At 50.4% G+C, this 115,343-nt stretch carries 109 protein-coding genes, 3 tRNA genes and 3 rRNA genes (2 of these 115 running past the window's edge); 69 read left to right on the forward strand and 46 right to left on the reverse strand.

Annotation, left to right across the window (positions count from 1 at the left end; genetic code table 11):
* Together JWZ98_RS06495 and JWZ98_RS06500 are read left to right on the forward strand one after the other, a co-directional pair.
* On the forward strand, positions 1-510 hold the 3' end of the coding sequence (locus tag JWZ98_RS06495; RefSeq protein WP_205453699.1) for an NrdH-redoxin. The gene continues 732 nt to the left of window position 1, outside the view; only the last 510 of its 1,242 coding nucleotides appear in the window; the start codon falls outside the window, past its left edge; its stop codon occupies positions 508-510.
* Positions 511-596: 86 nt separating this feature from the next.
* On the forward strand, positions 597-866 hold the full coding sequence (locus JWZ98_RS06500) for a PilZ domain-containing protein (protein ID WP_020482610.1): 270 nt from the start codon (positions 597-599) through the stop codon (positions 864-866).
* Here JWZ98_RS06500 and JWZ98_RS06505 read toward each other — a convergent pair whose 3' ends face one another.
* Positions 867-1,388: a putative metalloprotease CJM1_0395 family protein gene (locus JWZ98_RS06505; protein ID WP_205453700.1), complete on the reverse strand. Its 522-nt coding sequence runs from the start codon at positions 1,386-1,388 to the stop codon at positions 867-869.
* A 213-nt stretch (positions 1,389-1,601) separates the two neighbouring features.
* A complete protein-coding gene (gene queG / locus JWZ98_RS06510; protein ID WP_205453701.1) occupies positions 1,602-2,699 on the reverse strand; it encodes a tRNA epoxyqueuosine(34) reductase QueG in 1,098 nt (365 codons plus the stop codon).
* A 277-nt stretch (positions 2,700-2,976) separates the two neighbouring features.
* Here queG and JWZ98_RS06515 point away from each other — a divergent pair, with 277 nt between their 5' ends.
* The 6 genes from JWZ98_RS06515 to JWZ98_RS06540 all read left to right on the forward strand — a co-directional run bounded on the left by JWZ98_RS06515 (position 2,977) and on the right by JWZ98_RS06540 (position 8,746).
* Positions 2,977-3,672: a DUF3047 domain-containing protein gene (locus JWZ98_RS06515; protein WP_240348243.1), complete on the forward strand. Its 696-nt coding sequence runs from the start codon at positions 2,977-2,979 to the stop codon at positions 3,670-3,672.
* Between the two features lie 2 nt (positions 3,673-3,674).
* The gene (arsS, locus tag JWZ98_RS06520; protein WP_205453702.1) at positions 3,675-4,637 is read left to right on the forward strand and encodes an arsenosugar biosynthesis radical SAM (seleno)protein ArsS; all 963 of its coding nucleotides are present in this window, start codon (positions 3,675-3,677) and stop codon (positions 4,635-4,637) included.
* Between the two features lie 6 nt (positions 4,638-4,643).
* Positions 4,644-6,794, forward strand: a complete 2,151-nt coding sequence (locus tag JWZ98_RS06525; RefSeq protein ID WP_205453703.1) for a bifunctional TVP38/TMEM64 family protein/FAD-dependent oxidoreductase — start codon at positions 4,644-4,646, stop codon at positions 6,792-6,794.
* Between the two features lie 3 nt (positions 6,795-6,797).
* Positions 6,798-7,415, forward strand: a complete 618-nt coding sequence (locus JWZ98_RS06530) for a TIGR04282 family arsenosugar biosynthesis glycosyltransferase (protein ID WP_205453704.1) — start codon at positions 6,798-6,800, stop codon at positions 7,413-7,415.
* 323 nt (positions 7,416-7,738) lie between these two features.
* Positions 7,739-8,074, forward strand: a complete 336-nt coding sequence (locus tag JWZ98_RS06535; RefSeq protein ID WP_020482603.1) for a DUF1508 domain-containing protein — start codon at positions 7,739-7,741, stop codon at positions 8,072-8,074.
* Between the two features lie 54 nt (positions 8,075-8,128).
* Positions 8,129-8,746 (forward strand): hypothetical protein, encoded by a 618-nt coding sequence (locus JWZ98_RS06540; protein ID WP_205453705.1) that lies wholly within the window; start codon positions 8,129-8,131, stop codon positions 8,744-8,746.
* Positions 8,747-8,792: 46 nt separating this feature from the next.
* On the opposite strand, the gene JWZ98_RS06545 is transcribed toward JWZ98_RS06540, so the two are convergent.
* Positions 8,793-9,305, reverse strand: coding sequence for a YgjV family protein (locus JWZ98_RS06545; protein WP_205453706.1), 513 nt, complete (start codon positions 9,303-9,305; stop codon positions 8,793-8,795).
* A 43-nt stretch (positions 9,306-9,348) separates the two neighbouring features.
* On the reverse strand, positions 9,349-11,091 hold the full coding sequence (locus JWZ98_RS06550) for an NAD-dependent malic enzyme (protein ID WP_205453707.1): 1,743 nt from the start codon (positions 11,089-11,091) through the stop codon (positions 9,349-9,351).
* A gap of 269 nt (positions 11,092-11,360) precedes the next feature.
* Between JWZ98_RS06550 and JWZ98_RS06555 the strand changes: the two genes are divergently transcribed.
* Positions 11,361-12,707: a peptide MFS transporter gene (locus JWZ98_RS06555; RefSeq protein WP_205453708.1), complete on the forward strand. Its 1,347-nt coding sequence runs from the start codon at positions 11,361-11,363 to the stop codon at positions 12,705-12,707.
* Positions 12,708-12,930: 223 nt separating this feature from the next.
* Here JWZ98_RS06555 and JWZ98_RS06560 read toward each other — a convergent pair whose 3' ends face one another.
* The 3 genes from JWZ98_RS06560 to JWZ98_RS06570 form a co-directional block, all read right to left on the reverse strand.
* Positions 12,931-13,974 carry a methyltransferase domain-containing protein gene (locus JWZ98_RS06560; RefSeq protein WP_205453709.1) on the reverse strand — a complete coding sequence of 348 codons (1,044 nt, stop codon included), beginning with the start codon at positions 13,972-13,974 and terminating at the stop codon, positions 12,931-12,933.
* Between the two features lie 35 nt (positions 13,975-14,009).
* Positions 14,010-14,279, reverse strand: coding sequence for a hypothetical protein (locus JWZ98_RS06565; protein WP_205453710.1), 270 nt, complete (start codon positions 14,277-14,279; stop codon positions 14,010-14,012).
* A gap of 486 nt (positions 14,280-14,765) precedes the next feature.
* Positions 14,766-15,206 carry a regulator gene (locus tag JWZ98_RS06570; RefSeq protein ID WP_205453711.1) on the reverse strand — a complete coding sequence of 147 codons (441 nt, stop codon included), beginning with the start codon at positions 15,204-15,206 and terminating at the stop codon, positions 14,766-14,768.
* A 349-nt stretch (positions 15,207-15,555) separates the two neighbouring features.
* Here JWZ98_RS06570 and JWZ98_RS06575 point away from each other — a divergent pair, with 349 nt between their 5' ends.
* On the forward strand, positions 15,556-16,212 hold the full coding sequence (locus tag JWZ98_RS06575; RefSeq protein ID WP_205453712.1) for a methyltransferase: 657 nt from the start codon (positions 15,556-15,558) through the stop codon (positions 16,210-16,212).
* A 51-nt stretch (positions 16,213-16,263) separates the two neighbouring features.
* Here the strand turns inward: JWZ98_RS06575 and ylqF are convergent, their stop codons facing one another.
* A complete protein-coding gene (gene ylqF / locus JWZ98_RS06580; RefSeq protein WP_205453713.1) occupies positions 16,264-17,184 on the reverse strand; it encodes a ribosome biogenesis GTPase YlqF in 921 nt (306 codons plus the stop codon).
* A gap of 277 nt (positions 17,185-17,461) precedes the next feature.
* Between ylqF and gap the strand changes: the two genes are divergently transcribed.
* Positions 17,462-18,475: a type I glyceraldehyde-3-phosphate dehydrogenase gene (gene gap, locus JWZ98_RS06585; protein WP_033158955.1), complete on the forward strand. Its 1,014-nt coding sequence runs from the start codon at positions 17,462-17,464 to the stop codon at positions 18,473-18,475.
* 9 nt (positions 18,476-18,484) lie between these two features.
* Positions 18,485-19,918 (forward strand): pyruvate kinase, encoded by a 1,434-nt coding sequence (gene pyk, locus JWZ98_RS06590; RefSeq protein WP_033158956.1) that lies wholly within the window; start codon positions 18,485-18,487, stop codon positions 19,916-19,918.
* A gap of 66 nt (positions 19,919-19,984) precedes the next feature.
* On the opposite strand, the gene uvrD is transcribed toward pyk, so the two are convergent.
* Positions 19,985-22,150, reverse strand: coding sequence for a DNA helicase II (uvrD, locus tag JWZ98_RS06595; RefSeq protein ID WP_205453714.1), 2,166 nt, complete (start codon positions 22,148-22,150; stop codon positions 19,985-19,987).
* 101 nt (positions 22,151-22,251) lie between these two features.
* Between uvrD and JWZ98_RS06600 the strand changes: the two genes are divergently transcribed.
* The gene (locus JWZ98_RS06600) at positions 22,252-22,488 is read left to right on the forward strand and encodes a DUF2892 domain-containing protein (RefSeq protein WP_205453715.1); all 237 of its coding nucleotides are present in this window, start codon (positions 22,252-22,254) and stop codon (positions 22,486-22,488) included.
* A 61-nt stretch (positions 22,489-22,549) separates the two neighbouring features.
* Here the strand turns inward: JWZ98_RS06600 and JWZ98_RS06605 are convergent, their stop codons facing one another.
* Positions 22,550-22,990, reverse strand: coding sequence for an FxsA family protein (locus tag JWZ98_RS06605; protein ID WP_205453716.1), 441 nt, complete (start codon positions 22,988-22,990; stop codon positions 22,550-22,552).
* A gap of 72 nt (positions 22,991-23,062) precedes the next feature.
* Between JWZ98_RS06605 and cutA the strand changes: the two genes are divergently transcribed.
* From cutA to grxD, 19 genes are all read left to right on the forward strand, one after another.
* A complete protein-coding gene (gene cutA, locus JWZ98_RS06610; protein WP_205453717.1) occupies positions 23,063-23,380 on the forward strand; it encodes a divalent-cation tolerance protein CutA in 318 nt (105 codons plus the stop codon).
* On the forward strand, positions 23,362-25,581 hold the full coding sequence (locus JWZ98_RS06615) for a protein-disulfide reductase DsbD (RefSeq protein ID WP_205453718.1): 2,220 nt from the start codon (positions 23,362-23,364) through the stop codon (positions 25,579-25,581). The genes cutA and JWZ98_RS06615 overlap by 19 nt, the downstream gene beginning before the upstream one ends.
* Complete coding sequence (locus JWZ98_RS06620) at positions 25,578-26,105, forward strand: TlpA disulfide reductase family protein (protein WP_101051647.1); 528 nt, start codon at positions 25,578-25,580, stop codon at positions 26,103-26,105. The genes JWZ98_RS06615 and JWZ98_RS06620 overlap by 4 nt, the downstream gene beginning before the upstream one ends.
* Before the next feature lie 114 nt (positions 26,106-26,219).
* Positions 26,220-26,681: a type II 3-dehydroquinate dehydratase gene (gene aroQ, locus JWZ98_RS06625; protein ID WP_101051646.1), complete on the forward strand. Its 462-nt coding sequence runs from the start codon at positions 26,220-26,222 to the stop codon at positions 26,679-26,681.
* On the forward strand, positions 26,671-27,105 hold the full coding sequence (gene accB / locus JWZ98_RS06630) for an acetyl-CoA carboxylase biotin carboxyl carrier protein (protein WP_205453719.1): 435 nt from the start codon (positions 26,671-26,673) through the stop codon (positions 27,103-27,105). The genes aroQ and accB overlap by 11 nt, the downstream gene beginning before the upstream one ends.
* Positions 27,106-27,125: 20 nt before the next feature.
* A complete protein-coding gene (gene accC / locus JWZ98_RS06635) occupies positions 27,126-28,469 on the forward strand; it encodes an acetyl-CoA carboxylase biotin carboxylase subunit (protein WP_205453720.1) in 1,344 nt (447 codons plus the stop codon).
* A gap of 65 nt (positions 28,470-28,534) precedes the next feature.
* Positions 28,535-29,419 carry a 50S ribosomal protein L11 methyltransferase gene (prmA, locus tag JWZ98_RS06640; RefSeq protein ID WP_171694617.1) on the forward strand — a complete coding sequence of 295 codons (885 nt, stop codon included), beginning with the start codon at positions 28,535-28,537 and terminating at the stop codon, positions 29,417-29,419.
* Positions 29,420-29,498: 79 nt separating this feature from the next.
* On the forward strand, positions 29,499-30,068 hold the full coding sequence (locus tag JWZ98_RS06645; RefSeq protein WP_205453721.1) for a DUF3426 domain-containing protein: 570 nt from the start codon (positions 29,499-29,501) through the stop codon (positions 30,066-30,068).
* Positions 30,069-30,074: 6 nt separating this feature from the next.
* Positions 30,075-31,271: a class I SAM-dependent rRNA methyltransferase gene (locus JWZ98_RS06650; RefSeq protein ID WP_205453722.1), complete on the forward strand. Its 1,197-nt coding sequence runs from the start codon at positions 30,075-30,077 to the stop codon at positions 31,269-31,271.
* 179 nt (positions 31,272-31,450) lie between these two features.
* Entirely contained in the window at positions 31,451-31,978 is a 528-nt protein-coding gene (locus tag JWZ98_RS06655) for a hypothetical protein (RefSeq protein WP_033158967.1), read from the forward strand.
* A 185-nt stretch (positions 31,979-32,163) separates the two neighbouring features.
* Complete coding sequence (xrtD, locus tag JWZ98_RS06660) at positions 32,164-33,765, forward strand: VPLPA-CTERM-specific exosortase XrtD (protein WP_033158968.1); 1,602 nt, start codon at positions 32,164-32,166, stop codon at positions 33,763-33,765.
* Between the two features lie 80 nt (positions 33,766-33,845).
* Entirely contained in the window at positions 33,846-34,967 is a 1,122-nt protein-coding gene (gene gmd, locus JWZ98_RS06665) for a GDP-mannose 4,6-dehydratase (protein ID WP_205453723.1), read from the forward strand.
* A gap of 4 nt (positions 34,968-34,971) precedes the next feature.
* Positions 34,972-35,946, forward strand: coding sequence for a GDP-L-fucose synthase (locus JWZ98_RS06670; RefSeq protein WP_205453724.1), 975 nt, complete (start codon positions 34,972-34,974; stop codon positions 35,944-35,946).
* Positions 35,947-36,404: 458 nt separating this feature from the next.
* Positions 36,405-37,938: ribosomal RNA gene (locus tag JWZ98_RS06675) — 16S ribosomal RNA — on the forward strand.
* A 60-nt stretch (positions 37,939-37,998) separates the two neighbouring features.
* Positions 37,999-38,075 (forward strand) — tRNA-Ile (locus tag JWZ98_RS06680).
* 117 nt (positions 38,076-38,192) lie between these two features.
* Positions 38,193-38,268, forward strand: a tRNA-Ala gene (locus JWZ98_RS06685).
* 368 nt (positions 38,269-38,636) lie between these two features.
* A 23S ribosomal RNA gene (locus JWZ98_RS06690) occupies positions 38,637-41,531 on the forward strand.
* Between the two features lie 164 nt (positions 41,532-41,695).
* Positions 41,696-41,811: ribosomal RNA gene (rrf, locus tag JWZ98_RS06695) — 5S ribosomal RNA — on the forward strand.
* Together the 16S, 23S and 5S rRNA genes with 2 tRNA genes alongside form the textbook arrangement of a ribosomal RNA operon.
* Positions 41,812-41,944: 133 nt before the next feature.
* On the forward strand, positions 41,945-42,265 hold the full coding sequence (gene grxD / locus JWZ98_RS06700) for a Grx4 family monothiol glutaredoxin (protein WP_171694624.1): 321 nt from the start codon (positions 41,945-41,947) through the stop codon (positions 42,263-42,265).
* A 122-nt stretch (positions 42,266-42,387) separates the two neighbouring features.
* Here grxD and rnt read toward each other — a convergent pair whose 3' ends face one another.
* Positions 42,388-43,014 carry a ribonuclease T gene (gene rnt / locus JWZ98_RS06705; RefSeq protein ID WP_205453725.1) on the reverse strand — a complete coding sequence of 209 codons (627 nt, stop codon included), beginning with the start codon at positions 43,012-43,014 and terminating at the stop codon, positions 42,388-42,390.
* A gap of 90 nt (positions 43,015-43,104) precedes the next feature.
* Here rnt and JWZ98_RS06710 point away from each other — a divergent pair, with 90 nt between their 5' ends.
* Entirely contained in the window at positions 43,105-43,887 is a 783-nt protein-coding gene (locus tag JWZ98_RS06710; protein ID WP_033157256.1) for a VacJ family lipoprotein, read from the forward strand.
* Between the two features lie 65 nt (positions 43,888-43,952).
* Here the strand turns inward: JWZ98_RS06710 and mtaB are convergent, their stop codons facing one another.
* From mtaB to JWZ98_RS06745, 7 genes are all read right to left on the reverse strand, one after another.
* Positions 43,953-45,239 (reverse strand): tRNA (N(6)-L-threonylcarbamoyladenosine(37)-C(2))-methylthiotransferase MtaB, encoded by a 1,287-nt coding sequence (gene mtaB, locus JWZ98_RS06715; protein ID WP_205453726.1) that lies wholly within the window; start codon positions 45,237-45,239, stop codon positions 43,953-43,955.
* A 62-nt stretch (positions 45,240-45,301) separates the two neighbouring features.
* Positions 45,302-46,531, reverse strand: a complete 1,230-nt coding sequence (locus JWZ98_RS06720; RefSeq protein ID WP_205453727.1) for a spore maturation protein — start codon at positions 46,529-46,531, stop codon at positions 45,302-45,304.
* 16 nt (positions 46,532-46,547) lie between these two features.
* Positions 46,548-47,906: an adenylosuccinate lyase gene (gene purB, locus JWZ98_RS06725; RefSeq protein ID WP_205453728.1), complete on the reverse strand. Its 1,359-nt coding sequence runs from the start codon at positions 47,904-47,906 to the stop codon at positions 46,548-46,550.
* A gap of 50 nt (positions 47,907-47,956) precedes the next feature.
* Complete coding sequence (locus tag JWZ98_RS06730; protein ID WP_205453729.1) at positions 47,957-48,649, reverse strand: HNH endonuclease; 693 nt, start codon at positions 48,647-48,649, stop codon at positions 47,957-47,959.
* A 2-nt stretch (positions 48,650-48,651) separates the two neighbouring features.
* Positions 48,652-49,962, reverse strand: a complete 1,311-nt coding sequence (locus JWZ98_RS06735) for an AAA family ATPase (protein WP_033157259.1) — start codon at positions 49,960-49,962, stop codon at positions 48,652-48,654.
* Positions 49,952-51,049 carry a tRNA 2-thiouridine(34) synthase MnmA gene (gene mnmA, locus JWZ98_RS06740; RefSeq protein ID WP_033157260.1) on the reverse strand — a complete coding sequence of 366 codons (1,098 nt, stop codon included), beginning with the start codon at positions 51,047-51,049 and terminating at the stop codon, positions 49,952-49,954. Before mnmA ends, JWZ98_RS06735 begins: the two co-directional genes overlap by 11 nt.
* Positions 51,046-51,501 carry an NUDIX hydrolase gene (locus tag JWZ98_RS06745; RefSeq protein WP_033157261.1) on the reverse strand — a complete coding sequence of 152 codons (456 nt, stop codon included), beginning with the start codon at positions 51,499-51,501 and terminating at the stop codon, positions 51,046-51,048. Before JWZ98_RS06745 ends, mnmA begins: the two co-directional genes overlap by 4 nt.
* A gap of 125 nt (positions 51,502-51,626) precedes the next feature.
* On the opposite strand from JWZ98_RS06745, the gene clpS reads away from it, so the two are divergent.
* Positions 51,627-51,950, forward strand: a complete 324-nt coding sequence (clpS, locus tag JWZ98_RS06750; RefSeq protein ID WP_020482550.1) for an ATP-dependent Clp protease adapter ClpS — start codon at positions 51,627-51,629, stop codon at positions 51,948-51,950.
* A gap of 9 nt (positions 51,951-51,959) precedes the next feature.
* Positions 51,960-54,236 (forward strand): ATP-dependent Clp protease ATP-binding subunit ClpA, encoded by a 2,277-nt coding sequence (gene clpA / locus JWZ98_RS06755; RefSeq protein WP_033157262.1) that lies wholly within the window; start codon positions 51,960-51,962, stop codon positions 54,234-54,236.
* A gap of 33 nt (positions 54,237-54,269) precedes the next feature.
* Here clpA and infA read toward each other — a convergent pair whose 3' ends face one another.
* From infA to JWZ98_RS06770, 3 genes are all read right to left on the reverse strand, one after another.
* Complete coding sequence (infA, locus tag JWZ98_RS06760) at positions 54,270-54,488, reverse strand: translation initiation factor IF-1 (RefSeq protein ID WP_013819653.1); 219 nt, start codon at positions 54,486-54,488, stop codon at positions 54,270-54,272.
* A gap of 102 nt (positions 54,489-54,590) precedes the next feature.
* On the reverse strand, positions 54,591-56,705 hold the full coding sequence (locus JWZ98_RS06765; RefSeq protein ID WP_205453730.1) for a bifunctional (p)ppGpp synthetase/guanosine-3',5'-bis(diphosphate) 3'-pyrophosphohydrolase: 2,115 nt from the start codon (positions 56,703-56,705) through the stop codon (positions 54,591-54,593).
* A gap of 365 nt (positions 56,706-57,070) precedes the next feature.
* Complete coding sequence (locus JWZ98_RS06770; protein WP_033157264.1) at positions 57,071-57,544, reverse strand: hypothetical protein; 474 nt, start codon at positions 57,542-57,544, stop codon at positions 57,071-57,073.
* A gap of 360 nt (positions 57,545-57,904) precedes the next feature.
* Between JWZ98_RS06770 and JWZ98_RS06775 the strand changes: the two genes are divergently transcribed.
* The 24 genes from JWZ98_RS06775 (at position 57,905) to JWZ98_RS06890 (ending at position 76,733) form a co-directional block, all read left to right on the forward strand.
* Entirely contained in the window at positions 57,905-58,627 is a 723-nt protein-coding gene (locus JWZ98_RS06775) for a hypothetical protein (protein ID WP_205453731.1), read from the forward strand.
* A gap of 28 nt (positions 58,628-58,655) precedes the next feature.
* On the forward strand, positions 58,656-59,948 hold the full coding sequence (locus tag JWZ98_RS06780; RefSeq protein WP_240348245.1) for a cobyrinate a,c-diamide synthase: 1,293 nt from the start codon (positions 58,656-58,658) through the stop codon (positions 59,946-59,948).
* Positions 59,949-60,036: 88 nt separating this feature from the next.
* Positions 60,037-61,089 carry a recombinase RecA gene (recA, locus tag JWZ98_RS06785; protein WP_033157268.1) on the forward strand — a complete coding sequence of 351 codons (1,053 nt, stop codon included), beginning with the start codon at positions 60,037-60,039 and terminating at the stop codon, positions 61,087-61,089.
* On the forward strand, positions 61,052-61,552 hold the full coding sequence (locus tag JWZ98_RS06790) for a regulatory protein RecX (RefSeq protein ID WP_205453732.1): 501 nt from the start codon (positions 61,052-61,054) through the stop codon (positions 61,550-61,552). The genes recA and JWZ98_RS06790 overlap by 38 nt, the downstream gene beginning before the upstream one ends.
* 29 nt (positions 61,553-61,581) lie before the next feature.
* Positions 61,582-62,019: a hypothetical protein gene (locus JWZ98_RS06795; protein ID WP_205453733.1), complete on the forward strand. Its 438-nt coding sequence runs from the start codon at positions 61,582-61,584 to the stop codon at positions 62,017-62,019.
* Between the two features lie 60 nt (positions 62,020-62,079).
* A complete protein-coding gene (locus JWZ98_RS06800; RefSeq protein WP_205453734.1) occupies positions 62,080-62,391 on the forward strand; it encodes a nucleotidyltransferase domain-containing protein in 312 nt (103 codons plus the stop codon).
* Positions 62,381-62,719, forward strand: a complete 339-nt coding sequence (locus JWZ98_RS06805; protein ID WP_205453735.1) for a HepT-like ribonuclease domain-containing protein — start codon at positions 62,381-62,383, stop codon at positions 62,717-62,719. The genes JWZ98_RS06800 and JWZ98_RS06805 overlap by 11 nt, the downstream gene beginning before the upstream one ends.
* A gap of 83 nt (positions 62,720-62,802) precedes the next feature.
* Positions 62,803-65,412 carry an alanine--tRNA ligase gene (alaS, locus tag JWZ98_RS06810; RefSeq protein ID WP_205453736.1) on the forward strand — a complete coding sequence of 870 codons (2,610 nt, stop codon included), beginning with the start codon at positions 62,803-62,805 and terminating at the stop codon, positions 65,410-65,412.
* 52 nt (positions 65,413-65,464) lie between these two features.
* The gene (locus JWZ98_RS06815) at positions 65,465-65,656 is read left to right on the forward strand and encodes a type II toxin-antitoxin system HicB family antitoxin (protein ID WP_205453737.1); all 192 of its coding nucleotides are present in this window, start codon (positions 65,465-65,467) and stop codon (positions 65,654-65,656) included.
* Positions 65,656-65,835, forward strand: a complete 180-nt coding sequence (locus JWZ98_RS06820) for a type II toxin-antitoxin system HicA family toxin (RefSeq protein WP_205453738.1) — start codon at positions 65,656-65,658, stop codon at positions 65,833-65,835. The genes JWZ98_RS06815 and JWZ98_RS06820 overlap by 1 nt, the downstream gene beginning before the upstream one ends.
* Positions 65,836-66,222: 387 nt before the next feature.
* Positions 66,223-66,744, forward strand: coding sequence for a hypothetical protein (locus JWZ98_RS06825; RefSeq protein ID WP_205453739.1), 522 nt, complete (start codon positions 66,223-66,225; stop codon positions 66,742-66,744).
* 65 nt (positions 66,745-66,809) lie between these two features.
* The gene (locus tag JWZ98_RS06830; RefSeq protein ID WP_205453740.1) at positions 66,810-67,757 is read left to right on the forward strand and encodes an IS1595 family transposase; all 948 of its coding nucleotides are present in this window, start codon (positions 66,810-66,812) and stop codon (positions 67,755-67,757) included.
* Complete coding sequence (locus JWZ98_RS06835; RefSeq protein WP_205453741.1) at positions 67,750-68,061, forward strand: hypothetical protein; 312 nt, start codon at positions 67,750-67,752, stop codon at positions 68,059-68,061. Before JWZ98_RS06830 ends, JWZ98_RS06835 begins: the two co-directional genes overlap by 8 nt.
* Positions 68,062-68,068: 7 nt before the next feature.
* Positions 68,069-68,938 (forward strand): AIPR family protein, encoded by an 870-nt coding sequence (locus tag JWZ98_RS06840; protein WP_205453742.1) that lies wholly within the window; start codon positions 68,069-68,071, stop codon positions 68,936-68,938.
* Positions 68,939-69,315: 377 nt separating this feature from the next.
* On the forward strand, positions 69,316-69,534 hold the full coding sequence (locus JWZ98_RS06845) for a hypothetical protein (RefSeq protein WP_205453743.1): 219 nt from the start codon (positions 69,316-69,318) through the stop codon (positions 69,532-69,534).
* Positions 69,531-69,953 (forward strand): PIN domain-containing protein, encoded by a 423-nt coding sequence (locus tag JWZ98_RS06850; RefSeq protein ID WP_205453744.1) that lies wholly within the window; start codon positions 69,531-69,533, stop codon positions 69,951-69,953. The genes JWZ98_RS06845 and JWZ98_RS06850 overlap by 4 nt, the downstream gene beginning before the upstream one ends.
* 176 nt (positions 69,954-70,129) lie before the next feature.
* Positions 70,130-71,350, forward strand: coding sequence for an aspartate kinase (locus tag JWZ98_RS06855; RefSeq protein ID WP_205453745.1), 1,221 nt, complete (start codon positions 70,130-70,132; stop codon positions 71,348-71,350).
* 278 nt (positions 71,351-71,628) lie between these two features.
* Entirely contained in the window at positions 71,629-71,838 is a 210-nt protein-coding gene (locus JWZ98_RS06860) for a hypothetical protein (RefSeq protein WP_064009365.1), read from the forward strand.
* 177 nt (positions 71,839-72,015) lie between these two features.
* Entirely contained in the window at positions 72,016-72,201 is a 186-nt protein-coding gene (locus JWZ98_RS06865; protein ID WP_033157280.1) for a heavy metal translocating P-type ATPase metal-binding domain-containing protein, read from the forward strand.
* A 63-nt stretch (positions 72,202-72,264) separates the two neighbouring features.
* A complete protein-coding gene (locus JWZ98_RS06870) occupies positions 72,265-72,516 on the forward strand; it encodes a hypothetical protein (RefSeq protein WP_225587427.1) in 252 nt (83 codons plus the stop codon).
* A 90-nt stretch (positions 72,517-72,606) separates the two neighbouring features.
* Complete coding sequence (locus JWZ98_RS06875; RefSeq protein ID WP_101051521.1) at positions 72,607-73,221, forward strand: hypothetical protein; 615 nt, start codon at positions 72,607-72,609, stop codon at positions 73,219-73,221.
* Positions 73,222-73,290: 69 nt separating this feature from the next.
* The gene (locus tag JWZ98_RS06880; RefSeq protein WP_205453746.1) at positions 73,291-75,741 is read left to right on the forward strand and encodes a heavy metal translocating P-type ATPase; all 2,451 of its coding nucleotides are present in this window, start codon (positions 73,291-73,293) and stop codon (positions 75,739-75,741) included.
* Entirely contained in the window at positions 75,742-76,584 is an 843-nt protein-coding gene (locus tag JWZ98_RS06885; protein WP_026601371.1) for a sulfite exporter TauE/SafE family protein, read from the forward strand.
* A gap of 73 nt (positions 76,585-76,657) precedes the next feature.
* A tRNA-Thr gene (locus tag JWZ98_RS06890) sits at positions 76,658-76,733 on the forward strand.
* Between the two features lie 665 nt (positions 76,734-77,398).
* Here JWZ98_RS06890 and JWZ98_RS06895 read toward each other — a convergent pair.
* The 5 genes from JWZ98_RS06895 to JWZ98_RS06915 all read right to left on the reverse strand — a co-directional run bounded on the left by JWZ98_RS06895 (position 77,399) and on the right by JWZ98_RS06915 (position 82,039).
* Positions 77,399-78,496 carry an IS5 family transposase gene (locus JWZ98_RS06895; protein ID WP_205451336.1) on the reverse strand — a complete coding sequence of 366 codons (1,098 nt, stop codon included), beginning with the start codon at positions 78,494-78,496 and terminating at the stop codon, positions 77,399-77,401.
* A 129-nt stretch (positions 78,497-78,625) separates the two neighbouring features.
* A complete protein-coding gene (locus JWZ98_RS06900) occupies positions 78,626-79,447 on the reverse strand; it encodes a KilA-N domain-containing protein (protein WP_205453747.1) in 822 nt (273 codons plus the stop codon).
* Positions 79,444-79,650 (reverse strand): hypothetical protein, encoded by a 207-nt coding sequence (locus tag JWZ98_RS06905; protein ID WP_205453748.1) that lies wholly within the window; start codon positions 79,648-79,650, stop codon positions 79,444-79,446. The genes JWZ98_RS06900 and JWZ98_RS06905 overlap by 4 nt, the downstream gene beginning before the upstream one ends.
* Positions 79,651-80,643: 993 nt before the next feature.
* Positions 80,644-81,615, reverse strand: a complete 972-nt coding sequence (locus tag JWZ98_RS06910) for a hypothetical protein (RefSeq protein WP_205453749.1) — start codon at positions 81,613-81,615, stop codon at positions 80,644-80,646.
* 94 nt (positions 81,616-81,709) lie between these two features.
* Positions 81,710-82,039 (reverse strand): hypothetical protein, encoded by a 330-nt coding sequence (locus JWZ98_RS06915; RefSeq protein WP_205453750.1) that lies wholly within the window; start codon positions 82,037-82,039, stop codon positions 81,710-81,712.
* A gap of 928 nt (positions 82,040-82,967) precedes the next feature.
* Between JWZ98_RS06915 and JWZ98_RS06920 the strand changes: the two genes are divergently transcribed.
* Both JWZ98_RS06920 and JWZ98_RS06925 read left to right on the forward strand, forming a co-directional pair.
* Positions 82,968-83,789, forward strand: coding sequence for a hypothetical protein (locus JWZ98_RS06920; protein ID WP_205453751.1), 822 nt, complete (start codon positions 82,968-82,970; stop codon positions 83,787-83,789).
* 247 nt (positions 83,790-84,036) lie between these two features.
* On the forward strand, positions 84,037-88,806 hold the full coding sequence (locus JWZ98_RS06925; protein ID WP_205453752.1) for an RHS repeat protein: 4,770 nt from the start codon (positions 84,037-84,039) through the stop codon (positions 88,804-88,806).
* A gap of 716 nt (positions 88,807-89,522) precedes the next feature.
* Here the strand turns inward: JWZ98_RS06925 and JWZ98_RS06930 are convergent.
* The 3 genes from JWZ98_RS06930 to JWZ98_RS06940 all read right to left on the reverse strand — a co-directional run bounded on the left by JWZ98_RS06930 (position 89,523) and on the right by JWZ98_RS06940 (position 91,149).
* Positions 89,523-89,990 (reverse strand): helix-turn-helix domain-containing protein, encoded by a 468-nt coding sequence (locus JWZ98_RS06930; protein WP_240348246.1) that lies wholly within the window; start codon positions 89,988-89,990, stop codon positions 89,523-89,525.
* A 92-nt stretch (positions 89,991-90,082) separates the two neighbouring features.
* Positions 90,083-90,643 carry a hypothetical protein gene (locus JWZ98_RS06935; RefSeq protein WP_205453754.1) on the reverse strand — a complete coding sequence of 187 codons (561 nt, stop codon included), beginning with the start codon at positions 90,641-90,643 and terminating at the stop codon, positions 90,083-90,085.
* 140 nt (positions 90,644-90,783) lie between these two features.
* Entirely contained in the window at positions 90,784-91,149 is a 366-nt protein-coding gene (locus tag JWZ98_RS06940) for a hypothetical protein (protein ID WP_205453755.1), read from the reverse strand.
* Positions 91,150-91,264: 115 nt separating this feature from the next.
* On the opposite strand from JWZ98_RS06940, the gene JWZ98_RS06945 reads away from it, so the two are divergent.
* Positions 91,265-91,936, forward strand: a complete 672-nt coding sequence (locus tag JWZ98_RS06945; RefSeq protein WP_205453756.1) for an SOS response-associated peptidase — start codon at positions 91,265-91,267, stop codon at positions 91,934-91,936.
* 143 nt (positions 91,937-92,079) lie between these two features.
* Positions 92,080-92,211: a hypothetical protein gene (locus JWZ98_RS23375; RefSeq protein WP_275899190.1), complete on the forward strand. Its 132-nt coding sequence runs from the start codon at positions 92,080-92,082 to the stop codon at positions 92,209-92,211.
* A gap of 13 nt (positions 92,212-92,224) precedes the next feature.
* On the opposite strand, the gene JWZ98_RS06950 is transcribed toward JWZ98_RS23375, so the two are convergent.
* On the reverse strand, positions 92,225-92,638 hold the full coding sequence (locus JWZ98_RS06950) for a hypothetical protein (protein WP_205453757.1): 414 nt from the start codon (positions 92,636-92,638) through the stop codon (positions 92,225-92,227).
* A gap of 110 nt (positions 92,639-92,748) precedes the next feature.
* On the reverse strand, positions 92,749-93,060 hold the full coding sequence (locus tag JWZ98_RS06955; RefSeq protein WP_205453758.1) for a hypothetical protein: 312 nt from the start codon (positions 93,058-93,060) through the stop codon (positions 92,749-92,751).
* 485 nt (positions 93,061-93,545) lie between these two features.
* Here JWZ98_RS06955 and JWZ98_RS06960 point away from each other — a divergent pair, with 485 nt between their 5' ends.
* Both JWZ98_RS06960 and JWZ98_RS06965 read left to right on the forward strand, forming a co-directional pair.
* Complete coding sequence (locus JWZ98_RS06960; protein ID WP_205453759.1) at positions 93,546-93,842, forward strand: type II toxin-antitoxin system MqsR family toxin; 297 nt, start codon at positions 93,546-93,548, stop codon at positions 93,840-93,842.
* A complete protein-coding gene (locus JWZ98_RS06965) occupies positions 93,842-94,246 on the forward strand; it encodes a type II toxin-antitoxin system MqsA family antitoxin (RefSeq protein ID WP_240348247.1) in 405 nt (134 codons plus the stop codon). Before JWZ98_RS06960 ends, JWZ98_RS06965 begins: the two co-directional genes overlap by 1 nt.
* Positions 94,247-94,683: 437 nt before the next feature.
* Here the strand turns inward: JWZ98_RS06965 and JWZ98_RS06970 are convergent, their stop codons facing one another.
* From JWZ98_RS06970 to JWZ98_RS07000, 6 genes are all read right to left on the reverse strand, one after another.
* Entirely contained in the window at positions 94,684-95,445 is a 762-nt protein-coding gene (locus JWZ98_RS06970) for a DNA adenine methylase (protein ID WP_205453760.1), read from the reverse strand.
* A gap of 291 nt (positions 95,446-95,736) precedes the next feature.
* Positions 95,737-96,495, reverse strand: a complete 759-nt coding sequence (locus JWZ98_RS06980) for a hypothetical protein (protein WP_205453762.1) — start codon at positions 96,493-96,495, stop codon at positions 95,737-95,739.
* 85 nt (positions 96,496-96,580) lie between these two features.
* The gene (locus JWZ98_RS06985; protein WP_205453763.1) at positions 96,581-96,799 is read right to left on the reverse strand and encodes a DNA-binding protein; all 219 of its coding nucleotides are present in this window, start codon (positions 96,797-96,799) and stop codon (positions 96,581-96,583) included.
* A gap of 100 nt (positions 96,800-96,899) precedes the next feature.
* Positions 96,900-97,352, reverse strand: coding sequence for a Mu transposase C-terminal domain-containing protein (locus JWZ98_RS06990; protein WP_205453764.1), 453 nt, complete (start codon positions 97,350-97,352; stop codon positions 96,900-96,902).
* Positions 97,352-97,801, reverse strand: coding sequence for a hypothetical protein (locus JWZ98_RS06995; protein WP_205453765.1), 450 nt, complete (start codon positions 97,799-97,801; stop codon positions 97,352-97,354). Before JWZ98_RS06995 ends, JWZ98_RS06990 begins: the two co-directional genes overlap by 1 nt.
* A gap of 1 nt (position 97,802) precedes the next feature.
* Positions 97,803-98,132 (reverse strand): helix-turn-helix transcriptional regulator, encoded by a 330-nt coding sequence (locus tag JWZ98_RS07000; RefSeq protein ID WP_205453766.1) that lies wholly within the window; start codon positions 98,130-98,132, stop codon positions 97,803-97,805.
* Between the two features lie 188 nt (positions 98,133-98,320).
* Between JWZ98_RS07000 and JWZ98_RS07005 the strand changes: the two genes are divergently transcribed.
* The 3 genes from JWZ98_RS07005 (at position 98,321) to JWZ98_RS07015 (ending at position 102,067) form a co-directional block, all read left to right on the forward strand.
* The gene (locus tag JWZ98_RS07005) at positions 98,321-99,031 is read left to right on the forward strand and encodes a helix-turn-helix transcriptional regulator (RefSeq protein WP_205453767.1); all 711 of its coding nucleotides are present in this window, start codon (positions 98,321-98,323) and stop codon (positions 99,029-99,031) included.
* 722 nt (positions 99,032-99,753) lie between these two features.
* A complete protein-coding gene (locus tag JWZ98_RS07010; protein ID WP_205453768.1) occupies positions 99,754-101,196 on the forward strand; it encodes an alkaline phosphatase PhoX in 1,443 nt (480 codons plus the stop codon).
* Positions 101,197-101,341: 145 nt separating this feature from the next.
* On the forward strand, positions 101,342-102,067 hold the full coding sequence (locus JWZ98_RS07015) for a PEP-CTERM sorting domain-containing protein (protein WP_205453769.1): 726 nt from the start codon (positions 101,342-101,344) through the stop codon (positions 102,065-102,067).
* A 185-nt stretch (positions 102,068-102,252) separates the two neighbouring features.
* Here the strand turns inward: JWZ98_RS07015 and purM are convergent, their stop codons facing one another.
* Positions 102,253-103,296 carry a phosphoribosylformylglycinamidine cyclo-ligase gene (purM, locus tag JWZ98_RS07020; protein ID WP_205453770.1) on the reverse strand — a complete coding sequence of 348 codons (1,044 nt, stop codon included), beginning with the start codon at positions 103,294-103,296 and terminating at the stop codon, positions 102,253-102,255.
* Between the two features lie 96 nt (positions 103,297-103,392).
* Between purM and JWZ98_RS07025 the strand changes: the two genes are divergently transcribed.
* Entirely contained in the window at positions 103,393-104,208 is an 816-nt protein-coding gene (locus tag JWZ98_RS07025) for a DUF2066 domain-containing protein (protein ID WP_240348248.1), read from the forward strand.
* Here the strand turns inward: JWZ98_RS07025 and JWZ98_RS07030 are convergent.
* From JWZ98_RS07030 to JWZ98_RS07065, 8 genes are all read right to left on the reverse strand, one after another.
* Positions 104,194-104,694, reverse strand: coding sequence for a hypothetical protein (locus JWZ98_RS07030; RefSeq protein ID WP_033157297.1), 501 nt, complete (start codon positions 104,692-104,694; stop codon positions 104,194-104,196). The two genes, JWZ98_RS07025 and JWZ98_RS07030, sit on opposite strands and share 15 nt — an antisense overlap.
* Before the next feature lie 19 nt (positions 104,695-104,713).
* Positions 104,714-106,081, reverse strand: a complete 1,368-nt coding sequence (locus JWZ98_RS07035; RefSeq protein WP_033157298.1) for a hypothetical protein — start codon at positions 106,079-106,081, stop codon at positions 104,714-104,716.
* Between the two features lie 170 nt (positions 106,082-106,251).
* Positions 106,252-107,673 carry a nitrogen regulation protein NR(I) gene (gene ntrC, locus JWZ98_RS07040; RefSeq protein WP_205453772.1) on the reverse strand — a complete coding sequence of 474 codons (1,422 nt, stop codon included), beginning with the start codon at positions 107,671-107,673 and terminating at the stop codon, positions 106,252-106,254.
* A complete protein-coding gene (gene glnL, locus JWZ98_RS07045) occupies positions 107,660-108,715 on the reverse strand; it encodes a nitrogen regulation protein NR(II) (RefSeq protein WP_192394133.1) in 1,056 nt (351 codons plus the stop codon). Before glnL ends, ntrC begins: the two co-directional genes overlap by 14 nt.
* Before the next feature lie 561 nt (positions 108,716-109,276).
* Entirely contained in the window at positions 109,277-110,053 is a 777-nt protein-coding gene (locus tag JWZ98_RS07050) for an exodeoxyribonuclease III (RefSeq protein WP_205453773.1), read from the reverse strand.
* A 122-nt stretch (positions 110,054-110,175) separates the two neighbouring features.
* Positions 110,176-111,168: an alpha/beta hydrolase gene (locus JWZ98_RS07055; protein ID WP_205453774.1), complete on the reverse strand. Its 993-nt coding sequence runs from the start codon at positions 111,166-111,168 to the stop codon at positions 110,176-110,178.
* Positions 111,169-111,371: 203 nt separating this feature from the next.
* Positions 111,372-112,166, reverse strand: a complete 795-nt coding sequence (locus tag JWZ98_RS07060) for a ParB/RepB/Spo0J family partition protein (protein WP_205453775.1) — start codon at positions 112,164-112,166, stop codon at positions 111,372-111,374.
* A gap of 168 nt (positions 112,167-112,334) precedes the next feature.
* On the reverse strand, positions 112,335-115,343 hold the 3' portion of the coding sequence (locus tag JWZ98_RS07065; RefSeq protein WP_205453776.1) for a hypothetical protein. It continues 72 nt past the right edge of the window; only the last 3,009 of its 3,081 coding nucleotides appear in the window; the start codon falls outside the window, past its right edge; the stop codon is at positions 112,335-112,337.

The raw sequence follows: 115,343 nt of genomic DNA on the forward strand, positions 1-115,343 counted from the left end.
TGGTTGAATCTATTTTTACTGATAGGCTTATCGCGAGCTTCGGAATTGGCTATCGCCGGCATTGCCGTGTTGGCCGGCGCGATCAACCTGAAAGATTTTTGGGCGTTTGGCAGGGGTATTTCCCTGTCGATTCCCGCCGCCGCCAAACCTGGTATCTACAACCGGATTCGGCGCATCCTGCAAGCCGAGAATTTGGCGGGCGCCATGTTGGGAGCCGTGGTGCTGGCTCTACTGGTCCAGATCGTCGAATTGTTGTGTACCTCTGGATTTCCGGCTCTTTACACACGCATACTCACCTTGCGGGAATTAAGCGGCTGGGACTATTACGGTTATTTAATGTTGTACAATCTGGCTTATATGCTGGATGACGTCGTTTTGCTGGGTGTGGGAGTCGTGACCCTGAGTCAGCGTCGTTTGCAGGAAAAAGAAGGTCGTTGGCTGAAATTGCTTAGCGGCTTGGCGATGGTAAGTTTAGGGTTGTATTTAATATTGCGCGGTTTAGGCGAGTAGATGGCCGGTTGGCGTGGGGCGTTGATTAACAGTGCTTTTATTTATCACTACACGTGCGATAGAAGCGAAACGAGATAGGAGAATTCGTGATTGATAACAAGCGCAGGCACCCGCGCCTAAAGCACCGTGCCAAAATCAGGATGACGGTGCCGGCATCGGCTGAAGCGGTCGTGGTGGATATGCGGGACTTTTCCGAGACTGGATTGTTTTTACTGTGTGCCAACGAATTAATCCCGCCGATTGGCGCGCTAGTGGAAGTGCAAACCACCGAATTCGACGATGCGCCGATACAAACTGCGATTGTGGTGCGGGTAGAGCCGGACGTGGGGTTTGGTCTGGAGTTTGCGCCGCGTTGATCAGGCGGTCAGGTCGAGGAGCTCGCCGTTACGGCTGGGTTGCTTTTGCGAATTCAACAATTCTCCACGAGCTTTATTAGCCATCGCCGCTGCCTTGGCGGCGATGCTTTGATCCGGGCCTGAGGGACTGGCCGGCGCTAATGCCGCGCGGCGGATAGTCTCGGCTTTGCGCAGAGTCGCTTCCGGGTCGCCGGCAACCTCTGAGACATCAATATTCACTTCACCGCCGGTGGCGTAACGTTGGCCATCCGGCCCCGTCACAAAAGTAAAACGCGCACCACTGACAGCGATACCGCCGGCGGCACTTAAATGAGCTTGCTCGTGCGCCCGAACTTCCTGGTCGCGGGCTTTAAGCTCGGCAATTTGGCTTAGCTGTTCCGGACTGTATTGGCCGGATTGGGCGTTTGCGCTTTTCGCAGCTTGGGCGATAGGTTCGACAGGCGCCTGTTCGCCGCTCGCGGCTAGATTGCGGCCGGTCAGCCGATATAGCGAAGTTTGATGGGAAGAGGCGGTGACCAGCATGTTGGGCCTCGAACGAATTGTGTTAACTGGCTCTAAGAATACACCTTGACTTCATGCGAGTTCAAGTAAACAAAGCATATTTAGCCTGAGTTTTCACGGTAGGGGCGATTATCGCAGTCTGGCTGATTAAATCCCTTTTACTCGCGATTCCCGCAACTACCAATTCCGTTTGTTAATGGCACTCGGCTCCGGCTTGCGCTGGGAAAGACGCTTCTAAATTGTCGGAAGTTCCGGTTCAATGTGCAAACTGTCCAATTTCTGCAAAGCCCATTGTGCATGCTCGCGCACCATCTCCGATTCATCACTCAATCTGCAGGCCAATGCCGTCTTAGCCACATCAGTGGCTTTGCCATTGCCCAGCGCCACAGCGATATTGCGCAGCCAACGCTGATGGCCGATGCGGCGAATCGCCGAGCCTTCGGTTTTGTGCAGAAATTCGGCTTCAGTCCAGCTAAATAATTCAAGCAAAGTCGCCTGATCCAAACGATGCCGGGGTTTGAAATCGCTTTCTGCGCTGAGTTTGGCGAAGCGATTCCACGGGCACACCAACTGGCAATCATCGCAACCGTAAATCCGATTGCCTAGCAAAGACCGCAATTCCACTGGAATGCTGCCGTGCAGTTCTATAGTTAAATACGACACGCAACGGCGGGCATCGACCTGATACGGGCCGACGATGGCTTGCGTCGGGCAAATATCCAAACAAGCCCTGCATTGTCCGCAGTGGTTGCTGACTGGCCGATCGCTAGGTAAGGCCAAGTCGGTATAAATTTCCCCGAGAAAAAACCAGGAACCGGCTCGGCGATTGATCAGATTGCTGTGCTTGCCTATCCAGCCCAAGCCGGCTTTCTCGGCGATGGCTTTTTCCAAAACCGGTGCGCTGTCGACAAAAGCCCGATAGCCGAACTGACCAATCTCCTCGGCGATTTTGTCCACCAGTTTTTGCAGTCTATTCCGCAGTAGTTTGTGGTAATCGCGCCCCAAGGCATACCGGGATACGAAGGCGGCGGCAGGGTCGTCTAATAATTGCTTGCTGGTGGTCGATGCTTCCGGCAAATAATCCATTCGTGCCGAGATAATGCTGCGCGTACCTTCCTGCAACAAAGCCGGGCGACTGCGTTTCAAACCGTGTGCGGCCATGTATTGCATCTCGCCGTTAAAGCCCTTGTCCAGCCAGTTGTGCAGATGCTCTTCGGCGGTATTCAAATCCGTATCGCTGACACCAATCTGCTGAAATCCCAATTCCTCGCCCCAGTGCTTGATGCGTTCGACAAGTGCTTTAAGATCTTCAGCTTGGGGGGGAGTGTTCAATTGGCAGCACCTTGGGAAATAGTGGGGGACATTGTCGTGGTTTAATACGGCAGGGTACCCAAATAGCTTGATAAGCTAACCTTATCAACCATGAAGATCAACCGCATCGGCGCTAGTTTTCGCTTACCAAGCGCTACATTACTTAAATCACTTGTAACGAATCCCCGTCAGTCCGACTGATTGCGTAGAAAAGCTAAGCTGGTTTGCCGCTCTCGTTTTATTATTGACAGGAAAAGCGTGGTGACATCCGCATCAAGTAAAACTTGGACGACCGACTATGACAATTCTCCCGTATCCGGCTCATATCAGCGCCAGATTGACATTGGTGACGCATATACTATTGCTGTGCTTGGCGATTTTGCTGCCGCAGTATCCAGTGAATGCCGACAATAAACTACCTATCGGCGAGTTCAGCCAGAATCGCCTGGAGGGATGGGAACATAAAAGCTTCAAAGGTGAAACTCAATACCGATTGCAAACCGTCGACGGCGTGACGGCACTGGTGGCCGATAGCCACGCCGCCGGTTCCGGCCTGTTCAAGGAACAACGGATCGACCTAACGCAAACGCCATTCCTGAACTGGTCGTGGCGCATCGGTAATCGTTTATCCGGCTTGAACGAACAAAGTAAGGCTGGCGATGATTATGCGGCGCGGGTGTATGTGGTGGTCAAAGGCGGACTGGCATTTTGGCAAACCAAGGCCATCAATTATGTCTGGGCCGGCAACAGCAAAAAGGACCGTGTCTGGCCGAATGCGTTTGCCGGCGACCATGCGATGATGATGGCTTTACGCGATCAGGAAGCACCTTTGAATGTCTGGGAACACGAAAAACGCAATATTAGGGCTGACTTCAAGCAACTGTTCGGTGAAGACATCTCCGCTATTGATGCCGTCGCCATCATGACCGATACCGACAACAGCGGCGGCCAAATTGTCGCTGTATATGGCGACATCTGGTTTTCCAAGGATTAAACATGCACGACACGAAACCTTTACTGGTCAACAGCGATTTTCCGGCCATTTTTCGCAAGCCGTTGGAGATTTTGCAAATCAATCTGGGCTATCGGTGCAACTTGAGCTGTGTGCATTGCCATGTCAACGCCGGCCCCAAACGCACCGAGGCGATGAGTCGGGAGACTATCGATCAAGTATTGGCACTGGCCGAGGCCGCTAACATTCACACGTTGGATCTGACCGGCGGCGCGCCGGAAATGCATCCGGATTTTCGCTATTTGGTGCGAACTGCGCGTGATCGAGGTATCGAAGTGATTGATCGTTGCAATCTGACCATTCTGGAAGAACCTGAATACGCCGATCTCGGGGCGTTTCTGGCTGCGCAGCAGGTCAATATCGTCGCCTCTCTGCCGTGTTATCTGGAAGAAAATGTCGACAAACAACGCGGTAAAGGCGTGTTCAAAGACAGCCTGGCGGCCTTGCAGCGTTTGAATCGGCTGGGTTATGGCCAGCCGGACAGCGGACTGGAATTGAATCTGGTGTTCAACCCGCAAGCCGCGGTATTGCCGCCCGATCAACATAATCTGGAACGGGCATATAAACAGCACTTGCAGCAACATTACGGCATCGTCTTCAACCGCCTGTTTGCCATCGCCAATATGCCGATTCAGCGCTTCGGCAGTACCTTGGTCAGTCATGGCTGTTTCGAAGCTTATCTGACATTACTGAAAGACAGTTTTCGCGCCGACAACCTTGAAAACCTGATGTGCCTGAATACCCTCAGCATCGACTGGCAAGGCTATGTCTACGATTGCGATTTCAATCAGATGCTGGATTTGCCCTTAGGCGCCGCAGCCAAACCCAAAACGCATATCAGCGAGTTGCACCTGCACCCACTGCAAGGCGCCCCCATCGCCACCGCCGCCCATTGTTACGGTTGCACGGCCGGCCAAGGCAGCAGTTGCGGCGGGGCTTTAGGGTAATTCCGCATGAAGCCGACAAGAACCGCCTTGCTGCTGATAATGGCGGGATTGATCGGGACGTTTTTCATCTACGATCTCCAGCATTACCTAAGCCTGGACAACCTAAAATCGCAGCAAGCAGTGATAGCTGACTATCGCCAAAACAATCCGCTAATGGCGCTTGCCCTGTATGCCGCGTTGTATATCGCGGTCACTGCGTTGTCATTACCGGGGGCGACGATATTGACGCTGGCCGGCGGCGCGGTGTTTGGTTTGTTATGGGGGACACTGATCGTCTCGTTTGCTTCCAGTATCGGCGCGACGCTGGCGTTTTTAGCGGCACGGTTCTTGTTCCGCGATTGGGTCAAATCCCGCTTCGGCAACCGCTTGCAAACCATCGACGACGGTGTGACTCGCGACGGTGCTTTTTATTTATTTACGTTGCGTCTGGTGCCATTGTTTCCGTTCTTCATGATCAATCTGGCAATGGGTTTGACGCCGATCAAGACCAGAACGTTTTACTGGGTCAGTCAGGTAGGCATGTTGGCCGGCACTTTGGTGTACGTCAATGCCGGCACCCAGCTGGCGAAAATCGATTCCCTGTCAGGTATTCTCTCTCCGGCTTTGTTGGGTTCGTTTGCCTTGCTCGGTGTGTTTCCATTGGGGGCGAAGAAAATGCTGGAAGTCTTTCAACAACGCAAAGTCTATGCGCGCTGGACCAAACCGGCCCATTTCGACAACAACCTGGTGGTGATCGGCGCGGGCGCCGGCGGCTTGGTCTCGGCTTATATCGCTGCGGCCGTCAAAGCCAAAGTCACGCTGATCGAAAAGCACAAAATGGGCGGCGACTGCCTGAACACCGGTTGCGTGCCGTCGAAGGCGCTGATTCGCTCGGCCAAGCTGTTGTCGCACATCAAACGCGCGCCCGAGTTCGGCATCGCCAAAGCCGAAGCCGAGTTTGATTTTGCGGAGGTGATCGAGCGAGTTAGGCAAGTGATCAACGCCGTGGCGCCGCACGATTCGATAGCGCGTTATCGCGAGCTGGGAGTTGACGTGATTCAAGGCAGCGCCAAAATCGTCTCACCCTGGGCGGTGGAAGTCACGTCGGAAACCGGTGTGCAAACCCTCACCAGCCGCGCCATTGTCATCGCCGCCGGTGCTCGACCGTTCGTGCCGCCGATTCCGGGACTAAAAAACATCGATTACCTGACCTCGGATAATGTCTGGGACTTGCACGAATTGCCCAAGCGCCTGCTGGTTTTGGGCGGCGGGCCGATAGGCTGCGAACTGACGCAAACCTTCGCCCGTTTGGGCAGCCAAGTCACGCAGGTGGAAATGGCCCCGCGCCTGATGCTGCGGGAAGATGCGGAGGTATCTGACATCGTCCGGTCCCGCTTCCAGGCGGAAGGCGTGGATGTGCGAACCAATCACACCGCCAAGGAATTCATCGTCGAAAACGGCGAACACATTCTGTTGGCCGAATATGACGGCCAGACGGTCAGGATTGCCTTCGACAAGGTGCTGGTGGCGATTGGCCGCGCGGCCAATGTGCAGGGTTACGGCTTGCAAGAACTGGGCGTCGCTCTATCGCCGCGTAAAACCTTGGATACCAATCCATTCCAGCAAACCAATTATCCCAACATCTATGCGGTCGGCGACGTGGCGGGGCCATACCAGTTTACCCACGCCGCAGCTCATCAAGCCTGGTTTGCGGCGGTGAATGCGCTGTTTGCGCCCTTCAAAAAGTTTCGCACCGATTACACCGTAATTCCTTGGTCAACCTTTACTGATCCGGAAGTGGCCCGCGTGGGTTTGAACGAGCAGGAAGCGCAAGCGCAGAATATCGCTTATGAAGTCTCTCGCTATGGCATGGCCGATCTGGACCGGGCGATTGCCGATAGCGAAGCTCACGGCTTTGTCAAAGTGCTGACCGTGCCCGGCAAGGACAAAATCCTCGGCGTCACCATCGTTGGCGAACATGCTGGCGACTTACTGGCTGAATTTGTGCTGGCGATGAAATACGGTATCGGTTTGAATAAAATCCTTGGCACTATTCATATCTATCCCACCCTAGCAGAAGCCAATAAATATGTGGCGGGCGTCTGGAAGCGCAATCACGCCCCCCAGGGGCTGTTGAAATGGCTGGGCCGTTATCACGCTTGGCGGCGCAAGGTTTAAGCCATGCCCACGCTGTATCCCGATAGCGTACTGTTGATTTTTTGCAAAGCGCCGACTCCCGGCCAAGTCAAAACCCGACTGCAACCAGCCTTAAATGCCGAACTGGCTGCCGCAGCACACCGGCAACTGACTTATATGACCCTGGACCGCGCCTTCCAGCAGTCTTTGTGCGCGGTTGAGCTGCACTGCGCGCCGGACGCCAGCCATAACTTTTTTCAGGATTGTGCGCGGCGTTTTCCACTGACATTGAAGATTCAACACGGCGCCGACTTGGGTGAACGCATGCACCGTGCCTTTGCTGATGCGTTAGGCAGATACCGCCATGCCTTGCTGATGGGTTGCGATTGCCCCAGTTTGACCTCTGACGATCTGCTTCGCGCATTGGCGTTGTTACGCGAAGGTCATGATGCGGTTATCGCACCAGCCGACGACGGCGGTTATGTGATGATCGGCTTAAACGAGATACAACCGAGACTGTTCAGCGATATGAGCTGGGGCCATGATCAGGTCATGGCTAACACTCGCAGCCGGGCAAAAGACATCGGTTTGAAGCTTTACGAACTGGATAGCCAATGGGATGTGGATACTTACTCCGACTGGCTGCGTTATTCGGCTATGTAAACATTATGGGCAGAACCCAGCTTGATTCGCGTTATTGCCGGGAGGGGTGGGGCGGAATTCAGGCATAGGCTGGAAAGCGAGAGCCCATGATTAAAGAGAACAGGGCACTGGCGATCGGCTCGCCGTCAATGTCGTGTAGCAAACCCGACAATTGAAGATCTGTCGAGCTGTTTCTGGCTGATTTTTAAGGGTTTTTTATTGGCATAACGCTTGCTTTTGGATTTATAGCCTCTGCCGGTCACGCTTTGGCTCTTCTGTAGTCGTGAGACTGAAATTTGATCGGCGATGATCTCCCATTCAACTGTTAACTTCCGGGACAGAATATGCCAGCCACTTTTCAACTTAAAGCCAACGACGACAATCAGTATTCCTTTTCTTTTGTGAACAGTAAGGGCGAACTGATTCTAATCAGCGGCGATTACGACAACAAAGAAGAAGCTCTGCAGGGCATTAAAGAAGTGCGAACCGGCTCCTTAATGAGCAACCAGATTGCCGCCAGCAAGGTTCCTGAAGGCGATACTTTTTTTGTGATTAAAGATGCGGCCGGTGCCATCATTGTCAAAAGTGTTTTATTCAACTCGAATATGGTATTCGACAATGCGCTGCACACGGTTAAAGACAATGCCTGCGTAGCCGAAATCGTCGACCTGACGCTGTAACTTGGGCTGAAAGCGCAGCTTTATTTTTCAAATAGCGAATTAGGTAAAGACAATATGGGTGTCGAGCTAAAAATTGTTCGAGAGTTGGCTACGGTATGCGTGACTGCAAGCGAACTGGTGGCGATTGAAAATCTGATTAAAGGCGAACTGACCAAGCCGGCATTCATCGAGCAATTCGACAAAATGGCAAATTCCATCAAGGAATGTTACGGCATAAGCATCGAGAGTCTAGAGACTTGGCTGGCGATGACCACCGAAACCGAGTTTTGCGAACAATTCGATGCCGCCTATGCCCACCACAAAGCCACTTACCTCAGTATTACCAACCGGCCACGGGTGGCATCGGAGCGGGCTTACCTAGATTACATGCTGCTCCGGGAATTTAAGGAGACCCAAACTGCTTATCCGCTGCTAAAACTGACCTTCGCACGCCTGGATGAGTTTATCGATAAATGGATAACCAACGATGCCTGGCTGGCGATGTCCATCGAGAATTTGGTAAAAATGCTCTATCGGTTTCTGACCGAGGTATCCGAGCTTAAGCAAAAAGACCCCAGCGATGCATTTACGCTTTACCAAACGCTGATGGTCGCGCTGCGCCCGTATTGCACCTTGCTTGAAAATAACTGGATAGTCCTGGAAGAACCCGTTGGGCAGACAGAAACGGCATAAAGCCATTTCAGAAACGCCGTCATGGGTACATTTAAGGGGCGCGTTGTTATTGGGCCAACAGCTTGCTTATGGTCCGCAGATTAATGCCCATCGCCACGGTCTCGGCCACCAATGCCGGCCAGGCTTGCCAGATGTAATCGTTGCTTATCCATGCCACACTGGAAGCCAACAGCGCAACGCGCATGCGGCGATTGTTCAGGTAAAACAAAGCCAGTGTGGTGTTGATCACCGCAAAGGCCGGCAATAAAGAAACCGAGCCTTGCCAAGAGCATGCCGTAAGCCCGCTAAACAACGCTACGAAGCTCGCCGCCGTCCAGTGTTTGTGCAAACCGCTCTCCAAACGGCTGGACAGCAGGGTGCGCAGGGCGGTACTGGCCATGGTCAAACCAGCGGTCCAGGCATCCAGCAACAGGTATTGAGCGGCCCACAGCACGGCCCCGGCTGCGGACCAACGCCGAAACGCTAAGCCATCCGGCAAACAATAAGCCCGCCATTCCACCAGAATACCAATCCCGCCAATCAGGTAGGCGAGGTGCAGCAGATTCAAATCCAGTTGCAAGCTTTAAGCCTTACCGCTGAGCTTTGTAAGCGGGGAAATTCGATTAATGCGTTGCCGTTGCCCCGACATATTTGAACGGCAGGTACTCGGCTTTCCAGAGATTGGCTTTAACGTAAGCTTCCAGATCGATACCCACTAAATCCTGCCGGGTCGCGGAGCCGTCTTCCAGCGCTTTAGCCAATACCCGATTAGCCACAAATAAACTGACTTGCTTCAGATCGCCCACCGGCGGGAAAATCAGATCGGCAGCCGAGCATTTCTCCACAATGTAATCTGCCAAGGCGTAGGCAGACTCCAAGACCATTGCGTCGCTAATTCGGCTGCACTCGCCCAACACCGCGGCAAAGCCCAAGCCCGGAAAAATAAAGGCATTATTGCCCTGACCAATCGGATAACGCCGGCCTTGATACTCGACGTCGGCGAATGGGCTGCCGGTTGCGACCATAGCCGAGCCTTGCGTCCACGCCAAGATGTCTTCCGGCGTGGCTTCGCAATTGGCGGTGGGGTTGGATAAAGGGAAAATAATGGGCTGGGCGTGGTTTGCCGCCATGGTTTTAATCACAGTCTCGGTGAACAAACCCGCTACACCGGTTAGTCCGAGCAATACCGTTGGCTTGGCGTGAGTGACCACCTCCAGTAGGTTGGGCACCCTATCATCGGGAATATCCCAGTCGTGGTAACTTTCCTGAGTATGCGATAGCGGTAATTTGTAGGCCTCGGTCGTAGCTTCCTTGACCACCAGGCCATGCGCATCCACCACGAAAATCCGCTGCAGAATTTGCTCCATGGTTAAACCTTCGCGCAGCATGCCTTTTTTAATGGTACTGGCTACGCCGAATCCGCCGGCACCGGCGCCCACCACCACCACGGTTTGTTCTGCGAGGGTTTCGCCTTTTTTATGGCAAGCCGAGAGCAGACCTGCCAAGGCCATCGCCCCGGTACCCTGGATGTCGTCGTTAAAACAGGGCAGCAGATCTTTGTATTTGGCCAACAAATCGAAGGCGATGTTTTTCGCAAAATCTTCCCATTGGATAATGGCTTTGGGCCAGACTGTTTGTACCGCGTTAACAAATTTATCGACCAATTCGAAATAAGGCTGGTCGTGCAAGCGCTTGCTATGCGCGCCCAAATAGAACGGATCGTCCAACAATTCACTGCGGTTGGTGCCCACATCCAGATTGACCGGCAAGGTTTGAAACGGGCACATGCCGCCGCCGACGGTATACAGCCCCAGTTTGCCGATGCAAATCGCCAAACCGCCCATACCTTGGTCGCCGATACCCAAAATCGACGAAGAATCGGTCACCACAATCATGCGAATATCGTGTAACGGGTAGTTTTGTAAAATCGTTTCGGCCCGATCGATATTGGCTGCGGAAAAAGTCAAACCGCGCGTGCTGGTGAAGTTGGAACTGAATTGTTGCACCGCCAAGCCTATGGTTGGGGTGTAGACAACGGGCACCATTTCCTCAAGATGCCGTTCTAACAGCGCGTAAAACAACACCTCGTTACGGTCCTGCAGAGCCCGGAGAAATTGATACTTGGAAATATCGTTCGCTTGTTTTTGATAATTGACATACAAGCGGTCTAGTTGCTGCGCCATATTCGTGACTTGCGGCGGCAGCAAGCCATCCAAGCCCAGTTCGATACGTTCCTGCACACTAAACGCTGTGCCTTTATTGGTGGCCGGCAGCCTGAGTAAGGTCACGCCCCGAATCGAAACCTCTACATATATATTACCGTCGGCATCTAGCCGGTAGTCGAAATAATCGCTTAGCGTTGTCATTAAGTTTCCTTGAAAATATTTGATCGAAATCCCAGGGCGAACCAGGAGCTCGAATGGCACAAACGATGGCGCGTGTTCCCTTTATAACAGCCTAATCGGCGATGCGGTAGCCGAAAACACGCTGAATCGGCACTTTTTTTGTCGCTTATAGTTGCCGTGTTTCAAGGCGGTGCAATTACTGAGTGTTTACCGCAAAAATGCCCCAGATTGGCGCTTGTGAGATGATGTTCAGCAGGCTTAGCAAAGAAACTTAACAACACTTTTCCTACGTGAATCAAAAAACTCTGTTTGGTCATCCCATCGGCTTGTACGTGCTGTTTTTCACCGAAATGTGGGAGCGTTTTTCTTATTACGGCATGCGCGCCTTGCTGGTGTTGTATATGACCCAGCATTTAATTCAAGCCGCGCAAACCGACACCTTGGTGTTGGGGTTTACGACATTACAGACTGGTTTGCAGGGATTGTTCGGGCCTTTGTCCACGCAAGCCCTGGCCTCACAGATTTACGGTTTATATACCGGCCTGGTGTACTTCACCCCGTTGTTCGGCGGCATTTTGGCGGACAGGGTGTTGGGGCCGCGCAAATGCGTGATAGTCGGCTGCGTGTTGATGGCTATCGGCCATTTTTTGATGGCTGTCGAAGCGTTTTTCTTGTTGGCGCTGTTGTTTTTGATTTTGGGAAATGGCTGTTTCAAGCCCAATATTTCGGCTCAAGTGGGCAGTTTATATCCGCACGGCGATCAGCGCCGCGATGGCGCATTTACGATTTTTTATATGGGTATCAACCTGGGTGCGTTTTTCTCGCCGTTGATCTGCGGCACCTTGGGCCGGCGCTACGGCTGGCATTACGGCTTCGGCGCCGCCGGCGTCGGGATGTTGCTGGGTTTGCTGGTCTATCTGTTTGGGCAGAAATATCTGGGAGCGGATCAATTTGTTAAACCGGCGGCCCACGTCATCAAGCCTGAACCGCTGACCATCAAAGAATGGCAGGCACTAGGCGGATTAATGGCTTTAGCTGTGCTGAATATTTTGTTCTGGGCAGTTTACGAGCAGCAGGGCAACACGCTGCAACTGTTCGCCGAGCACAACACCGATTGGCATATCCTGGGCTGGGAAATGCCCTCCACCTGGTTTCAATCCCTGAATCCGGCCTTTATATTCTTGTTGGTACCGTTGCTCGACCGTGTTTCTCGCTACCGCGCCGGCCAGGGCCGGCAAAGTTCGAGTGTCGGCAAAATGGCATTCGGCTCGATATTGTTGGGTGCGTCGTTTTTGGTGCTGATTTTCGCGATCAGCGGTGTGCAATCCACCGAAAAAATCAGCTTTCTATGGCTGGCATTGTGTACCTTGATTTACACGCTCGGCGAACTTTATCTGTCGCCGGTTGGCTTGTCGCTGGTTAGTAAAGTCTCGCCGCCGCGTTTGGTGGGGATGATGATGGGCATGTGGTTTCTGTCGACGTTTTTTGGCAATTATTTGTCTGGTTACATCGGCAGTTTTTACGAGCAAATGCCCAGACAGGATTTCTTTCTGTTATTGGCAGTGATCGGCGGCGCTACTGGCTTAGCTACATGGGCGTTCAAACCGCTATTAAAAAGGGCGGTCGGGTCGGATTAACCATCACGTATCAGTGTAGACCGACCACTTGCGATTGACAGGTTTGGTGACTGGCTGCGTTTAGCCGCTACCTGGCAATTTTTTGATTCTTCTCAGGATTCTTTATCCAACCGGTTTTGTAGTTGTCGGTATGGCGATGCGTGGCTTTATTGCGGCAACGCGAGCGTATCACCACATGAACAACATCGCCTGTCGTTCGCCCAATTTACCGGATCAGTCCATCTCAGCAGCAGGCGCTGTCAGCCTTGGCTGATTCGCTGCCGGGTCCGGGCGAGCAGTCGAATAAGCCGAAATGCCGGGTTTTGTCGCCCAATATTTGAAAGTGTTCGCCATAGCGGCTACCTGCCAGCATGTCGGCGGTGTTTCCGCAGACTCTTAACGGCCGGCCGGTTTCGAAATGATGATGATCGTCCAAATCAAAACTGTGCGGGTGTTGTTCAATAGTGCCCAAATAGGTTGCGACTTGGCCGAAGTCCTCGCAACGGTCTTCCAGGGGCATTTTAAAGGCGCGCACCGTCACCGAATCGAACTTGACCATGCCGATTTTGGCGAACACGTCCGGGTCGTCGATGCTGATGGTGTTTTGTTTGACCTTGCGGACATCTGGGCAGCCTAAGTCCTGCAATATGCGTCGGAAGTCTTCCCAATATAAAGCACCGCCCAGGCATTCGCCCAATAGCACCGGGTCCTGGCGCAGTTCGAACGGGATGCGGCGATCAGCAAAAACATCGGAAAAATACAGCTCGCCGCCGGGTTTCAATACCCGGAATATTTCCGCCAGCACGCTGGGCTTTTCCGGCGACAGGTTGATCACGCAATTGGAGACCACCACGTCCACACTGTTGTCGGCGATACCTACGGTGTGCAGGTTTTCGATGTGACCGTGCAAAAACTCAACATTCGCAAATCCAAAGCGTTCGGCGTGCCAGTTGCGATGACGCACGGCCACTGCCAATTGCTCGGGCGTCATATCCACGCCGATTACCCGTCCTGACGCGCCGACCAGCTTCGACAACAGATAGCAATCGCGGCCGGTGCCGCAGCCTAAATCCAGCACGGTTTTACCCGTTAATGCGGGGGGTAAGGGGGAGCCGCACCCGTAAAACCGTTCCAAGACTTCGGGATGCAGACTGGCCAGCAAGGCTTTTAAATAGCTAGGCATGGCGTCGATGCTGCAACAGGCGCTGGTTTTCAGATCGTTGCTGGATTGCAAGACCTGGCCATAGTAATGGCGGACCGATTCGCTGATTTCGATACTGGTAGTCATGGAAAGCCTCGTGTTTTTATTATTGAAGATAAGTGCTAAGGGCGTTTTAAATGGCTGCGGCACAAATAGCCGCGCAGGGTAGGGCCCGCAGCCAGGATAAGGCAATCGATGCAATCACTCCAGTATTGGCCTAGCCGCTGCCAAGTCGATACCGAATTGGTTTGTGTGTCCGGAAAGCTGTGGTGGGTCGTCAGAATCACCAGCATTCCGGCATAAGCTCTGAAGGCAATTCTGAACGGTAATGTACGTATCAACTCGTCCGGGAAATTGGCGTTACTGCTGCTGAATAGAATACGGGAGAGCATCGGAAATTTCCTTAATCGGATCGGTCACACGCTCTAAGTTGTAAGGGTTGGCTTAAACCTTACAACAATATTCCACAATAGATAAATCGCTGCTTGGTTCTGATGGTAAGCGCAATGCAGTTAAGTTCCGCTTGAGCATTGTTTATGCCTTATAAGCCCCATCGATCCTCTTTTTAAAAGGGGAAGAGCTTAAATTTGATGTTATTGATGATGACGCCCCTGTGAACGGAAAGACTGATTGTTTCAGGCACAGCTTGACAAATAATCATAGAATTTCAGCCCCAACGGCATACCCACGATAAATAGGGTCGGGTTAATAAATAGTTAAAGCCCAAGCCATGAATAGACGGCCGAGCTGAGATGATAGTAGTAAAGTCTGGCGCTACTGGATAGTGCCGGTACAGTTCAATTCCTGAGCAAACAGTAACGGAGCGGAGAGCGAGGTTTTCATTGCTCCCGTTCAAAATGACCGGGATTGCGCGATTTTTATCCCGTTTGCCCGGACTGTGCTTGGTGTAATGCCACGAAGTCGGACATCGCCAGGCTACTGATAACGTTGGCATCGTCGTCCAGTATGTCGTAAAGCACCCCGGTGCCGCGGATGCTGAACAACAGGATGACGTCAATGTCGCCGCCGCCTTCCCGGTGCGGCACGTCGCTGGCCGGGCTTAGGGTGTAGCTGCCGTCCGGCCTGATTTCCTTCAATGTGCCGTCGGCGTGGTAGATTCTATGTTCGCCTTGGATGACAAAAATGTGGTTTGGCGCTTTGTGTCGGTGCAGCACTATTTGTTGGCCGGCGGCAAATTTGAACAAGACGTCGGCAATGTTGGCGTCGGTGTCAATGTTCAAAATGAAATAGCGTAAATGCTCGAAGCCCTCCAGGGTTTGCCAATCGATACGGCGGTCGTCGAAAAGATATGTGTTCATGGTGTGTTCTCTGCTTGATGGTGGCTGGGTATGCAGGCTGATGTTTGGGCTCTGAATATCGCGGACAGTTGCAGTGTAGGTGAGGCGGTGGCCTGGGTAAGCTGATATTTGCCCGAAAATGGCGGGCAAATTGCCCGCTCTCACGTGGTGGGCGAACCGCGTGGCCGACATCAAAGGCAGGCAGTTAGTCACTGATGCAGGCCTGGCACGGTGGGCAATAACTGCACAGGGTTTGGTTGCCCGCCGCTGTTTGTTGTAGGATTCAAGTATGAACCGGCCAGCCGTTTATGGCGGGCTCCTGAAACAATCGCGTCCAAAAGCGTGGCGCCACTCAACTCTATCGCAAATTATGAAACAGCCGGATATGAGCATCGATGCTCGCAAGCAGGAATTGGCCCACTATTTGGAAAAACAACCCTATATGACGGAGTTGGATGGCATCACTTTGAAGATTGCGAAAAATGTGTTTCCGTCCGACTTTGGGTTGACCAGCTCATTTTTTGGGAATTTCATTCTGCAACAACCGCCCGCCGAAATGGCTTTGGATATGGGCTGCGGCAGCGGCTATTTCGCGTTTTTGTTAAAAAAAATTGGCTGCGCTAGCGTCATGGGTGTCGATTTTAATCGGGACGCAGTAGATTGCACCTTGGAAAACACGCGCTTGAATCCTGAATTGGCGCCTATCGATTTTCTGCACAGCGATTTATTTGCCGATGTGCCGCACACGCTGTTCGACCTGATCGTTTTTAATTTCAATTATTACCCGTCAGACGGCACCTTCGGGCTGAACGAAGACGGTGGGCGCGATATATTGAAACGGTTTTTCCATCAAGTGAAAGACTATATTACCGAGCACACGCGGATTTATATTCCCTACTCGGATTTTGTCGGCGAGGAGCACGATCCGAAAAACATCGGCCCGGATTTCGGTTTTTCGGTTACCGTGGAAGAAAGCACCGTTAATCATGCCGGCGCGCATCATATTTATAAGGTCATGAAAGCGTAATAGTTGACGCGCTTGGGACTTGGGATGAGATGAGCTCTAGTCTGGCGACTTTTAATTCTGTGGGTTGCCGCCGCGCCGTCTGGCTGCTTGTTTAGCGGCCTTTTGCTCGCGGATGGCGGCCAGTTCCAGCATTTCCGCTTCTATCATCTCGGGAGTTTCCAGGGTAATTTGACCCAAGGTGCCGGCACGCAATTCGTTCATTAATAGCTTGGCTGCTTTGTCCAGTTCGACGATGCCGCCGCTACGCAAACAGCCGCGTTTGGAGCCGATGGCTTGTAATAGCACGAGCGGTTCTTCTGGCAAAGGTGCCAAACGATAGCGCTGGCTTAACTGCTCCGGGTAGGCTGTCCGCAGATACTCCAAGGCATACAGTGCTATGTCGTCGTGTTGGAAAGCCGTATCCTTGATGGCGCCGCTTACTGCCAGTCGGTAGCCGCTGTGGCGGTTTTCGACGTTCGGCCACAGCACGCCGGGCGTGTCGGAAAGGACGATATTATTGCCTAGATTGATTTTCTGCTGCTGCTTGGTAACGGCAGGTTCGTTGCCGGTCTTGGCGATGGTACGGCCGGCCAGCACATTAATAATGGTGGATTTGCCGACGTTGGGTATGCCCATGATCATGGTGCGGATCACTTTGTTGGCGGCGGTTTTATCCGGCAGCATCTTCGCGCACAAGTCGATAATCTGTTTGATTTTTTCCGGCTGTTGAGTGGTGACGGCCAATGTTTTTACCGCTTGTTCTCGCTCCAGATAGGCTTGCCATTTTTTAGTCAGTTCAGGGTCGGCCAAATCGGTTTTGCTGAGGACGCGGATGGTGGGTTTGTCGCCGCGCAGACTGGCCAGCATGGGGTTTTGGCTGCTGTAAGGAATGCGGGCATCGAGTATTTCAATCAGCAAATCGATGTCGGGCAAGGCGTGCTTGATCTCCTTGCTGGCCTTGTGCATGTGGCCGGGATACCATTGAATTTGCATGGGTTGTGCTGCGGTAAGTGGAAAAAATAGAATTGTACCTTTTATCGGGCCGGCGCTATTGATTACTGGTTTGTCTTTAGGGCTTATAGGTGCAGGATGGTAAGCGCCCTTTAACAGGGGGAGAGCCCCGACATGTTTAAAAAGCCGGATTTCTGTAGGCCGCAACGCGCCGCGGCGGTAGACGTACAGGACTGCTTGTTGCTACAATCCAGTCTATTTTTGGTGCTTTTGGCACATCTCGACGCAAGTCTTTCACACTCATCCCGGAGAAAACTCTATGGCAATTAAAGTTGCAATTAACGGTTATGGTCGTATCGGTCGCAATGTCATGCGCGCTTTGTACGAATCAGGTCGCACCAACGAGATCCAAGTGGTCGCTATCAACGATTTGGGCGATTCCAAAACCAACGCACACTTGACCAAATACGACACCGTACATGGTAAATTTCCGTTTGATGTGTCTGTAGACGGTGATTACATCGTAATCAATGGCGATAAAATCCGGGTATTTGCTGAAAGAGATCCCGCTAAATTGCCTTGGGCGGAATTGGGTATTGATGTGGTTCATGAGTGCACCGGCTTCTTCACCAGCAAAGCCAAAGCGTCCGCGCATATCACTGCTGGCGCGAAAAAAGTCATTATCTCCGCACCTGGCGGCAACGATGTCGATGCCACGATTGTTTACGGTGTTAACCACCAAACCTTGAAAGCGTCCGACACCGTTATCTCCAACGCTTCTTGCACCACCAACTGCTTGGCGCCTTTGGTTAAACCTTTGATGGACAGCATTGGTGTCGATCACGGTTTGATGACCACCATTCACTCTTACACTAACGACCAAGTATTGACCGACGTATACCACAGCGACTTGCACCGCGCGCGTTCAGCCACGCAATCGATGATCCCCACCAAAACCGGTGCTGCTGCCGCAGTAGGTTTGGTATTGCCGGAAATGAAAGGCAAACTGGACGGTTTTGCTATGCGCGTACCAACCATCAACGTTTCTGTGGTGGATTTGTGCTTCCAAGCATCACGCAACACCACCAAAGAAGAAATCGACAGCATCCTGCGCGAAGCGGCTGCCGGCCCATTAAAAGGCATTTTGGCCATCAACGACGAGCCTTTGGTATCCATGGACTTTAACCACAACCCACATTCTTCTATCTACGAAGCGGGCCTGACCAAAGTCACCGGCGGCAATTTCGTGAAAGTCCTGTCCTGGTATGACAACGAGTGGGGTTTCTCAAACCGTATGCTCGATACCACGGTTGCTTTGTTTAACGCCAAATAAAGGGTTTACATGCTGTTACGAAGAACGAAAATCCTGGCTACGCTGGGACCTGCTACGGACAAACCCGGTGTACTTGAAGAGTTGTTCGAGGCTGGAATTGACGTTGTCAGGCTTAATTTCTCGCACGGTTCGGCGCAGGATCATATCGACCGCGCCAACCGGGTTCGCGAGCTGAGTAAAAAAACCGGGCGTCGCGTCGGTATTCTGGCCGATTTGCAAGGTCCGAAAATCCGTATCGAGCGGTTTAAAGAGAACAAAGTTTGGTTGGAAGAAGGTCAAGCTTTTGCTTTGGACATTAATCTAGGCAAACTGGATGGCGACAACACCCAAGTCGGCATCAGCTACGAGCCGTTGGCGCGTGAAGTGAAACCGGGTACACGGTTGTTGCTGGACGACGGGCGGGTTGTATTGGACGTGGTCAATGTTGAAAACAACACCCGCGTCAATACCACGGTAGTAGTTGGCGGCGATTTGTCCAACAACAAAGGCATCAATTTGTTGGGTGGCGGTTTGTCCGCGGCAGCTTTGACTGACAAAGACAAAGAAGACATCAAAACCATCGCGGTGATTCAAGCCGATTACGTGGCGATTTCCTTCCCGCGTACGGCAGCGGATATGAACGAAGCTCGTGAGCTGTTGCAAGCAGCCGGTTCATACGCCGGTTTGGTTGCCAAGGTAGAGCGTGCGGAAGCGATGGAAGTCATCGACGAAATCATCTTGGCCTCCGACGCGATCATGGTCGCGCGTGGCGACTTGGGTGTGGAAATCGGCGACGCCAATTTGCCGGCTGCGCAAAAACTGCTGATCAGCCGTTCGCGCGAGTTGAACCGGGCGGTGATCACGGCTACGCAAATGATGGAGTCGATGATCGAGAATCCAATCCCGACCCGTGCGGAAGTATTCGATGTGGCCAACGCCATTGTCGATGGTACCGATGCGATCATGTTGTCCGCTGAAACCGCCTCAGGCAAGCATCCGGTGAAAACCGTGCAAGCCATGGTTCGTATTTGTTTGGAAACTGAAAAGCAACCTAGCGTGACCAAGTCCATGCATAGGATGACCGACAAGTTCGAACGGATGGACGAAGCGATTGCGATGTCTGCGATGTATATGGCCAACCATACCAAAATTGCCGGTATAGCGTCTTTGACCGAGTCGGGTTCTACTCCGCTTTGGATGTCGCGGATCAGCTCGGATATTCCTATCTTTGCCTTCAGCAGTCAGGAGCGCACTTTGGGGCGTGTGACTCTTTACAAAGGTGTGTTTCCGATTCCGTTTGCTAAGGAGAAAATGGAGTCGGCCAGCGTGACCGACAGCCTGATCAAGGCTTTGAAAGTCCGTGGTGTCGTAAAAGCGGGCGATGCACTGATCCGCACCAAAGGCGACTTGACCGGCGCCAGCGGCGGGACTAACTCCCTGAAGGTCATTACTGTCACCGACTAATTTTTTAGTCGGCTTGTCCTGTTTCGCGGCGTTCGGTTGATCCGCACGCCGCGTTTTTAATATATTCTAAGCAGCATCCAGTTTGGCGTAAGCCAGCATCAGCCATTTGATGCCCGCGTTGCGGAAATTGATTTGCACCCGCTCTTGTTCGCCTTCGCCTTCCATTTGTAGTACCACGCCTTCGCCGAATTTTTCGTGCCTGACAGGCTGTCCGAGTTTGTAAGTACCCTTGCTGCCCAAACCTTTGGACTGCGGTGCGCTATTGGTAGCCGGTCTGCTGACATTGGCACGTAACCTGATTTCCTGAATCGATTCCGGCGGCAGTTCGCGCAAAAACCGCGAGGCGCGCGGATAACTATCCTTGCCGTAAAGCCGCCGCGACTCGGCGTGCGTCAGATATAGCTGTTGCATTGCCCGAGTTATGCCGACATAGCACAACCGGCGCTCTTCCTGTAATCGCCCGGGATCGTCCAGCGCTTGTTGCGAAGGGAATAGGCCTTCTTCCAGGCCCACCAGAAACACCAGTTTGAATTCCAAGCCTTTAGCCGAATGCAGTGTCATCAGTTGCACACAATCCTCATCGACTTCGCCTTGCATTTCGCCGGCTTCCAATGCGGCGTGCGCTAAGAACATGTCCAACTCGCCCAGGTTTTCGGCGTTTTCGCTGTCGTAATCAAATAGTCTGGCGGCGTTGACTAACTCCTCCAGGTTTTCCACTCTGGCTTCGCCTTTGTCCTGTTTTTCTTTCTTATACAGTTCGATTAAGCCGCTGGTCTCAACGACTTGTTTGACCGTCTCGTGCAGACTCAATTCTTTCGTCGTTTCGCCGAGCGCGATAATCAGGTTTAAAAAACCACGCAGGGCATTGCTGGCGCGGGCAGGTAGTTGATTGCTTTCCAACATCGCCAACGCAGCTTGCCACATCGATAGTTGCTGTTCGCGGGCCAAAATGCGCATGTCGTCCAGGGTTTTGGCCCCAATACCGCGTGTTGGCGTATTCACTACCCGTTCAAACGAAGGGTCATCGTGCGGGTTGGTAGACAGTCGTAAATAGGCGAGGGCATTTTTGATTTCCATACGCTCGAAAAATCGCAGGCCGCCGTATACCCTGTAAGGGGTGGCGGTGGTCATCAAGCGTTCTTCAAACTGTCGCGATTGGGCGTTGGATCGATACAAAATTGCGGTCTCGCTGCGTAAGCCACCATCTCTAACCCATTGCCGAATTTTCTCGACCACGAAATACGCTTCATCTTGCTCGTTAAACGCCGAATACAAGGAAATGGCCTGACCTTCGCCGGCAGCAGTCCATAATTCCTTGCCCATTCGATTGTCATTATTGGCGATCAGGGTGTTGGCGGCTTTCAGAATGTGGCCGGTGGAGCGGTAGTTTTGCTCCAGGCGGACGATACCGTGCTCGGGATAGTGCTTTTGGAAATTGAAAATATTCTCGATTTTGGCGCCGCGCCAGCCGTAGATCGATTGATCGTCGTCGCCGACCACGAACAGATTGTTGTTGCCTTCGGTCAGCAGGCGCAGCCAGGCGTATTGGATGGTGTTGGTGTCTTGAAATTCGTCGACATGGACTTGTTGGAAACGCTGCCGGTAAAAGGCCAGTAAGTCCTCGTTATCGCGCAACAGTTCATGAGCTCTCAGTAATAGCTCGGCAAAATCCACCAAGCCGGAGCGTTGGCATACTTCCTCGTAAGCCAGATAAACTTCCTTCATCTGCCGATTATAAAAATCGCCGCTGTCCTGCATGTGCTTGGCGCGAATGCCTTCGTCTTTTTGCGCGTTGATAAACCATTGCGCCTGCTTGGGCGGCCATTTGCTGTCGTCCAGATTCAGGTTTTTCATCAGCCGTTTGATGATGCGCAGTTGATCATCGCTGTCCATCACCTGAAACGTTTCCGGCAGATTGGCTTGTTTGGCGTGTTGCCTCAATAAGCGGTGGGCTAGGCCGTGGAAAGTGCCTATCCACATGGCGCGGGCTGGGGTTTCGAGCAACTCTTCGATACGGTTGCGCATTTCGTTGGCGGCTTTGTTGGTAAAGGTCACCGCCAAGATGTTATAGGGCGAAATGCCGTTTACTTGAATATGCCAGGCGATGCGATGGACCAATACCCGGGTTTTGCCGCTACCGGCGCCGGCCAATACCAGCATCGCTTGCATGGGAGCGGAAACGGCCAGGCGCTGGTCGTCGTTTAAGGAGGTGATGATAGAAGAGACGTCCATTTTTTATAGCTTGCAGATTTTGAGGAGCTGTGTATATTTGCTTGCCTTTAAGGGAAAGCCGTGCGTCGGGACTAATAACTACAACACAGAGAGGATTGGAAATGAGCTTCGATTATAAACGTTTGATCAAATTTGAGCACAACATCGGCGAGAAAGATAAGAAAGTTCGCATGGTTTCTGGCGTGGTGCTGCTCAGCGTATCGCTGTTTACCGCCAGCATCCTGATGTTGTTGGTTGGCTTGGTCTTGGTTGCGACCAGTTATTCCGGCTGGTGCCCGGTATATTCCGGTATGGACAAAAATACCTTGGGTACCGATGCAGGGTCCACCGGTCAATAAGTGCTAGTGATCGGCTCCGAATCTGCGCCTTTGGCGCGGATTCGGATTCAAAAAAACCTTATTAATCTTGTTTGTTGTACTCGCCTTCGATAATGGTTCGCGAGTTTTGTGCCTGCTGAAACACAGAACTCACCTGAGTTTGCAGCAAATGATGCTCAATAATGTACTGAGCTATCTTTCTGCGTAAGGTTGGAATCAGACAAGCGAAACCCAGCAGGTCGGTGAAAAATCCCGGCGTCAATAACAGCGCTCCACCTACCAGCAATATCGGGCCCTCGATCATTTCATAAGCCGGAATTTCCCCTTGTGCCAACCTGGACTGGAAGCGCTGCCAGGTGGTGAAACCTTGCCGACGTAGTAGCCAAGCGCCCAATACAGCGGTAAACACCACCAATAGAATAGTGGGAAAGGCGCCGATCAAGCCACCGACTTGCAATAGCACGTATATTTCCACAAACGGCACGATCAAAAAAGCGATAAACAGAATTTGCATGGTTTTCATGTTGAGTCCGGTTGCGGTAAAAAGCCGCTAATACTAAGAGCATCTTGGTGCAAATTCCAGGATAATATCGCGATGTATCAATTGATTCTTTGTACCTGCCCGGACCTAGAGGTTGCTGACAAACTGGCCGGCACTCTGATAACCCAAAAATTAGCGGCCTGCGTGAACATCTTGCCAGGTGTGCGCTCGGTCTATGAATGGCAAGGTGAAATTGAAACCGCTCAGGAACATTTGCTGCTCATCAAAAGTCATCAAGACCGCTATGCGGCCATTGAAGCGACGCTGAAAAGCCTACACCCTTACCAACTCCCGGAAATTATTGCGGTCGCGATAGCAAGCGGCTCGCTGGATTATTTGAAATGGATAGACTCATGCCTTGGCATCGACTGATTTTATTATGTTTATTCGCTGTTTTTTGGCGCACTGCGGCGGCGCTGGACAGCCAGGATTTTTTGCCCCCGGACCAGGCATTCAAGTTAACTGCTACGGCCGAAACTGCCGATAAAGTTGAATTGCATTGGCAGATAGTCGAAGGCTACCACCTGTATCGCGATAAGACCAAGTTCCAGTCACAAACCGAATCGATTCAGCTGGGCCAGGCGAGTATGCCGGAAGGCGTTACCGAGCATGACCCAAGTCTGGGTGACGTGGTGGTGTATCGCAACACGCTGGATGTAGTGGTGCCGCTGATTAATCAAGGCCGTGAAACCCAATTAAAGCTGCTGGTTAAATACCAAGGTTGTGCGGATGCCGGGGTTTGTTATCCGCCGCAAAAAGTACTGCTGGATGTGGCGCTCCCTGCAGCTTCGGCCGCCGCAAACAATGGGGCGCTCAACCAGTTTGTCAAAGGTCTAAAGGGCTTGTCGCCCGGCTTGTTTTCCGAGGAGTTATTGCCGGCGGAACAAGCCTTTCAGTTTTTCGCCACTTTGAAAGATCCGCATACTGTGCAAGCAACCTGGCAAATTGCCGAGGGTTATTACCTTTATAAGGATAAGTTGTCGGTTAAAGCGGAAGGCTCTAGCCAGACGCGGCTGACACCGTTGCAGCTTCCGGAAGGCGCTGCTTACCACGACGCTGAGTTTGGTCAGGTGCAAATCTACCGAAACCAGATCAGCGTCGATATACCGCTGTTGCGAGATAGCAAGGCCGCCGAAACCATTGAGTTGCTGGCAAAGTTTCAAGGTTGCGCCGACCGCGGTGTGTGCTATCCGCCCATGCAATCCAAGGTGAGCCTTGACTTGCCGCCTACTGATGCATTGCAGCAAGCCAAACCGGCCGCGGTTGCCGAGTTGTCGGAGCAGGATAAAATCGTCAATGCTTTGCGGCATGATAGTTTGGCGCTGACTTTACTCAGTTTTTTCGGGTTTGGCTTGTTGCTGGCCTTTACCCCATGTGTGTTTCCGATGATTCCGATTCTGTCCGGCATCATCGTCGGCCATGGTGACCAAATCGGTACGCGCAAGGCCTTCTTGCTGTCCTTGAGTTATGTATTGGCTTCGGCGTTGATGTATACACTGTTCGGTATCTTGGCGGCTTTGTTCGGCAGCAATCTGCAAGCGACCTTTCAAGAGCCTTGGGTAATCGCCGTGTTTTCAGGATTATTCGTGCTGTTATCGCTGTCGATGTTTGGTTTTTACCATTTGGAGCTGCCTAAATCGCTGCAATCCGCCTTGCATCACTCCAGCGATAAGCATCGCGATGGTTCTTATCTTGGCGCCGGTATCATGGGGGCGCTGTCGTCGCTGATCGTCGGACCTTGTGTGGCAGCCCCGCTGGCAGCGGCATTGATTTACATCGGTCAAACCGGTGATGTGGTGTTGGGCGGTTTGGCGTTGTTCATGATGGGCCTTGGTATGGGCGCACCGTTATTACTGTTGGGCGCATCAGCTGGCAAATTGCTGCCCAAGGCCGGTGATTGGCTGAATGCCACCAAAGCCGTATTCGGCGTGGCGATGCTGGCCGTGGCGGTGTGGATGTTATCGCGGATTTTGCCGGCTGCGGTGACGATGTTTTTGTGGGCTTTATTGTTGGTTATTCCGGCCATATTTCTCGGGGCAATCGATTCTTTGCCGGAAACGGCTTCCGGTTGGCGTAAACTGTGGAAAGGTTTGGGCATTATCATGCTCGTATTCGGCGTTCTGCAGTTGATCGGCTTGAGCGCCGGAAACGATAATCCCCTACAGCCCCTGCAAGGCATGGGTTTCAATGCGCAAGCGCAGGAACCGGTTCAGGGGCTTAGTTTTCAGCGGGTGGCATCGGTGGCGGAATTGGAGCAACGCATCCAGCAGGCAACGGCCAGCGGCAAGCTGGTGATGCTGGATTTCTATGCCGATTGGTGTATTTCCTGTAAAGAGATGGAGGCTTACACCTTCACCGATCCGCAGGTTAAGCGACAATTGGCTGATTTTGTGCTGCTCCAGGCCGATGTGACCGATAACAATGAGGCGGATAAAGCCTTGTTAAAACGCTTCGAGCTAGTTGGGCCGCCGGGCATCATATTTTTCGGTGCCGATGGCCGTGAACAGGCTGCGCAGCGCGTGATCGGCTACCAGGATGCCGCTACTTTTTTAAGAACCTTGCAACAACTATGAATAAAAAAATCGTACTGATAGTCACCGCTATTGCCTTTGTTGCACTGGCGGCCGGTCTGTTTGTAAGACAATATTTCGCAGCCCCCGAAGCCGGTAAACCGACTCCGCAAATCAATTTCAGCTTGCCTGACCTGGCGGATACGCCGCAATCGGTCACGCAATGGCAAGGCAAAATATTGATTATCAACTTCTGGGCAACCTGGTGTCCGCCCTGTTTGAAGGAAATTCCCGAGTTCATCAAGCTTCAGGATGAGTATAAAGATCAAGGCGTGCAGTTTGTCGGCATTGCCATCGAAGACAAGCAACCGGTAGAAGACTACCTTAAACGTATCAAAATCAATTATCCGGTGTTGATTGGCGGCGAAGGTGCAACGATGTTGGCTCAACAGCTGGGCAATGTGATCAACACCGTGCCGTTCACGGTGATCATTAATCAACAAGGGCAAATTGTGCATCATCAATTAGGCGAATTGACCCGAGACAAAGTGCTGGAAGTGATTGCGCCGTTGTTGACGGCAAAATGACTGAAAAAGCGCTAAAACGCAGGCTAATGAAGTGAAAAACGGTTTATCTGGACAAAAACCTACAAATTAGGCAGAATTCATTCTTATTTAGCTAATTTTTGTTCGGCACCGGCAATGGCAAACCTCACGGTTCTCAATGGACCCAATTTAAATCTGTTAGGCGTCCGGGAACCTGGGCTTTACGGTAGCAAAACATTGCAAAGCATTCAGCAGGGAATGGAGCGGTTGGCCCAAACATTGGGGCATCAATTAAATTTCCTGCAAAGCAACGCCGAGCATGAAATTGTTGAACAAATTCATCAGGCTTATCGGCAGGGCGTCGATTTTATCATTATCAATCCCGCCGCATTTACCCATACCAGCGTGGCGATTCGCGATGCCTTGCTGGCAACCAAGATTGCATTCATAGAAGTACATTTATCGAACGTGCATGCCCGTGAGCCTTTCAGGAAGCATTCGTATTTTTCGGATATCGCCGTCGGCGTTATCTGCGGATTGGGGGCGAACGGTTACGAATTGGCTTTGCAAGCCGCTCATCAGATATTACTAGAGAGAACTCAGAACAATGGATATTAGAAAAATAAAAAAACTGATTGATCTTATCGAGGAATCCGATATTGCTGAAATAGAGATTCGCGAAGGCGAAGAATCAGTGAAAATCAGCCGTTATTCGGCGGCTGCGCCGGTGCAATATGCTGCCCCGGTGGCTTCGGCACCGGTAGCTGCGGCCTCCGCCGCGGTCGCGCCAGTGGAAGAGAAAGTCAGTGGTCATGTTGTGAAGTCGCCGATGGTCGGGACATTTTATCGCTCTGCATCGCCTGGTTCAGCGGCATTTGTCGAGGTAGGTCAGTCGGTTAGCAATGGTCAAACCTTGTGCATCATCGAAGCGATGAAGATTTTGAATCAGATCGAGGCGGATAAAAGCGGCAAAATCAAGCAAATTCTGGTTGAAAACGGCCATCCGGTCGAATATGGCCAACCTTTGTTCATCATTGAATAACGGACAAAGGGGCTGGACTAATGTTTGAGAAAATTGTTATCGCCAATCGCGGCGAGATTGCTTTGCGCATTTTGCGGGCCTGTCGCGAATTGGGTATTAAAACCGTGGCAGTGTATTCCGAAGCAGATCGTGACTTAAAACACGTCAGACTGGCCGATGAAGCAGTCTGTATCGGTCCCGCGGCATCCGCCGCCAGCTATTTGAATATCCCGGCGATTATCAGCGCCGCCGAAGTGACGGATGCAGAAGCTATCCATCCCGGTTACGGTTTCTTATCCGAAAATGCCGATTTTTCTGAGAAAGTGAGTCAAAGCGGCTTTGTATTTATCGGTCCAAGGCCTGATACCATTCGGATGATGGGTGACAAGATCGCCGCAAAAAAAGCCATGCAGGCTGCGGGTATCCCTTGCGTGCCGGGTAATGGTGATCCTTTGGGGGACGATGAGGAAACCAATCTGAAAATGGCGCGGGAAATTGGTTATCCTGTGATCATTAAGGCTGCTGGCGGCGGTGGCGGTCGCGGTATGCGCACCGTGCATACCGAAAGCGCACTGCTAAATGCCATTGCGATGACCAAGGCCGAAGCCGGCACCGCGTTCGGCAATAGCACCGTCTATATGGAAAAGTTTCTGGAAGATCCGCGGCATATCGAGTTTCAGGTGTTGGCAGACTCGCACGGCAATGCGATACATCTGGGTGAGCGCGATTGTTCCATGCAGCGCCGTCATCAAAAAGTGGTGGAAGAAGCGCCTGCGCCGGGTATTACCGAAGAGCAACGCAAACAGATGGGCGAGCGTTGCGCGCTGGCTTGCCGGGAAATCGGTTATCTAGGTGCCGGTACTTTCGAGTTTCTCTATGAAAAAGGCCAGTTTTACTTCATAGAAATGAATACGCGGGTGCAGGTCGAGCATCCGGTCACCGAGATGATTACCGGCTTCGATATTGTGAAGGAACAGTTGCGGATTGCTGCCGGCGAGCCTTTGTCGATCACGCAAGACCAGGTGAAATTTACCGGCCATGCCATCGAATGCCGTTTGAATGCGGAAGATCCGAAAACCTTTATGCCAAGCCCTGGTGTAATCGATCAATTCCACATGCCGGGTGGCCCGGGTATCCGTTGCGAGACGCATATCTATAATGGCTATAAAGTGCCGCCGTACTACGATTCCATGATCGGCAAGCTGATTGCACACGGTGACGATAGGGCTAGCGCGATTGCCCGGATGAAGACCGCACTGAGTGAAATGGTGATAGACGGCATCAAAACCAATATCCCCTTGCAACAGAGCATTATGGCTGACGCGGCGTTCGCTCTGGGTGGGCAAAATATCCATTACCTCGAAAAGAAATTGGGTATCCATTAATTCGGTATGGGCGAGGAGATGACGAAAATGGCGTCTTCTTTCCCTGCTAAACGCTTTATATAACTATGGCCTGGCATCAGCTTTCCGTTATCACCGACGAAACCACCGCTCCCGACATATCGGAGTTTTTCAGCGAATTGGGCGCGGTCTCGGTGACTTACAGCGATGCCGATGATGAGCCGGTTTACGAACCGGCCATTGATCAAACCAAAATCTGGACTCGTACTCGGGTCACGGCTTTGTTCGAGCTCGATACCGATCCGGATATTGTTCGCAACTTGTTGTTCAATCAGTTTATCGGTCAGCCTTTGCAGGAATGGGTAGCTGAGGTTTTGCAAGATCAAGCCTGGGAGCGGGCGTGGATGGAGCATTTCCAGGCGATGAAGTTTGCCAATCGTTTGTGGATTTGCCCCAGCGGCCAGGAACAGCACGAGCCGGGTACGGTTTGCATGACTTTGGATCCCGGCTTGGCATTCGGCACCGGAACCCATCCGACGACTGCATTGTGTTTGGAGTGGTTGGCCGGTAACGATATTAAGGATAAAGTATTAATCGACTACGGCTGTGGATCGGGGATTCTTGCCGTCGCAGCGTTGTTACTCGGTGCCAAGCGGGCGCATGCGGTAGATATTGATCCGCAGGCGTTGACCGCCAGTCAATACAACGCCGAAAAAAATCAGGTTCAGCAACGGATCGATTATTATCTGCCCGAACAGTTTTCCGGGTTTGCAGCTGATTTGGTACTTGCCAATATTCTCGCTAAACCGCTGATTGAGCTGGCCCCAACGATTGGCGCATTGGTCAGGCCGGGCGGGCAGTTGGTTTTGTCAGGCATCTTGAACGAACAAGCCGAGTCTGTAGCGGCAGCTTATCGAGAGCAGGGGTTTGTTGTGGCGCCGCCGGTCAGCCAGGAAGACTGGTGTCGATTGGATGCCCATAAACCCGACTGAATAGATGTTTAGCCGGTGCCCGTATTGCGCTGAGCAACACGAAGTTACCGTCGAGCATTTGCGGCAATCGCGTGGCTTATTGGATTGTTCGGTTTGCGGTAAATCTTTCGATGCGTTGCGATTCCTTAGTGAAGATAAAGATTCGCGACTGAACGACGACTTGCCGTATCCAGACCACCAAACTTTAGACCAGGGGCCGCAGACTCGGCGGGTTTGGTTTGTTGCCACCAGCTTAGTGGCATTGTTATTGGTGGCACAAATACTGTATTTCGAAGGTTATCGTTTAACTATGCAGCCTCAGCTCAGAGCACATTTAGATAAAGTTTGTGCGACATTATCTTGCCGGTTACCGCCATATAGAAATCTTGAGGAATTGAGCGTTTCCCATAGCGATTTGCGTGTTCGAAGCGATAGCGGTTATTTGTTTAGCGCTGTACTTAGTAATCAGGCGCCTTATGCGCAAGCCGCGCCTGATTTGAAGCTGAGCGTGTTGAATTTTAATGGACAGGCCATTGCGGAGCGGGTGTTTAGTTCTGCGGAGTACCTTCTAAAACCCACAACACTCGCCCCAGAGCAAACGGTCGAAATTCGGTTGTTTGTTGTGCCGCCTGCTGCGCCAATTGGCGGTTATACCTTTTCCTTACTTTAGGGCAATATGAGCTACCCGGAACTGTTTCTTAAAAAAAACGAAGACAAACGTCTGCGGCAAGGGCATTTGTGGGTATTCAGCAACGAGGTCGATACCCAGCGCAGCCCTTTGGAGCAGTTTGCGGCAGGCGACGTAGTCCTTGTTCACGATTCTGGCGGTAAAGCTTTGGGGATAGCGTATCTGAATCCTCATGCACTCATTTGCGCGCGCTTGTTGACGCGCAAAACCAATATCAAAATCAATGAAAATTTTTTTAAAGCGCGCTTGGCCCAAGCTTTAGGGTTGCGTGAGCGTTTGTTCGATAAGCCCTATTATCGCTTGGTGTTCGGCGAAAGCGATGGTCTACCCGGCTTGGTAATTGATCGCTTTGGGGTTGTGCTTTCCGTGCAAATTACCACTGCCGGAATGGAGCGGTATAAGGATGTGCTGGTCAAGATCCTACTTGAGCTGCTGGCGCCAACGGCTATTTTGCTGAAAAACGATAATAGTCAGCGCCAGTTGGAAAGTCTCTCTTTGGAGCCTGAGCTGGTTTACGGCGAGTTGCCTGAGCAATTGCTGATTGAAGAAAACAACGTGCGTTTTCTCGTTAATGTGGCAGAGGGTCAAAAAACCGGTTGGTTTTACGATCATCGCAACAGTAGGGCGCAGTTTGCTCAAGCTTGCCATGGTTTAAGGGTGCTTGATTTATTCAGCTATGCCGGTGCTTGGGGTATACCTGCCGCAGTGGCGGGCGCTGCGGAAGTGTGTTGTGTGGATAGCTCCGAGAGTGCGTTGGCTTTAGCTTCCACTAGTGCTGAATTGAATCAGGTGCAGGGCAAAATGCAATTCGTGCGCAATGACGTGTTCGAGTTTTTGAAGCAAGCCCGTGAACAGCAACAGCATTACGACGCGATTATCCTGGATCCGCCCGCGCTGATTAAACGTAAAAAAGATTTCAAAGCAGGGTACGAAGCCTATCGGCGCTTGAATCATTTGGCGCTACAGGTTTTGTCGAATAATGGTATTTTGGTCTCGGCATCATGCTCGCATCATTTGAGTAGAGATAATTTGCATGAAATATTGCGTTCTTCGGCGCGGCACATTGACCGGCACTTGGTGTTTTTCGGTGCCGGTACTCAAGGCCCGGATCATCCGATTCATCCGGCCTTGCCTGAGACCGATTATTTGAAAACCTTTTTTTGTGCAGTATCGAGCCGGCTATAGTCAATTATGGTGGATTCCAAGCCCCAATGCGGTCTGTGCGGTCAGCGGGTGTTGATTCCCGGATTTGAGCTCAACACTTTGCTGGGCGAAAAAAAATTCTGTTGCGAAGGTTGTCGCAGCATTTTTCAACTGCTCCATAGCGAGCAAATAATAATAACGACTCCAGAGGAGAAATAAACATGAAAGCCTGCGAATCTTGTGCAGACCGCGTCAATATCGGTTGCCATCATAAACAAATGCCGGTTATATCCAGAGCTATCGGTTTGCTGTTTATCTATTTGCCGATTTTGACCTTGCCGTTTGTGATTACCAGCGCTTATTTGACTTATTTCAGCCTGAAATTGGTCGGTGCGGAAAATGTTAAAAAATGGAGTGATTTTCTGCCGGCCAGGGCGAGCCATCGGTATGATTTAAAAAATCAGATTACGATGGACGGGTCATTCAAATTCAGCATGGCGCAATCGAAATTATTCTGGATTTTGAATTGCACCTGGTATTGTCCGGTGAGTGTGGGCTTATTCGAATGGCATGCTTACATGGTGAAAGTGGTGGAAAACTGGTGGTGTCCATTTACCCATGATCGTAAAAACAGCTATACCGACGGTGCTATCGATCAATCTTTTTGGCATATTTATCCTGAAGAAAAAGCTAAATTGCATGAAGACGACAAAACAAACCCGATTTTTACTGCCGATCCCGAAGCCTAAAAGTGTTATTTGTCTGTCATGATGTGTCACTCGGCTTTAATAAAGCTCGGGGATAATGGTTAGATTTACCGGTTAGGGCTATTGCGATTGATCGGGTTAGTAAGTAGGACAAAATTTCCATACCGCATAACAAACAGTGCCGGTATGGGGGAAATTTAAACATCAATTCTTATTTTCGACACGGAATGAATACAGAGAATACGAAACCGGCCATTGTCTGGTCATTATGGGGTGCGGCTTTATTGCTGCTGTGCGTGGTGTTCAGAGATAGCCTTATCGAAATGGCGACGACATGGACGAATGTCGAGGAATACAGTCACGGGTTTTTTATACCTATCATCACTATTTACCTGCTTTGGGTGCGGCGCGGCGAGCTAGTCTTGGTTCAAGGATTTAAAGCGTCGCTGCCCGGTATCATCATTATCTGCTTAGGGTTGATTCTTTTTATTCTGGGCGGGTTGGCAACCATAAAAACCATGGAGCAGTATGCTTTTCTGGTGGTGTTGACGGGGATGTTTGGCAGTGCTTTCGGGCTGCGCGGGTTGCGGGTTGGGGCTGTCCCTCTGTTGTTTTTAGTCTTCATGGTGCCGTTTCCATCTTTCATACTGAATAACCTGTCGTCAAAGCTGCAATTGATTTCTTCCTGGTTGGGCGTGGAATTTATACGAGCTTGCGACATCATGGTTTACCTGGAAGGGAATGTTATCGATCTAGGCAGCTATAAGTTGCAAGTGGTTGATGCCTGTAGCGGATTGCGTTATTTGTTTCCTTTGGCCAGTCTGGCTTTCCTATGCGCTTATCTGTTTAAAGGTCCATTCTGGCAGAAGTTGCTGATTTTTCTGTCGTCGATGCCCCTGACCATTTTTATGAACAGCTTTCGGATTGGTGTCATCGGGGTCCTGGTCGATAACTGGGGCACTGAGATGGCTGAAGGCTTTTTGCATGATTTTGAAGGCTGGGCGGTATTTTTGCTTTGCATGTTTCTGTTATTTATCGAGATGTGGGTTTTTAGCCGAATCAGCGGTAGGAAACTGGCAATGGGCGAACTGGTGCAGATTCCGGAAGAATGGAGCCACACGGCGCGTCGAGATATTGTCGCAATATTGAACAAATCGGTTTTCGCGGTGTTGCTATTGCTTTGTATAGGTGCAGGCGCTTCAGAGGTCTTTAAGGGGCGGGAAGACATTATTCCAGCGCGAAAAGCGTTTTTAACATTTCCGACGACGTTGGGAAGTTGGCAGGGACGTAATGACTATTTAACGCAATTTTATCTAAACGAGTTGAAATTGACGGATTATGTTATTGTCAATTTTGCTCAGCCTGAAACTCGGAACAGCGTTAATTTTTACAGCGCGTACTACCAATCGCAACGCAAGGGCGCCGTAGTACATTCGCCCCGCAGTTGTATTCCTGGGGATGGTTGGCAGATCAGCAGTTTCGAGCAACGCGAGTTCACAGATTTGCAACTGGACGGGCAGGCATTGCAGGTAAATCGGGCCATTATCCAAAAAGGCGAAAGCAGACAATTAGTGTATTTTTGGTTCCAGCAGCGCGGCCGGATGATAACTAACGAATATATGGTCAAATGGTATTTATTTTATGATGCCATCACTATGAATCGCACCGATGGGGCCTTGATTCGCTTGGTGACTCCTGTGGATAAGGTGGAAGATATTGCCGTTGCCGACAAACGCCTGCATCTATTTTTAAAAGATTTATTGCCTGAGTTACCCGCCTATTTGCCGGGTAAGATCATTGAGCCTGTTTATTCGGCTTTACCGGGTTAATCAATTAAGACGTCGGCTTCATTGCCTGACGAATTTATGCGGTTTTACGTCGATTTGACTCAAAAGAAAAGGAGCTGTAAATGAGTAGAAAAAAAGCATTGATCACTGGCATAACCGGGCAAGACGGATCCTATCTTGCCGAATTTCTGTTGGAAAAAGGCTATGAAGTGCATGGCATCAAACGGCGTTCGTCATTATTTAATACCGAACGCGTTGATCATATCTATCAAGACCCGCATATTAAGGATCCCCAATTCTTTCTTCATTACGGTGATTTGACGGATAGTTCGAACCTCACCCGTATCCTTAGCGAAATTCGTCCGGATGAAGTCTACAACTTGGGCGCGATGAGTCATGTCGCTGTATCGTTTGAGTCTCCTGAATATACGGCCGACGTCGACGGTATGGGGACGTTAAGGCTTTTGGAAGCCATTCGTTTCCTCGGTATGGAGAAAACTACGCGTTTTTATCAGGCATCCACTTCTGAGTTGTATGGTCTGGTCCAAGAAATTCCGCAGAAAGAAACCACACCGTTTTATCCCCGGTCACCTTATGCGGTAGCCAAACTCTACGCCTATTGGATCACCGTTAATTATCGTGAAGCTTATGGCATGTATGCGTGTAACGGTATTTTGTTCAACCACGAATCGCCGCGCCGAGGCGAAACTTTTGTGACGCGCAAAATCACTCGAGGCCTCAGTAATATCGCAATTGGTCTGGATAAATGTCTATACATGGGCAATATGGATTCTCTTCGAGACTGGGGGCATGCGAAGGACTACGTGCGGATGCAATGGATGATGTTGCAGCAAGATCAGCCTGAAGATTTTGTGATTGCTACAGGTGTGCAGTATTCGGTGAGACAATTTATCGAAATGTCGGCTAAAGAATTGGGTGTGACTATTCGTTGGGAAGGTGCGGGCGTTGAAGAAAAAGGTTATGTCGATGCTATTACCGGTGACAAAGCGCCTGGTATGGCGGTTGGACAAAACATCGTCGCTATCGATCCGCGCTATTTTAGACCTGCCGAAGTGGAAACGCTGTTGGGCGATCCGACTAATGCCAAGAACAAATTGGGTTGGGTGCCGCAAATTACTTTGCAAGAAATGGTATCCGAAATGGTGGCCTATGATCTTGAGCAAGCGCAAAAACATGCTCTGCTGAAAAAACAAGGTTATAACGTGGCGGTTAGCCGGGAGTAACAGCATGGTAGATAAGAAAGATAAGATTTATCTGGCGGGTCACAGAGGTATGGTAGGCTCGGCGATTTATCGGCAATTGACTGAGGCGGGTTATCAAAACATTGTAGTGCGTACGCATGCTGAATTGGATTTGACCGATCAAACGGCTGTGCAGGACTTTATGCAACAAGAGCGTCCGAAGCAGGTGATTCTCGCGGCGGCCAAGGTTGGCGGCATTCATGCCAATAATGAATATCCGGCGGAATTTATCTATCAAAATCTGATGATGGAAGCCAATGTTGTTCATCAGGCTTGGCGGATTGGATGCAAGCAACTGCTGTTTTTGGGTAGCTCTTGTATCTATCCGAAATTCGCTGAGCAGCCGATGCGAGAAAGCGCGCTGTTGACAGGCGTTTTAGAGTCGACCAATGAGCCGTATGCAATTTCCAAGATTGCCGGGATTAAGTTGTGTGAGTCATATAACCGGCAGTACGGCGTAGATTATCGGTCGGTGATGCCGACCAATTTGTATGGTGAAAACGATAATTTTCACTTGCAAAATAGCCATGTTATCCCGGCATTAATCAGAAAGTTTCATGATGCCAAGCTTGGTAATTCTCCAACTGTCAGCGTGTGGGGAACCGGTAAGGCTATGCGCGAGTTTTTACACGTCGAGGATATGGCTGCTGCTTGTTTGCACGTGATGGCCTTGGACAAAGAGCAATATCAATCTTGCACTGAACCCATGCTGTCGCATTTAAATGTTGGGACTGGTGAAGATGTAACGGTGCGTGAATTGGCTGAAACCATCCAAGATGTCGTTGGTTTTCAAGGGCAAATTAGCTGGGACAGTACCAAGCCGGATGGTACTCCGCGAAAACTGATGGATGTCTCAAAGCTTAAGTCTTTGGGGTGGCAACCAAAGATACCGCTTAAAACAGGTCTGGAGCTTACCTATCGTTGGTTTTTAGAGCATCAAGGCCAGTTTAAAGCAGAATAGTTTTGCCCAAATCCCGGCGCGCCTGCGAGGCATGTTTATCAAGTAGGGAAAAGAAAGTTTGCGCGAATAGAAATAATTTCTTGACGGGAGGGTTTTGGGTGATTAGAATGAGCGGCTCTTCACTGCTCTGGTTTGTTGGATTGAGTGGTGAAGAAGTCGGCTGGATTTGGCGGCTTTGGGTTGTAAGTCAGGATGATTTGTTTTAAGTGTTTCGGTTTTTGAAGTGACTTAAAAATAAATTTGACAAACACTGAAAACGCTGTAGAATATGTCGGCTCAACAGGGCGAAATGCTCTGGCTCTTTAACAAACGAAATCGAAATAATTTGTGTGGGTATGTGTAGCGACTATGTGCTGTTAGAAATAGTCGACACAGAAACCACGTCAATTCGCAAGAAAAGATGTTCTGTAGTCGAGCCAAGATTGGTCACTAATCTTATTTAGTGACACGTTAAAATTAAACTGAAGAGTTTGATCATGGCTCAGATTGAACGCTGGCGGTATGCTTAACACATGCAAGTCGAACGGTAGCAGGCCTTCGGGCGCTGACGAGTGGCGGACGGGTGAGTAATGCATAGGAATCTGCCTATTAGTGGGGGACAACGTGGGGAAACTCACGCTAATACCGCATACGCCCTGCGGGGGAAAGCTGGGGACCTTCGGGCCTGGCGCTAATAGATGAGCCTATGTCGGATTAGCTAGTTGGTGGGGTAAAGGCCTACCAAGGCGACGATCCGTAGCTGGTCTGAGAGGATGATCAGCCACACTGGGACTGAGACACGGCCCAGACTCCTACGGGAGGCAGCAGTGGGGAATATTGGACAATGGGCGAAAGCCTGATCCAGCAATACCGCGTGTGTGAAGAAGGCCTGAGGGTTGTAAAGCACTTTCAATAGGAAGGAATACCTATCGGTTAATACCCGGTAGACTGACATTACCTATACAAGAAGCACCGGCTAACTCCGTGCCAGCAGCCGCGGTAATACGGAGGGTGCAAGCGTTAATCGGAATTACTGGGCGTAAAGCGTGCGTAGGCGGTTGTTTAAGTCAGATGTGAAAGCCCTGGGCTTAACCTGGGAACTGCATTTGATACTGGGCAACTAGAGTTTAGTAGAGGGGAGTGGAATTTCAGGTGTAGCGGTGAAATGCGTAGAGATCTGAAGGAACACCAGTGGCGAAGGCGGCTCCCTGGACTAAAACTGACGCTGAGGTACGAAAGCGTGGGTAGCAAACAGGATTAGATACCCTGGTAGTCCACGCCGTAAACGATGTCAACTAACTGTTGGGTTCTTAAAGAACTTAGTAGTGGAGCTAACGTATTAAGTTGACCGCCTGGGGAGTACGGCCGCAAGGCTAAAACTCAAATGAATTGACGGGGGCCCGCACAAGCGGTGGAGCATGTGGTTTAATTCGATGCAACGCGAAGAACCTTACCTACCCTTGACATCCAGAGAATCTGTTAGAGATAGCGGAGTGCCTTCGGGAACTCTGAGACAGGTGCTGCATGGCTGTCGTCAGCTCGTGTTGTGAAATGTTGGGTTAAGTCCCGTAACGAGCGCAACCCTTATCCTTAGTTGCCAGCGGGTCATGCCGGGAACTCTAGGGAGACTGCCGGTGATAAACCGGAGGAAGGTGGGGACGACGTCAAGTCATCATGGCCCTTATGGGTAGGGCTACACACGTGCTACAATGGCCGGTACAGAGGGCTGCGAACTCGCGAGAGTAAGCTAATCCCAAAAAGCCGGTCCCAGTCCGGATCGCAGTCTGCAACTCGACTGCGTGAAGTCGGAATCGCTAGTAATCGCGGATCAGAATGCCGCGGTGAATACGTTCCCGGGCCTTGTACACACCGCCCGTCACACCATGGGAGTGGGTTGCAAAAGAAGTAGGTAGTTTAACCTTCGGGAGGGCGCTTACCACTTTGTGATTCATGACTGGGGTGAAGTCGTAACAAGGTAGCCCTAGGGGAACCTGGGGCTGGATCACCTCCTTACAAAGACGGCACACCGTTACACGTACTCACAACAAATTATTTCGATTGAAAGACGCACCTGGGTCTGTAGCTCAGTTGGTTAGAGCGCACCCCTGATAAGGGTGAGGTCGGAGGTTCAACTCCTCCCAGACCCACCAACGCATAAAAGGCGAAAGCAATAAGGCGAAACACAATCAGACCACACGCCTGGTTAGAATAACTGGCGCTGTGTCTAGTCACGTTTCGGCTTGAGTCTTGGTCTTTAGTCTGCTTTAGGGGCCATAGCTCAGCTGGGAGAGCGCCTGCCTTGCACGCAGGAGGTCGGGAGTTCGATCCTCCCTGGCTCCACCATCATGCTGAACGCTGAGGGTCAACCAGTTCGTCAAACGTAAGAAAAATAGTGGGTGAACATCAACGCTATACAGTTTTATCGGCGGCAACAGATAAAGACTTTATAGCATTGGTATTCGTACCGATAGCTCTTTAACAATATGGAAATCTGTAACTATAGTAATGATCAGCAATGATCAACACTAAAACGAGTTGCGGTTTGAATGACGTCGTTCTCGAAAGGGAAAGGCAGAAAACAAACAGCATGTCGTTCTCAAGCAGAAAAAATCAGCGAAAATGTCAGCTGACAAATAACTTAAATAGAAAGCCTAGCAAAGCTCAGGATTAACTTCCAAGGCTAAGTAAAAGCAGACGTATTCGGGTTATATGGTCAAGTGAATAAGCGCATACGGTGAATGCCTAGGCAGTAAGAGGCGATGAAGGACGTTGTAGCATGCGAAAAGCTTTGGGGAGCCTGCAAACCGGCTGTGATCCAGAGATGTCCGAATGGGGAAACCCGGCGCGCATAAGCGCGTCATCTTTGAGTGAATACATAGCTCACTGAAGCGAACCCGGAGAACTGAAACATCTAAGTACCCGGAGGAAAAGAAATCAACCGAGATTCCCTAAGTAGTGGCGAGCGAACGGGGACTAGCCCTTAAGCTAGGATAAGGTTAGTGGAACGGTCTGGAAAGTCCGGCGATACAGGGTGATAGCCCCGTACACGAAAACCTTTTTCTAGTGAAATCGAGTAGGTCGGAGCACGTGAAACTTTGACTGAATATGGGGGGACCATCCTCCAAGGCTAAATACTCCTTACTGACCGATAGTGAACTAGTACCGTGAGGGAAAGGCGAAAAGAACCGCGGAGAGCGGAGTGAAATAGAACCTGAAACCGTATGCGTACAAGCAGTGGGAGCCCCTTCGTGGGGTGACTGCGTACCTTTTGTATAATGGGTCAGCGACTTACATTTTGTGGCAAGCTTAACCGAATAGGGGAGGCGTAGCGAAAGCGAGTCTTAATAGGGCGTTTAGTCGCAAGGTGTAGACCCGAAACCGGGCGATCTATCCATGGCCAGGCTGAAGGTTGGGTAATACTAACTGGAGGGCCGAACCCACGTCTGTTGAAAAAGACGGGGATGAGCTGTGGATCGGAGTGAAAGGCTAATCAAGCTCGGAGATAGCTGGTTCTCCTCGAAAGCTATTTAGGTAGCGCCTCGTGTATCACTGCTGGGGGTAGAGCACTGTTTCGGCTAGGGGGTCATCCCGACTTACCAACCCGATGCAAACTCCGAATACCAGCAAGTGCCAGCACGGGAGACACACGGCGGGTGATAAGGTCCGTCGTGAAAAGGGAAACAGCCCAGACCGTCAGCTAAGGTCCCCAAATCTATGCTCAGTGGGAAACGATGTGGAAAGGCACAGACAGCCAGGAGGTTGGCTTAGAAGCAGCCATCCTTTAAAGAAAGCGTAATAGCTCACTGGTCGAGTCGGTCTGCGCGGAAGATTTACCGGGGCTAAGCATAGTACCGAAGCTACGGATTTACACGTAAGTGTGAGTGGTAGAGGAGCGTTCCGTACGCCTGCGAAGGTCGATTGAGAAGTCGGCTGGAGGTATCGGAAGTGCGAATGCTGACATAAGTAACGATAAAGGGGGTGAAAAACCCCCTCGCCGAAAACCCAAGGTTTCCTGCGCAACGTTAATCGACGCAGGGTTAGTCGGCACCTAAGGCGAGGCTGAAAAGCGTAGTCGATGGAAAACAGGTTAATATTCCTGTACCAGTAGTAACTGCGATGGGGTGACGGAGAAGGCTATATCAGCGGTCGGTTGGAAGTGGCCGTTTAAGCAGGTAGGCATGCATCTTAGGCAAATCCGGGGTGCTCTATGCCGAGACGTGATGACGAGCGGTTCGAAAGAACAGCGAAGTGATAGATGCCCTGCTTCCAGGAAAAACCTCTAAGCTTCAGGTTACTAGTGGCCGTACCCTAAACCGACACAGGTGGGTGGGATGAAAATTCTAAGGCGCTTGAGAGAACCCAGGTGAAGGAACTAGGCAAAATGATACCGTAACTTCGGGAGAAGGTATGCCCTCATTACGTGAAGGTCCTCGCGACTGGAGCGGAAGGGGGTTGCAAAAAATCGGTGGCTGCGACTGTTTAGCAAAAACATAGCACTCTGCAAACACGAAAGTGGACGTATAGGGTGTGACGCCTGCCCGGTGCTGGAAGGTTAATTGATGGGGTTATCTTCGGAGAAGCTCTTGATCGAAGCCCCAGTAAACGGCGGCCGTAACTATAACGGTCCTAAGGTAGCGAAATTCCTTGTCGGGTAAGTTCCGACCTGCACGAATGGCGTAACGATGGCCACACTGTCTCCACCTGGGACTCAGTGAAATTGAAATCGCTGTGAAGATGCAGTGTACCCGCGGCTAGACGGAAAGACCCCGTGCACCTTTACTATAGCTTGACACTGGACTTTGAACCTACTTGTGTAGGATAGGTGGGAGGCTTTGAAGCGGGAACGCCAGTTCTCGTGGAGCCAACCTTGAAATACCACCCTGGTATGTTTGGAGTTCTAACCTCGATCCATTATCTGGATTAGGGACAGTGTCTGGTGGGTAGTTTGACTGGGGCGGTCTCCTCCTAAAGAGTAACGGAGGAGCACGAAGGTACCCTCAGCCTGGTCGGAAATCAGGCAATGAGTGCAAAGGCATAAGGGTGCTTGACTGCGAGACGGACAAGTCGAGCAGGTACGAAAGTAGGTCTTAGTGATCCGGTGGTTCTGTATGGAAGGGCCATCGCTCAACGGATAAAAGGTACGCCGGGGATAACAGGCTGATACCGCCCAAGAGTTCATATCGACGGCGGTGTTTGGCACCTCGATGTCGGCTCATCACATCCTGGGGCTGAAGCAGGTCCCAAGGGTATGGCTGTTCGCCATTTAAAGTGGTACGCGAGCTGGGTTCAGAACGTCGTGAGACAGTTCGGTCCCTATCTGCCGTGGGCGTTTGAGATTTGAGGGAAGCTGCTTCTAGTACGAGAGGACCGAAGTGGACGAACCTCTGGTGTTCCGGTTGTCATGCCAATGGCATTGCCGGGTAGCCACGTTCGGACAGGATAACCGCTGAAAGCATCTAAGCGGGAAGCCCCTCCCAAGATGAGATCTCACTGGGACTTTAAGTCCCCTGAAGGGCCGTCGGAGACTACGACGTTGATAGGCACGGTGTGGAAGTCCAGTAATGGGCGTAGCTAACGTGTACTAATTGCCCGTGAGGCTTGACCATATAACACCCAATGCGTTTGGGTCAGGTCAGATGACAAGCTGATAACCAACTGAGAACGATAAGCTCGATACAGATTTCCATGAAAACAGGTAAACGGCAAATGCCGGGAAGCGAATACGCTTCAAACCTGTGCATGACGGCTGCAAAACAGCCAAACCAGTTTGCTTGGTGAACATAGCAAGCGTGAACCACCCGATCCCATCCCGAACTCGGAAGTGAAACCGCTTAGCGCCGATGATAGTGTGGCAGGTTGCCATGTGAAAGTAGGTCATCGCCAAGCTCTTAAACCAAAAGCCCTGCTTACCCATAGCAGGGCTTTTTTTTTGACCCCAAATCACCCCACTGCCGCTCTCTTCTCTTTTGCGGACGGGGTTGTTAGAATCCCCTCTCATCAATGTTTAGCGAGAAAACGCATGAGTGCAATAGACAGAATCCAAGCCCAATTAGCCAGCCATCCTGTGGTCTTGTACATGAAAGGCACCCCGGACTTCCCTCAGTGTGGATTTTCCAGCCGGGTGGTGCAAGTCTTGCAGGCTTGCAATGCGGATTATGCCCACATCAATATCTTCGAAGACCCTGAAGTCCGTGAAGCCTTAAAAGAATACTCGCACTGGCCTACCTATCCCCAACTGTATATCAACGGCGAATTAATCGGCGGCTGCGACATCGTTATCGATCTGTTTAATAAAGGCGAGCTTAATAATATGCTGGCGAGCGTTGGCTCCAAACTTTAGTCGAAAAAGGTATGTTAATTAAGCAGCAGCGTGCCTATTCGACCGTGTATTGCGATGGATTTTCTGCCATTCTCGCCAATATGTTTGGGTGTAATGTGTTCTAAGTCGCTAATCGGCTACATTTACGTCGCTTCGTACTCGCTTAATTTTTTCCAGCGGTTGATAATCATGCAAAACAACTCGGCAGTTTGTTCGGCGTCGTAAAGTGCTGAATGTGCTTTTTCGTTATCCCAGACAATTCCGGCAGCTTGAGCAATTTTTGCTAAAACTGTTTGGCCGTACATTAGCCCTCCGAGTGTGGCGGTATCGAAACTACTGAATGGATGAAACGGGCTTCGTTTGTAGTTGGTTCGTTCAATAGCGGCGTTCAAAAAATTGATATCGAAAGCTGGGTTGTGACCAACCAAAATAGCTCTCTTGCATTCGTTACGTTTTACAGCGGCTTTGATAGGGGTAAACAGCTTGGTAAGCGCATCCTTCTCTTCTATAGCCATGCGGAAAGGATGGTATGGATCGATACCGGTAAATTTGAGCGCTGCGTCATCCAGCTCTGAGTTTTTGAAAGGAATGATATTGCAGTGATGTTTTTCGGTGACATGCAGCCATCCATCAGTGTCTGGTTCGACTATTACGGCGGCGATTTCCAATAGTGGATTTTTTTTTGAATTAAAGCCGGCGGTCTCTATATCGACAATAACAGGAAGGTAACCTCTGAAACGGTTGCCTAACGGATTTAGGTTTATTTCCATTGAGTTTGATGGGCTAAAAAAGTCGGTTGTGCGTTATGTTACGTGAGTTTTGGATAGGTATAAACAATATTCAATTGGTGAGGTGAAGTTATGCAAGATCGGAAAAAAGGTTGGGTTATCTTAGGGTTACTGACCGTATTAAACGGTTGTGCCACGACCCGCGGTGTCGATCCTAAAGATCCTTGGGAGGGCTGGAACAGAGGCGTGCAATCATTTAATGACGGCGTGGACGATTATGTCATGAAACCGGTTGCCAAAGGCTACGATTGGGTGATGCCCGATTTTGCGGACCAAGCGGTTACTAATTTTTTCAGCAATGTCGATGACATAGGTGTTTGTACCAACGATGTTTTGCAAGGAAAACTCCTGCAATCGGGTCAGGACGGCGCGCGTTTCTTGGTGAACACCACCATCGGTGTCGCCGGGCTTATCGATGTTGGGACGATGATCGATTTGCCGAAGCATAATGAAGATTTTGATCAAACCTTAGGCTATTGGGGAATACCTACCGGCCCTTACTTGGTCCTGCCGTTTTTCGGACCCAGTTCGCCACGTGGCGTGTTCGGGTTGGTTGGCGATGCCGCGATGAATCCGTTTACTTATGCCGGTATCTACATAAATCCAAATTGGATTGGCGCGGCGGTTTCGATTGGTCCTGGTGCATTGAAAGTCATCGACGCGCGCTCAGATCTGCTGGGTATGGAAAAAGTCGCTACCGAGGCGGCACTGGATCGTTACGAGTTTTTTAAAAATGCCTATCTTTCCAGACGTAATTATCTGGTTCACGATGGCAAGGTTCCAGACGAAGATGTGTTGAAATTCGACGAAATGCAGGGCGGTGGGCGTGGACCGCTCGATCCGAATCCGTATTGATTTAAACTGTTCTACTCTTATGTAAAAGGCCGTAAAGCAAATAGCTTTGCGGCTTTTTTATTGCTTCAATCCAAGCGGACGAGCACGAAATCCGGTTTCGCTTCTACCAGTACTCCCGACATTATCCTATTTTCCAGAATCAGGTCGGGTGCCACATCGCAGGCTACCCTTAGATAGTTCGGTGTGTAGCCGAAATGGCGGACCACGCCATCTTTCTGAGCTTCTTTTTGCCCTTCCCATAAAATATTGGCCTGTTCGCCGAGGTTTTCGGCAATGAACCTATGCTTCATTGTGTCGGCTAATTCATGCAATTGCTTGCTGCGCAGTTTCTTTGTGTTCTGATCGACTTGATCTGGCAAACCCGCGGCTTTGGTGCCTTCCCGAGGCGAATAGCTGAAAATGTGAATATGACCAAAACCCAGGCTTTTGATGTAATCAAAACTTTCCTGCCATTCCAGTTCGGTTTCGCCCGGAAAGCCGACGATGATGTCGGTAGTGATATTGAAATGCGGAATCGTCGCTCGGGCTAGTTTAACGATCTGGCCGAATTCCTCCGTTTTACAGCGCCGGGCCATGCGCCGTAGTACGCTGTCGCTGCCGCTCTGCAAGGGCAAATGCAGATGTGGCATCAGTCTTGAATTTTTGAACAACTCGAAGAAACCATCCGGCAATTCCCAAGGTTCCAGAGAGCCCATGCGCAGGCGCGGAATCTCGGTTTTAGCCAGGATTTCGCTAACCAATTCGACCAAATTACTGTTGATGTCACTGCCGTAACCGCCCAAATGCACACCGGTGATGATGGCTTCGTTGATGCCTTGAGCGTGCAGCGCGTTGATCTCGTCAATGACCGCTTGAATCGGCCGGCTGCTTTCCTCGCCGCGAGCAACGGTGACGATGCAGAAGGTGCAGCGGTAGCGGCAGCCGTCCTGTACCTTGACGAAGGCGCGCTGGCGGCCACGGCTGAACAGCGACACTTCGCCGGGTTCGGTCGACATCGCCGGCATACTGTCCAGATTCAGTTCGGCCAGAGTTTTTTCGACCAGTTGGTTTTTGTCCTGGTTGCCGACGATCAAATCCACGCCCATCAATTGCGCGGCTTCTTCCTCGTTCAGTGTCGCGTAACAACCGCTGACCACCAGCTTGGCTTGCGGATTGTCACGGTGAATGCGGCGTATCATTTGCTTGGATTTTTTCACCGCGTCTTGGGTGACCGCGCAGGAATTGATGATCACCAATTGTGCTTCATTCAGGTTGCGTGTAATGGCGTGGCCTTTAGCTTGAAAGGACTGCGCCCAAGTTTCCAGTTCTGCTTCGTTGAGGCGGCAGCCGAGGGTTTTTAAATGTATCTGCATGTAAATATAAAACAAAATGTAGGGTGCATAAGCGTAGCGTCATGCGCCGACAATCAAAATAATTAACCAAAAAACCAATAAGTCACTAAAATCGCGGTCACGATGCCGCCGAGGTCGGCGACGATGCCGCAGGCGGCGGCATGGCGTATCTGCTTGATGTTTACCGCGCCGAAATACACCGCCAACACATAAAACGTGGTCTCGGTGCTGCCTTGCACCACCGATGCCAAGCGTCCGGCGAAGGAATCGGCGCCGTGGATCTTCATGGTGTCTATCATCATCGCCCGCGCACCGCTACCGCTGAACGGCTTCATCAGCGCCGTCGGCAGGCCGTCGATGAAACGGTTGTCGATGCCGCAAAAATTGACCAGCAAACGCACGCCGTCGGTGATCAATTCCAGCGCGCCGCTGGCCCGGAACACGCCGAAGGCCACTAGCATCGCCACCAGATAAGGAATGATGGTGATCGCGGTCTGGAAACCGTGCTTGGCGCCTTCGACGAACAATTCGTAGGCGTTCAGACCTTTGTAGGCAGCGGCGGCGATGAACGACACCACCAAGCCGAACAAAATCACATGGCTGACCAGCGCAGATTGTTTCAGCATCTCGGCCTGATCGAGTCCGGCGAAATAAGCCAGTAGGCCGCCGACCAACACAGTGATACCGCCCAGATAGCTCAACACCACCTTGTCCAGCAGATTGATCTTCTGCACCGCGGCCACCGCCAGCAAGCCGGTCAGCGTCGATATATAAGTGGCGATCAGAATCGGGATGAACACGTCGGTTGGATTGGCCGCGCCAAGCTGAGCCCGGTAAGCGAAGATCGTCACCGGAAACAGCGTCACCGACGAGGTGTTGATCACTAGAAACAAAATCTGCGCATCGCTGGCCCGCTCGGGATGCGGATTCAAGGTTTGCATTTCCTGCATGGCCTTGATGCCCATCGGCGTCGCGGCATTGTCCAGCCCCAACATATTGGCGGCTATGTTCATCACCATTGCCCCCTGCGCCGGATGACCTTTGGGAATCTCCGGCATCAACCGGCTGAACAGCGGATTCAATGCCTTGGTCAAGAGATCGATGAAGCCGCTGTGTTCACCGACTTTCATGATGCCCAGCCACAAGGCCAGCAAGCCACTAAGCCCCAGCGAAATCTCGAACGCCGTTTTGGACAGGCTGAACATTGCATTCATCAACTCGGAAAACACCTGGGTATCACCCAGCACCAACAGCTTGAAGGCGGCGGTGGCGAAGGCGCTCAGGAAGAAGAATATCCAGATGAAGTTCAGCAACAACCTATCCTAACGTTTAGTCGATTTTCTTGGCTAAAGCCGCGGCATAACCGGTGTAGCTGTGCGGGGTCAGCACCAGCAGTTCGGCTTTGGCTTGCGCCGGAATTTCCAGCTTTTCGACGAAGGCGCGCATGCCCTCGCCGGTGACACGATTGCCGCGAGTCAATTCTTTGAGCTTTTCGTAAGGCTTTTCGATGCCGTAACGGCGCATCACGGTTTGAATCGGTTCGGCCAGCACTTCCCAGTTTTGCTCCAGGTCTTGATCGAGTAACGCCGGGTTGAATTCCAGTTTGGAAATGCCTTTCAAGGTCGATTGAATGGCGATGCTGGTATGGGCGATGCCGACGCCGATGTTGCGCAATACCGTGGAATCGGTCAGGTCGCGCTGCCAACGGGAGACCGGTAATTTGTCGGCCAGGAAGCCGAAAATCGCATTCGCCAAGCCCAGATTGCCTTCGGAGTTTTCGAAGTCGATCGGATTGACCTTGTGTGGCATCGTCGAGGAGCCGACTTCGCCGGCGACGGTTTTTTGCTTGAAATAACCCAGCGAAATATAGCCCCAGACGTCGCGGTCGAAGTCCAGCAGGATGGTGTTGAAGCGCGACAAAGCATGGAAGAATTCCGCCATGTAATCGTGCGGCTCGATCTGGATGGTGTAAGGGTTGAAAGTCAGACCCAGCGATTCAACGAAGTTTTGTGCGAACACCGGCCAATCGACATCCGGATAAGCGACGCAATGGGCGTTGTAGTTGCCGACCGCGCCGTTGATTTTGCCCAAGAGTTCGACTTTAGCCAATTGCTCGCGTTGGCGCTGCATGCGGGCGACGACATTGGCGAATTCCTTGCCGACCGTGGTCGGTGTGGCCGATTGGCCGTGGGTGCGCGACAGCATCGGTTGTTCGGCGCTATTCAGTGCCAATTGCTTGATCGCGTCTATCGTCGCATCGATTTCCGCCAGCATCAGGCCGCGGCCTTCCTTCAGCATCAGCGCATAAGACAGATTATTGATGTCTTCAGAGGTGCAGGCGAAGTGGAAAAACTCGTTGATGGCGTGCAGTTCGGTGTTGCCTTCGATCTTTTTCTTCAGGAAATACTCGACTGCCTTAACGTCGTGGTTGGTGGTTTTCTCAATGTCCTTAACAGCCAGGGCGTCGGCTTCGGAAAAATCGCTGACGATGTTATTCAGCACGGCGGTCGCTTCGGCGGACAAGGCTGGCACTTCGGCGATCTTGGCTTCGGCGGCCAAGGCTTGCAGCCAGCGCACTTCGACTTCGACCCGGTAACGGATCAAGCCGTATTCGCTGAAGATGGGGCGCAAGGCGTCGACTTTGCCGGCGTAGCGGCCGTCGATGGGGGAGATGGCGGTGAGTGTCATGTTATGTGTTTCCTAAATTTCTAAAACGTAAAACGGTTTACCTGCGACAGCTAGATTTGTCCACCAGGACGTTGGGTCGGTCGGATATTTTCGTCGAAGCAAGCCTTGGCTGTGCCGGGAAACGCTTCGATCAAGCGGCGGCGCATGTCTACATCATCCTGGAAGACCGTCATCCAGACGGACCAGAAGCCTCGTTGTAATGCCATTTCGACAATTTCGGTTCTGCGTTCCTCGCTATCGAAGACGGCAAGTTGCGATTTTCGCTTTGAGGCATTTTGCCAAGCTTGCTGCCGATGCAGCCAACGTTTGTCTTTGCTTGTTGGAACTTGTTGACCATTAATCTGGCGATCAGGATGTTTATTTAGGCCTAATGCCAACCAGGTCTTTTCGATTTTTCGGTTGATAGGCTCGGCATGTATTTTATTCGGCAATACCCGGCCTTGCGAATCGTAGCTAAAGGCTAGCAAGGTATTGTCACTGTCGGGCCAAACATAATCGTCAAGGTTCAATTGGCTATGGCCTTTGCCTGAATTGCAATTGCCGCAGGCTAACAAAAAATTGTTCCAAAGAAATTTGGTTTCCGGGTATTCATTTTTTGGTTTTTTATGCTCTACATGAATACCGCTGGCAATCCAGCGTTCGCAATATGAACAATATTCGCCGAGTCGTTCTCTTAACGGCTGTTGAGCATTTTCATAGGGTTTAATTTCGCCCAGGTCTGTTCCTTTATTAACCGGACGCATGGTTATTTATCTTTTGAGGCTAATACGGAATCGCGTTCGAATTTTAATTGTGCTGCGAATGCCGGATCGTCACTGAAAGGAATGGATAATTCGTCCAATTTCGAGCGTAACTGCATGACTTCCATATCCGATTCGTTATTTACTTCGTGCAGTTTTCGATAGTAAGCTTCGGCAGCCTCCATCATGTCCAGATAGCGTTTGCTCTTTTGCGGAATTTCGACATGCTGCTGATCTTCGGCAATATCTTCGATACTTTCGCTTTCAATCGCGACCGGCTGGGCTTTCTCCAAATCCCATAATAAACAATCTTCGCGTCCATATAACGATTGAATAATAAATGGCGAATGACTACTAGCAACAAATTGTACTTTCGGAAAGGTTTTCAATAATCGCCCGACCACTTCCCGTTGCCATTTGGGATGCAAATGCAGGTCGATTTCATCGATCAGCACGATGCCTTCGGTTTGTTTGATGACGTCAGCTTCCAGTTGAGGATTCAGGGTCGCCATGCGGTAGGCAATATCGGCAACCATGCCTATCATGTTGCGGTAGCCGTCGCTGAGCAGGTGGAAGGGGATGGTTTGGTTTTTGCCTTGAATCACCATCTCGATCAATATTTCGTCCCATTCAAAAGCCCACCAAGCTCGTTTCGCATCTGGAATCATTGCGACTATGGCTTCACGCACAGCTTCTAAAACATGTTGAGGCTCTTGTTTTTGTAAGAAAATTATTTCCTGTTTTTTAAACCAACTAAATAATTGTTTTAGGTTAACAAATGGATCTAAACAGTATCTATAGCCAATAAGTCTAGAACTAGGGCCAGATGTATCAATATTTTCCAAGGTGTCGGCCGAAAGCCGTGCAGTACCGTAGTTGCAGATGACAGGAAATACGGTTTTTGAATCCGATGCGTTTAGTTCAGCAGCGAAAGATACGATGGGCTCAAGAAGTGAGCTTATTGAGTCTAAATTGCTAGTTAAAGTCCAATCAATTTTGCAATTATTTAATATGCCTTTCAAATAGACTGACGTTGGAGATATAGCTTGTTTAATAAGTGTTTGGCCTAAAGTAGAAAACTCGTAACGTTTGTCATAATCCGAAATGGCGCCACAGTCAGCTTTGAGTCCGTATTCAACGTGTAAAAAGTCCTTGAGCCCTAAAATAAATGGATTGATCGCCAGTTTTAGAGCGTCCAATACAGCAGTTTTACCGCTGCCATTGTCGCCGATCAATAGTGTAAATCGGTCAGAAAAATCGATTTCATAATTTTCGAAACAGCGAAAATTACTCAGATTTAACTTATTAATTTTCATTGTATTTAACCTCGATAATGCCGCCGCCCAAGCAAATTTCGCCGTTATAAAATACGACGGACTGGCCTGGTGTAATAGCCCTTTGCGGTTGGTCAAAACTTACTTTTACACGTAAACCGTTGTCCAGCGGTTCGATCAAGCAATCTTGATCCGGTTGGCGGTAGCGAGTCTTGGCGGCACAGTGGATCGTTTCGGTCAAGGGTTGGTCGCCGCACCAATCGAGTTGGCCGGCTTCCAGGGTGTTGTGCAGCATTAACGGGTGGTTGTGGCCCTGGCCGACAATCAGCACGTTATTGTCCAGGTCTTTTTCCAGTACGAACCATGGTTCATCCGGCGCATCCTTGACCCCACCTATGCCGAGGCCCTGGCGCTGGCCCAGCGTGTAATACATCAAGCCATGATGTTTGCCGATATATTGCCCTTCCGGTGTGCGCATTTCACCAGGTTGGTGCGGCAGGTATCGTTGCAGAAATTCCTTGAATTTGCGTTCGCCGATGAAGCAAATGCCGGTGCTGTCTTTCTTGCGGCTGTTGGCAAAACCGGCTCTATCCGCCATCGCACGGATTTCCGGCTTGTGTAGGTGGCCTATTGGAAACAGGGTACGAGACAGGGCTTTCTGCCCCATTGCGTAGAGAAAATAGCTTTGCTCTTTGTTGGGATCTAAGCCTTTTAATAGCTGGAATTCGCCGTCTTGTTCGCGAACGCGGGCATAGTGGCCGGTGGCAATATATTCGGCGCCCAAGTCTTCGATGGCGTAATCCAGAAACGCTTTGAATTTGACGTGTTTGTTACAAAGTATGTCGGGATTGGGAGTGCGGCCGGCCTTAAACTCTGACAAAAACACTTCAAATACCTCGTCCCAATATTCGGCGGCGAAGTTGACGGTCTTAAGCTCTATGCCGAGTTTGTCGCAAACTTGCTGTGCGTCGGCTAAGTCTTGCATCGCCGTGCAATATTCGGTGCCGTCGTCTTCCTCCCAATTTTTCATGAACAAGCCTGTGACTTTGTGGCCTTGTTCTTGCAGGGCTAGAGCGGTAACGGAAGAATCGACGCCGCCGGACATGCCGACGATGATGTGTTTGCTCATTCTAAATCGATAAAAGACTGTAAGATGCTAAGCGGAAAGCGGTGACCTTTCAGGTATTCGTCCACAGTGGTTAATACCAAAGGGCTGCGCAATTGCTGGCGTTTTGCGTAAATTTCATTGCGGCTTAACCAGTGAGTGTCGATAATGCCGTCGTCGAGAGCTTGTTCTGGATTGTGGTTGTTGACTGTGCCGGAAAAACAGAAGCGAACAAAGCTGGGCATATGCGGATTTCTGCGCCATAACTGTGTGGCGATTAAAGCCTCCGGTTCAAATTGCCAAGCTGTTTCCTCGCAAACTTCGCGTTTGACGGCACTGATTAAATCTTCACCTTCTTCCAAATGACCAGCGGGCTGATTGAACGCAAGGCCTCGTGCCGTTGTCTCCTCAACCAGCAGAAAGCGACCGTCTTTTTCGATCACGGCGGCGACGGTGACGTGAGGTTTCCAAACCATGATATTGATAGAAAACGGTAAAAGGCGCGCATTTTACTAGAAATGTTTTTTATGTGCCTAAAGATTGAAATTTAATGTTTAAGACGCTATTTTTAAGACCACAATGATTCACAGCACCAAAGATTATGTCAGATTTTGAACCCTTGAAAGATGGTGACGGTAACACCGCGCTGCAAGAAGCCAAACCGCAGCTGAAAAGACCGCCACTGTATAAGGTTATGTTGCTTAATGACGACTTTACGCCGATGGATTTTGTCGTCGAGATATTGACTGATTTTTTTAACATGAGCCAAGAGAAAGCAACGCAGGTGATGTTGCAAGTGCATACACAGGGTGTCGGGGTTTGCGGTACCTATACCAAAGACGTAGCTGAAACCAAAGTACATATTGTTAATGAATATTCCCGTGAGCACCATCACCCGCTGATGTGCACGATGGAAGAGGCGTGAGGGCTAACCATGCTAAGTAAAGAACTTGAAGTGACATTGAATGCTGCTTTTACCGGAGCTCATGCCAAAAGACACGAATTCATCACGGTCGAGCATTTATTGCTAGCCTTGTTGGACAATGTCACGACGATACCGATTTTGATCGCTTGCGGCTGCAATGTTAATGCACTGCGGGCCGAACTAACCCGGTTTATAGATGAAACCATTTCCTTGATTCCGGAAGGCATACAGCGCGAAACGCAACCCACTTTGGGTTTCCAGCGCGTTTTACAGCGCGCCGTATTTCATGTCCAGGCTTCCGACAAAAAAGAAGTCACCGGCGCGAACTTATTTGTCGCCTTGTTCAGTGAGCAGGATTCGCACGCGGTTTATCTGTTGAACAAACAAGACATTACCCGTTTGGATGTGGTCAATTATCTGGCGCACGGGGTTTCCAAAATCGAGCAGTTCAGAAAAGAAAATAACGAAGAGCCGGAATCCGAGCGCGGCAGCAATGAAGCTTTGTCCAGCCCATTGGAAAAATACGCAACCAACTTGAACGAAGAAGCCCTGAAAGGCAACATCGATCCTTTAATCGGCCGCGAGCTGGAAGTGGAAAGAACCATTCAGGTGCTTTGCCGCCGCCGCAAAAATAATCCGCTATTGGTAGGGGAGGCTGGTGTCGGTAAAACCGCTATAGCCGAAGGTTTGGCGAAACGAATTGTTGAAGAACAAGTGCCGGATATTTTGTTGAATAGTGTGATTTATTCGCTAGATATGGGCGCACTGGTGGCCGGTACCAAGTATCGCGGTGACTTTGAAAAACGACTCAAGGCTTTAATTAGCCAACTAAAAAAAGAACCGGACTCGATTTTATTTATTGACGAAATTCATACCATTATTGGTGCGGGTTCCGCTTCCGGTGGGGTGATGGATGCCTCTAACTTGATCAAACCGGTGTTGGCATCCGGACAATTGCGTTGTATTGGGTCCACTACTTATCAAGAATATCGGGGTATTTTCGAAAAAGACCACGCTCTGGCGCGGCGCTTCCAGAAAATCGATGTGATAGAGCCATCAATAGAAGATACTGTATTAATCTTGAAGGGCTTGAAGTCGCGCTTTGAAGAGCATCATGGCCTGAAATACACCCAAGAAGCATTGCGACTGGCGGTGGAATTATCAGCGCGTTATATCACAGACAGACATTTGCCCGACAAAGCCATTGATGTGATCGACGAAGCCGGGGCCAGGCAGCGGTTGTTTGCCGGTATTGATCGCAAGGATCTGATCGATACTGCCGAGATAGAAGAAATCGTCGCCAAAATTGCCAGGGTTCCGGCACAATCGGTATCGTCAAACGACATTGATAAATTGTCGAGCTTGGAAAAAAACCTGAAGATGCTGGTGTTTGGCCAAGACGAAGCCATTTCAGAGCTGGCGTCGGCAATTAAGCTATCGCGAGCGGGTTTGCGCGATACCACTAAAACGATCGGTTCGTTCCTGTTTGCCGGTCCTACTGGTGTCGGTAAAACCGAAGTGACTCGGCAGCTAGCCAAAGTATTGGGCATAGAGTTGATTCGCTTCGATATGTCTGAGTACATGGAGCGGCATACTGTATCACGCTTGATCGGCGCGCCTCCGGGGTATGTCGGGTTCGATCAGGGCGGATTGCTGACCGAAGCGGTGACCAAACATCCCCATGCCGTGTTGTTGCTGGATGAGCTGGAAAAAGCGCACCCGGATGTGTTCAACCTGTTACTACAGGTGATGGATCACGGCACATTGACCGACAACAACGGTCGCAAAGCGGATTTTAGAAATATCATTTTGATCATGACGACCAATGCCGGCGCGGAAGAAAGCAGCCGGGCATCTATCGGCTTTACCCAGCAAAATCATGCTTCCGATAGTATGAAAGTGATCGAGCGAGGGTTTTCGCCGGAATTTAGAAATCGTCTGGACGCAATTGTGCAATTCAAACCGCTGGATTTGGCGGTGGTGGGCAGTGTGGTCGATAAGTTTATTTTCGAGCTGGAAGCCATATTGGCGGACAAAAATGTCACATTGACTTTAGAGCCTGCGGCGAGAGCGTGGCTGGCCGAACACGGTTGCGATCCAAAAATGGGTGCGCGGCCAATGGCGCGATTGATTCAGGAAAAGATCAAAAAACCGCTGGCAGAAGATTTATTGTTCGGTCGTTTAGCGAATGGCGGTCACGTGCGAGTGCATGTCGAGAACGATGCGTTGGCTTTTGCCATCGAGAGCAAACAACTAATCGTTTCGGAATTGAATCAAGTCGTATAAAGCGAGGGAAGCAATCGCTTTCCCGGGGGAGGGTTAGCGATTGCGGAAAGTAATGCGGCCTTTGGTCAAGTCGTAAGGTGTCATTTCTACGCGGACTTTATCGCCAGTCAGGATGCGGATGTAGTGTTTGCGCATTTTGCCGGAGATGTGGGCTGTAACGATGTGACCATTTTCCAATTCGACGCGAAACATAGTGTTGGGCAGGGTATCGATAACCTTGCCATCCATTTCAATCTGATCTTCTTTTGCCATAGTCAAAGCTCTAAATTTAAAACGCCTATGTTAGCATGAATCCTCTGCCGAGCCGCTAAAAAAGTCTCCCGGATAGTTGAATTAGTGCTGATACAGGGCGCATCAGACTTTCCTTCTCACTTCAATAATATTTGGCAAATGGCCGATACGTGCCAGCACCAAACTAAGTTGCTCGGTATTTTCGATTTGAATTGTCATATTCAGAATCGCGGACAAATCGTCGTGGGTCTTCAACGAGGCGTTGCTGATATGCACTTTCCCGGCGGCTAATACCTGAGAAACGTCGTTCAGCAAATTTTGCGCGTTAAAGGCATGAATCAAAATTGGTACGCTGTGATGTACAGTTTGTTGACCACTCCAATCGGCTTTCAACAATTGCAATTGCTGCTCGGGCGACAGATGCCGAATATTCTCGCAGTCGCGGCGATGAATAGTGATACCGCGTTTATGCGAGATAAAGCCGATAATTTCGTCACCCTTTACCGGCGAGCAGCAATGGGCCAGCGTGGTCACTACATTATCAATGTCATCGATAGTAATCGCTGATTGCGTAGAGGATTTGCTGGGCACCAATTTGATCGGTGTTGGTTCCAATTCCGGAATTTTCAACGCGCCGGCCAATTGCCGGTTGTTGATGTCGCCGTGGCCTAGCGCTTCATAAAAATGTTCTGTATCCGCGAATTTAAAATGCCTTAACAATTCGTTGATATCGACGGTTTTCAAGCCTAGTCGCTTGCTTTCCTTATCCAGCAGCAATTTGCCGGCCGCAATATTTTCGGCTTGCTGTTGTTGTTTGAACCAGCTTTTTACCTTGCTGATGGCTCGCGGGGTTTTTAGGTAACCGAGGTTGGGATTTAGCCAGTTGTGATTGGGCTGACCATTCTTGACCGTGATGATTTCCACTTGCTCCCCAGAGCACAGCTTGTAAGTTAAGGGCTTGATCTGGCCATTAACTTTGGCGCCGCGGCAACTGTGACCCACCTCGGTATGGATCGCATAAGCAAAATCCAGTGGCGTAGCGCCCTTGACCAGGTCGATCAATTTGCCGGCAGGGGTCAGCACGAATACCCGGTCGGAGAACAGCTCGGTATGAAAGTTTTCCAGCAAGCCGTCAGTGTTATCTTTGTCTTCCAGCAGTTGTCGGAGCGAGGCGATGTTCTTCTCGGTGGCGGCGTTGAACTTGCTGCCCTCTTTATAACGCCAGTGCGCTGCCACACCCAGCTCTGCAAAGTCGTGCATGGCTTTGGTACGGATTTGAATTTCGATACGGTTGCCGTCTTCATCCAAAACTACGGTATGCAGGGACTGATAGCCGTTTTCCTTAGGGTTGGCGATGTAATCGTCGAATTCCCGCGGAATATGCTGCCAATGGCTGTGCGCCAAGCCTAGCACCATGTAGCAGGCCGACAAACTGTCCACCACCACGCGCACTGCCAATAAGTCGTACAGTTCGTTTATCGCCAGTTGCTTGCGGCGCATCTTGTTCCAGATGCTATAGATATGCTTGGGCCTACCGTAGACCTTGGCCTGTATGCCTTCCTGGTTTAGGCGGTCTTGAAGTGCCGCTAAAAACCGCTCAATAAAGGCTTGGCGTTGTTCCCGATTGACAGCCAATGAGTCGGTGACAAAGCGGTAATGCTCAGGATCGGCATAACGAAACGCCAGGTCTTCCAATTCCCATTTGAATTGATTAATACCCAGGCGATTGGCGAGTGGCGCATAAATATCCAGGGTTTCCCTGGCAATAAAGCGGCGGATATTGTCTTGCTCGTGCTGTAGTCCGCGCAGCCGTTGGATACGGAAAGCCAATTTAATCAGCACCGCCCGCACGTCATGGGTCATTGCCAGCAGCATGCGTCGCAATATCTCGGCTTGATTGGGCTGGTTTGCCATGTCGGTACTGTAAATGCTGACATTATTCAACCAGCTCACGTCTTTAACCAAGTCGGCGACTACCGGTCCGAATTGCTCGCGTATTGTCGAGTCGATGAGTTTCCCGGCAACACGTGAATCGCTGAGCAGCGCCGCCAGAATAGTTTCCAGATCGATATGCACACTCATTAAAATCGAGGCGACATCGACGCCTTTGGGGCGGAGAGTGTCCTTGCAGTTTGCCGAAAGTTGCTCGACCAGCTTCAGCGCTTGGCTTATCTGTAAGCTATCGGCGTCTGAAAACCCGGGAAACAGTTTGCTGACGGAAGAATTATTTTGAGTCATACCAATATTGTAAGACTAGCGAGGTGGGGCGGAAAATAGGGAATTTCCTGAAACTTGGGGTTCGAATCCAGGCGTCAGAGTAAACGGCTAGCGACGCGCTTTACCCGTCCTCGCTCCCTTAGTGTCTATACGGGCAAAGCTATTGGGCAAAATTCAGGACATTCTCAAGCAATAAGAAAACCACTCAAGTATGGCCGGATTTATTAAACCGGCCCTCAATAAAGTCACTCACGCTTATGCTAAGGCCGAGTTTTCAAGATGGATTCCCGCTTACGCGGGAATGACGGAGCAGGGACATTTAAGTGTCCGATTAACAGGCAGGAAATTCTGAGATTCTTAGCATTAAGTGCCTGGGGAGACAGTCATTAATAAGCATCTTTATCCGTGATTTTGCCCTTGTCGTTGACCGCCACCTTCCATTTGCTGCCACCCACCTCAATAAACAATTCGTATTCTTCGCCCACGCCGTTCGGATTAATCACCAATTCCGCCTTATGCAGCTTATAGCCGGGGAAGTTATCGGCCAGCACTTTGGTCACGTCAGGTGATATTTCTAGACCGTTGTCCAGCAGGATTTCGTTCGCAAACAACGCGCCGTCGGTTCTAAATAACTCATGCTTCAATTCGTCTTCCGTATCCTTAAAGCTGACTTCCAGTAGCTGTTGACCAAAGTGGGTTTCCTGAGTCGCTTTCAGGTCCTGCGCTTGCGGGTGTCGTTTCAAAATATTGGCCCTGACTTTATCCGGGATTGCCACGCTAGCGGAATCTTGGGCTTGAGCGGTTGATAAGCTGCTGTAAAAGGTGGTAGCGGCAAGTAAGGAAAGTAATAAAGTACGCATATGTTCTCCTGCTGTGTTGGATCCCCCAATGACTTAAAGCGCTGGGGATGGTTTCATCGTTGTTTTTGCGGTATTAGCAAAAGGTGGACGTTGGAAAAATTCATTCAAAACCAGAACGTGCTGTTCTGAGAGCTTGAAGCACTCTTGGCGCTTAACCATGGTCGATTATCCGATAAAAATAAAAATCGCCGGTAGGATTTTTCCGCGAACTTGGCATAGATCAATATTTACATATCGATTATTCTAAAAGCAGTTTGATGCCATTGAGCCGCTGGGGAGCCGATTTGGCTTGTCAGAAGCTTCCGCAGCACCAGTCTAGCGCCATGGATCGTGCCCACTTTGCCTTTTTCTTAATTGCCTATGCCGAAGCAATATCGCCGTTTTCGAGATATTTCCACCAGTGAGAAAATATTAAACACCGTGTTCCTGTTGACCATAGGTCTCGGCTATTTGATGGCCCTCGTGAATTTGTATTACACCCATCAGGGCCGCGATGGTAAGCGCGGTCTGTCGATAGACGACATTGTCATCATGTACCACGGTTCGACCACTCAATCTAGGCTTGGCGCGGCAGTCAACGGCATCATGGAGCCGAATCTGAAATACAAAAGCGATAAGGAAGTGATCTTGAAATGGATTCAGGATGGCGCGGAGCAACCGGCTTACGAGCAACAGATCGCGCCGATTTTGAACCGCGATTGCATCCACTGTCATAACCCGGCCGCCAACCCGAGCCTGCCCAATCTGACGCATTACGAAGGTGTCGCGGAAGTGGCGCATAAAGGCGGGGCGTCGACGCCGGCGCTGGTCAGGGTGTCGCATATTCATTTATTCGGCATTGCCTTCATCCTGTTTTTCATTGGCAAAATTTTTCTGCTCTGCGATATGAATATCTACGTCAAGCGGGTGGCGCTGGTGATTCCGTTTTTTGCAATGCTATTGGACGTGGTGTCCTGGTTTGTCACCAAGCATATTTCCGAATTTGCCTATGTGGTAGTGCTTAGCGGTGCGTTGATGGGCTTATCGATGGGCGTCCAAATATTAATGAGTGTTTATCAAATGTGGTTTTACCGAAAGGACTGATGTTTTGACTGTTTCTCCCGTTTCATCCATGACGACCAACCCGCGCAGTTGTCCGGCCATGTTAATCAGCGCCCCGGCTTCCGGGCAAGGCAAAACCACCGTCACCGCCGCGCTGGCTTACTATCATAGACAGCAAGGCCGTCGGGTTCGGGTATTCAAGACCGGCCCGGATTTCATCGATCCGCAGATTTTGGCTTACGCCAGCGGCCAGCCGGTTTATCAACTGGATTTATGGATGATGGGCGAGGCGCATTGTCGCGAATTGCTGTACCGCGCCGCCGGCGAAGCCGATCTGATCTTGATTGAAGGCGTGATGGGTTTATTCGATGGCGACAGCAGTAGTGCTGATCTGGCCCAAGCTTTGGCGGTGCCGGTGGCTGCGGTGATCGACGCCCAGGGCATGGCGCAAACCTTTGCCGCGGTCGCATTCGGTTTGGCGAACTATCGGCCGGATTTGGCGTTCGCGGGCGTGATCGCCAATAAAGTCGGTAGCGCGGGTCACGCCAGGATGCTGCGAGAAGCCTTGCCAGCCGGCATGCCCTTGTTGGCGGCGATGAGTCGAGACGAGGCAGTCGGCTTACCTTCCCGGCATTTGGGGTTGCTGCAGGCCTACGAAATCGGTGATCTGGATACCCGGTTGGCGCGGGCCGCGGAATTATTGAATAGCTTTACGCCCTGTGTGTTACCCGAGCCAGTCGCCTTTGCCGCCGTTTCCACCGATCCGCCGCCACGCTTGTTGCAGGGTAAACGCATCGCGGTGGCGCGAGATGCGGCGTTTTCATTTATCTATCAAGCCAACCTGAATTGTCTGCAAGCGATGGGGGCCGAACTGGTATTTTTCTCGCCACTGGCTGATAGTGCCTTGCCAGAGGCCGATAGCGTTTACTTGCCGGGCGGCTACCCGGAACTGCATCTGCAAGCTTTAGCCGACAACTTGGCGATGAAGCAGGCTTTAACCGCGCATCATCAAGCCGGCAAAGCCATCTATGCCGAATGCGGCGGCTTCTTGTATTTGCTGGATAGTCTGGCGGACAAAGAAGGCCAGCGAGCGGCGATGGTGGGCTTGTTACCTGGCAGCGCAGTCATGCAAACCCGTTTGGTCAATTTGGGCATGCATAGCCTGCAACTGGCGCAGGGCGAGATTCGCGGTCACAGCTTTCATTTTTCCAAGCTGGAAACCACGCTGGAGCCGTGTGCTATCTCCACGGCGCAACGTAGCTTTGGCCACGGCGAAGGATTTTTTCGTAGTGGCTCGCTGCAAGCCTCTTACCTGCACTTGTATTTTCCTTTCAACCCGCAACTTGCTGCCGGTTTTTTCTAGGCTTTGCAGAACGATTAAAACTGTTTCACAGCCAGGGTCTATGGGATAATGCGCGGCTTTCACCGGCCAGACAACAGCAGGTACCAAAATGGACGAAAACAAGAAAAAGGCGCTGGGCGCCGCGTTGATGCAGATCGAAAAACAATTCGGCAAGGGCTCCGTGATGCGGATGGGCGATGTCGCCGCCAGCCGCGACATCGAAGTCGTATCGACCGGCTCGCTGTCCTTGGATATTGCGCTGGGTGTCGGCGGTTTGCCGCGCGGCCGGATTATCGAAATTTACGGACCGGAGTCGTCCGGTAAAACCACCTTGACGCTGCAAACCATCGCCCAGATGCAAAAGTTGGGCGGCACGGCGGCATTCGTCGATGCCGAACACGCGCTGGATCCGATCTATGCGCAAAAGATCGGCGTCAATATCGACGATTTGTTGGTTTCGCAGCCGGATACCGGCGAACAAGCCCTGGAGATTACCGATATGCTGGTGCGCTCCGGCGCGGTCGACATCGTGGTGGTCGACTCGGTGGCCGCTTTAACACCCAAGGCCGAAATCGAAGGCGATATGGGCGACTCGCACATGGGTTTGCAAGCGCGCTTGATGTCGCAAGCCTTGCGCAAACTGACCGCCAATATCAAACGCTCGAACACCTTGGTGATTTTCATCAACCAGTTGCGGATGAAAATTGGGGTGATGTTTGGCAACCCGGAAACCACTACCGGCGGTAATGCGCTGAAGTTTTATGCCTCGGTGCGTCTGGATATTCGCCGCATCGGCGCGATCAAGAAAGGCGACGAGGTGATCGGTAACGAGACCCGCGTCAAAGTGGTCAAAAACAAAGTGGCGCCGCCGTTCAAGCAAGCCGATTTCGAAATTCTGTATGGCGAAGGCGTGTCCTTCTTCGGCGAACTGGTGGATTTAGGTGTGGAATTTGGCTTCGTCCAAAAGTCCGGTTCCTGGTATGCCTACAACAACGAGAAAATTGGCCAGGGCAAGGATAACGCCAAGCAGTTTTTGCGCGATAACCCGGACAAAGCGGCAGAACTGGAAAAGGCCATCCGCGAAAAAGCCTTTGCCAAATTAGCGAGCGCGCCGGCGGCAGTCAGTGAAGACGACGACGCCGAGTTTGTCGACGGCGATTGAGCGCCGCCAACAGATCGAAGCCATTTGCCTGAGGTTGTTGGCCCGGCGCGAACATAGCCGCCGGGAACTGCTGGATAAACTGGCCTTGCGCGGTTTTGACCGCGACGAAGTTGAACCGGTTATCGATGGGATGGCCGAGCAGAACTGGCAAAACGATGCACGCTATGCCGAAGCCTATGTCCGACAACGTATCCAGAATGGCTATGGTCCGATGCGAATTCGCTATGAACTGCAACAACGCGGTATCAACGACGCCGATCTGGATGCGCAAGCCGAGGAGCAGGGCGGCTGGCAAAATGTGCTGCTGGATGTGTATTCGCGTAAATACGACGACGACAAATCGCTGACTCAAAACGAATGGTTGAAGCGCAGTCGCTTCCTGCAACAACGGGGTTTTAGCGGCGAGATGATTAAGCGCTTGTTTGTGGAGTTGAAAATTAAATTGAATAGAGCTGGTTATTGATGTGACATCCGTTACTTAGGGCATTAAGTATGATTAGAATTTTTTTAATCTTCAGTTTACTTGGGCCTTTTATTGGCTATTGGGTTTTTGGCTTTTTGATGAATTCACTTACGAAATTTAATTCTTCGTTTGTTGGTGATATTTTTACGTATTTATTCCAAACTATCGTCATTCCTGAGTTATTTGGATTATATGCTGGAGGAATTCCAGCGTGTGTCGCGGGATTTTTGTATTGGTTGTATCTCAAGAAGCAGACAACAGCAAATCTACCCATTTATAAGAGATTTTTTATAGGATCTCTAGTAGGCATGTTTTCAATGAATATTTACTTAGCGGCTATGGAATCACAGCAAATATTCAAATTTTCGCCAATTGTTTGCGCTGGGATAATTGCAGCAGCCGTGTGCGCTTGCCTTGTGACACAGAATATTTATGAAATTGCATTTCCAGCTCGTAGCTCCGAATAGCGAAGTGTATTCGGAGAAATAGTTGATAAAGTTCAAGCAAATCGAAGCTAACAGCTATTCATGCATCCTCTGATTCAGCAAAATAAATCTGCAATCGCCGACCTATGCAGGCGCTATCGGGTTAAGCGTCTGGAGATCTTTGGCTCGGCCGCACGGGCTACCGACTTCGATTTGGAACACAGCGATGCGGACTTTTTAGTCGAATTTGCCGAGGACGGTCAGGCGTCTTCGTTGCAGGTATTTTTTGCCCTACGGCAAGAACTGGAGAACCTAATTGGGCGGCATGTGGATTTAGCGGAGGCTGCGGCATTGCAAAACCCTTATTTGCTAGCCAGCATAGAACAAAGTCGCGAATTGGTTTATGCAGCGTGATCCTCGAGTCTTTCTGTGGGACGCTCATTTCGCTGCTGAAGCGATTCTGGAATTTGTTGCCGATAAAACTGTTACGGATTACAGATCAGACCGTTTATTACGCTCTGCTGTGGAGCGCCAATTTGAGATTATTGGCGAAGCTTTAAACCAGTTATGCAAAATAGAACCTGCTTGGGCCGAACGCATTCCGGATTTGCCGCAAATTGTGGCTTTTCGCAATCTATTGATTCACGGATATGCGTCGGTTAACGATTTAACGGTTTGGAATACCATCGAATCATCTTTGCCAGCATTGCATGAAACGCTGGCGAATTTGTTAAACGATTGAAAGTCCTATAGATGAGCTCTTATCATCAGCATATGCAACGTAAATTTACTTTCTGAAGAATCAAATCAACCGAAGTAACCACAATGAAAAAAATGACCAGCGCCGAATTGCGGGCCGCCTTTTTGGAATTCTTTCGCCAACACGGCCATGCCGTGCGTCCCTCCAGTTCGCTGGTGCCGGGCAACGATCCCACCCTGTTGTTTACCAATGCTGGGATGGTGCAGTTCAAGGATGTATTTCTGGGGCGGGAAAAGCTTGACTTCACCCGCGCTGCCACCAGTCAACGCTGCGTGCGGGCCGGCGGCAAGCATAACGATTTGGAAAACGTCGGTTATACCGCGCGCCATCACACCTTTTTCGAGATGCTCGGTAATTTCAGTTTCGGCGATTATTTCAAGCGCGATGCCATTCATTTTGCTTGGGATTTTTTGACTAAGGAGTTGGGCATTCCCAAGGAAAAACTTTGGGTAACGGTGTTTGATGAGGATTCCGAAGCCGAAGCAATCTGGCTGGAAGACGTCAAACACGATCCGAAACGCTTCTCGCGCATCGGCGCCAAGGACAATTTCTGGTCGATGGGCGATGTCGGTCCGTGTGGTCCTTGCACCGAAATTTTCTACGATCACGGCGAACACGTGGCCGGCGGCCCTCCCGGCAGTCCGGACGAAGACGGTGATCGCTACATCGAAATCTGGAACTTGGTGTTCATGCAATACGACCGGGACAAGGACGGCAACCTGACGCCGCTGCCGGCGCCATCGGTCGATACCGGCATGGGCCTGGAGCGGATTTCGGCGGTAATGCAAGGCGTGCACAGCAACTACGAAATCGATCTGTTCCAAAACCTGTTAAAAGTCGCCGCGCAACTGGCAGGCACCACCGACTTGGCGAATAGCTCCTTGCGGGTCATCGCCGATCACATCCGCTCCTGCGCTTTCATGGTCGCTGACGGTGTGTTGCCGTCGAATGAAGGTCGCGGTTACGTGTTGCGCCGAATTATCCGTCGGGCGATTCGTCACGGTTACCGCTTGGGTATTCAGGATACCTTCTTCTACAAACTGGTCGCGCCGCTAGTGGCGGAAATGGGGGATGCTTATCCAGAACTAGCGAATGCCCAGGCACAAGTCGAGCGGATACTGAAAAAAGAAGAAGAACGTTTTGCGGAAACCCTCGAACAGGGCATGAAAATTTTGGAAGCCTGCGTCGCCAAAATGGACGGCCATGTCATCCCCGGCGATGTGGTGTTCTTGTTGTACGACACCTACGGCTTCCCGGTGGATTTGACCGCCGACTTTGCCCGCGAACATAAGCTCAGCGTCGATCACGCCGGTTTCGAAGTGGAAATGGCGGCGCAGCGTGATCGAGCGCGGGCTGGCGGTAGTTTCGCCGCTGATTACGATCAAGACATCAAACACGACAGCAGCACCGAGTTTACCGGTTATTTTCATCTGGACGGCTCGGTGCAGATTCTGGGCTTATTCAAGCAAGGCCAGCCGGTCGAAGCTTTGGAAGCCGGCGACGAAGGTGTGGTGATTTTGGATCAAACCCCGTTCTATGCCGAGTCCGGCGGCCAAGTGGGCGATACCGGCCGAATCGAATGCGGCGATGCGCTGTTCGAGGTTCATGATACCCAGAAGCAGGGCGGTAAATTGTTCTTGCACAAAGGTAAAGTGTTGCGCGGCACGCTCAGCGAAGGCCAAGCCTGTGAAGTCAGCGTCGACGCCGAAATCCGCAAAGCGACCGAACGCAATCACTCGGCGACTCACTTATTGCACGCCGCGCTGCGAGCGACCTTGGGCGAGCATGTTCAGCAAAAAGGTTCGCAGGTCAATTCCGAGCGCTTGCGTTTCGACTTTTCGCATTTCGAACCGATGACGCCAGCGGAAATTGCCACCGTCGAACGCTTGGTCAACGAACAGATTCGTTTAAACAACGCGGTCGCCGCCGAAATCATGGCCAAGGACGATGCGGTGAAAGCCGGCGCGATGGCCTTGTTCGGCGAGAAATACGGCGACGAAGTGCGGGTATTGACGATGGGCGAGTTTTCCACCGAGCTTTGCGGCGGCACGCACGTGCAACGTACCGGCGACATCGGCTTGTTCAAAATCATCGGCGAAACCGGCGTCGCGGCCGGCGTCAGACGTCTGGAAGCTGTGACCGGTCAAGGCGCCTTGGATTGGATCGACCAGCGCGAAAAAGCCCTGCTCAGCATCGCCGGTTTGCTGAAAGCCGCACCGGACAAAGCCGCCGACAAAGTCCATCAGCTGATGGAAAAAACTCGCGGCCTGGAAAAAGAGCTGGAAAAACTCAAAGCCAAACTAGCTAGCTCGGCTGGCGATGAAATGACCAGCCAAGCGGTCGATGTCAACGGCGTGAAAGTGCTGGCCGTAAAACTCGACGATGTCGATCCGAAAGCCTTGCGCGATTTGGCCGATCAACTGAAAAACAAGCTCGGCAGCGCCGCATTGGTTTTGGCGGCGGTTAGCGGCGATAAAGTCAGTCTGATCGCCAGCGTATCCAAAGATGCTATGGACAAGGTCAAAGCCGGCGAACTGGTCAATTTCGTCGCTACCCAAGTCGGCGGCAAAGGCGGTGGCCGGCCGGATATGGCGCAGGCAGGCGGCAACGATCCTGCGGGATTGCCTGCGGCGTTGGCGGCAGTGCCGGATTGGGTGAGGGATCGGCTGAGTTAATCGTTACGGTGGTGGTTATCGTCTACCGTAAAGCTTTTGTTGGGAGATGACAATGAAAACGGTTGAATATACTTGCTGGAAAGACGGCGATTTCTACTTGGGTTTTCTGAATGAATATCCCGATTATTTGACGCAAGGCGAATCCAAGCAAGAATTGCAGGAAAACTTGTTGGATTTGTTTAAGGACTTTGAAACGCAGGAGATTCCTTTTATTCGTAAAGTGGAGACTTTGCAGGTCGCCTGATGAAAAGACGGGATTTGCTAAAAATTCTTGAAGAAATGGGTTGTCGATTATCTAGGAACGGTGGCAACCACGATTGGTATACCAACGAAGAAACGCGGCAATCTCAGGCTGTGCCGAGGCATAATGAAATTAACGATTATTTGGCCAAAACGATTATCAAGAAATTGAGTGGTAAATAGGCTATTGGTTTGGTTGTGTCGCTATGGCGACGGATTATTTTAACGTCGGTTCTCGGACCGACAACCGAGATACTTTCGCTACGAAAACCATCCCTGGTTTTCGCCCTGCGGGCCAGCCTATCGGCTGTTCAAATTCGTTCCAGACGAATTTGTGCTTGTCCAAAGAAAAGTATCCAAAAGAAAAGATACCCGGACGCCGCTTATTCCCTGCGCTCCTCGCTTTTGCCGGGGGGGTGACGAAAGGGGCTTCCTGCCCCTTCGTCAACGCGATGCATCCCTGCATCGCCCCTTCGGGCTATTCCCGCCAATAGCTCCGGTGCTCGGCGCGGCAAACGGGAAGGCTCACTCCCACAGATTTTTTGTTTGATCGACTTTTTTGAGATACCAATGGCAAACTTGCTAGATTGGAATACTTTAGAACATAAAGTAAAAGCCTACATCGATGTAGAAAATGGTATAGATACAGAGCAAAAGGCGTTTCCGATCCTCATGGTTGCGAGTCTACTCAATGTATCGGATGAAGAAGCGGAAGACTCCATTACGGATGGCTCAAAGGATAGAGGTGTTGATGCTATATTTATAGATGATAGAGATGGTCGGAACGCTATTCATGTTTTTCAATTTAAATACGTAAATACTTACGAAAATACGAAAAAAAATTTTCCTAGCGGTGAGATAGATAAATTAGTTTCGTTTTTTGATGATGTCTTGGATTTAAATAAGTCATTAGAACAATCATGCAATCCGATTTTATGGAATAAAGTTAAAGAAATTTGGGCTGCCCTTGATAAAAAAAATCCAAGCATAGAAGTACATTTCTGCGGCAATACCAATATAATGGAACCCGGAGAAATGGCGAGAGCTGACGCAGCCCTCTGTAAGTTCAAATACTTTCCTGATTACCCATAAACCTCAGCAACTTTGAGGCCTCCTGCAAGTCCAATGAAAGCCCTAACCTGACTGGAGATCGTGCCATGAAAAAGAACCCGGTCCAATTTCAAAAAGGCTTCAGTTTGATGGATTTCCTGAAGCGCTACAGTACCGAGAGCCAATGCGCCGAAGGCCTATTTCAGGCGCGATGGCCCTCGGGTTTTCAATGTCCACGTTGTGGTGGCGGTCGTTATAGCGTGGTAAAGCTCCGTCATCTCTATCAATGTACGACCTGTCATCATCAAACGTCGCTGACTAGCGGGACACTGTTTGAACACACCAAACTGCCGCTGACGGTGTGGTTTCTGGCAATCCACTTGCTGACACAAGCCAAATCGGCCGTGTCGGCTTTGGCCTTGATGCGTCAAATCGGCGTGAGCTACAACACCGCCTGGAGTCTCAAGCACAAGATCATGCAAGCCATGAAAGAACGGGATGACCGCAGACCGTTGATCGGCATCATTCAACTGGATGACGTCTATTGGGGTGGTGAACATCGCGGCGGAAAGCGCGGGCGAGGCTCGGAAAACAAGACGCCGTTTGTGGCGGCGGTGGCACTGAACGAAGCGCATCATCCCATCGCTATGAACTTGAACGTCGTCAAAGGCTTTCGTTCCAGCGAAATCAAACGCTGGGCCGGTAAACATCTTGAGCCGGGTAGCCTGGTTTACTCGGACGGTCTGGCCTGTTTTTCCGCCGTGCTTGATCGGGGTTGCCACCATTACAGCATTGTGACCGGCGGCGGACCGGACAGCGTGACTAAAGAAGAGTTCGCGTGGGTCAACACCATGATCGGTAATGTGAAGCGCTCGATTAACGGTACGTACCATGCCATCAATCCCAAACACTTGCCACGTTATCTAGCCGAGTTTTGTTATCGCTTTAATCGCCGGTTCGATCTGCAAGCCATGATGCCCAGGTTTCTCGTCGCGGCCGCCAATACTCCGCCCATGCCTGCGCGTTTGCTCAAATTGGCTGAGGCTTATGGGTAATCAGGAATACTTTAATGTCAATCATCATAGTCTTGACACAATTGTTGAGCTCTTTATTGATAAAAAAACAACAAGAATAAATGACCAAATTCAAATTGTTGATAAAGATTATTTTGATAGGACTGATGGGAGTATTCGTGGTTTAATTTGTACAGTAGAGGCTTCTGAAATTGTTAGGGTTATTGCTGATCCTGACGAACCAGGTTCAGTCCGCAAAGAAATATTTAACGATAATGTAAGGGTTTATTTAACCAGAACCAATAAAATTAATCGAAAAAATAATAGAAACAGCTATATCGGATGATAATCCATTGTTTTGGTATCTAAACAACGGAATAACAATAACCTGTGATTCATTTTCTTATCCAAAAGGTAAACGAGCGCCAATAGTAGAACTGCAAAACATTCAGATAGTTAATGGTGGCCAAACTTCTAATGCGTTATTCGAAGCAAGTAAGATGGCCCCAGAAAAAATTGAAGATGTTCTTGTTCTTCTTAGAATTATAGAAACAAAGTCTCAGCCGGTTAGTCTAGCAATCGCTGAATCAACAAATAGCCAAACACCTATCAAAAGCAGGGATTTGCGATCAAATGATGATATTCAGAAAAAGCTCGAAGAAGCGTTTGAGGGCATGGAGCTTTTTTATGAAAGAAAACTCAATCAACATAGTGATAAACCACGAAATTTGAGAATCGATGCATTGTCTTCGGGGCAAGCGCATTTGGCGTATAGCCTAGAATTACCGGAAGTCGCCAAAAAAGACAGGGGAAGAATATTTTCAGATTTGTATGATCAGGTATTCACTGATGATCTGCTTGCTGACGAGCTTTTCTGTGCATTAAAAGTATTAAATGTTATTGAAGCCAAGAAGAAGGCATTACAGACCAGCATAAGAAGTCAATCACAATTTGATAAAAGTAATTTGTATTTAATAGATGGTGCATATCATGTGCTTTTTGCTGTAGGCCAATTAAGTGATTGCCGTCAAATTGATAGGCTAGACTTCGATCATGCAAAAGATATTGTTCCTGATGCTATTCGATATGTAGGTGATGTTGTCGAGACTGAGCAAAATAAAGATGAATCTTTTTCATTTAATCGATTTTTCAAAGATGCAAAGACAAAAACTAAAATTGCATCATATATTCAAAATTCGGAAGATACCGTTAAACATAATTAATAATGTTAGCAGTGTAGCTTTTGCTCATTCTCAAACTTTGGCTTAGGGAGCAGCAGACGAGCAACAAATTTATCGAATACTAGGATTTTGAGACGGTTCCGTCCCGTATGCCGCGCCGAGCACCGGAGCTTTTGGCGGGATTAGCTCGATAGGGGCGATGCAGGGATGCATCGCGTTGACGAAGGGGCAGGAAGCCCCTTTCGGCAACCCCCGTCGAAAGCGAGGAGCGCAGGGAACAAGCGGCGTCCGGGTGTCTTTTCTTTTGGATACTTTTCTTTGGACAAGCAAAGAAAAGTATCTCGGCTGTCGGTCCGAGAACCGACATTAAAATAATCCGTCGCGATAGCGACACATTATTTAATTCAGAGGCCCTAACCATGTTGACTTACCAAACCACAGACAAAACAGTCAATTTAAGTTTCTCCAAAGAGTTTCTATCGGCCCATGAATTAACAAGATTGATCGAAATGCTGCGAGTTAAAGAGCTGATTTCCAAAAGCCAAATGACAGATGATGATGCAAGCTTGCTTGATAATGAACTGAAAGAAAATTGGTGGCAGGAGAATCAAGAAAGGTTTCTGGCAAAAATTAAATGAAACCGGTGATTGTCGACACCAATATCGTGTTTTCGGCATTGGTGAATAAAAACTCCAAAATAGCCACATTATTGTTGCGCTCGGAGCAGCCTTTATTGATGCCAAAATATGGGTTTGTCGAACTGTTCAAATACAAGGAAAAAATCTGTGCGGTCAGCAAACACTCCGAAGATGAAGTCCTAGAGCTGCTTTATGAATTGATCCGACATATTGATTTCTTTGACGAAAATAGTATCTCGGCCGAAGCTTTACAAAAAGCATGGGCATTGGTGAAAGATGTGGACGCTAAGGATTTGTTGTTTGTTGCGCTGACCATTGAAATGGGCGGCTTGTTATGGACGGGCGACAAGCAGTTGCGAATGGGGCTTGACGCACTCGGCTTTGACGCGTTCTTTTTACCAACCGATGACGGCGGATAATTTTGCATCGGATAAATAGGTATCTCGCGTTAAAATTGGCCGTTATGTTAGCGACATCAAACAATAAATTGTCAAGTAAGCAAGATCTTAATGAAGAGATCGCATTCGATTTTCCTCACCCCAACCCTCTCCAGCACGGTGAGGGAGTAATAAAAGCCTAGAAGGTCAATAAAAACATGGCATTGTACGTCTATAAATTTGGCGGCACTTCCGTTGGTACGGTGGAACGTATCAAGGCGGTCGCCGAGAAAGTAAAAAAAGCCCGCGATGCGGGCGAGCAGATTGTGGTGGTGGTGTCCGCGATGAGCGGCGAAACCAATCGCCTCGTGGCCTTGGCGAAAGAGTTGCAGCCGCAGCCGACCGACCGGGAGTTGGACGTGTTGCTGTCCACCGGCGAGCAAGTCACCATCGCTTTGCTATCGATGGCCTTGCATCAGCTGGGTTGCGAGGCGCGATCCTATACCGGCGCGCAAGTGCGGATACTTACCGATAGCGCGCATACCAAGGCGCGGATTCGGGAAATCGACGAAGCTAATATGCGTGCCGACTTGGACGCTGGTCGAGTGGTGGTGGTGGCCGGATTCCAGGGCGTGGACGAGCACGGCAACATCACGACCTTGGGTCGCGGCGGCTCGGATACCACTGGCGTAGCTTTGGCGGCGGCCTTGAAAGCAGACGAATGCCATATCTATACCGACGTGGACGGCGTGTATACGACCGACCCGCGCGTGGTGCCAAAAGCTCGCCGATTGGATCGCATTACTTTTGAAGAAATGCTGGAAATGGCCAGCCTAGGTTCCAAAGTCTTGCAAATTCGCTCGGTCGAATTCGCCGGCAAATACAACGTCAAATTGCGCGTGTTGTCTTCGTTTATGGAAGGCAACGGCACCCTAATTACCTATGAGGAATCAGAAATGGAAAGAGCGTTAATTTCAGGCATCGCGTTTAACCGGGACGAGGCCAAGCTGACCTTGACCGGCGTGCCTGATCTGCCGGGCGTGGCGTCGAAAATCCTGGGACCGATCGCCGCCGAGAATATTGAAGTGGATATGATTGTGCAGAACATTTCCGCACATGGCACGACCGATTTCACCTTTACGGTGAATCGCAACGACTTTGCCCGCGCACAGAAAGTGTTGGAAGGTTTGCGCGCCGACCTGGGCGGCAATACCACGGTGATTGGCGATAACAGTATCGTCAAAGTGTCGATTGTCGGCGTTGGTATGCGCTCGCATGCCGGTATTGCCAGCACGATGTTTAAAGTGCTGGCCGACGAGGGTATCAATATCCAAATGATCTCGACATCCGAAATCAAGATTTCCGTGGTGGTTGACGAGAAGTACCTGGAGCTGGCGGTGCGTGCGTTACACAAAGCGTTTGGTCTGGATCAGGAGTAGTTCCGGCACTCTAATGTTTGCTCGTTGCGGGCGCTAGAGAGTCAATAAATCCCCAGTTTTTTGTATCGTATTCAGATACAAGGCTGGGGATTTTTTTTGAATGCCTTTTGCAAAAACTATGTTAAATAACTTAAAAATAACGAGGCATTTCCCTTGTTTTTTCTGGTTTTTTATAAGGCATTTACTTTTAGTCAATATAATCAAACGATTATATTTTGGCATTCTTTATGCTGTTTAGCTCCGGTGGATTTTAAATTTATTCTGCGTGAGGTATCTAAATGGCTCAAGAATTAATCGTTGTAAATCAAGAAGTCGTGGCACAGCAAATCAATACAGCCGGCTTGATGTTGGGGGCAGGTTTGGCGGTGGCCTCGATGATTTTGGTGCCAGCTTTGGCGATGCGCCTTGGTTTGAGCGCGAGTTTGACTGGCGCACTGAGAATTGCTTTGATGAAGGCATCCAGCCGAGCGGCGCACGGCAAACGATGATCGCAGTCGCTACCTCAGCGGATGTATTGATTGGTCAGCTTCAGAGTGATCGATCATTTCCTGCTTGCGCTGGCCTTGTCTGCGCTTGATTGTGTTTTGCTCGTGCCGTGTTTACCAAGGTTATTTAGGCGCTATAATCCGCACATGTGCACAGGTAATAAGTGAGTTCGTGTAACAATGGATGATAATAAGAAAAGCTGCGATCTTTGCGGGCTAGCTGTTGAAGTGGAAGGGTTTAGATTAAAAACCCTGCAAGGCGACAAGCGCTTTTGTTGCGAGGGCTGCAAGGGAATCTATCAAATGTTGCACGAGGCACAGGTTTTACCTGAAGACGCCGACGATTCAACCCAGCCCCAGTCTTAACCAGCAACGAGGACGCATATGGCACATGTTCACAACCCAAAGAAGAGCTCGAACGATTCATCCATGACTAAGCAGGTGGTGGCTGGTACACTAGCCACTGCAACTGTAAACACTGGAGGAAAATTGATGACTAAATTAGCGAAACACCCTCTGTTGGTGTTCGGTGCAGGCATGGTGGCGGGCTATTTTGTGTACAAATACAGAAAGGAAATTATTTCCAGCGCCACAAAAACGATTGATGCCGGCAAGGATTTTGTATTGCATCAAAAAGAAAACCTCGAAGACATCGTTGCCGAAGCGAAAGAAGGCAATTAATCCCGTTCGATTCTTGGACATTTGGCTGTAACTTGAAACGGGTGGTCGTTGCCATGGCAGGACCGCCCGTTTTACTTTTCCCTGTTGACTATGGCTATCCAAAAAGAATTTGTACTACGTTACCGCCATGACGGTCATGTGCGTTTTCAGGTGCCCGCGCAAGCTTGTCAACCGACTGCGGCGAACTTAATCAGCACCAAGCTTGCCGCAATTAATGGCGTCCAATCAGTGAACCTTTATCGCGGGCAGGGTAAATTATCAATCCGATACGATGGGGCTGTCTGTGGCTTTACCAGTTTGGCGGCACAGCTGTTTCAAATTCTTGCCGAACTGGAACAGCAAGGTTATTTCGACAGTAAGCCGCTAGCGGAGAAGGCTAAAAAGTCTGTTCTCGGCATTAAAAAGCGCTTGAAAGGCACCCGGATTGGTGGCTGGTTCAGTGATAAATATCAAGCCGGCAAGGAAACGGTACAGGCGGCCAAAATTATCGGCAAAGTCAGTACCAAAGGCCCGAAAGCCCTGTTTAAAGATCCCGAAAAAGCCACGATAGATTTTTTGAACGATGTGCTGGTCTTGTATTTGATCAAAACCCACTGGACCCGCATCACGCAGGAGTGGCTGGTCAAACCCATCGTGCATCGTTACGAGTGGATGGCGGTGTTTTATATGTTTTTCTTATTAGTACGTTCGCGCCGGCCCAAGTAGAGATTGTCAACGCCCATCCTATGATTTCCATAGGATGGGCTCGCTAGTCCATCAAATCCTCAGTCGCCCATGGAAACCGATACTCTAAATTACGCGCATTTTTCCGTTCGACATCAGCTAAAAAATCGGATTCGGATCATTACGCCGGTGTTGCTTAACGACCCGGAGCGTGGCTATATCCTGGAAATCCTGCTGAAAAAGCGCCCGGAAATTAAAAGTGTGCGCTCGGTGTTTGAAATTGGTTCGGTAGTCATCGAATTCGATTCTAATCGTCTGCCGGCGAAAAATTTGCTGATTATGTTGGACGCGGTGTTGGGCAATATCGCGTTAAAGCAGACTGAGTTAAAAAAAGACAAGAAAAAAGCCTTCGACGGGCCGTTGCAAGAAGTTGATTTGGCCGTGCAAGGCATGAGTTGCGCGTCCTGCGCGTTGTTGATCGAAATGGTGTTAAACCGCGACGAACGGGTTAAAAAAGCCGGCGTCAATTTTGCCACTGAAACCGTTACGGTGCAGGGCCAGATTAGCAAAGCCGAGGTGATCGATAAAATCGAAAAACTGGGATATAGCGCCATGCCCATCGATACGCTGTCGCAGCGGAAGAAGCTTATCGAAAAGGAGTTGCAACGAATTGACGTGGCCCGGCGTCGATTTGTATGGGCAGGGCTGTTAACCACACCCGTGGTGACGATAGCCATGATGATGGGCGGCCGAACCTGGATGCATTGGTTGCAGTTTGCGCTGACCACGCAAGTCGTATTCGGCACCGGTAGCCAGTTTTTCAGCAAGGCGTATCGGCTGGCCAAACAACGCGCGGCCAACATGGATAGCTTGATCGCGCTGGGCGTGGGTTCCGCTTACGGCTACAGTATTCCGTCCCTGTTCAGGCGGCGCGGGCATGTGTATTTCGAAGCAGCCGCAGCCATCATCACTTTTGTGCTGCTGGGGCGTTATCTGGAGGAGCGGGCCAGAGGCAAAGCCGGGGAAGCGATCCGGAAATTGGTGGATTTGCAACCGCAAACCGCGACTTTACTGGCAGATGACGGCAGCGAGCGCAGCATCGATGTAGACGAAATTAAGATCGACGATGTGATGCTGGTCAGGCCGGGTGAAAAAATTCCCACCGACGGCGTGGTGGTATCCGGTCTTTCTACGGTTGATGAGGCAATGATCACCGGCGAAAGCATGCCGGTGGTGAAAAGTGTCGGTCACTCCGTGATCGGCGGTTGTGTCAACGGCAATGGCGTATTGCATATCAAGGCCACGGCGATAGGCATGGACACCGTGCTGGCCGGCATTGTGCATATGGTCGATCAAGCCCAGGCGGCCAAGCTGCCGATTCAAAAGCAGGTCGATAAAATCTCGGCGGTGTTTGTGCCGGCGGTGATGGCGATTTCCGGTGCAACGCTGGTAGGGTGGCTGCTGGCTGGCGCCCCATTTGCGTTTGCTTTCGGCAATGCCATCACCGTTTTGTTGATTGCTTGTCCTTGCGCGTTGGGTCTGGCGACGCCGGCGGCCATCATGGTCGGCACCGGCCAGGCCGCCAAGCAGGGTGTGTATATCCGCAACGGCGAAAGTCTGGAAATAGCCAGTAAACTGAACGCCATTGTTTTCGATAAGACCGGCACCATCACCGAGGGCAAACCCCGGGTAAGCAAGGTCTATAAATTATCTCGTCTGGCTGAAAACAAGGTAATCATGTTGGCGGCATCCGCCGAAAACAACTCCGAGCATTTTCTCGGCAAAGCCGTGGTGGCCTATGCCCGCGACGCGGGTGTCGAGTTACAGGATTGCGCCTATTTTTATAGCGAAACCGGTCACGGTATTCGCGCCGAGGTGGACGGTTATAAATTATTGCTGGGCAACCGGGCTTGGCTGGAGAATCAGCAAGTTGACGTGAGTCGATTAGTGGAGCAGGCCGATAATTTTGCTGATCAAGGGCAAACTCCAGTTTATATGGCGATCAACGGCAAGGAAGCGGCCATATTTGCGATTGCCGACAATCCGCGCCCGGAAGCCGCAGCCGCAATTGCGCGGCTGCACGACTTGGGTATTAAAACCATGATGGTCACTGGTGACACTGAAAGAACCGCTTATTGCATCGCGGATACGGTCGGCATAGTTGATGTGGTCGCTAATGCCAAGCCCGAGCAAAAGCTGCAAATCATTCGCCAGTTGCAGGATGAAGGGCACAACGTCGGCATGATAGGCGATGGCATCAATGATGCGCCGGCGCTGGCGGCGGCCAATGTTGGCTTTGCAGTTGGCAGCGGTACGGACATTGCCATCGAATCAGCGGATCTGACGCTGGTGCAAGGTGATATAGGCAAGGTCACCGCCACTATCGAACTTAGCGCATTTACCATCCGCGTTATCAAACAAAATCTATTCTGGGCGTTCGGTTACAACACCATAGCGATTCCGGTGGCGGCGTTGGGCAAGCTCAATCCGATGATCGCGTCAGCGGCGATGGCCTTGAGCTCGGTGTCTGTCATCGTCAATTCACTTCGATTGAACAAATAAATGGAACACAATATGGAAGGTATGGATCATGCCATGCACGGCATGACCGAAATGGCTGCGGCCACGGGATTCGATTACTCCCTGGCGTTCGTTGCCGGATTCTTGGGTAGTGGGCACTGCCTGGGGATGTGTGGGGCGCTAGTATCCGGTTACTTCATGCGGGCAGGGAAAAGCCGCAGTTATCTACCTTATATTGCCTATCAAGCCGCTCGCATTTCCGTGTATACCCTGATCGGCGTATTGGCTGCTTCTTTGGGCGTGGTGCTGGTATCCAGCGGCTTGTTCGGCAAGATCCAAAGTATCTTGCAAATGTTGATGGGCGCGGTGGTCATTGTGCTGGCGCTGGGTGTATTGGGCTGGATACCTTGGCAGGGCTCGATACGCTTGATTCCCATGCAAGTGTTGCGCAAAGGCTATGCTGCGGCGAATCAAAAAGGGCCGCTACTAGGTTCGGTTATCGCGGGTCTCTTGAATGGTTTGATGCCCTGTATGTTGACGTTTGCGATGGCTGTGAAAGCCACCACTGCTGCTACCTTGCTTGAGGGGGGCGCTTTGATGTTGGCATTTGGCGCAGGGACTTTACCGATGATGCTGTTTATCAGCGTCGCCTTCGGCAAAATGAGTGTGAAATTACGCGGTTTAATGTTGAAAGCGGCGGCGTTCATCATGCTGCTGATGGGGGCCAATACCATTAACAACGGTTTGAGTTTTTACCAAGATCAAAACTTCAACCACAGTCATTTTCTGGTGTTTGTGCAGGATAAACTTGATGAATTAATTGTGTTTCTGCACGAAACCCTCAATTACATCGGCAGCATGCTGAGTAGTATTCAAGGTGTGTGATTGCCATTCGGCGAGTTGACCGAACTTAGTGCTGGAAAAGTTCGAAATTACAGGTATAATGCTCGAATGAATTGCTGGTGTAGCTCAGTTGGTAGAGCAGCTGATTTGTAATCAGCCGGTCGCGGGTTCGAGTCCCATCGCCAGCTCCATATATATCAAAGGCTTAGGTGTTTTTCACCTAGGCCTTTTTTATTTTGAGTCACCATAGAGTCACCACGCGAAATAGAAACAGGTGGTAATTGGTAGTAAATACCAGATGCCGGAAAAATCCCCGCCATTGCCGGGAATCCCAACTTTCGCCATTGGCGGATGTTTCAATCAAGAAAACTCACCCCGATCCAGCCAAGCCGAGCCGATATACTGGCCTTGCGTTAGGTTGGCGAGCTTAGCGCAGTTAACCAGAGCCCCCAAATACTCTGGTTGGCAGTCAACTCATGAAACAAGGATGTAAGCCGGCAAGCCCTATACGGTGGGCTTTGCCGGTTTTTTTATGGCTAACTGATTGAATTTCATTGATGACCGAATTTTCGGTTATCTTTTCTCAAGCTCTTGAATTCATGGATAAAGCAATTTTGCGTTATCGAGACAGTCTCGATTAAAACTAGGGCGCTCATCACAACCAATGCCGCGTATTTCCGCAACCTTCCTAACAGGCTGGTGAAAAACCCGCCGATATTTCCCCTTACCCACGATGTAAGTGATTTTTTCGAGTTGAAATCGGTCATGACATCGAGTTTCAAGCGTTTTGCCCCGGTTTCAAGGGCTTTTTATTCGCCTGAAGCCGTCTGTGGACGGTTTTCAGGCGAACTTCACCCTAGGCGGGTGCACTCCACGCCGGTTTCGGCGTGAACACCAATAGGTTGAGCATGCGCGTCAGGTTGTAGGCGGCAAAGCAAAACAAGGCCTGACCCGCGACTTTGGCTAAGCCGATGTGACGGGTTTTGCGCAGGCCGCCGACCGTTTTGACCCAGCCAAAGGCTTCTTCGACGATTTTGCGGCGCTTGAGACTTTGGGCGTAACCTTTGCCGCGAGCGGTCCGGCCATCGACGACACTGCCGGTCTTTTTGCGGGCCACATGGGCTTTGATGTCACGGGACTCGAGTCCGTTGACGAACGCCGCTTGGTCGTAGCCTTTGTCGGCACCGACGCTGCCGCCTTGGGGCACGCGGCGTTTGATCATGTTTTGCGCGGCTTCGATTTCGGCGGTGCCGGTGGCTTGAGTGGTTTCGACATCGACAATCAGGCCGTTGCGATTCTCGGACAAGGCATGGGTGATGTAACGCAGTTTGGCCTCGGTGTATTCGCCTTTCTTGTAAAGCCGGGCTTCGGGATCGGTCGTACTGTGGTGGGTGGCGTTGCTGCGCTTTTCGCCGCTGAAGTCGACCTCGGGATTGCGGCCGGCGGGTTTGTCCGGGCCGCTGCCGTCTTTTTTAACGAAGCTTTTATGCGAGGCCCAGGCTTCAATGAGGCTACCGTCGACGCTGAAGTGTTCGTCGGACACCAGATTTTGCCATTCGGCTATGGCCAGTACCCGCTCAAAAAATTCGCGACTCAGGGCTTCGGACAGCAGGCGTTCGCGGTTGGCGCTGAACACGCTGCGCTCCCAGACAGCATCGTCGATACCCAAACCAACAAACCAGCGAAACAACAGGTTGTAGTCCAGTTGTTCCATCAACTGACGCTCGCTACGGACCGTATACAGGACTTGTAACAGCAAGGCGCGCAGCAGTTTTTCGGGGGCAATCGAGGGACGGCCAGTGTGCGAGTAACGCGCGGCAAAGACGGCATCCATCGAGGCCAGTACGCCATCGACCAACAGCCGTAAACGGCGCAACGGATGCTGCTTGGGAATGCGGTCTTCCAGGTTGATGTAGCTGAACCAGTTGTTTTGGATGGCATCGTGTCCGCGCATTGAAAGGCTCCAAATTTAGGTAGCCTATTTTAACAGTTGGCGGCTCATCTATGCCTTAGCTTACTTGGCTTTTCGAGTTTTTCACCAGCCTGCTAAGGCCTTGCAAATAAAGGTAACGCAAAACTTGCGTTACTGAATTAATCGGCCTTCGCTCGCCAAAACTGGCGAGCAAAAACATTGAGCCGAATCTGCCAGCCGCAACTGATTGAAATGATCAATCACCCTGGCAGTTAGGTGTGCAACACCTTTTCCGGTAATCTTGAGCATCCGACGCGGCTTGCCGTTGATTTCTTCCACCGTGGTCATGAAGTATCCGGTACCCGTCGATTCGTGGTTTGCGTAGGGCAAATAGCCTTTCTCGCCGCGCGGCTTGAAGATGTATTTTTTATCGACCAGGAATTTAAATACTTCCCTCTCGCCGACGCACAGGTTATTGTCGTTTTTCATCGTCTTTACCCACACGCGAACACATCTGGCGTTGGACGACTCGCCGATCAAGTTAGCCAGTCTGACCTTGGGCTTGTTGGTTTCGATCTCGGCTTGAAGTGATTCTTTCTCAGCAGCAAGGGTACCGGCCAGCAGCAATGCCTCTGATAGCGTTTGCGGTATCTTGAATTGAGCCTTTTGATTAATCATTTCATCGTAGGCCCGAATCACATGCAAATGAAACTTGGCGCTGATCCACATGGCGTAGGAATAAACCAATTCCTTGACTACATAAGTCCCGCCTTTCCTGCCTTCTATGGTTTCTACTGGAATTCCGGTAGTTTCTGAAACTCCGGGAATCCCCGGAGTTAATTCTTTAATTAAATCTTGGGTTTGCTTAACGCGCAACCAGTCAGATGGTTGGTGACGTTTTTCTCCGCCAGACGCTATATGCAAATCATTCAAGCAATAGCGCCCAGCTAAATCACGATTAATCACAACACCAGCAACAATTAACGCACTCATTGCGCACCCCCGGCAACAAGCGTAGCATCACGCTGGGCAATCTTTGCATCAAGCCAAGCCTGCACCTCGGTATCTATCCAAGCGTCCGCCTTTCCAACTTTTATTGGGCTTGGAAATCCATCAGTTTCAATCAACACCTTCAGCATGTTTGAACACACACCCGCCATTTGCGCCGTTTGAGCGCGTTTCATAGCTTTTTTCATTTCAAGTATCCAGATGTATCAAAAGAGACTTGATCTTATTTGGTTAAATTTGGCTAATTTACCCACTTTTCCGAATTGAATATCTAGCGCTAGCCATAATGGCGAGTTGAATAAAATCAATGGTTCGCGTTTCAAGCGCGACCACCTTGGATCCGGCAATACCAAGCCTAAATTACACGAGAGCAAGTTTGCGTTCGTCTACATGATGTCGGCAATTCCGACGCCATCAAAACGGACGCGGGTGGGGATGGTCATAATGACCATGCGCAGCTTTCAACAGAAACCTAGCAAATTCGCGGGCTGGAGTTGAGCAGGAGAATTATCCCGCTAATGTTTAGGGAGTTGTATTTCAATGACTTGGATCGCTTGTGTCATCACTTTCGAAGCAGAAATAGGAGAGGGAGAATTTTCCTTCACCTATCAAGGCCTGATTTGAAATCAGGGTAATAACCGGAATTCCGGTAGTTTCCATGTAACTGTATCAACGCGGGATGATACAAAGCCGATCAAGGCCAGTAAATTAGCGGAACGAGCGGTGTTTGATGGACTGGCAAATCGGAACTCCTGGTTCCGAATTTGGCCGGTGATGAGGAACGAAACCTCACCCCACAACTGCTACCGCTTTCGTTCCTTGGCCTTAGCCAACTGCTCCAGGAAGTAGGTATCGTAATTCCAGCCTGGTCGAGGCGGCGGCGGTGTGCGTGGTTTTGGCATGGTCATCATTGTGATATTTCGAGTTTTAAAGCTGATAGTTTATGCCTTGGATTGGGTGTTGCTGCGGCAATGTTCCTGCCGTGATCAAGCCACCGGTTTTAGGTTCAAATCTTATGGGTGAATGTGTACACGACCCGATCCAAACCACAAGCAGGGTTTGAATGCTCCAGTTCGGCCAGTTGCTATCATTTTCTCATTATCAAAATCAATAAATTGAACGTCGGGAATTTTTCAGATTGCCGACGTTCATTAAAAGCATTACGTGTCAAGCCGCCTTAATCAGTTCAAAATAGCCCCAACTAATTCAACCGACTCTCTGGTCACGGTAGCCACGTCTTGCAGGAAGGCATTCCGGTCTGGAGACGGGGTCAGGTCGGGCACTGGAGCAGCTAAGTCGTAAATGCTATCTCCAATCAGTTTAGCGCGCCGGAACGTTGAGCGTGCGCCTGATTCGTTATATGCGTTACGCCAATCGGCCAAGCGTTCAGACTTGACTCGGCGCAAGGATAGTTCGAACAATCGGCGATTAAGATCATCGGCGATGGCGTCGAAAATAATCTGCTTATCATCATCAGTCGGCTCTGGCCCATTCCAGCCAACCGGGTTCTGAAGCAGTATATAAAGCCGCTGCCTTAACTCCTTCCTAAGATCAGCCACAGGATGAAGGGTGTCGTAATGGTCAGCACCCATTACAACAATGTGTCGGCTGAGGGCTTTGATCCGTGTCCAGTGCTCTTTTTCAGCGCCATGCTTTCCTGGCAGGCCGAGGCGAGACCTCCACTCGTTACGGAAGCTCTCTGCTGCGCGTTCGACGGCAAGCGCAAGATTCATCCTGTCATAGATTGGGCGCGAGTCAATTGGTTTAACGCGCTCTACATTGCTGTCTATCATCTCCAATAGCTTACTTAGTTGAGTGACGGTGCGCTTGCCATCCTTGCATTCAATATCCAGTCTTTGATCGAGGTTCGCAAGAAAGACTCGAGAAGTTGCAAGCCGGGCGCGTAATGCGCGCTCGGCAAACGGTCCAAGGTCTTCGCCGATGGAAGAGAGCACATTTTCTGCTGAGGCAAGGACGTGTTCAGCACGGGCTGATGGGCTCGGCAAGTTGTCGCCGCTGACTTTGTCGAAATGAGTGAAGGCAAAGATCAGCTTGGCAGAGTTTCCAGATGAGACCAGTTCCTTCATCGCCGCGACGGGCGCGGAAAGCATTGGCTGGGTCGCGTTGTCAACCAGGATAACGGCGTCAACCATATCAATACGCTTTGAAAGGGTTGTCGAGATTGTGGACATCGAGCGTGGTGTATGACCAAGGCCTTCGCCATCAAGAAGTACCAATTTCGGTTTTTCATTCGTCCACACTGGATAGAAAGGCCCAGCAACGCGAACTCCGTTTACGAGTGGGGTCAGAAGAGTGCCGAATAGTGGCGAATAGTTCGAAGCGAGCCGCCAACCGGGTTGACCATCGCTTGCCGGTTTTGGGATCAACGCCTGTCCGGTAGTTGTGCCTTGATTGCTCGATAGCGACCGACAACCCGTAAATGGAGGTTTTCCCGACTTTGTAGTTGCCGGCCAGACACATTGCGTCGGTCGGCTGCGGTCGGCTGTTATGCCCGAAGTCGCCATCGTGCGCGGCGGTTTCGATTCGCTGGAATGTATCTATGGGATTTTGAGTCATGCGGCATTATGGCCGCGTGAGAAAGTGGGATTTGTGGGGTTTTCGGAAATTGAATTTTCGGTATCCTGCCTACCGCACGGCTTATTAGCCGGGCAGGAGACAACGAGCCCACGCGAAAAAAGACGGGGGTAATCCCTTTACCTTGTCAGGTCAATGCTATTTTTGGTGGTGAACTGGTGCTATCGACCCTTAGCAGCCCCAACGGCCAAATTTTTGATTGGCTGGTTATTCGCACATTGCAGACCTCCACAAGAATTGAGACCGAAGAACATTCCTGAGTGTATTACCCAGCATCTGGTTCTTCAGGAAGATTTAGTCACTTTTGGTCTTCGCCGTTGAACGACCAACACCACAATCCTTGCAGAACTAAACAGTAGTTTAAAACAAGTGTTAGTTTGCAGTGCATAATCTAAAACAGCGCCACTTACCCACCACCAACGCATCAAGCAATGCGGAAAAGACTGCTTGTTTCGCATTCTAAAGCTTTCATGAATCAATTAGTCCTATGTTCGGTAGCGTACTGAATGGAGTTTATTCGGCTGCGATAGTTGTATTGTCATTTTTTGTTGCTAGGCTAGTATTTAAGTTAGGCTGCTGTGACCAAAGCGAAGATAATTCCTCCGTCATAGTCCTGCTGCGAAGCTTGAAATTTATATGCTCTACTGAGCCCCCGTCAATAAACATAGTGATAAAAAAGGTAACAATCCTATAAGTTAGGACTATTTTTTGATTGGTGGCCATCAATCCAGTTTGACCCCTTCAGGTTTATACCGGCTACTGCCACCGGTAAAAATGGCAACGACGCTGAACAAGCAACGCTTGACTCGTTTTACGCAACACATCCCGGCAATTCATTGCCTTAAGTCTGTCAACTGTTCGAAGAATTAAAGAGATGCTATTTCATTTTGCTTAACACTTAGGAGATACCATGGCTCATGCAAAGCTATTTCAAAATACCCTAGCCGCTTTCTTCAGTCTCACGCTATTTAACGCAAATTCGGTCGAAGCTGCTTCTGTAACGGTATCCGGCGATATGGAGATCAGCAATCTAAGATTTGATCTGGCGGATGCCAATGCGCAGTTGGAATGGACGGATGTCTGGGCAGGAGAAGTTAGAGCCCATTCTGCCGATTCTGCGAGTCCCTCCAGTAATGATAGCAACACCAGCTTGGCGAATGACACTGCTATCCAAGCAGGCGCGAGCACCAACAATGGCGGCACTCTGGCTAAATTCAGCGTCTCGAGTGCTGGCATTACCGCCTCAGTTCACTTCGATCAGCATTTTGACCAGCCGGGCATGCAAGGTGACAGTTTAGCCGTCGCAAGTTTCGATAATTATTTCAAGATTACCAATCTCAACGATCCAAACGCACAAGGGTCGGTTCAGGTTGACTTTCTGCTGGATTATAGCGGCAGCCTTTCGGGTACGGCCGATGATGGCGGATTTTTCTCAGGACTGATGCACTTTACAACCATGGAACTGTATGACGGTGCCAGCTTGTTAGACTCTGCGGTATTTACCGACAGTATCTCGGGCACCAATACCTCCACCACACGCACCAATAGCGGTAGGTTAGAAGTCTCAACGCTGCTTAGCTACAACACTGAATATTGGTTTAAATATGACGCGGACGCCGACTACACGACTGTCGAAACTATTCCTATTCCTACCAGCATCGTTTTGTTCGGGTCCGCGCTGTTAGGATTATTGAGGTTTTCTAACAGAAAATTAACAACAATCAAAGGCTAGGAGCACCGTAATGAACAAAAATAAAAGTATTTTTTTTATTTTGCTGGCCTTGTTCTATGTCACAACCCTGGCTCCCTCTCCAGCCGTTGCTAAGCCGATCAGCGGGCAACAATCGTTTTGTCTAATATGTTGTAAACAAGGAAGCTCCGATGGGACCAACTTAAAAGGGCCTTGTCCAGAAACAACAGTGAAGAGCTTTGTTTCGAACACCAAGGGCTTACTTGGGGATTCCTATCCGGTCGTTACCATGCCCAGCGCTAATGGCGAAGGGTTGGAACTATCCCTGCATTATGCTAGCGATAACGCCAATGGCGAAAATGCGTCCTTAGAAACTGGGTTGGGCTTTGGCTGGAGTCATTCCTATAATATTTTCCTGTTCACTCAAAACCGCGATTTTTTCAAAGTGAGTCCGGGTGGGGTCGTCACCAAATACCAGCGCATTGGTCGAGCCGGCGCTATTACCGCTATTGCCGGCACTCAGCAAACCGTATTGGAAAATTCCGATGGCTCGATTGAAATAACTAATCGGCAAGGCGGCACTACCTATCGTTTTGAAAAAATTCCTGGCAACCCGCTACGTGTCGCGGCCATTGAGCCCTGGATGCTCAAATCCATTTTTGATCGAAACGGCAATAGCACCCAACTCAGTTATCAAAATGGCTTATTGGCGCGGGTGACCGATACCTATGGCCGGCAGATCAAATTCGAATACGACGCCAGTAAACATCTAAGCAAGATCACCGACCCACTCAATCGTGTCACCCAATTGCGGTACGGCGGCTATAACAATCTGACCCAAATCATCGATCCATTGGGGAACACCGTTGATTATAGCTACGATGTGCGTCACCAAATCGTAGGCAAAACCGATAAAAGCGGTAACAAATTCCGCTACAACTTTAACTCAGCGGGCCATCTACTGGCCGTCGTCGATCAGTTAGGTCATCCGCTTCTAACACTCGCTAATCCTACTGACTGGGCTACCGAAGCTTCAGCCCTCACACTTTTGAAATTACGTAAATACCTGCCTTCGGTGACCACACAGACCGACGGGAACGGCAAGCAATGGCAATACTTCTATAACGTCGATGGTCAAATCACCAAAAAAGTGGCGCCGGATAACGCCACGCAGACCTACACCTACGATCCGGCCACCTTGAATATGACCAGCATGACTGACGCCAACGGCCACACCACCCAGTATCAGTACGACAGCTTTGGCAATCTAACCACACAAATAGACGCCAACGGCAACCAAACCCGTTACGAGTATAACAATCCTTTCAATCTGGTCACCAAAATGGCCTATTTTGCCAATGGCGCAAGTACCGCGCATTCGGTGACTAACTACGCTTACGACACTGCGGGTAACCGCATTCAAGAAATCCGCGATGTCGGCGGACTCAATCTGCTGAGCGAATGGACTTACGACACCAACGGGCACGTTTTAACCCACAAGGACCCCAATGGCCACGTAACCGCTTACAGTTACGATGTCCATGGCAATCAATCCACGGTCACGGATGCCGAAAACCACGTCACTACCTACGAATATGATGCCCTAGGCAACAAGATCAAAAAGATCGATGGCAATGGCCATCAATGGACGTATAGCTACGACACCCTAAATCGCTTAACTCAAGAAACCGATCCATTAGGATTCGTGACCCTATTTGCCTACGACGGCGTCGGCAATCGCCTCGAGGTCCGCAAGCAAGTCATAAAAGCCCCGGCCACCTTCCAAACCAGCCAATACCAATACGACCTCCGCAATCGGCTAATCAAGGAAAGCCGCGACCCGGCCGGTTTGAATCTGGTCACCGCTTACGCTTATGATCACAACGACAACCGGGTTCAGTTAACCGACCCGCGCGGCAAGGTCACAAAATATACCTACGACGAGCAAAACCGGCTGACACAAGTTCAGGATGCCCTGACCCATATCGCGGAAACCCTTTATGACTCGGTCGGCAACCGCATCTGCTCTATCGACGCCAACCAGCATTACACTTTCTTTAACTACGATGCACTCAATCGCCTGACCAAGGAAAGCAAAAAGATCGGTACCCAGGAATGTAAAACCGGCGATGCGGACGACATCATCACCCAGCACTTCTATGATACCGGTGCCAACCTAGCGCTGGCACTTTGTAACAATAGCCAATGCGGCGCGCCGACACCCGGCTCGGGCAATATCGTGCATAGCATCGATCCCGAAGGCAAGCACAGCTATTTAAAATATGACCACCTCGACCGTCGGGTGCTGACCCTCCGCAAGGTTACCGATACCGCAGATGGCAAGGACGCGAATGATTGGGCTCAGATCGTCCGATACGATGGTGTGGGTAACGTCCTCGCCAGCACCGACGCCAACGGTAATGCAACGACCTTTAGCTATTTGGATAACAACTGGCGGCACACAGAAGCCAACGCCCTTAACGAGACCACAACTTATAGCTACGACGGCGTTGGCAATGTCAAGACGACGACCTCGCCCGGCGGCAACGTCACAGCCAATAGCTACAATAACCGCAACGAATTGATCCAGGTCAGCGATACCGAAGGGCCGGTGGCAGGCAGTAACGCCGTCAGCAAACCTGGCTATGTCTACGATGGCATCGGCAACCGTATCGAGGCATGCGACGGCAACGACCATTGCAGCCAATATGCCTACGATGCCGCTAATCGCCTAATCGCTGTCACCGATGCCCTCGGCGAGACCACCCATCACAGCTACGACCCGGCGGGGAATCTGACCAAAAGTCTGGATCGCGAAGCCCATGCCACCTGTTACGTTTACGATGACCTCAACCGCCGCGTTCGCAACATTCAGAAAGTCGGCGATGCCGATTGTAGCGTGTTAGATGGGGACGACGTCTGGAGCCAAACGGCATACGATGCGGTAGGCAATGTCACCGCGTTAACCACGGCAAAGCAGCAAGACGGCGGCACCCCACCCGCTTGTAATAGCCTGAGTCCGCCGGAAGACTGCGAAACCACCCGCTATGTTTTCGACGCAGTCAACCGCTTGGTGCAGGAAGCCTATCCGCTCCGCCAGGCCGGCGATACCCGCAAAAACACCCGCGAATATAGCTACGACAAAGCGAGCAACCTTAAAAAACGTATCGATCATAAAAATCTTGCCACCGACTATATCTATAACGACCTGTATTATCTGACCCTGCGCGACTATCAGGTCGATGCCGATGACAGTTTTGTTCATGATACCGGTGGTCGCTTGTTAACTGCGACGCGGGACGGCTGGGTTGTAACCTTCGACTACGATGCCGCTAACCGCGTGCTGCAAAGCACCCAGGACGGCAAAGCAGTAGACTATGCCTATGACATCCCCAACCGCCGCCGTACCCTGACTTATCCGGGCGGGCAAGTCGTCACCGAAGATCGGGATTTCCGCGAACGGCTGGCAGATATCGATGCAGGTGCCATAGCCAGCTACCAATATGATTTTGGCAACCGAGTGCTCAATCGAAGTTACGGCAACAGCACTGCAGCCAACTATGCTTACAACGAAAACAACTGGATCACCAGCCTTAGCCACACTAAGGCAGATTCCTCCCTCATCGCCGGTTTCGGTTACGACTACGATAAGGAAGGCAGCAAACGCTTCGAGGCCAAGCAGCACGACAACGCGAACTCCGAAGGCTTCCAATACGATGACCTGTACCGGCTGATTCATTACAAAGTCGGTTTGCTGGATACCGCCGGCACTGTGCAACTGCCGCTGACTCAGACCCAGTATCAGCTGGACAAACTCGGCAACTGGGACGAAAAGATCAAGGATGGCGTTACCGAAATCCGGTCACACAACGCGGTGAATGAGCTAACCCAGATCAATACTGCTCCGCTAAGCTACGACGACAACGGCAATCTGAGCCATGATTCAAACTACAGCTATTCCTATAACCAGGAAAATCGTTTAGCCAAAGTGACTTTCATCGGGGCTGGCGGTTTGCAAACCGCCGGGGCATATCGCTACGATGCCTTGGGGCGGCGCATCGCTAAAACAGCCGGCAGCAAGGAAGTTCGTTACTTCTATGATGGTGCTCGCAACATCGAGTACCAAAGTCCTACCGGTGCCACTGAGGCAACATTCGTTTATGGCAACTATGTGGATGAAGTGGTGGTCTATCAGACGAGCGTCAACGGCACGACCTCGCGGTACTATCCGCACTATAACTATCTCTATTCCGTTGCTGCGCTGACGGATACAGCGGGGCAGATTGTCGAACGCTACAAGTATGATCCCTATGGGAAGCAGACCATCTCATCTGGCCTAGGAAGTGCAGTCAGGGCGAAGAGCGAGGTGGGCTGGGACCGGGGATTCACCGGCTATGTTGCTGACTCCGAAAGTGGGTTAGACTACGCTCGTAATCGTATGTATAGTCCTGGATTGGGTCGTTTCATTGAACGGGACCCATACCTATTTACCACCAAACGACCTACGGCGCATGATGGGTATGTCGATGGGATGTCGCTCTACGCTGCGTATTTTGTGCCGGGCTACCTTGATCCGGCGGGCACGCTGCGATGCTGTTCCGAGTGGAAGCCTTATTGGGAGACAGTTCCCTTCGAGTCTCTCATGGCCTGCATCAAATCAAAGATCGACCCCACATATTGGGGTTGGGTGGACGTGGTTGAGCAGAAGGGGGGAATAGCGGGGTTGTACTCATCACTAGGCCAACCGCTTATTGCTGACCCTAACTTTGGATCATCTCATGAGACGGCCTTGGATATAGGTATCGGTTTGGGCGCGGACCTGCTTGACGACAAGAAGTTGGGTTCCGCTGCCTTGTACTATGGAACCGTTGCTAAGGCAGCCAAAATGCTGGCGTTTGCGACGGCACTGAGGTTGGCGCATATCGACTGTATGTGGAATACCTGCGTAAAGGATGTCCCTCCGATCAGTGTCACGCAGAATTATCCTTATTGGTATTGCCCTTGGAAGACCTGGCAGCACACGAGTCTTATGTGTCCGCCCGGCTCGCTTCCTTACTAGGGGCGGCCATATGAGGAACAATCAAACGGCCGTACGGCGGATGAAGTTCGTAAGGCGGAACCGGTTTACAGGGTTTCGCCAGATGTCGGACGGGGCACGAGGCTGTCAAGTTGACTGAGGTTGAGGCATTGGGTTATTTGATGGCTTCATTGGCGGATCGCCTGTCGGCATCCGCCCTACGTTTGTCTTGGGTAGGACGGGGTTTGGAGCCCCGTCCTGAACGTTCCAATCATGTGCCAAGGCAATCCAATACCTTCGTGGGGTAAAATAACCCTGCTGCGTATCACGAAATAATCAGGCGTCGTCTTTCTGAAAACAGTATTACCGAAATGAAGTAAGCAACCAATAAGGCTTGGTTACTATATAAGCAACACCTTAGCTTTCCCATTATCCTTTGATGAAATTGGCTCATCCTGAATACCCTCAATCAATATTTGGAGGCGGTTTTTGAATGACAGCTTTCTTGCGTAGACACGCCATTGGCTCAACGATCCTAATAGTCGGCTTTTGGCCGGTAGTGCATATCCCTAGTGAGCTGAAATCCGGTGAATCGTTGCAAGCGGCGGGAATTTTAGACAGCAAAAAGCCGCGACGGTGCGCGGCCTTCTACTTTGGCAACTTCATGCGGCCAAAGGGCTTACCATTTCGGCACGGTGTGTCGATTATGCTTAGATTACCTTGATGCCAAGAATGGTTGTCTTGGGAACGTCAAGGCGTTAATAAGGCTCATCCTCACCGATCAGTCCGCGCTCAACCAGGACTTTCCTCTGCCTCTCTCTAGCCAGGGCCATTTTATCAATGAACTCGGTTTTTAGGCGCTCCATCAGATCTTTGTCAACCTCAAAGGTGTTTTCCACTTCCTGTTTGTCGCGCCATTTGTCCGGCTGGCGGTTTTTCAGCCAAAAAATAATTGATGTAGTATCGGGAGGGTAATGCTTGACGACGTCGGTAATAACGACCTCACCATCAACGACATTGACCTTTGCTTCCGGGCAACTGTAGCCCGTAGCCCGACTAAACAACGAACCAGCGACTTTAGCGTCGGCAACCGTTTTGCCGCGCTTAAGGGAATCGGCGAATTCGGGGAATTTTTTCTTCCAAAGATTGAGCGTCGATTCGGCGACATTGAAGAATTCGGCAAGCTGGGAGTCGGTCGAACCCAACAAGCAGTAGTTATAGGCCAATTCGATATATTCTTGCTTGAATGCCGAAGGTCGGCCACCTGCGCGTTTTTTTTCTTGTTTTGTCATAATGCCTTCTTTATGGACTCCGAAAACTATTGATTTGAAGCGTGATAAGCGGCCAGCTTCCTGCCCACTGCTGCGACCTCAGAACTCGCTTCATCGACCACTCTGAGCAGTTTGGCGCCCAGTTTCAGTTCGTCGAATTCCGGATTGATTTCGCGGAAGCGGTTGACGATCTTCTTGATTTCGCCGAATCGGTTGAAGGCGACCTCTGCCGCCTGTTCGACAATCGTCAGCTGATCAAAAAGATTCCGGATAGCGTTGTTCTCGTCGGCGGTGACCTCTTCAAGCGCCCGTTTAATCTGCTGCTCTTGGGCAGTGACCGGGTCTCTCTGCCAGTCAGAGGCCAGACCAAAAAGATAATCCATCGACACTTGATACACGATTGCCGCTTTGTATGGCAGGAAAGCCGGAATTGTCTCCGGGTCGCTGGCATGCTCGATCTTGGACAGTTTCGAAGAGTTTTGGTAACCGAGTAGCTCGGCAGCCTGTAACCCAGACAACCCGCACATTTCGCGGGCCATGGTCATGCGCTGACCAAAGGTTTTGACTATTTCTGATTTTTCTTGGAAAAGGTCGTTCGCCGGCTGCATGATTTCCCCAACATTTTTACGATGATGGGAAATTTAAACACGCGGGAGAGCTGATTTTGGTGAAGGTTTCCGACCACAAAAAAGCCGGGGATTGCCCGGCTAAATTGATGCGCTATATTGATTACTTTCCAAGTATTCGGTTACACCGCATGCTTGGCATAGGCAAGAATGCCGATAAGGAAAAATATGTGTTGTGGCCAACAAACTGCCTTAATCGGTAACGTGATTTCCTCACCCCAAAGCCAGAATGGGCGAAACCTGGGGCGAACATCGTAGAAAGAATCTATGCTTGCGTTAACCTGCGCAGCCACAATCGGGACAAGAGCCAAGGTAAAAATACCGAAGACAATAGATAGCGCAAAACACCAAATTTCAATGTCCGCATGCATTACACGCCCATCTTTTGATGCAACCCACCCTAACGCTGCAACCGTCGATACGAGAAGGTAATTGCTCCAATCTTTGAAATATTCAAGGCTTTTAAGATGTTGCTCTATGCGATCCATAACGCTCACTTTTTGTAATAAGGCTGGTAGCAGAATAATGACAGGATTCTTTGGATTTACGCTATTGGGTTTTCGTACTGGTACGAATGTACTGTTTGAAATATGAGGGGTATTTATGTGCGGCCGCTACGCTCTAGCCACAACAGCTCAAGAAATGATCGAACATTTCAAACTGATGCGCGAAGTCAAATTTCAGCCAAGCTTCAACATCGCGCCAGGCCGTAAAATACTGAACATCGTTGAACTCGATGACGGATCGCTAAAGCCGGTTAATCTGCATTGGGGCTTGGTGCCATCCTGGGCCAAAGACACCAAAAACAGCGGGCATCTGATCAACGCCAGGGCAGAAACGGTGAAGGAAAAGCCGTCGTTTCGCTCGGCATTTAAACATCGCCGCTGCCTCATTCCGGCCACCGGTTTTTATGAGTGGGCGCGCCGCGACGGCAAACAAGCCTACAACTTCCACCGGCCAGACCACGGCCTGTTCGCCTTCGCCGGCCTTTGGGAACAATGGCAACATGAAACAGAAACTCTGTATTCCTGCACAATTATTACCACGGCCGCAGCTGAGCTAATGCAACCCATCCACGACAGAATGCCGGTCATCATAACGCCGGGCTACTATCGGCAATGGCTTAATAAAGCCGCTGGCGCCGACGAGGCCCTTGAATTGCTGGATAACCAAGCCTATGCCGAAATGACCGCTACACCGGTGAGCGATTGGGTAAATAAACCCGGGAACGACGGCGAACGGTGCGTGGAGGAAGTTGCGGTGAAAGTTGGTTAACAAAATCCGAATTTTGCACAAAAACCGAGTTGACGATTTACGTTTTAGGAACTGAGTGATAAACGCGCCTGGTTTTCTGAAACTATTACTGATAAAAGGAATCGCTGTCACTATCCCACTGCAAAAATTAGAGGACCGCGCACATGAGTCTTGCTACGTTGAGCCAATTATTTCTGTTCTTATTATGGCCGGCACTTTTCCTGGTGATTTTTTATTTCATGGATAAGGAAGGATTTAAAGAACGCCTCAAGCGTTTTAAATTTAAAGATTGGTAAAGCCGCGAGCTTTTTACCGCCTTAGGTTTGACCTGACATTGTTGAGAGAGGTTCTACTCCAATCTTGCCTGTCAATCGCGGTTAGCGTTGCCAGACTGAGAGGTACCGCCAACTCAACAAACGAACCGGTTTTATCGATAGGCGATGAAATAGGTTGGCCAATGGACTCGATAACCAATGGCGCATAGGTGCGCCCCTTGTAGGACATGGCGAGAAGCGTGGGTGACTGTGAAGGCAGTACCGACTCAATCCAATCCTTATCGCCGCCACGAACCTTTTCGACGGCATTAACCAACAATGAGCTATCTTTTGCCAGCTCCACGGGTAATGCCCACTCCATCAGCTGATCGAATGGCCGCTCCACTTCGTTAATCGGATCTTTCCAGGCGCGAAATAACGCGGTCAGCGTGAACTTGACAGGCGGCATGCCGTTGAAAACCTGTACAGAATTCAGCTTGGTTATGCCGGTTCTGCCCTCGAACTGCTGAAGCAAGCGGGTAGCAGCGGCATTGCCAGTGCTACGGACATGGTCGGCGGTTAGCCCTCAACTTGCAGACATTCATACAGGCGTTGCGCGGTGCGTCGTTGTTTTCGCGGCAAATCCGCTTCTTGCTCCAGCCAGGCATGTAACTGCTGATGGAACGAACCCAGCATGGGGTGGGGTTGATGTTGGCGCTGATACGCCGGCGTTTCGACCGTCTTTAAATGATTACGGATGGTGGGGCGGGATAGCTTAAAGGCGATAGCCAGTGAACTGATAGTCTCTTTCTCGACTAGATGACGCCGTCTGATTTCGGCAATAACGTCCATTTGTAACACTCCAGGATTCTCCGGCAAAAAACCGGACATTGAACAACCTGGGGTGGAAACTTTTCAACGCTCTTTTCCCCAGGACCCTGGAAAGTTTTGCACGCCGTTTAGCATTACCGATACATCCCGCAACATTGTCTAGTCCTGACCACTTGCTAAACGATACAGAGCAATATGAGTTTTTATCGAAGATACAGAGCCCAGGGGGTATGTCTTGGTATTGGAGAAATGAAATAACCGAAAGATTGGCCGAATCTTTATCATACGACGCGATAACTCAGTTGGATATTCACACTATTTTCTATCCTCCATCTGTTGTTCTGGCTTTCTGGGCCTGCGTGTGTTTCATGCAATTCTTGAGTTCCTATGAAAAAGAACCATGACGATTTTTTATGGGCTCAGCTTGAAGTGCTTTCGGGTAATCCATAGCTTTGCCTGCTGTATTCGGCGGATTGGCTGATGGGTTCTGATTGATGTTTATGGCAGATTTGTTGGAACTAACCAATTAGGTTAATATCCTAGCCATGGAAAAACAAACACCCCATTGCAAACTGTCGGTTATCAGGACACTGATAGCCGACGGCAAGGTTAGAACGACCAAAAGCGCACGAGAAGGTGCGGCGGCTTTGGGATTTGATTTTGATGGCATGCTGGCGGTAATCCTGGGCTTAACCGGAGCGGATTTTTACAAGAGCATGACCACCCATGCCGACCATAAGGTTTGGCAGGATGTTTACCGACCCAAGACCTTGGTCGGAGATGTTTATTTGAAATTGACCGTCGTTGATGATGTGTTGGTCGTTTCGTTTAAGGAGTTGTGATGATGAAATGTCCGTCTTGCAGTGCTGCCGAGCTGGTGAAAGATACCCGAGACATGCCTTACACCTACAAAGGTGAGTCGACAATTATCCCGGACGTAACCGGCGAATTTTGCCCGGCCTGCGATGAAGTGATTACCGATGCCGAAGAATCCCGGCGCACCATGGCCTTGATGATGGAATTCAACAAGCAGGTCAATGCGTCGATAGTTGACCCCAGCTTTATTGCCAGCGTCCGCAAAAAATTGGCACTCGACCAAAAGGAAGCGTCGGAGATTTTCGGCGGCGGCATCAATGCTTTTTCCCGCTACGAGAACGGTAAAACCAAGCCACCGCTGGCGCTGGTTAAACTTCTAAAAGTCTTAGACCGACACCCGGATTTGTTGGACGAGGTTCGGACGGCTTAGCCTAGTTTTGGGCGCTGTCCCGTGGGACACTAGCGGGACACTTGCAGATAAATAAAGGCAGTAAACAGCAACAAAAGGCAAACAACAAAACGGGTTAACCGGATGATTTAATTGCTATTGTTTGTTGTGTCGTTTTGCAGTGTTTTGAATTTAACCGATTTGTAATCAGCCGGTCGCGGGTTCGAGTCCCATCGCCAGCTCCATATATATCAAAGGCTTAGGTTTTTTCACCTAGGCCTTTTTTATTGCTTGTACAAAATACCGTCCAAAATCGTTTGTGTAATCGGTAAAACCCCTGGTGACAAATTTTCACCCGGTTCTTAATTTCCCTGTCACCGATAGGGACTGCCGTTAAATCTGTAACGCCGCGCGATTTTTGTCGTAATTTTGCGCGATTTTTGTCGTAAGAAAAAACAGAAAACCGCGCCGATTTTTCGTTAAAAGTTCCTAATAATTAACTCCCTAGCTGGCTTGCGTTTGTCTCCGCCTGCAACTGTGTAATCAATGCCAACTGATTGCAGGTTTAAGTCGCCAAAAACAGCCCGCATTTCAGGGGTATCATTGAGAGAAATTATCATCTTCCCAGCTATAGTTTTTGCCTTCGAAGCCATCACTTCATAATTCTCAAAGCCAAACTCAACACCGTAACCTTCAGTCTGCCAATAAGGCGGATCGAGATAAAAAAGCGTGTGCGGCCGATCATATCGCTTGATGCACTCATCCCACGCTAAATGCTCAACAAACACCCTAGACAACCTTAAGTGCGCCGCAGATAACTCTTCCTCGATGCGCAGCAAATTCAGCCTTGGCTTACTAGTTGTAGCTATTCCGAATGTTTGGCATGAAACCTTGCCTCCAAAGGCCATCTTCTGCAAATAATAAAACCGTGCCGCTCTTTGTATATCGGTCAAAGTTTCGACATTCACCAACTTCAACCAATCGTACATTTGCCGACTGATCAAGGACCACTTGAACTGCCTGATAAACTCTTCGAGATGGTGTTTCACAACTCGATACAAATTAACAAGTTCACCATTGATGTCATTCAACACTTCACATTCAACCGCTGGCTTCATAAAGAATAGCGCCGCACCACCCGCAAACTGCTCCACATAGCAGCCATGATCAGGGAACAATGGCAAGATGGTTTTAGCCAGGCGCCGCTTACCGCCCACCCAAGGAATTATTGGATTTGCCATTATAAGACTCCAATTGAGACGCTCCAGGCGTTCTAGTTAGAGGCTCAATGGCCTTCAAAAAGTTAAGCCGCCCACAGCGTGGGCACTTGATTGAAAGACAGATATATTCGGCCTCCAATAATTTACGATTACAACTTTTACACCTAACAATTTCCATAATTAGCTACTTTGAACTAGCCTTGACACGCTATGTGCATAGCGCGGTGTCTCGGTCTGGAGCAGCCTGTTCTGCGGAGGATGGCGGAAAAGGATGCTCCAACATCTTTCTCCGTCGCACCGTTTAATTGATTATCACCATGAAAAATCAGCGATAGCATCAAGGTCATCAGGTACCAAACTCAAAGCCGCAAGGCGAGTATCCAGATGATTTAACGTATCGGTTATATGCGCGTCTATACCAAGTGCAACATCGATTATTTGGCTAGCGGTATGATCTCGCCGTGCCCATTCTCCAGATTGATTGCAGCACATAAACTTGTAGGGTTCTAGCTCGACACCAAATGCTTTTGCTTTGGAAAATCGAGCATTCATAAATGTCTGATCGTCCTTGGTTGTCGGATAACGGTGAACACTACCGAGGGCGTTATGATAGATTCCCGACGTTATCTGCGCAGCATTGGCAGCCTTAAGCTCGCCAACCTTAGCCGCCCTAGCGGCTACGTAATCGGCCGCCCATACGCTACCATTCCAACTATAAAAGCCGTCTGGCTTTGGCGTTTTCGTCAGGTTTCCAGGCAAATTACCAAGAGCCGAGTATTGTGACCGCATGCCAGTAGTCGTATCCCACACATCCCCCCTATTATCTTCGGCGATGCTCCAGCTCGTACCATCAAATACAGCCACATGACCAGAACTGACAAAATCCGGTGGCGCTACCAAAGTTTGTGCGTTGGAAGCGGTAGATGAATCAGCAATACCGAGATATTCACCTGTATCGGGATCATAGTGATAGTAAACAGGAGCGGTTGCCGAACCGTCGCGCGTTGCTGTTGCGCTCGATGGCAACCCCACCGAAAAGCCCGTAATTTTGCGCGTGCCGATATCGATCATGCTGGTTATTTCCGGCCTAAAGGGCCGGCCGTGCAACGGGTGCTGCACTTCGGCGTCGAAGGTGTGACCGTCGGCACTCCACACGTCATTCGGCCACAGCTCTTCGAAGGTGCGGCGCACGAAGGGCTTTTTGTGTGGCCTGGGGCAGGGCAGAAGCCGCATATTCACGACCGCCGCCGCGGCCTTCGCGTTGACGATGACGCCAGTTTTCGCGTTTTGCCACCCGATTAACAGCTTGCTCGGTGCCTGGCATCCCAGGCAGGCCGGCGAGTTGTTTGGCGGTGTAGAAGTGTTCGATACTCATAGCAGCCATCCGGCGAAAAGCCACGCCTGCACTATGCTAGAGAGTGCTAACAACCTAAACCAATGCAAGGGGCTTTTCATGACAGAAATCAATCAACAACTTAAACAAATCGAAGATCGTTTGCTTCGGCTCGAAGCAAATCATCGGATAACAACTGAAGATCAAGATGCGTTGATTCCAGTTTTGGCGTTTCTGCTCGAACAACTGCCAGACAATGCGGGCACACTATTTCTTTACAATCAGATTCAAGAACTAGGCGGCGCTCTTCCCGTATCTCATCCATTGCTTGAGCTATACGAGCTTCTCTGCCAACGCGCCGCCGCTCGCGAAAGGCCTCAATAACGTCTGCGGAAAATGCTTTAGGCATTACTCTCTCAGCTTCGGCGATAAATTCGCCATCTTCGCTATGTACCTTGATGGCCGAATTGTTGTCATCGTCATAGGTCACAAAAACCCGCGCCCCCTCTAAGCCGATCAATGCATCGGCATAAAACGCTTGTCCGTAAACATTGATTTGGCCGCGCATAACGCTACGCACTATTTCATTACTCATCACTCACTCCCCAACAACGCTTCTATATGTTTAATTCGGCTGTTCAAGTCCTTCATGGCCTGATCTTTCAGCATGACCAACTTGCCTAGCTCACCTCTTAAAGCATCCTTGCCATACGCGACCCGACCGCCGCGTTTATCCACCAGCCAGTTAGTTAAAACGTGGCTGTGGCAGACTTCTTCCAGCACCGGCGCCAGCCAAAACGGCAAGGCATGTTCTACCCGAGCCGGGCTGGCGTAGGCGTCCAGCATGTGTTTGGAAACGTCCTTACCGCTCACCCGCGACAGCTCTGCCGCCACGTCAAACCGGTCGCGCCGGCCGGATTCGATCAACATTAGGCTGACGCCTTCTGCCACTTCCCGGCTGTATTGGCATTCGCCGGGTGCGCAAAAATGCGCGGCCGGTATTTCGAAGATGTCTAACGTTTGAGAATCTTTGCCATCTTTCATGTCAGACACCCCCGTTAACTTTTACATTGCAGGTTTCGTGGTTAGCGTTAAACTGTTTGAAACCGCGCATTTTTCGCCCTCTATTAGGTTGGCCTTTGCTGTCGTAACGGCTGGGCCAAATGTCCTGGGGCTTTAATCCTATGGCGGCGGCAATCAACCGCTCACCGTTTGGATAAGGCATTTGGATCGCGACTTTCAACGTACCTGCCGACAATTTGTAATGCAAAGACAGCTGGCGTAACGACCAACCGGCCTTGCGCAAGGCGGCAATAATGTCAGCAGGATGCCAGTCTTCTAGGCTGGCTTTTTTTGGCTTGTTTAACTTGTCCATGGGTTAAACGATACCGTATAAAAGTACGTATGTAAATACATTCATACGAATATTTTTTTGTGTCGGAGTTTATTTTTCACAAAGGTTCGAGGTAAAAGATAAATGTTTATAAAAAACAATGACGTACAAAACTACGACGCAAATCGTTTTTATATGACAGAACTTCGACATACGTCGGAGTTTGATTTATGAACTCCGACACTGAGCTATTTGCGAGCAGGGTTTCTCTTTTGGTCGATATGGCCGGTGGTAATTCTGAGTTCGCACGAAAGTGCGATGTTTCAGAGGGTGTCGTAAGAAAATGGAAAAATGGAGAATCAGACCCATCGCGCACTAGACTGGTAACAATCGCGAATGCAATGAATGTATCAGTCAATTGGCTTGCTACTGGCGAAGACCCAATGTGCCAGCCAGATAGCGTCACCGAGAAGCCAAACGGTTATCAGGTCGCCACGCGCGCACCGTCCTCGCCTGATTCAGACGCTTATTGCTACATTCCTTTATATGATGTGTATGCCAGCGCAGGTCACGGCGCACTGATTGACGGTGAGCAAGTCATTGACAAGCTGCCTTTTAAACAAGAGTGGCTGCGCGGTGAGATGGGATTAAACCCCGATGATTGTTGCCTGATCAACGTCACCGGTGATTCGATGGAACCGTTGCTGCATAAGAAAGACGTGGTTATGTTGGACCGTTCCCAAACTCACGTAATCGAAGACGGTATTTATTGCTTAAGACTGGACGGCAGCTTATTGATTAAGCGAATCCAGCGCGTGATGGGGCAAAAGTTGAAAGTTATTTCGGATAACTCGGCCTATGAGGCTTTCGAGCTGGATAACGTTGACACCGAAGATCAGCAGATTATTGGCCGTGTTGTTTGGGTAGGAAAGAGCCTTTAATTTTCGCGCGTTTTTTGTCGCAGAGTTCCGAGTTTAGTGGTTTTGGCGTTAAAAAAATGCAAAATCCTATTTTTTGCCAAATCCCCTAAAACCCGCGCCATCCCTGCAAATTTCGCCAAATCCCACCAAATCCCACTACTGACAATCATTCTGCTAAATCACAAAATCTCCCTTTCCTCCGAAACGTGCGTGCGGTTTTCTGTGCGCAGTTCTCCAGTTGATGCTTTTCTCATGTTGGGTGTCTTTCGGTGTTACTGAAGCAATTCTGTATTCTGGAAATATTTGATGATGTGCCGTTCTGCACATGCCAATTCGCTGAGGTTTCTTGAGCAAAACAGAGAAAATAAGCAGTTTTCGTCCATTCGGACTTATTTCGCCAAACTTTTTTTAGGGACAGGAGTGCAATATCCGCTCTTGAGCGTCTTGTAGCCTAATGGCCATGCTGAGTCCCTGATGGGCACGACGTTTGTCGCCAGACATCGTCGGGGATTCAAATTCTTCTGGGTTGAAGGGCAGGAGTGGCTGCCAGTGGGAGTAGATAAGGTGATTTTAGTCGCAACATAATGAGTACTAGCGGCGTATTACATGTCACGAAAACTTAACAGAACTGCAACTTTAATTTCTTGAGCGCTGGTTAACATTCTTTCTGCAAATTCTGTGAGGCAGATTTTTGCGGAAGACCAAAAACAATTAACCGACTTTGCTTTAGGAATGACTTTTTTATGAAAGCTTTTAAATTAACTCTGATTGCCGCAGCTGTTACCGCTGGCGTTTCACCTTTGACTGCGCAAGCGGCTTCTACCGAATTCGACAATTTTACGCCAATGACAGGCAACACGGTTCCTGTTAACCCAGGTTCAGCGACACCTTATAAATTGTCTTCGCCCAATTTTACTCAACAAACCATCGCCGACCGTAAGACCCAAAACACCTTGGTGCCAGGTTCCAATTCAGGTAGCTGGGATATGATAGCCGCCAACGAAACCGGTCCTGACGCCGGTCGTTATTTGTTCATGCCGTTCGAAACCGGTTCCGCGGGCGTGCAACGTATCGATCTTTGGAATAACGACTACAACTCGCGCACCACCACTATCGTTGCGCCAGGTACGCAAGGTTTTGTTTCCGGCGATGCTTCTTTGTGGACACCATGGGGCGGCTATTTGACGGCTGAAGAATCTTGGGGTGCAGGTAGCAGTAAGGGCCGTTTGTTTGAAGTGACCAATGCCACCACTGCGGCGGCGAATGGCGGCACATTTATCCAACGTTCCATTCTGCCGCGTGTTTCTCACGAAGGTTTGGCGTTCGACAAAAACAACAACTTGTATTTTGTCGATGAATTGAACGGTGGTTCTGTATACAAATACGTATCGGCCAATCCATTTGCCACTAGCGGCGACAGCTTTTTTGCCGCGGGGCAAACATTTGCTTTAAAAGTCGGTGCAGGAGCCCAGTTTGAAGGCACTACCGGTGCTGCTATCACCGGTGCATCAACTTGGGAAGCTATTACCGATGTCAACGGTGGCGTTTTAGCCGGTATTTCCGCACAGCTTAGCGACGGCACGATCGACGGCCGCGTCAGCGCCGATAATGCCGCTGTAAAAGGCACAGGTTTTAATCGCCCTGAAGACATGGAAATTCAAAACTTGGCTAACGGTAACCAGTTTTTGTACTTCACGACTACCGATTCAGACACCGACGGCAACCAAGGCACCGGCCGTAGCCGCGTTTATTCTATTGATCTTGGCACTAGCGAAGTCAAACTGTTTGCCGACAGCAACACCATCGATTTGGCGACTGGTTTGGCGGCAGGCGGTGAATTCAAAAATGCCGATAACTTGGCTATTGATGCTGAAGGCAATATCTACATCGTTGAAGATCAAGATGGTGGTGTGGAAGATGTATGGTTTGCCAAGGATGCAGATCGTGACGGGGTTGCCGAGTCTCTCTCCAAATGGATCAGTTTGACTACTCAAGGTGCTGAAAGCACCGGTTTGTATTTTGACAAATTCAATCCAAACAAAGCGTATATCAACGTGCAGCATCCAGCTGACGGTATTGATCGCACCATTGAGTTGACTGCTGCGCCAGTACCGGTGCCAGGTGCTGTTTGGTTGTTCGGTTCAGCAATTGCCGGCATGATCGGCCTGCGCCGCCGTAAAGCCTGATTGCTTAGGGGGTAGGGCATGTTCCCAAATTGATTGATCGAAAGCCCGACTTTATGTCGGGCTTTTTTGTGATGGGCAGTCTTTCGGGCCCGATAAGCAGTCCGGAAATGTCTTCTTGACCACCAATAATTAAGAGAATCCAAACATGAACAAAAAAATGATGATGGCTAGCGCGCTAGTGGTTCTATCTGTAAGCGCCGGCGCGGAAGCGGCTGTAATTACACAATGGAATTTCAACTCGAATCCTGCTGATTCTGCCACCGGCACCGGCACAGGCGCCCCTAGCATCGGTAGCGGCTCGGCTTCGCTGGTAGGAGGCACCACAGCAACTTTTGCTAGCGGCGATGCGAGTGGCGGTTCATCCGACCCGGCGACAGGCGATGACAGTGGTTGGAATACCACCAGTTATGCGGCTCAAGGTGCCGGCAATAAAACCCGCGGTACGCGGTATCTGGTTAGCACGGTGGGTTTCAATAACATTCAGGTTAGTTACGACTTACGCCACAGCAATACGTCTTCTAAATATGAGCAAGTGCAATACACTACGGACGGTAGTACCTGGACTGATTTTGCCTTGTTTAGCGGCGCAGCAGGCGATACTTGGTTCAACGGCCGTTCAGTCGATTTCAGCAGTATCGCCGGGGTAGCCAACAATGCTAATTTCGGCTTTCGTGTCTTAGCGGCATTCGCGCCTTCAACAAGCGCATACGCGGCATCTTCTCCAACCGGTACTTATGGTTCTACCGGCACCTGGCGTTTTGATATGGTAACGGTATCAGGCACTGCGTTAGCAGCCGTACCAGTCCCTGGCGCAGTTTGGTTGTTCGGTTCCGCATTGTTAGGTTTTTTGGGCGTTCGCCGCAAAGCTTAATCACCGTAGTTCAAGATATTGGCAATTTCTTTAGGAATGGCGACATGAGGTGGCTTGCTTCAAAGCCGTTGGCAACTCACTGATCAGGAAATGACCTTCTTGGTGTTGAATTGATCGCAGATGAAACTGAAGATCTTTTAACGCCATGCCTGTGGATTTCAGGCATGGCGGAGATATTTTCAGAGTCAGGAGTAGATTACGTGCGGTTTGCCGTCGCCGATGACGATTTCGCCGATGCTGAAGGCGGTTTCGCCTTGCTGAGCCAATATTTCCAAGGTAGCGGCTTCGTCTTCTGCTGCGACGCAGACTATCATGCCGATACCGCAATTAAAGGTGACCAGCATGTCGGCTAATTCGACATTGCCTTGTTCTTGCAGCCAGGCAAAAATCTCCGGCAATTGCCAGGCGGAAAGCTGAACGCTGGCGTTCAAACCATTTGGCAATACGCGCGGCAGGTTTTCGGTGATCCCGCCGCCGGTGATATGGGCCATTGCGTGTACCGGCACAGTTTTCAGTAGTTCCAGCAGGGGCTTGACGTAAATACGGGTTGGAGTCAGCAAGGTTTCGCCTAGTGGTTTGCCGTTGACATTGTCGGACCAAGCCAGACCACTACGGGCGACGATTTTGCGAATCAAGGAATAGCCGTTGGAATGCGGGCCGGACGAGGCGAGGGCGATCAGTTTGTCGCCGGCTTTGACTTGGCTGCCGTCGATGATGCGATCTTTTTCGACGATGCCGACGCAAAAGCCGGCCAAGTCGTAATCGCCATCAGAATACATGCCTGGCATTTCCGCCGTTTCACCACCAACCAAAGCCGCGCCGGATTGCTCGCAGCCTTTGCCTATGCCTTCGATGACGCTGGCGGCGGTATCGACTTCCAGTTTGCCGGTGGCGAAATAATCCAGGAAAAACAGCGGTTCAGCGCCCTGGACGATGATGTCGTTCACACACATGGCCACCAGATCGATGCCGACGCTGTTGTGGATGTTTAAATCCAGCGCCAATTTCAATTTGGTGCCGACGCCGTCGGTGCCGGAGACCAACACCGGCTGTTTATAACGATCCAGCGGTAATTCGAACAGCGAACCGAAGCCGCCTAAACCGGCCATGACGCCCGCATTACGGGTTTTGGCCGCGATGGGTTTGATGCGCTCGACCAAAGCGTTGCCGGCTTCAATATCGACGCCCGCGCTTTTATAATTCAGGCGGTCTTGTTGTTGTTCGCTCAATGTCAGTCTCTCGTTAAAGTTAAGGTTGAAACGGGCGATATTGTACTATAGTTCCCATTAATGCACTGTCAGGGTAGGCTTGTGGTCAAGGTTTTTATGAAGGGTAAATCGGGGTTTTTCAGCCTATGTATGTGGGGATTGTTGTGCAATTGCCCAATAGTGGAGGCTGTCGAAGTAAAAGGTTTGTATGAGATTGAACTGATAGCCAACAGTCAATCCGCTGACGATAGGACGCAAGCAATCAAGCAGGCCATGTATGCCGTTTTGAGTCGGGTCTTGGTGTCTGAGGATATTTCCAAAATTCCGGTAGTGCAGCAGGCGTTGTCCAGTGCGCAGAACTATGTCAAGCAATCGCAATTTTCCTTGATTTCCGCCGATGAACTGCCTGACACCGACGCGCGTTTGCTTAGAGTGCAGTTTGATGAAGATCAATTGATGGAAGTCATGCGCAAAAGCCAAGTGGGTATCTGGAGTGAAATCCGGCCCGAAACCCTGGTGTGGCTGGTTGTCGATGACGAAGAGGGTAGACGGTTTTACAACGCTGACAGCATGCCTGAGTTGGAAAGTGCATTGGCGTTTGCGTCCAAAATTAAGGGCGTGCCGATGATATTTCCGATGCTGGATTTGGAAGAACAGCAAAAAATTTCACTAAGCGAAGTGCTGGGAGCTGATTCCCGCAATTTGTTGGCGGTATCCGCTCGCTACGAAGTGACCTCCGTGATGGCGGGTCACATTGCTAAGAAGGGTGATTGCTGGCAGGGCGAATGGGCGTTTTATTTCGATGGCAAGATCAAGCAATGGAGCGGGGCTTGTTTACCTTTGAAAGCGGCAGCGGTTGCGGGCGTGCAAGGCGCCTATGATGTGCTGTCGAATTATTACGGCGTTAAACCGGAGTCCTCAGCCGCCCACTAAGCTGTAGATGCCGTAGGCCCCGCCGTAAGTGGTTAGAAAATAGAATAAAGACACCACCAAACTGGCCGGAGTGTTAACCTGCAATACGTCTTTAAATATCCGCGCAATAATCGCCATGTCCCACATCAAAAACAATGCCAAGGTTGCATAGCTGGGCGTATCTTCCGCTACGGTCACCCAAAATACGATAGGAATCAGAAAGATCGCGACGACATTTTCACAAAACAAAATAGCCGACGCGACTTGTATGAAGGTGTTAAAAGTTCTATTCAGCAGTAACACCAGCGCGATAAAGCCCAGCGTTAGCAAGGTCTCCAGCAGCACTTCGAAGGCCGAATCAATGTCGTCCGACATGTTGAATTGAATAAAAAACACCGCGATAAAATAAAAAATCGCATTGTTTTTAAAAAAGCGCGTCGATCTGGGTAGATCCAATACCGAGACATTGAACCAGCACAGCGGGAAATAATGTCTGAAAATTTCCATCACGACGCACGCTACTTAATCAGTTTTCCTCTGAGTCGGCATAAGAATATGCGTCGTATTGGCTGCGATATTCCGGTTGCTGACCGTGGCTGAACTGGTCGTTCAATGCTTGTACCAGATCTTTGGTTTGTTCTATGAGACCGTTCAGTTTTTTGCGGTTTTTCTTGTTTTTACCGACTGGGTCGGTGATGGGCATTAAAATTCGCCAGAAACTCAGGCTTTTTTCAAACAAACCCGCCAAGTCTTCACTGAGATTCAATTGTTTCTGCCGCTTGTGCAAGTGCTTGATCAGGAATTTGGCATGCACGCGGCTGACGATTATATGTAGCGGCGTCAATAAGGCAATCAGTGTTGCGAGGATGGCCGGGCCGATAATCGGGTCGATCAGTAGTTCGAGTATCCCCACCGCAATTTCCGCAAATAACATCAGCATTACGATAAAGCCCAGCACAATGAGGGTGGAGGCGTTGCATCTGTCCTTCCAGGTGGTTAACGCTTCTTCCACTTCCGAAAAAATGGTGTCGTCGATGGCGCGGATGCTGTTTTCCAGCGTACCGAGTATGCGGTAAGAGCGATCGTTATTGATGTTGTTGAAGCGCTGGTCGAACAGCGAAGTATCGCCCGATTGCGATAACACAATAAATTGGCCGGTGTGGATGCCCAGTTCGGCCAAGCGGCGTTGCCAGGATGCGGCGATTTCTTGGCTTTTCAGCGCATCGATAGTTATTTCCGAATGGTCGATCACGAAAATGAATTTATTGGCATCCTGGTGAGCAACGATCTCGGCCAGGGTGTCCTTAATCAAATCGGCATCGGCCTCGAACAAGTCGTTAAATACCAATACCAAATCGGAGATGCCTATCACGTATTTTCGCAACAGGCCGGAGACTGGATTTTCCGCGGCCGGATTTAATACCGGGGTGTCAATCAACAGCTTGTTTTTTAATTTGCTGCTATTGACCGTGACCAGTTCCAGATAGCCGTTGAGTTTGCTGCCTTCGCCGTTGGCGACCAAATCGATTTGACGGCTGATTTGATAGAAAGGTAAGCGGTGGTCGGCGTCCAGTGCGGTGCCGGGTAGCGTCGCGGTATTGGTTTGTGGCGTATATTGCAGTACGGTGAATTTATGGCGGGCGGTGTGTAGTTGCACGCCCAGGTAACGATTAACAAAGTCTGATTTGGCGGGCGAGTAACCGCCCAGCGTGCTGACGATGGGCCACCAACTTGTCTTGCGTGCGGTGGTCTCGTCGTTATCGATCAACCCCAGTTCAAACTCGATTTCATCCAGGTCCTGGAATATCTTGGCGGTTTTTTGCAAAACCGGATCGTTCGCCGCGAACTGCCGTTCAAGATTGCTCAGGTGTTTACTTACCGTTTTATCCGCCATTAGATATGAACCTTCTCTGCTTGTTATTGAGGTTAATCAGACGGCGGGAGTATACACCGATGGCATTTAAACGGATAAAAAACCTGCCGGTTTTTGCCGGTCAAAATGCCCCCGCAAACGGCTGTCGCAAATACCAAGCTGCGCCGGAAATGGCGGCTTTCCGGCCGCGCTTATTCTCTAATATCCAGCTCCTTGATTTTGCGGGTCAAGGTATTACGGCCATAGCCCAATAATAGTGCCGCTTCGTGTTTGCGGCCATGCGTATGATTCAAAGCCGCCTCGATCAACAGGGTTTCCAAGGTGGGGATAGCCTGCTTGGCGATGTCCACTTTACCGGTCGATAATTGCTGCTTGACCCAATTTTTAAACTGGCTTTCCCAATCTCCCGGTGTTGTGTCGCCGGATGCGGAATCGCCGCTATTGTGGGTCAGTTCCGGCGGTAAATCTTCCAGATGAATTTCCCGGCCCGAGGCCATCACCGTCAGCCAGCGGCAGATATTCTCCAATTGCCGCACGTTGCCTGGCCACCTCAAGCCGCTTAAAAATGCCTCGGTTTCCGGTTTTAACAGTTTGATTTCGGTATTCAGTTCCTTCGCGCTTTGATAGAGATAATGCCGCATCAACAAGCCTATATCCTGCCGGCGTTCGCGTAAGGGCGGGATATGAATTCGAATCACGTTCAGGCGGTGAAACAAATCTTCGCGAAACCGGCCTTGCGCCACCAAAGCTTCCAGATCCTGGTGGGTGGCGGCAATGATCCGCACGTTGACTCGCACTGAAGTATGCGCGCCCACCGGATAAAACTCGTTATCTGCCAGCACCCGCAGCAAGCGGGTTTGCAATTCGGCGGGCATGTCGCCGATTTCGTCCAGAAACAGCGTGCCGTTATTGGCTTGCTCAAACCGACCGATGCGCCGGGCTTGGGCGCCGGTAAATGCACCTTTTTCGTGGCCGAACAGTTCCGATTCCATCAAATCTTTGGGGATCGCGGCCATATTCAAGGCAATGAATGGCTGCTCGGCACGCGGACTGTGGCGATGCAGGGCTTTGGCGACCAATTCCTTGCCGGTCCCCGATTCGCCATTAATCAACACGGTGATGTGCGAGCGGGCCAGACGGCCTATTGCCCGAAACACTTCCTGCATGGCCGGCGCTTCACCGATGATCTCCGGGGTTTCCTCGACGGTAGGCGGGGCTTGCACAAGGTCGCTTTGCCGCTGTTTGCTGTGCGCGCAGGCGCGTTGTACGGTTTCGACCACTTCGGTGACGTCAAAGGGTTTGGGCAAGTATTCGAAAGCGCCGCCGTGAAATGCCGACACTGCGCTTTCCAAGTCAGAATGAGCGGTCATCACGATCACCGGTAAATCCGGATAACTGTTTTGAATGTTCCGCAGCAACTCGAAGCCGTCCATGCCCGGCATGCGAATATCCGTGATCAGCACTTGCGGGAGTCCGCCGGGGAGCGATTTTAGCAATTCGTTGGCGCTGGCGAAGCTTTGAGTATGCACGCCGGCTTTTTGCAAGGCTTTTTCAAGTACCCAGCGGATGGATTTGTCATCATCGACAATCCAGACCTTGTCAGGTATTTGCATGATTCGTCTCCAAAGGTAGGTAGATGGAAAATACGGTATTGCCCGGCTCGCTTTCGCATTCAATCAAGCCGTTATGCTGGTTGATCAAAGATTGAGCAATCGACAGGCCAAGTCCGGTACCCTCGGCGCGGCCGGTGATCATCGGATAAAAAATCTGTCCCATCAGCTCGGGTTTAATGCCCGGACCGTTATCGATAATGTCGATTTTCACGGTCAGCTTATAGCGTTTGCGGCCTATAGTCATATGCCGCTGCACCCGGGTTTTTATCGTAATCACGCCATGGTTTTGCACGGCTTGTACGGCGTTGCGGACGATATTGAGTATGGCCTGGATCAGCTGATTTTTATCGGCGAAGATCTCCGGGATGCTCGGATCGTAATTGGTATGCAGCATAATGCCGTGGGCGGCCTCCACCGTAACCAGATGTCGGACCCGTTCCAATACCTCGTGAATGTTCAGCTGGCTTTTATGCGCAGGTTTGTTGGGGCCGAGCATTTTGTCCATCAGATCCTGCAAGCGGTCCGATTCGGCGATAATGATTTGCGTATATTCCTTTAATTCAGGATCTTGCAATTCCAGGTCCAACAATTGTGCTGCGCCGCGCAAACCACCTAGCGGGTTCTTGATTTCATGCGCCAGGCCGCGCACCAGCATGCGGCTGGTGTTTTGCTGGGCCAGCAACTGTTCTTCTTTGGTGATCCGCAAATGCCGGTCTACCTGTTGCAGTTCGATCAGGATTTCGCTTAATTTCCCGTCCTCGAGCAAGGGTGTGGCGCTGAGGTTAACCGTAATCGATTGGCTGAGCCGTTCTAGGATTAATTCTCTATCGACCAGCGGCTCGAGCAAATACAAGCGCGGTAATAAATCGTTAAATAGCGTGTTGTGCGCGGTTTTGAACAGTTTGTGCGCCGTTTGGCCGAGCAAATGCTTGGCGCTGTCGGCAAGCAGCATTTCGCCGGCGGGATTGATATAGGTCAGGCGCAAGTCCTTGTCGAACAGCAGGATTGCTTCGTTTAAATGATCCAGTATCTTTTTGTGCACGGGTTAATTTAAGTGTTAAGAGTTGTAGTGAACAAGCAATTTGCACGCCAAGCGTAAAGTTGCCTTATTGCCTCATTTGTCTGATAAAAAACGGCTCTAATGCACAATATTAGTGCGTTCGCCCAATTTGATGGTTCATGTTAGTGCAAGGGTGGATGCGGAGTGGGATTTTTATCGCTATTCCGGCTTTAAGCCTTATGCTTAGGAATACGATCAATATCGATTAAGGCGGCTAAAATGTTTGGGAACCCTATCAGCAGCTCGAATACGTGGTTATGTGTCATATGGTTGCACAATATTGGTGCGATAAGGGTTGGGTTGAATCAAGCGAAGTTCCGGGGTGAGAGTGACCCATTCAAGCCGTTTGCATCGAGTATTCTGGTCGCTGTTCCCGCGGAGATGAAGGCGTCATGGGTTGAAGGGCTAGTGAATAAACCGGTAGGTGATCTCTGGCAATGGCACACTTTGAACTGAATTGGTGCGCCTTTTGGCATCGGTAACCAGGCTGGTGCGTCAGTCGAACAACTGCTTCGCTAATTCGGTGCGTTTGTCGATTGGCGGCTAGTCTGCGTAATCAACGATCAATGGCGCATGGTCGCTGAAGCGTTGCTCTTTAAAAATGCTGGTTGATTGTGCACGATTGGCTATACCCGGCGTGGCGACTTGATAATCGATACGCCAACCGACATTTTTGGCCCAAGCCTGGCCACGATTGCTCCACCACGTGTAGCAGGCGTCGGTAGCGTCGGGATGTAGTCTGCGATAAACATCTACCCAGCCCAGCTCATCATATATTTGGGTCATCCAGGACCGTTCCGCCGGCAAAAACCCGGAGTTTTTCTGGTTGCCGCGCCAATTTTTCAAATCCGCTTCTTTATGGGCGATATTCCAGTCGCCGCAAATGACCACTTCCCGGTCGCTGGCTTTGAGGTCGGCAAGATGCGGATAGAAGCGTTCCATCACGCTGTATTTGACGGTTTGTCGTTCCTCGCTGCTGGAGCCGGACGGCAGATACAGGGAAATGACCGATAGATTGCCGACTTGCACTTCCAGATAGCGGCCTTCGCTATCGATGTCCGCATGGCCCAGGCCTTCAATTACCTTGTCTGCAGGTTGTTTGCTATAGATACCGACGCCGCTGTAGCCCTTCTTTTCGGCATAATGAAAATAACCGTGCAGACCGTTCGGCGCCAGCATCTCGGCTGTCATATCGCCGGCCTGGGCTTTAAGTTCTTGTAGGCAGACGAAGTCTGGATTTTGGGTGTCTAACCAGTCGTAAAAACCTTTTCTGGTTGCCGAGCGAATGCCGTTTAGATTGGCGGAGATGATGCGGAGCATGGACTTTGGTTGGGGAATAGGTTAATAAACTGCGTCGCAGTTTAACAGTTTCGATGCCATCGTCCCAAAGCGCTTACGGCCGCTTGGCCGACACTCCGCGCACGTCTGTCGGGAATGAGGCTTTAACCCTTACTCAACAATTGCCGGGCGCGTGCGTCCGCGCCGGAAGGCAGCTGGTTTGGGCCGGATTTGATCCAGGCGACGATGTCCTGCCAGGCGGTGGGGGCTTGTAGATCGCGGAGCAGCATGTGATAACCGTTTTGGTAAATGGCCACGGTTTTTTCCGCGGTATCGGTAGTCAGCATTTGTTGCAAGAAAGCGTAGGTGGGTTCCTTGGGGATGACTTCGTCTTTCTCGCCGTACAGCATCAGGGTATGCGCCCTTAGCGAGTTTGCACTATCAAACGCCGCATCCATCAAGTTAGTTAAGCCGTAGACCGTTTCCACGCGGGTGGCTTTGATGACCATCGGATCGCGGCCCATCGCCCGCAACATATCGATATTATCCGACGGTAAAATTTCCAGTCCGCTGCCGGTCAAAGTCAGCCAGGGCATGCTGTGCGCCAGTGTCCACAGTAAGCTGGTTTGATACCAAGGCATGGTCGATCTGGCCCATAGCGCCGGCGCGGCCAGGATGATGCCGGCGACGTCCGGCATGTTTTCCTGCTGCATGGCGGTGATCACAATCGCACCGCCCATGCTTTCGCCCAGCAGGTAAATCGGTTTGTCTGGGTAGCGCTGTTTCAGCAGTCGGGTTAATTGTTTTAAATCCTGCGCGTATGCGTCACTGCCGGCCCACAACCCGCGTTGCGGCGCCGCGCCGAAACCGCGTTGGTCGTAAGCAAAACAAGCGATGCCGAGTTTGCTGAAATAGTGGCCAGGCGCATCGAAAAAGTGGCTGTAATCGTTAAAACCGTGCAGCGCGATGATCACTGCATTGGGTTCTGCCTCGGGCAGCCACCGCCGTAGCGGCAGACTTGCACCGTCTTCGGTTAGGAAAGCATTGTCGCCTAACTGCGCGGTATTGGTTCTGGCGCCGGGTGGATAGCTCATTGGCATGCAGCCGTTCAGCGACAGCAGCACTAATAAGCCGACCAGTTTGCCTGCGTGTGGCATGCGTTGTCGATAGGTTCTGCGAGCGTTCACTATTTTCAAAACAAGATTGTTCATCGCTAACACATTATTTCAGTATTGAATTTCCCAAAATATCCCCGAGTGTGATGCGCAAAAAGGGGCATTGTTCCGGTCAAACTTATCTTAGCTGAAGTGGATGCCCAATTTTATGACAATTCAGGAATGGCTAGTTTCCTGTTATCGAACTATTCATCGTCCCACAACACGGGAAATGCTTTACGCACCCGCTCGATGGCCTCTTGATCGACGTTTTTACCGCGCAAGGTCAATACCAAGGCATAAATATCCTGGGTGCTGACCTTAAACGTGCGTTTGGGATCGGTTTTTACGGAGCTGGACAAACGCTTGATTGTGGTGTGAAAGGGCAGGGGTTTGGCGACTGCTTGCACGGGCCGCGACAGCTCACTTTCGATGATCTGTTTTTCGTTGCCGGGCGGTGCGTTTAAGGCTTTGCGCAAGATGTCGCGCGCCCTGGTCCAGGACAGCTCGCCGCCGGCCAGTTTTTCGCGCATCGTCTCCGTAGTCAGCGGCGCGTAGCGAATGATGTCGTCGATCCAACTGACGCTTTTGTCGAAGAATTCGGCGATGCGCTCCCTGGACCAGTTGGCATTGTTCAAGTAAATCACCGTTTGAAAATAATCGGTGATGCAGGTATCGACGCGGTCGGAATTCAGCTTCAGATTCAGTGCCTTGATTTCATCCGGATCGCCGGTGACGATTCTGACATCCACTCTGTCGAAATAGCCGGGATTGGCGCGGCGGATACCTTGAATGGCTTCCATGCGATGAAAGCCGCCGACCAGATAGTATTCGCGATTGTTACGTTCCCATACCATCAGTGGCTCAAACAGGCCGTTGACCAGAATATCTTTTTCCAGATGCGCGACCTTGGCCCGATCCAATTCCCGGTGGTTGGTCAGGGTGTGGTGAAATTCGATTTGGTCGATGGGAAGATATTCATAGCGTTTGGTAGCGAGCATAGGCGGTTCTCTGGGTTGTCAGGTGTCTATAAAAAGACTTAAGCGAACTTAAGCCAATATCTTACTAACGCAGGATTTACGGTACCACCATCGCATTTTTTTATACGAAATTCAATCGCGTAGGTCCTCTTGCCGGAGATGCTAACGGCCTAAAATGGAATGGCCCTGTTAGCCAAGCACCTTCAACACGATCGATAAGTAGTCGGTGTAGCCGATGGCGGCGGCCATAATGATTAACAACACGCCTTGAAAAATGGGGCGTTGTACAAAAGGCTTATAAGTGTCCTCGGCATACCGTTCAGCCAAGTCAGACAGACTTGCCAGTTTGCCGGCTAGTGGAGGGTTGTCGGCGTTACCTTGATTGGCTATGGACAGGCGGCGCAGATTTTTCAGAGATTCGTGTTCGGTTTTATCCGCCACTGCTTTTAGGCGAAAATCACAATAGAACAAATAGGCGATGCAAACGCCGATCACGATCAACAATCCGGGCGGTGTATGCCAGTTATCAAAATAACTCATTCGTGCCAACACCATAAGGGCCGCAGCGAATAGCGGGTAAGAGATCAGGCGGCTGGCTTGTTGCGTCATATCGCCCACTAGACGGATCGTCACCCAATCCTGTAGGTAAGCGTTATCGATATTCAGCGTGGCGCGATATTCTTCCGTCATCGATACCGGCCAAGGCTCGGCACGCGGAATGGAGCGGATAAACTGGATGATCGCTTGCGCTGCTTCGGTGACGCTAATCATCAAAAACAAATAGGTCGGGACTAACACCAATCGTAACAATATAAAGTCGAGGTGATAGATAAACTCGCCGCGATATGGTGTAAACGGTATGCCCAGTGACAGAATTATGGCAAAGGTGAGTAGCCAAGCCGCTAGCGTCAAGATGCCAACTCTACCCACACTCAAGTTTCGTTCAAGTCGTTTTTGTAATAATTGATCATGCGCATAGCAACGATTGTCGGCAGACACCCCAAACTTACCGCTGAAATTCAGCCGTTCCCAAAATAACAGCGGAAACTTGACGGTTTCGATTACCCAAAACACCGTCGCCACCAGCGCCGCAAATCGGATCGCCTCAGTTGACCACATACTGACACCCTCTATTAGCGCTATAGGTTCGGTCTGTTCAGTGTTCAGCACGAATGCCGTTAATCCGCAACCCACTAACAGACAAAACAGCAGCCAAGTTCGTTGCAAACTTAGTACGCTGACTTCTACCGGCAGTTTGGCAGCATCCGCGATTTTTATTTTACGAAGAAAATAAAGCCATAGGCAGGCAAACAACAAGGCGCAGATTAGAATTTTCAGCGCGATACGGAAAAACTTTAAAAAGGGTTGATCCGCTAATAATGGTTGCTGCTCGATGTCCATTCTTCGGGCCTTATCCCTAGTGTTGTCGGCTGCCTGGATAAATCTGGCCATAGGGCCAAGCATCTTGCAATCCTTACGTCTGGTTTGAGGTTCGGAATTCGCATGGCTGAGCGGGAACGCCTTGGTACGACCGATTTCGTGTATCGCTGGGTGGCTGAACACTGTTTGGTCTAATAGGCTTTGACTGTCTATGGTATTGCATATTTCCGTTAACGACGTCGGCTCAGAGGAAGCGGGATTGGAGTCCCATAATGCCATTTGCGCGGCTAAAAAATAGGCGGTTTGGTAACTGTCGCGGAATGGCGGAACGCCGTGTTGCAATTCCTGTGGCAGTTGTAAGCCGAAACTGGATACCACAATAAGGTTCCGCGCCCACTCGTTTTGATCTGGGTGTAAAAACCGGGCATCCATGACGTTCGTGAAATACCAAATGTCCGGAAACTTCGCATGTAGTGCTTGCAGTACCAATAGTTTGTCGTAGACATCGCTACCTAGGACCCCGATGGCGCCAATGCTGTGGTTGCTGTCTTCAAGCTTCTCTTCTATGTCTTGGATCTGATTGGTCAGCCGGCGCATGTAGTCGAATTGACTATCGCCGTCGGCATGTTCCATGGCTTTCGATGCCTCGGAGGAATTACTGGATTCATTGTCGCCGGACTTAGTAGCGGTAATCGGTGAGCTTTGGCCTCGCAGCGTTTTGCCGTCCAATCCGCGAAAATAAGTGTATTGGTGTACGTATTGGCGTAGGCAGTCTGATTTTGGAGTTAATTGCCCATCGCAATCCGTAGCCGGATTTTCCCCGTTCATAGCAGTCTTGACTAAGGCATCCGCAAATGTGGTGCCTATATGGTAGGCATACAATGATTCGGTTTCGGAAATCAATACCACGTGCTTAGTGGAATTAGCCAACTCGGCGCGGTTGCCGATTCGGACGCCGCGTAGTTCCAATTCTTTACTCAATGCAGTGGCTAACTGGCTGTCGGTTGCGGTTGTACGAATAAAAGGCAGGCCAGCTCCAAAATGCTTGGTCAAATTGCTGGGTTCATTCGTGTCTGGAGTCCTGGTACCAAACAGCAATTTACCTTCATCGACTGTCGCTCGAGGCGAATACATTCGAAATAAGGGTTTTCCATCGGATTTAGCGGCCGGCTTGACTGCTCGAGCCATGGTTTGCAATTCATCAGAACTCGCCGGCCCCAGCACATTGAATTCCAGCTTGAATTGACTGTTTTTCAGATAAATCTTGCGGAGATTCTCGAACAAGTCGCGTAGCGGCTGATAGCCGAACAGCTTGTTGTCCAGGTATAACACTAAGATCGGCGGATGTTTATCGTCATCCCGAAGTGAGTACACTGGATTGGGTTTCCACACCAGAGATTCGAAGGCGATTAAGGTACTGGTATCGTTAAGCCGGTAATTGACGTAGCCAATATGCTCCGCGTCACTAGGCGCATACTCGTTGTTTTGGTCGGCTGTCAGTCCGGACAGCACCGCATAGCGGATACGTCGGCGGGTTTCTACGTCTTCCTGATAGTGACCATTCGGCATCAGAGTGGCCATCACAATTTGCCGCGTGTCGCGTAATTCACCCAACTGCTTTTGAACGGTTTTTATCACTTCTTCAGTGTTTTTATATTGCTGATAATTCTCGCGGTTTAAATTTTGGTTGGCGATGGCTTCGAATGGGTCTTGCCACAAACGCGCGTCCACGTCCGATTTAAACCCGGCTTGCTGCTGCGGTATCGGTGCTTTGTTAGGTCTGGAATCGTTGAAGGGGCTTTGACCGACGAACAGGCT

Origin of the sequence: Methylomonas sp. EFPC1 (assembly GCF_016925515.1) — a bacterium.
In the GTDB taxonomy this organism is placed as follows: Bacteria; Pseudomonadota; Gammaproteobacteria; order Methylococcales; family Methylomonadaceae; genus Methylomonas; species Methylomonas defluvii.

Excerpts from the sequence above, each read along its gene's own strand:
- JWZ98_RS06505 (WP_205453700.1), bottom strand. The coding sequence starts at position 1,388 with ATGCTGGTCACCGCCTCTTCCCATCAAACTTCGCTATATCGGCTGACC.
- JWZ98_RS06515 (WP_240348243.1), top strand. The coding sequence starts at position 2,977 with ATGACAATTCTCCCGTATCCGGCTCATATCAGCGCCAGATTGACATTG.
- arsS (WP_205453702.1), top strand. The coding sequence starts at position 3,675 with ATGCACGACACGAAACCTTTACTGGTCAACAGCGATTTTCCGGCCATT.
- JWZ98_RS06525 (WP_205453703.1), top strand. The coding sequence starts at position 4,644 with ATGAAGCCGACAAGAACCGCCTTGCTGCTGATAATGGCGGGATTGATC.
- JWZ98_RS06530 (WP_205453704.1), top strand. The coding sequence starts at position 6,798 with ATGCCCACGCTGTATCCCGATAGCGTACTGTTGATTTTTTGCAAAGCG.
- JWZ98_RS06535 (WP_020482603.1), top strand. The coding sequence starts at position 7,739 with ATGCCAGCCACTTTTCAACTTAAAGCCAACGACGACAATCAGTATTCC.
- JWZ98_RS06540 (WP_205453705.1), top strand. The coding sequence starts at position 8,129 with ATGGGTGTCGAGCTAAAAATTGTTCGAGAGTTGGCTACGGTATGCGTG.
- JWZ98_RS06550 (WP_205453707.1), bottom strand. The coding sequence starts at position 11,091 with ATGACAACGCTAAGCGATTATTTCGACTACCGGCTAGATGCCGACGGT.
- JWZ98_RS06560 (WP_205453709.1), bottom strand. The coding sequence starts at position 13,974 with ATGACTACCAGTATCGAAATCAGCGAATCGGTCCGCCATTACTATGGC.
- JWZ98_RS06565 (WP_205453710.1), bottom strand. The coding sequence starts at position 14,279 with ATGCTCTCCCGTATTCTATTCAGCAGCAGTAACGCCAATTTCCCGGAC.
- JWZ98_RS06570 (WP_205453711.1), bottom strand. The coding sequence starts at position 15,206 with ATGAACACATATCTTTTCGACGACCGCCGTATCGATTGGCAAACCCTG.
- JWZ98_RS06575 (WP_205453712.1), top strand. The coding sequence starts at position 15,556 with ATGAAACAGCCGGATATGAGCATCGATGCTCGCAAGCAGGAATTGGCC.
- ylqF (WP_205453713.1), bottom strand. The coding sequence starts at position 17,184 with ATGCAAATTCAATGGTATCCCGGCCACATGCACAAGGCCAGCAAGGAG.
- gap (WP_033158955.1), top strand. The coding sequence starts at position 17,462 with ATGGCAATTAAAGTTGCAATTAACGGTTATGGTCGTATCGGTCGCAAT.
- pyk (WP_033158956.1), top strand. The coding sequence starts at position 18,485 with ATGCTGTTACGAAGAACGAAAATCCTGGCTACGCTGGGACCTGCTACG.
- uvrD (WP_205453714.1), bottom strand. The coding sequence starts at position 22,150 with ATGGACGTCTCTTCTATCATCACCTCCTTAAACGACGACCAGCGCCTG.
- JWZ98_RS06600 (WP_205453715.1), top strand. The coding sequence starts at position 22,252 with ATGAGCTTCGATTATAAACGTTTGATCAAATTTGAGCACAACATCGGC.
- JWZ98_RS06605 (WP_205453716.1), bottom strand. The coding sequence starts at position 22,990 with ATGAAAACCATGCAAATTCTGTTTATCGCTTTTTTGATCGTGCCGTTT.
- cutA (WP_205453717.1), top strand. The coding sequence starts at position 23,063 with ATGTATCAATTGATTCTTTGTACCTGCCCGGACCTAGAGGTTGCTGAC.
- JWZ98_RS06615 (WP_205453718.1), top strand. The coding sequence starts at position 23,362 with ATGCCTTGGCATCGACTGATTTTATTATGTTTATTCGCTGTTTTTTGG.
- JWZ98_RS06620 (WP_101051647.1), top strand. The coding sequence starts at position 25,578 with ATGAATAAAAAAATCGTACTGATAGTCACCGCTATTGCCTTTGTTGCA.
- aroQ (WP_101051646.1), top strand. The coding sequence starts at position 26,220 with ATGGCAAACCTCACGGTTCTCAATGGACCCAATTTAAATCTGTTAGGC.
- accB (WP_205453719.1), top strand. The coding sequence starts at position 26,671 with ATGGATATTAGAAAAATAAAAAAACTGATTGATCTTATCGAGGAATCC.
- accC (WP_205453720.1), top strand. The coding sequence starts at position 27,126 with ATGTTTGAGAAAATTGTTATCGCCAATCGCGGCGAGATTGCTTTGCGC.
- prmA (WP_171694617.1), top strand. The coding sequence starts at position 28,535 with ATGGCCTGGCATCAGCTTTCCGTTATCACCGACGAAACCACCGCTCCC.
- JWZ98_RS06650 (WP_205453722.1), top strand. The coding sequence starts at position 30,075 with ATGAGCTACCCGGAACTGTTTCTTAAAAAAAACGAAGACAAACGTCTG.
- JWZ98_RS06655 (WP_033158967.1), top strand. The coding sequence starts at position 31,451 with ATGAAAGCCTGCGAATCTTGTGCAGACCGCGTCAATATCGGTTGCCAT.
- xrtD (WP_033158968.1), top strand. The coding sequence starts at position 32,164 with ATGAATACAGAGAATACGAAACCGGCCATTGTCTGGTCATTATGGGGT.
- gmd (WP_205453723.1), top strand. The coding sequence starts at position 33,846 with ATGAGTAGAAAAAAAGCATTGATCACTGGCATAACCGGGCAAGACGGA.
- JWZ98_RS06670 (WP_205453724.1), top strand. The coding sequence starts at position 34,972 with ATGGTAGATAAGAAAGATAAGATTTATCTGGCGGGTCACAGAGGTATG.
- grxD (WP_171694624.1), top strand. The coding sequence starts at position 41,945 with ATGAGTGCAATAGACAGAATCCAAGCCCAATTAGCCAGCCATCCTGTG.
- rnt (WP_205453725.1), bottom strand. The coding sequence starts at position 43,014 with ATGGAAATAAACCTAAATCCGTTAGGCAACCGTTTCAGAGGTTACCTT.
- JWZ98_RS06710 (WP_033157256.1), top strand. The coding sequence starts at position 43,105 with ATGCAAGATCGGAAAAAAGGTTGGGTTATCTTAGGGTTACTGACCGTA.
- mtaB (WP_205453726.1), bottom strand. The coding sequence starts at position 45,239 with ATGCAGATACATTTAAAAACCCTCGGCTGCCGCCTCAACGAAGCAGAA.
- purB (WP_205453728.1), bottom strand. The coding sequence starts at position 47,906 with ATGACACTCACCGCCATCTCCCCCATCGACGGCCGCTACGCCGGCAAA.
- JWZ98_RS06730 (WP_205453729.1), bottom strand. The coding sequence starts at position 48,649 with ATGCGTCCGGTTAATAAAGGAACAGACCTGGGCGAAATTAAACCCTAT.
- JWZ98_RS06735 (WP_033157259.1), bottom strand. The coding sequence starts at position 49,962 with ATGAAAATTAATAAGTTAAATCTGAGTAATTTTCGCTGTTTCGAAAAT.
- mnmA (WP_033157260.1), bottom strand. The coding sequence starts at position 51,049 with ATGAGCAAACACATCATCGTCGGCATGTCCGGCGGCGTCGATTCTTCC.
- JWZ98_RS06745 (WP_033157261.1), bottom strand. The coding sequence starts at position 51,501 with ATGGTTTGGAAACCTCACGTCACCGTCGCCGCCGTGATCGAAAAAGAC.
- clpS (WP_020482550.1), top strand. The coding sequence starts at position 51,627 with ATGTCAGATTTTGAACCCTTGAAAGATGGTGACGGTAACACCGCGCTG.
- clpA (WP_033157262.1), top strand. The coding sequence starts at position 51,960 with ATGCTAAGTAAAGAACTTGAAGTGACATTGAATGCTGCTTTTACCGGA.
- infA (WP_013819653.1), bottom strand. The coding sequence starts at position 54,488 with ATGGCAAAAGAAGATCAGATTGAAATGGATGGCAAGGTTATCGATACC.
- JWZ98_RS06765 (WP_205453730.1), bottom strand. The coding sequence starts at position 56,705 with ATGACTCAAAATAATTCTTCCGTCAGCAAACTGTTTCCCGGGTTTTCA.
- JWZ98_RS06770 (WP_033157264.1), bottom strand. The coding sequence starts at position 57,544 with ATGCGTACTTTATTACTTTCCTTACTTGCCGCTACCACCTTTTACAGC.
- JWZ98_RS06775 (WP_205453731.1), top strand. The coding sequence starts at position 57,905 with ATGCCGAAGCAATATCGCCGTTTTCGAGATATTTCCACCAGTGAGAAA.
- JWZ98_RS06780 (WP_240348245.1), top strand. The coding sequence starts at position 58,656 with ATGACGACCAACCCGCGCAGTTGTCCGGCCATGTTAATCAGCGCCCCG.
- recA (WP_033157268.1), top strand. The coding sequence starts at position 60,037 with ATGGACGAAAACAAGAAAAAGGCGCTGGGCGCCGCGTTGATGCAGATC.
- JWZ98_RS06795 (WP_205453733.1), top strand. The coding sequence starts at position 61,582 with ATGATTAGAATTTTTTTAATCTTCAGTTTACTTGGGCCTTTTATTGGC.
- JWZ98_RS06800 (WP_205453734.1), top strand. The coding sequence starts at position 62,080 with ATGCATCCTCTGATTCAGCAAAATAAATCTGCAATCGCCGACCTATGC.
- JWZ98_RS06805 (WP_205453735.1), top strand. The coding sequence starts at position 62,381 with ATGCAGCGTGATCCTCGAGTCTTTCTGTGGGACGCTCATTTCGCTGCT.
- alaS (WP_205453736.1), top strand. The coding sequence starts at position 62,803 with ATGAAAAAAATGACCAGCGCCGAATTGCGGGCCGCCTTTTTGGAATTC.
- JWZ98_RS06815 (WP_205453737.1), top strand. The coding sequence starts at position 65,465 with ATGAAAACGGTTGAATATACTTGCTGGAAAGACGGCGATTTCTACTTG.
- JWZ98_RS06820 (WP_205453738.1), top strand. The coding sequence starts at position 65,656 with ATGAAAAGACGGGATTTGCTAAAAATTCTTGAAGAAATGGGTTGTCGA.
- JWZ98_RS06825 (WP_205453739.1), top strand. The coding sequence starts at position 66,223 with ATGGCAAACTTGCTAGATTGGAATACTTTAGAACATAAAGTAAAAGCC.
- JWZ98_RS06830 (WP_205453740.1), top strand. The coding sequence starts at position 66,810 with ATGAAAAAGAACCCGGTCCAATTTCAAAAAGGCTTCAGTTTGATGGAT.
- JWZ98_RS06835 (WP_205453741.1), top strand. The coding sequence starts at position 67,750 with ATGGGTAATCAGGAATACTTTAATGTCAATCATCATAGTCTTGACACA.
- JWZ98_RS06845 (WP_205453743.1), top strand. The coding sequence starts at position 69,316 with ATGTTGACTTACCAAACCACAGACAAAACAGTCAATTTAAGTTTCTCC.
- JWZ98_RS06850 (WP_205453744.1), top strand. The coding sequence starts at position 69,531 with ATGAAACCGGTGATTGTCGACACCAATATCGTGTTTTCGGCATTGGTG.
- JWZ98_RS06855 (WP_205453745.1), top strand. The coding sequence starts at position 70,130 with ATGGCATTGTACGTCTATAAATTTGGCGGCACTTCCGTTGGTACGGTG.
- JWZ98_RS06860 (WP_064009365.1), top strand. The coding sequence starts at position 71,629 with ATGGCTCAAGAATTAATCGTTGTAAATCAAGAAGTCGTGGCACAGCAA.
- JWZ98_RS06865 (WP_033157280.1), top strand. The coding sequence starts at position 72,016 with ATGGATGATAATAAGAAAAGCTGCGATCTTTGCGGGCTAGCTGTTGAA.
- JWZ98_RS06870 (WP_225587427.1), top strand. The coding sequence starts at position 72,265 with ATGACTAAGCAGGTGGTGGCTGGTACACTAGCCACTGCAACTGTAAAC.
- JWZ98_RS06875 (WP_101051521.1), top strand. The coding sequence starts at position 72,607 with ATGGCTATCCAAAAAGAATTTGTACTACGTTACCGCCATGACGGTCAT.
- JWZ98_RS06880 (WP_205453746.1), top strand. The coding sequence starts at position 73,291 with ATGGAAACCGATACTCTAAATTACGCGCATTTTTCCGTTCGACATCAG.
- JWZ98_RS06885 (WP_026601371.1), top strand. The coding sequence starts at position 75,742 with ATGGAACACAATATGGAAGGTATGGATCATGCCATGCACGGCATGACC.
- JWZ98_RS06895 (WP_205451336.1), bottom strand. The coding sequence starts at position 78,496 with ATGCGCGGACACGATGCCATCCAAAACAACTGGTTCAGCTACATCAAC.
- JWZ98_RS06900 (WP_205453747.1), bottom strand. The coding sequence starts at position 79,447 with ATGAGTGCGTTAATTGTTGCTGGTGTTGTGATTAATCGTGATTTAGCT.
- JWZ98_RS06905 (WP_205453748.1), bottom strand. The coding sequence starts at position 79,650 with ATGAAAAAAGCTATGAAACGCGCTCAAACGGCGCAAATGGCGGGTGTG.
- JWZ98_RS06910 (WP_205453749.1), bottom strand. The coding sequence starts at position 81,615 with ATGGTTGACGCCGTTATCCTGGTTGACAACGCGACCCAGCCAATGCTT.
- JWZ98_RS06915 (WP_205453750.1), bottom strand. The coding sequence starts at position 82,039 with ATGACTCAAAATCCCATAGATACATTCCAGCGAATCGAAACCGCCGCG.
- JWZ98_RS06920 (WP_205453751.1), top strand. The coding sequence starts at position 82,968 with ATGGCTCATGCAAAGCTATTTCAAAATACCCTAGCCGCTTTCTTCAGT.
- JWZ98_RS06925 (WP_205453752.1), top strand. The coding sequence starts at position 84,037 with ATGCCCAGCGCTAATGGCGAAGGGTTGGAACTATCCCTGCATTATGCT.
- JWZ98_RS06935 (WP_205453754.1), bottom strand. The coding sequence starts at position 90,643 with ATGCAGCCGGCGAACGACCTTTTCCAAGAAAAATCAGAAATAGTCAAA.
- JWZ98_RS06940 (WP_205453755.1), bottom strand. The coding sequence starts at position 91,149 with ATGGATCGCATAGAGCAACATCTTAAAAGCCTTGAATATTTCAAAGAT.
- JWZ98_RS06945 (WP_205453756.1), top strand. The coding sequence starts at position 91,265 with ATGTGCGGCCGCTACGCTCTAGCCACAACAGCTCAAGAAATGATCGAA.
- JWZ98_RS23375 (WP_275899190.1), top strand. The coding sequence starts at position 92,080 with ATGAGTCTTGCTACGTTGAGCCAATTATTTCTGTTCTTATTATGGCCG.
- JWZ98_RS06950 (WP_205453757.1), bottom strand. The coding sequence starts at position 92,638 with ATGCCGCCTGTCAAGTTCACGCTGACCGCGTTATTTCGCGCCTGGAAA.
- JWZ98_RS06955 (WP_205453758.1), bottom strand. The coding sequence starts at position 93,060 with ATGTCCGGTTTTTTGCCGGAGAATCCTGGAGTGTTACAAATGGACGTT.
- JWZ98_RS06960 (WP_205453759.1), top strand. The coding sequence starts at position 93,546 with ATGGAAAAACAAACACCCCATTGCAAACTGTCGGTTATCAGGACACTG.
- JWZ98_RS06965 (WP_240348247.1), top strand. The coding sequence starts at position 93,842 with ATGATGAAATGTCCGTCTTGCAGTGCTGCCGAGCTGGTGAAAGATACC.
- JWZ98_RS06970 (WP_205453760.1), bottom strand. The coding sequence starts at position 95,445 with ATGGCAAATCCAATAATTCCTTGGGTGGGCGGTAAGCGGCGCCTGGCT.
- JWZ98_RS06980 (WP_205453762.1), bottom strand. The coding sequence starts at position 96,495 with ATGATCGATATCGGCACGCGCAAAATTACGGGCTTTTCGGTGGGGTTG.
- JWZ98_RS06985 (WP_205453763.1), bottom strand. The coding sequence starts at position 96,799 with ATGAGTATCGAACACTTCTACACCGCCAAACAACTCGCCGGCCTGCCT.
- JWZ98_RS06990 (WP_205453764.1), bottom strand. The coding sequence starts at position 97,352 with ATGAGTAATGAAATAGTGCGTAGCGTTATGCGCGGCCAAATCAATGTT.
- JWZ98_RS06995 (WP_205453765.1), bottom strand. The coding sequence starts at position 97,801 with ATGAAAGATGGCAAAGATTCTCAAACGTTAGACATCTTCGAAATACCG.
- JWZ98_RS07000 (WP_205453766.1), bottom strand. The coding sequence starts at position 98,132 with ATGGACAAGTTAAACAAGCCAAAAAAAGCCAGCCTAGAAGACTGGCAT.
- JWZ98_RS07005 (WP_205453767.1), top strand. The coding sequence starts at position 98,321 with ATGAACTCCGACACTGAGCTATTTGCGAGCAGGGTTTCTCTTTTGGTC.
- JWZ98_RS07010 (WP_205453768.1), top strand. The coding sequence starts at position 99,754 with ATGAAAGCTTTTAAATTAACTCTGATTGCCGCAGCTGTTACCGCTGGC.
- JWZ98_RS07015 (WP_205453769.1), top strand. The coding sequence starts at position 101,342 with ATGAACAAAAAAATGATGATGGCTAGCGCGCTAGTGGTTCTATCTGTA.
- JWZ98_RS07025 (WP_240348248.1), top strand. The coding sequence starts at position 103,393 with ATGAAGGGTAAATCGGGGTTTTTCAGCCTATGTATGTGGGGATTGTTG.
- JWZ98_RS07030 (WP_033157297.1), bottom strand. The coding sequence starts at position 104,694 with ATGGAAATTTTCAGACATTATTTCCCGCTGTGCTGGTTCAATGTCTCG.
- JWZ98_RS07035 (WP_033157298.1), bottom strand. The coding sequence starts at position 106,081 with ATGGCGGATAAAACGGTAAGTAAACACCTGAGCAATCTTGAACGGCAG.
- ntrC (WP_205453772.1), bottom strand. The coding sequence starts at position 107,673 with ATGCAAATACCTGACAAGGTCTGGATTGTCGATGATGACAAATCCATC.
- JWZ98_RS07050 (WP_205453773.1), bottom strand. The coding sequence starts at position 110,053 with ATGCTCCGCATCATCTCCGCCAATCTAAACGGCATTCGCTCGGCAACC.
- JWZ98_RS07055 (WP_205453774.1), bottom strand. The coding sequence starts at position 111,168 with ATGCCACACGCAGGCAAACTGGTCGGCTTATTAGTGCTGCTGTCGCTG.
- JWZ98_RS07060 (WP_205453775.1), bottom strand. The coding sequence starts at position 112,166 with ATGCTCGCTACCAAACGCTATGAATATCTTCCCATCGACCAAATCGAA.